A 113,894-nucleotide genomic window follows, 5' to 3' on the forward strand; every position below is an offset into this window, starting at 1 on the left:
TTGAGGCGCGCACCGTGATTAGCGTTGCAGCCGCACGTTATCCACAGGCCCGCCCTCCGAGTGCGGCGGATGCCACCGCGCATCGATCCCCGGAGTCGCAATGTCACAGCCCGAGCTACCAGACGTCCCGGTCTGGAGAGCCGTGCTCGACGAACTCACCCACGACGAGCGCGTCACCCCGCAGCTGCAGGGGTTCCTCAGCCTCGCCGTGGCCCAGGGCGTCATGGGTGGAACGCTGTATCTCGACGTGCCCAATGAGCTCACCGCGGCACAGTTCAACAAGCGGCTTCGTGCTCCGATCCTCGAAGCGCTGACGCGCGCCGATGCCGAACCTGCTGCCAGCGCCTTCCGCGTCGTGGTCAACCCTGAACTCGCCGATGCGCACCTGAACGCACCGGTGTCGCAGATCTCGGTCGCCGCGCCGCCTGCCCCGCTCGTCGCGCGCAACCCCGTTCTGGAGGAGCCGGAGCCGATCGCCCCGCCCTCGCGCAACGACACCCGGCTGAACCCGAAGTACACCTTCGACAACTTCGTCATCGGTCAGTCCAACCGCTTCGCACACGCCGCCGCGGTGGCCGTGGCCGAGGCGCCGGCGAAGGCCTACAACCCGCTGTTCATCTATGGCGACTCGGGACTGGGCAAGACCCACCTGCTGCATGCCATCGGCGAGTATGGACTCAGCCTCTACCCCGGCATCCGAGTGCGGTACGTGTCGAGCGAAGAGTTCACGAACGACTTCATCAACTCGATCGCCAACAACCGCGGCGCCGCGTTCCAGGCGCGCTATCGCGAGGTCGACATCCTGCTCATCGACGACATCCAGTTCTTGCAGGGTCGCGCCGAGACGCAGGAAGCCTTCTTCCACACGTTCAACACGCTGCACGACCATGACAAGCAGGTCGTGATCACGAGCGACGTTCCGCCTCGTCACCTCACCGGGTTCGAGGACCGCATGCGCAGCCGGTTCGAGTGGGGCCTGATCACCGACGTGCAGGCGCCCGACCTCGAGACCCGCATCGCGATCCTGCGCAAGAAGGCCCAGTCCGAGCGACTGCTGGTTCCGGACGAGGTCCTCGAGTACATCGCGACGAAGGTCTCCTCGAACATCCGCGAGCTCGAAGGCGCACTGATCCGCGTCTCCGCGTTCGCAAGCCTCAACCGCTCGCCGCTCGATATCGCGCTGGCACAGACCGTGCTGCGCGACATCGTCGACCACGATGACGCCAACGTGGTCTCGCCCACCGACATCATCACGGCCACCGCGCAGTACTTCCGCCTGTCCGTCGACGACCTCTATGGCTCGAGCAGGTCGCAGGCCGTCGCCACCGCGCGACAGATCGCCATGTATCTGTGCCGAGAGCGCACCAGCCTGTCGCTGCCGAAGATCGGCCAGCTGTTCGGCAACCGCGACCACACCACGGTCATGTACGCCTACAAGAAGATCAGCGAGCTCATGAAGGAGCGTCGCTCGATCTACAACCAGGTGTCCGAGATCACGACGCAACTGGGGCGCAACGGGCGCTGACGCCCGGCTGAAGCCCACGCCCGGAGGCCGCTCGACGGTCCCGTCTTCTCCGCGCGCCTTCCGTACGCGTCGGCGCCGTTGGCCACCCTCGCCGGCACCCCTGCCGCTCGTCGTCGGGCCGTCGGGTCCCCACCGGCGCACATCCACGTCCCTGCACGACGCGCGTCGACGTCCCTCCTCGGCCCCACCGGCGCCCGTCGATACCGCCACCGGCGGACCATGCCCTCGGCGGCATGGTCCGAACCGCGAATATTCGCGATCGCGCCGCTTGACATGCCCCCGACAAGGCCCCAACATGCCGTTCTGCACAGTGTGGAAAACCTGTGGATAAATGTGAGACGCGCCGGGCAGATTGTGAGTCGATCGTGCCGACCTGTGGACGACAAGAGTTTTCTGTCATTCGCCGCAGACCCGCGTAATCACGCTCATCCGCAGCTTTTTCACAAGTCACACGCGTGTAGTTCCCCTGTCTCGACTGCGATCGGCGAAGTTATCCACAGTTTCCACAGCTGTTAACAAGATGACAGAACCATCTCAATGAAATCTCCGGTCCATCACCGTGACCGGCGAGGGCCGCCACTTCCGGGCTTGCGCAGCGAGGGCACTAGCATGGGAGGCCCTACCCGCCGTCAAGGGAGCACCAGTGAAGTTCCACGTCAATCGCGATGTGTTCAGCGAGGCCGTGTCGTTCGTCGTGAAGCTTCTGCCGCAGCGCAATCCGCAGCCGATCCTGGCCGGCGTGCTGATCGAAGCCACGGAAACGGGCCTGTCCCTGTCGGCGTTCGACTACGAGGCCTCGGCCCGCACGACCATCGAGGCGACCGTCGACGAGCCCGGCACGATCCTGGTGCACGGTCGTCTGCTGGCGGATATCGCGAGCAAGCTCCCCAACGCCCCGATCCAGATGAGTCTCGAGGAAGACGGCGGCATCCTGCTGACGTGCGGCTCGGCCCGCTTCACGCTGTCGTCGATGCCGGTGCAGGAGTACCCCGCGATCCCCGAGGTCTCGGGCGAGTCCGGCCTGGTGCCCTCCGATGACTTCGCCACCGCCATCGCCCAGGTGGCCTTCGCGGCATCCCGCGACGACGTCACCCCGGTGCTCACCGGTGTGCAGCTCGAGGTCTCCGGCACGCAGCTGAGCCTGGTCGCCACCGACCGCTACCGGGTCGCGCTTCGCGAGCTGCCGTGGGACGGCGGCTCCGCCGCGAGCGACGAAGCCACCACCGCGCTCGTCCCTGCCCGCACGCTCACCGAGGTCGGCAAGACCTTCGCCCACTCCGGCGACATCTCGATCGCCTTCTCGGGATCCGGCGATCGCGAGATCATCGCCTTCACCGCCGGCAACAAGACGGTCACCTCGCTGCTGATCAAGGGCAATTTCCCGCCCGTGCGTCGCCTGTTCCCCGAGCAGACCGAGCACCACGCCGTCGTCAACACCGCCGAGCTGGTCGAGGCCGTCCGCCGTGTCTCGCTCGTGCTCGACCGCTCGGCGCCGCTGCGGTTCACCTTCACCGCCGAAGGCGTGTCCATGGACGCATCCGGCACCGAGCAGGCTCGCGCCACCGAGTCGGTGGATGCCACGCTCGTCGGCGACGACGTGACACTGGGTCTGAACCCGCAGTACCTGATCGAGGCGCTCGGCGCCGTGCGCAGCGAGTTCACACGCATCACCTTCACCTCCAGCGACAACGCCAACAAGCTCAGCCCGGTGCTGATCACGGCGCAGACGTCGGTCGACAAGGGCGGCGAGAACTCGTTCAAGTACCTGCTGCAGCCCAACCTCCTGCTGCGCTGAGTCGGCCGGCAGCCGCACAGCGGCCGAGTCGACTGTCAGAGCCGCGAACTAAGGTGATTCGGTGATCGTCGAGCAGCTCAGCCTCGTGGACTTCCGCAACTATGCGGCCGCCGACGTCGCGCTGTCGGCGGGCGCGAACGTCTTCGTCGGACGCAACGGGCAGGGCAAGACGAATCTGGTCGAGGCCATCGCGTTCTTCGCCACCCTGGGATCGCATCGCGTCTCCAACGACGCGCCGATGGTGCGGCACGGCGCGGATGCCGCGATCGTGCGGGCCCGCCTCGCGCATGGCGAGCGACGGGTGCAGCTCGAAGCGCAGGTGAACCGGCAGGGATCGAACAAGGCGAGGGTGAACGGCTCGCCGGTCAAGCCCGCCGAACTCCCGCGCTACGCGCAGGTGGTGCTGTTCGCCCCCGAAGACCTGCAGATCGTCCGGGGCGATCCTTCGGCACGGCGGCGATTCGCCGATCAGCTGTTGACGCAGCGCACGCCGCGCATGGCCGGCGTTCTGGCCGACTACGACCGCGTGCTCAAGCAGCGCAATGCCCTGCTGAAGTCCGCGCGCGCCCGGGGTGTGCGCGGCGACGCCCTCACGACCCTCGATGTGTGGGACGACAAGCTCGTCACGCTTGGCACTCAGGTGATCCGCGCGAGGCTCGCCCTGGCAACCGAGCTCACGGGCCCCCTCACCACCTCGTACGAGGCCATCGCAGGGGCGGACCACCGTCCCGAGCTGGTGTGGGCGCTGTCCGTCGACGGCGCCGACCCCGAGGAGGATGCCGCGTCGGCGGCCACCGCGGCCGATGCCACCGCGGTGGAGGCCCTCTTCCGCACCGCGCTGGCGACCCGACGCTCGGCCGAGCTCGAACGCGGACTCACGCTGACCGGACCCCACCGCGACGACCTGCTGATGCGGGTGCGCGGCCTGCCGGTGAAGGGCTACGCGTCGCATGGCGAGTCCTGGTCGGTCGCCCTCGCCCTGCGACTGGCTTCGGCCGACCTCCTGCGTGCCGAATCACGCCTGGGCGATCCGGTGCTCATCCTCGACGATGTGTTCGCGGAACTCGACGCCGACCGGCGCACGCGACTGGCCGCACTGGTGGCCGGCTACGAGCAGGTCGTCGTCACCGCCGCGGTCGAGGCCGATGTGCCCGACGCGCTGCGCGCCCGCACAGTGCGGGTGGAGGCCGGCCGCATTCTGGAGCCCATCGATGATTGAGCCGGACCGCGTTCCCGAGACGATCGCCACCTACATGCGGCTGCGTGGCCTCGAGCCGGTGCACCGCGTCTCCCGCAAGCGTCGTCGCCGACCCGTCGACGACGAGAACGCGCCGTTCGCGCCGGGACGCGATCCCCACGGACTGGGCGATGTCATGGCAGACCTCACCCGTGCCTCCGGATGGAACTCGCAGCTCGCGCGCGAAGACCTCGTGCTGCAGTGGGAACAGGTCGCCGGCGCGGAGACCGCCCAGCACGCCTCGCCCGTCGCTCTCGGCGACGGGGTGCTGACCGTGCAGTGCGACTCGACGGCCTGGGCGCGCCAGCTCACCCTGATGCGAGCGACGATCGTGTCGGAGATCGTCCGACGCTTCCCGGAAGCGGGTGTCACGAGCATCCGGTTCATCGGGCCGGACGTCCCCTCTTGGAAATGGGGTCGCAGAGCGATTCCAGGGCGCGGTCCTCGCGATACCTACGGGTGACCCACGATCTGCACTGTTCCGATCGATTTCAGCGCGCCACAGGGGCATTCAGAGGCAGATCGGCGGCCGAAACCCGATAGACTGGACCCTCACGCACGATCGATGTGGAGCGCTCGAAACATATGACGTCTCAGAATCCCGACAGCGTTTCCGAAGAACACCACTCGCGGACCGCGCCGGCCGCGAACAGCGAGTACGGTGCCGACGAGATCCAGGTGCTCGAGGGACTCGAAGCGGTCCGCAAGCGTCCCGGAATGTACATCGGCTCGACCGGTGAGCGTGGTCTGCACCACCTGGTCTACGAGATCGTCGACAACTCCGTCGATGAGGCGCTGGCCGGGTACTGCGACACCATCCACGTCACGATCCTCGCCGACGGCGGTCTGCGCGTGGTCGACAACGGCCGCGGCATCCCCGTGGACATGCATCGCTCCGAGGGCAAGTCCACCGTCGAGGTCGTGCTGACCGTGCTGCACGCCGGCGGCAAGTTCGGCGGCGGCGGATACGCCGTGTCGGGTGGTCTGCACGGGGTGGGTTCGTCCGTGGTCAACGCGCTGTCGAGCCGCCTCGAGGTCGAGGTCAAGCGTCAGGGCTACGCCTGGCGTCAGACCTACCGCGACGGCGGCGTGCCCCAGGCCCCGCTGGCCCGCGCCGAGGAGACGAACGAGACCGGGACGACCATCGAGTTCTGGCCCGACGACACCATCTTCGAGACCGTGCAGTTCGATTACGACACGCTGCGCACCCGCTTCCAGCAGACCGCGTTCCTGAACAAGGGACTGCGCATCACACTGCGCGACGAGCGTCCGGATTCCGTGTACACCGTGGATCTGCCCGACGGTTCATCCGAGGAGCAGCAGCCCCACGACGACTTCCACTACGAGCGCGGCCTGGTCGACTATGTCGAGTACCTCAACAAGGTGCGCAAGGCCGAGGTCGTCAACGACGAGATCATCGAGATCGAGTCGGAGGACACCGTGCGCCACATCGCGCTGGAACTCGCCATGCAGTGGACCACGAGTTACACCGAGAACGTCTACACCTTCGCCAACACCATCAACACGCACGAGGGCGGCACCCACGAAGAGGGCTTCCGTGCCGCGCTGACCACGCTGGTCAACCGGTACGCCCGCGAGAAGGGCATGCTCAAGGAGAAGGACGACAACCTCACCGGTGAGGACATCCGCGAGGGTCTCACCGCGGTCATCTCGGTGAAGCTGTCTGAGCCGCAGTTCGAGGGGCAGACCAAGACGAAGCTCGGCAACACCGAGGCGAAGGCGTTCGTGCAGAAGGTCGTGGGCGACAAGCTCACCGACTGGCTCGATCGCAACCCTGGACAGGCCAAGCGCGTCATCGGCAAGGCGATCGATGCGGCCACGGCGCGTCTGGCTGCCCGCAAGGCCCGCGAGACGGCGCGACGCAAGAGCGTCTTCGAGTCGGCATCCATGCCCGACAAGCTCAAGGACTGCACCAGCAAGGATCCCTCGATCAGCGAGATCTTCCTCGTCGAGGGGGACTCGGCCGGCGGCTCGGCCGTGAGCGGCCGCGACCCTGAGCGTCAGGCGATCCTGTCGCTGCGCGGCAAGATCCTCAACGTCGAGAAGGCGCGGCTCGACCGGGCGCTGGGCAACGCCGAGATCCAGGCGATGATCTCCGCCTTCGGCACCGGCATCGGCGAGGACTTCTCGGTGGAGAAGGCCAGGTATCACAAGATCGTGCTGATGGCGGATGCCGATGTCGACGGTCAGCACATCACGACGCTGCTGCTGACGTTGCTCTTCCGTTACATGCGCGGGCTCATCGAGGCGGGCTTCGTCTACCTCGCCCAGCCGCCGCTGTATCGACTCAAGTGGACGAACTCCGACCACGAGTACGTCTACAGCGACCGTGAGCGAGATGCGCTGCTGACGGAGGGCGTCGCCGCCGGCAAGCGCATCCCCAAGGACAACGGCGTGCAGCGCTACAAGGGTCTGGGCGAGATGAACGCCAAGGAGCTGTGGGAGACCACCATGGACCCGGAGACCCGCACGCTGCGCCAGGTGACCATCGATGACGCCGCCGCAGCGGACGAGATCTTCTCGGTGCTGATGGGCGAGGACGTCGAGGCGCGCCGCGGGTTCATCCAGCGCAACGCCAAGGACGTGCGCTTCCTGGACATCTGACGTGGTCTCGACGCGGCCGTGCTCTGCACGCCGCGATCGACCAGCGGACCGAGATCACCGGACTGAGAGAACAGAATGACTGACGACAAGCGCCCGGCCCCGATCGACGGGTACGAGCACGGCAACATCGACCAGGTCGACCTCCAGGTCGAGATGCAGCGGAGCTACCTCGACTACGCCATGAGCGTCATCGTGGGGCGCGCGCTGCCCGACGTGCGCGATGGGCTCAAGCCGGTGCACCGCCGCGTGATCTACGGCATGTACGACGGCGGCTACCGCCCCGACAAGGCCTACTCCAAGTGCGCGCGCGTCGTCGGCGAGGTGATGGGTCAGTACCACCCGCACGGTGACAGCGCCATCTACGACGCGCTCGTGCGCCTCGTGCAGCCGTGGTCGCTGCGCTATCCGCTGGCCGACGGGCAGGGCAACTTCGGGTCGCCCGGCAACATGGGCGCCGCCGCTCCGCGATACACCGAGACCAAGATGGCCCAGCTCGCGCTGGAGATGGTCCGCGACATCAACGAAGAGACCGTCGACTTCGAGGACAACTACGACGGCCGCACCCAGGAGCCCTCGGTGCTGCCGGCGCGGTTCCCGAACCTGCTCGTCAACGGCTCGGTCGGCATCGCAGTCGGCATGGCCACCAACATCCCCCCGCACAACCTGCGCGAGGTCGCCGACGGTGCGCTGTGGGCCCTGGAGAACCCGGATGCCACACGTGAGGAGCTGCTCGAAGCGCTCATGCAGCGCATCCCCGGCCCCGACTTCCCCACCGGCGCGCAGATCCTCGGCACCCGCGGCATCCGCGAAGCCCAGCGCACCGGCCGCGGCTCGATCACGATGCGCGCCGTCGTCAGCGTCGAGGAGCTGCAGGGACGCACCTGCCTCGTCGTCACCGAGCTGCCGTATCAGGTCAACCCCGACAACGTCGCGGCGAAGATCCGCGACCTCGCCCGTGACGGCAAGCTGAGCGGCATCGCCGACATCCGGGATGAGACCTCCGACCGCACCGGGCAGCGCCTCGTGATCGTGCTCAAGCGCGACGCGGTCGCGAAGGTCGTGCTGAACAACCTCTACAAGCACACGCAGCTGCAGGAGAACTTCGGCGCCAACATGCTGGCGATCGTCGACGGCGTGCCCCGCACGCTGCCGCTGGACGGCTTCGTGTCGTACTGGATCGAGCACCAGGTCGAGGTCATCGTCCGTCGCACGCGCTACCGCCTGCGCGAGGCCGAAGACCGCATGCACATCCTGCGCGGCTACCTGAAGGCGCTCGACGCCCTCGATGACGTGATCGCGCTGATCCGCCGCTCGCCGACGGTCGACGAGGCCCGCGAGGGTCTGAAGGTGCTGCTGGAGATCGACGACCAGCAGGCGGATGCCATCCTGTCGATGCAGCTGCGTCGACTGGCCGCCCTGGAACGGCAGAAGATCGTCGACGAGGCCACCGAGCTCGAGACGAAGATCGCCGACTACAACAGCATCCTCGCCAGCCCGCTGCGCCAGCGCGAGATCATCCGGGACGAGCTCACCGGGATCGTCGAGAAGTTCGGCGACGAGCGGCGCACGCACATCCTGCACGGATTCGACGGCGACATGTCGATCGAGGACCTCATCCCCGAGGAGGAGATGGTCGTCACCGTCACCCGCGCCGGCTACATCAAGCGCACGCGCAGCGACAACTATCGCTCGCAGCACCGCGGCGGCAAGGGCGTGAAGGGTGCGCAGCTGCGCGCCGATGACGTCGTGGAGCACTTCTTCGTCACCACGACCCACCACTGGCTGCTGTTCTTCACCAACAAGGGCCGGGTGTACCGGTCGAAGGGCTATGAGGTGCCCGAGGCCGGGCGCGATGCCAAGGGCCAGCATGTGGCGAACCTGCTCGCGCTGCAGCCGGATGAGGAGATCGCCCAGATCCTCGACATCCGCGACTACGCCGCGGCGAACTATCTCGTGCTCGCCACCCGCGGTGGTCTCGTCAAGAAGACCCGCCTGACCGAGTACGACACCAACCGCCAGGGCGGCATCATCGCGATTCGCCTGCGCGAGGACGATGAGGTGGTCAGCGCGCTGCTGGTGGACGAGACGGATGACATCCTGCTCATCTCCCGCCACGGCATGTCGCTGCGCTTCACCGCCACCGACGAGTCGCTGCGCCCGATGGGGCGCTCCACCGAGGGCGTGAAGGGCATGTCGTTCCGCGGTGACGACAGCCTGCTGTCGGCATCGGTGGCCCATGACGACGGATACGTCTTCGTCGTCACCGAGGGCGGCTACGCCAAGCGCACCGCGATCGGTGAATACCGCGTGCAGGGACGTGGCGGAATCGGCATCAAGGTGGCCAAGCTCAACGAGGACCGCGGTGACCTCGCCGGCGGCCTGATCGTGGGTGAGGAGGACGAGGTCCTCGTGGTTCTTGCCAGCGGCAAGGTGGTACGCTCTGCCGTGGCCGAGGTGCCCGCCAAGGGTCGTGACACCATGGGTGTCGTCTTCGCCCGACCGGACGAGGACGACCGCATCCTCGCCATCGCACGCAACGGTGAGCGCGGACTGGCTGAAGCCGCTGAGGCCGCCGCCGAACCCGACGCTCCGGCGGCCGAACCCGCGAGCGGGTCCACGTCCCCCGAGATCCCGGAAGAGAGTACTGACGCATGAGCACGGTAGCCGACAAGCTGGCGAAGAAGTCCTCCAGCAGACCCAGCTCCAAGCAGGTGCGGCTGCGCCTGGTCTACGTGGACTTCTGGTCCGCGGTGAAGCTGTCGTTCCTGGCGGCTGTGGCCCTGGCGATCGTCACGGTCGTGTCGATCTTCCTGGTGTACATGGTGCTCGAGGCGACCACCCTGCTGGCCAAGGTCGATGAGCTGTTCGTCGCCTTCACCGACGGCACCGTGTCGCTGACGTCGTTCATCGGGCTCCCGCAGGTGATGGCCTTCGCCGCGATCATCGCGATCCTGAACCTCATCGTCGTGACCGTCATGGGAGCCGTGGTGGCCGGCATCTACAACCTCATGGTCAAGATCACCGGCGGCCTGCTCGTCGGATTCACCTCCAACTGACGCGCCCGGGCGCGACTCGGTTTCGTGAAACCGGGTCGCGTCGGGTAAAGTCTTGGAGGTTGCCGATGAGAAATCGCGGCAGACGGGGCTATAGCTCAGGCGGTTAGAGCGCTTCACTGATAATGAAGAGGTCCCAGGTTCAAGTCCTGGTAGCCCCACAACACAGCCCCGGGGCCTTAGCTCAGTTGGTAGAGCGCCTGCTTTGCAAGCAGGATGTCAGGAGTTCGAATCTCCTAGGCTCCACAGTCGGACAGAACCCCGGAATCCCCGTGATTCCGGGGTTCTCTGCATCAGTGCGTGCGGGGCGGGCGACACCGGCCGTTCTCAGCGCCAGGAGCGTTCCGCCAAAGACGACCCGTCGCAGCTTCCCGCACAGCCCACCCCCGCCATGTGAGCGGCGACTCACACGGCCGATCGAGAGATGCTCGATCCCCCGCGGCGGCTGCCCTGCTCTCGCGCCGGTAGAGTCACGGGATGGAGTTGCGCGTCGCGGCCTACGCCGTCATCACCGACGATGAGGAGCGGCTGCTGCTGGCGCACTGGAACGACAAGGGCCGTTCGGGGTGGACCATGCCCGGTGGCGGGATGGAGCCGGGGGAGGACCCCGTGCAGACCGTGCGTCGGGAGGTGCGGGAGGAGACCGGCTACCGGGTCGAGGTCGGCGACCTGCTCGGCATCCACTCCCGTGTGATCCCGGTGGGCAGACGGCTGACCGAGGCCACGGAGCCGCTGCACACGCTGCGCATCGTCTACCGCGCGCGGGTGACCGGCGGCCGGTTGCGCGATGAGGTCGACGGCTCCACCGACCGGGCCGAGTGGTTCGATCTCGCCGGCGTGGGGCTGCTGCAGCGGGTCAAGCTCGTCGACATCGCCCTGAAGATGGCGGGTCTCAGTTGAGGGATGCCGGCTCTTCGGCGGAGATGTCGGCCACAGTGGCCCCGTAGGCGGCGATGAGGGCGTCGGCGTCGACGAACAGGCTGTACCCGGGCGCACCGGCGCCCATCGCGATGCGCGTGCCGACGATGCGCTCGTCGGCATACACGGGCCAGTCCACGGTGCTGCCGATCGGCACGATGGTGCCGCGTTCATAACCGGTGGCTGCCAGCGCGTCGTCCGCGTCGGGCAGGCGCAGCTTGTTCACGCCCACGACCGCGCGCAGCTTCGGCCAGGAGATCACCCGGTCCCCGGGGACGAGTGCGAACAGGTAGCTGCCGTCGCTGCGCTTGACCACGAGCGTCTTCACGATGTCGCGTGGTTGCAGCCCCAGCAGGGCCGCGGCCTCGGCGAGGCTCCGCGCTGCCGGACGCTCCCGGAAAGACACCTCGAGCCCGCGCGCCTGTGCGGCGTCGCGGGCTCGAGAAAGGGCGTCGGGTTCGACGGTCACGCGTCGGGGGCGCTCAGCGGGTCGTCCGCCACCCACAGCTCGTCGTCGGCGCGCAGCGTCTGCCACGCGGCGTAGATGACGCCGGCAGCGGTGGCGGCACCCAGGATGAGGGCGATGACGCTGCCGGCACCCATGCGCTTCTTCGGCTCGGGCGCGACGACGGAGATCTTCTTGGCGATCTTCTTCGCGGCGTCCTTTCCGTACTTGTCGGCTTTCTTGGAGTACTTCGCCACATCGGGGGCGGCGAACCCACGGCCGGCGGCCACACGGGCACGCGTGTCGTTCGCGGCATCCCACACCGACATCGCGGAGCCGACGACGGCGCCCGCGGCCGGGACGACCTTGTCGTTCAGCACCGTGCGGGAGACCTTGGCGGCCTTCGTGACGTACGGTGCGGCGTAGTGGCTGTAGGTGTCGTTGATGACGGGCATGACCCGCTCACGGTTGTAGTGGCCGAGCTGACGCCCGGCTTCCTTTGCGACGTTGGCCGCTTCACCGACGAGCACCTGCTGCGTTTCCCACAGCGTGTTGGCCTGCTTCTGGAGCTTGCGGAGTTCCTTCTTGCGCTTGCGGCTGAGGCTCACGAGGTGGCCCTCCCTTATCGCTCGGAGACGTTTCTCCTTATCTTGCCAGACCTGTCCAGGCGCGGGAGGGGTTGCGCATAACTCTGCGAGAATGTTAGGTATGGCACTCCCCACCGCGGTCGCGACCCTGCACACCAACCACGGCGACATCGTCGTCAATCTCTTCGGAGACCACGCACCCCGCACGGTGCAGAACTTCATCGGACTGGCCGACGGCACCGGAGCGTGGACGGACCCCGCCACCGGCAAGCCGGGCGAAGGCCCGCTCTACACCGACGTGATCTTCCACCGCATCATCCCCGGCTTCATGATCCAGGGCGGCGACCCGCTCGGTCAGGGCGTCGGCGGCCCCGGCTACACCTTCGACGACGAGATCCACCCCGAGCTGACCTTCAGCGCGCCGTACCTGCTGGCAATGGCCAACGCCGGACTGCGCCGCAACGCCATCACCGGCAAGGTCGAAGGCACCAACGGGTCGCAGTTCTTCATCACGACCGACCCCACCCCGTGGCTCAACGGCAAGCACACCATCTTCGGCGAGGTCGCCGACGACGCCTCGCGCGCGGTCGTCGACGCCATCGCGAAGGTCCCGACCGGTGCGGGCGACCGTCCGATCGAGCCCGTCGTGATCTCGTCGATCGACGTCGCCGCCGTCTGACGATCGGCTGAGTCCGAGCGTGGCCTCCGCGGACTTCCGCACCAATCCGGAGAACTTCTGCTACCGGCATCCCGATCGGCAGAGCTTCGTGCTGTGCCAGCGGTGCCTGCGCACGATCTGCCCGGAATGCCAGACGCAGATGCCCGTCGGGGTGATCTGCCCGGAGTGCCTGCGCGATCAGCAGCAGGCCGCGAAGGTCACGCGGATGCCACGGCGTCGCGGGTCGGTGCGCGCGCGCGCCGCCGACTCGCGGCCCCTGGTGACGTACGCGATCGTCATCGTGACGTCGCTGACCTACCTCGTCACCCTGATCCCCGGGATCGGCAACATCGTCCAGGGGTACCTGGCCTTCAACAGCGCGTTCCTGTTCCCCGGCATCGGGTTCCAGCCCTGGCGGCTGCTGACGGTCACCCTCGTGCACGCGAGCCTCTGGCACGTCGCACTGAACATGCTGGCGCTGTGGGCGCTCGGTCGCAGCCTCGAGCCGCTGCTCGGGCGCGTGCGGTTCCTGGCGCTCTACCTGCTGAGCGCCCTGGGCGGTTCGGTGCTGGTGTCGCTGCTGGCGCCCGGAACCTGGGTCGTCGGAGCCTCGGGCGCCGTGTGGGGACTGCTCGGGGCCATGTTCGTGATCGGCCGGCATCTCGGGGTCAACGTCACGGCCATCGCCGTGCTGCTGGGGCTGAACCTGGTGATCACCTTCCTGCCGGGATCGAACATCTCCTGGCAGGCGCACATCGGCGGCGGGCTGGTCGGAGCCCTGGTGGCGTACATCTTCGCGCGCACGCGGGCGCGTGCACAGCAGCGCACGCAGATGTGGCTGCTCATCGGCGTCGCGGTCGGGTTGCTCGCGCTGCTCGTCGTGCCGGTTCTCGTCTACGGGTGAAAGTTATCCACAGATTCATCCCCAGCCTGGGGATGAATCACACCGGTGTAATTCACAGGTGGGGAAGACGGTGTGGAGGGATCGCTCAGCGCCAGCGGGTCGTCATCAGAAAGCCCACGAAGGCGATGCCGAAACCGATGACCAGATTCCACGAGCCGAGTCCCGGGATGGGCAACTGCGAGCTGCTCAAGTAGAAGACGAGCACCCAGACGAGACCGATGAGCATGAGCCCGAACATGATCGGCTTGAACCACACGGGGTTGGGGGCGGTGCCCTCAGGGCGCTCGGAAACCGGGTCGTCGCGCTTGTCGCTAGGTGCCATGGCCGTAAGTTTAGCCTTGTGCGCACTCATAGCATGTCTCGTTAGGATCCTCCGGTGACATCGATACCCCCAACCCTCGGCATGCGCACGCGCAGTGCGGCGCCGTCGCGCCGGCCGTCGGCATGGGGAGTGCTCGGCGAAGTCCTCATCACCTTCGGTGTCATCGTGCTGTTGTACGTGGCCTGGCAGATGTGGATCGGGGACGCGATCATCAGCACCCAGCGCCAGGCCGAGGCGCGTGAGGTCACCGAGCAGTGGGCCAGCGCACCCGTCGATCCCGTGCCGGATGCCGCGGAGCCGGCAGCCGAGCCCATCGTGGCCGAGCCGGTCGGCGAAGGCGAGGTCTTCGCGACGCTGCACATCCCGCGCTTCGGCGACGACTGGATCTTCCCCATCGCCGAAGGTGTGAGCAAGACGCAGGTGCTCGACCCCATCGGCGTCGGGCACTATCCGGGCACGCCCATGCCCGGGGCGATGGGCAACGTCGCCCTCGCCGCCCACCGCTACACGCATGGCGCGCCGTTCGAGAACGTGCCGTCGCTGCAGGTGGGAGATGCCATCGTCCTCGAGACCGCCGACGGCTGGTACACGTACCGGTACCGCAACATGGAGTACGTGCGTCCCGACGAGGTCTCCGTGCTCGCGCCGGTGCCGCAGAACCCTGGCGCGGCCGCCGACGGGCGCTACCTCACCCTCACCACCTGCAGCCCGATGTGGTCCACCCAGGAGCGCATCGCCGCCTACGCCGTGTTCGAATCGTTCACCCCTCGCGCCGCGGGCGAACCCGACGCGCTGACCTCGGCCGAAGGAGCCTGATGTACGCAGCACTGTGGCGGGCACTGCCCGGTCCGTGGTGGATCCGCACCATCATCCTGCTGCTTCTCGCAGCCGGCATCCTCTACGGGCTCTTCTTCTACGTCTTCCCCTGGGTGGGGGCGCTCCTCAACTCCGAGGACGTCGTCGTCGGATGATGCGAGGCCGGGTGCTCGTGGTCGACAACCATGACAGCTTCGTGCACACCCTCGTGGGCTACCTCGACGAACTGGGGGCCATGGCATCCCTCGTCGAGGCCGACGCGATCGATGACGCCGACGCGACACTGGCGGGGTTCGACGGCGTGATGATCTCACCCGGGCCGGGCACGCCCGCGCGCGCGGGGGCGTCGATCGCGGTCGTGCACGCCGCCGCCGCGACAGGATTGCCGCTGCTGGGCGTGTGCCTCGGGCACCAAGCCCTCGCCGAGGCGTTCGGGGCGAGCGTCGCCACGGCGCCCGAGTTGATGCACGGCATGACGAGCCGTGTGCACCACGACGGCAGCGCGCTGTACGCCGGGCTTCCGGACCCGTTCACCGCCGGGAGATACCATTCCCTCGCCGTCGTGCCCGAGACGCTGACCCCCGAACTGGTCGTCACCAGCCGCACCCCGGAGGGCGTGGTGATGGGCCTGTCGCATCGCTCGCTGCCGCTCCAGGGTGTGCAGTTCCACCCGGAGAGCGTGCTGACCGAGGGCGGCTACCGGCTGCTGGGCAACTGGCTTGAGCTCGTCGGCGTGACGGATGCCGCGCGGCGCGGCGCCGGTCTGCACCCCCACCGCGGAGCGGTCGTCTAGGACCCGGAGCAGTAGACGAGCGTGACGGTGGAGTGGATCGGCACGTCACCGGGGGCGAGCGACTGCGAGAGCACGACGGGACCACCCGGAGCAGCCGGGCACTCCGGGTTCTCCTCGGTCAGCACCGTCAGCTGCTTGTCGTCCGCCTCGAGCTCGCGCGTGGCGGCCTCGACGGTGTAACCGGCGACATCGATCAGCGTGACCTGGCCGGTCGCCACCTCCAGGTTGACGGCGGTGCCCTCGGGGACCTCGGCGCCCTCCTCCTGCGACGCCGACAGCACCGTGCCCGCGGCAGCGGCGGGATCGTTGCGCATGGTGGCGCTGCCCAGTCGCAGTCCGGCCGATCTGAGCGCCTCATCGGCTGCCGCGCGGTTGAGGCCGACCAGGCGGGGCACGGCCGTCGTCTCCACCCCGGTCGAGACGAAGACGTCGATCTTCTCGCCGATGGCGACGGATGTCCCCGACGCGGGGGAGACGCGGATGACGTTGCCCGCGGCCACCGTGTCGCTCGGCTCCTCCAGGCGAGTCGGCTCGAGGTCCTCGTCGAGCAGCAGCTGCTCCGCGCGCTCGTAGGCCATGTCCGTCACATTCGGCACGATGCGCGCGTTGCTCGGCACTCCGGTGCCGGGCTGGATGCTGACCACCCAGAACACCAGCGATGCCAGCAGCGCGATCAGCAGCACCACGCCGGCCCAGATCCATGCGGCGGGCGGGCCCGACTGCGTGCGCGTCATCGTGGTGTCGGTGGTCAGCTGGCGCAGCGAACGCGCGGTGTCCTGGGCCTGCCGGGGGTCGGGGCCGTAGAGCTGCGACGTCAGCGCGCCGACCTGGCGCTTCGAGGGCGTGCGGCCGTCGACGGCGCTGTCCAGCGCCTCACGGAACGCGGCGGCATCCTGGAATCGCTGGAAGGGATCCTTGGCGAGGGCCCGCAGCACGACGGCGTCGAGGGCTCGCGGCACCGTGGGGTTGACCTCGCTGGGCGGGACGGGCGTCTCGCTGACGTGCTGGTAGGCCACAGCGACCGGGCTCTCCCCGCGGAAGGGCTGCCGGCCGGTGAGCAGCTCGTACAGCACGACGCCGGTGGAGTACACGTCGGCCCGCGCATCGACCGGCTCGCCCTTGGCCTGCTCGGGGGAGAAGTACGCGGCGGTGCCGAGGATGGCGGTGGTGTCGGCCACCGTGGACGATGAGTCGGACACTGCGCGCGCGATGCCGAAGTCCATCACCTTCACCTGGCCGGAGTCGGTGACCATGACGTTGCCGGGCTTGATGTCGCGGTGCACGACACCGGCACGATGGGAGTACTCCAGCGCTTCGAGGATGCCGTCGACGTACCGCACGGCGGTGTCGGCTGCCAGCGGGCCCGCCGCGACGAGGTCTTTGAGCAGCTCGCCGTCGACCAGCTCCATCACGATGTACGGCACCGGGTGCACGGAGCCGTCGGGGTCGGTCTCCGCATCCTCGCCCGCGTCGTAGACGCGCACGATCGTGGGATTCGACATGCGCGATGCCGCCTGCGCCTCGAGGCGGAAACGCGTGCGGAACGCACTGTCCTCGGCGAGATCGCGCTTGAGGATCTTGATCGCCACCGGCCTGCCGAGGGTGAGGTCGTAGCCGCGGTACACCCGAGCCATCCCGCCGCGCCCGATGGGCTCATCGACGCGGTATCGTCCCGAAAGAACGCGCGGCTCAGCCGACACGGTCACCCCCTTGCTCGAACAACCAGCCTAGTCGGTGTGCTCCGCTCGACCTGAGCGGAGCACAGCCGATCACGGCCCGTCGTTCTGCGCGCCCTCGGTCGGCTCGGGCGTCGGAGCCGGCTCAGGCTCAGGCGGTGCGGTGATGAGCGCCGCGGCCTCGCCGGAGGCGCCGGTCGTGCGCTCACCGGCGCTGCCGCCGCTGCAGGTCACGGTGTAGGTGACGATGACCGATTGCCCGGCCGCTCCGGTGATCTGCAGCGGCGCGGAGCGCTCGCTGCTGCCGAAGGCCGAGGACGACTGCCCGTTGGGGAAGACGCCGTTGGTCGCGGTGAGGTTGTACGAGCTGACGCTGCCCTGACCGGACGGGCAGGAGTACCCGGGCCAGGTCACCTGCACGGTCGTGCCGGTCTCCACCGGGCTCGACAGCGTGGGTGCGCCGGGGTTCTCCAGGGCGACCTGGCCGCCGTAGTAGATGAGCTGCACGACCGTGCCCAGCGGCAGGTTGCCGGTGGTGGGGACGCGGTAGATCAGGCCCTGGCTCGCCTCGTTGGGGGCGGGGTCGCCCTCCACGCAGTCCGCTCCGAGGCCGAGTTCCTGCAGCACGGCAGAGGCCTGTTCGCAGGTGAGTCCCTCGAGGTCACCGGCGCTCACGGCGACGGTCTCGGGGGTCGACGGTGTCGCTGACGGGCTCGGCGCGCGGCTCGGGGTGGACGAGTTCGTCGGCGAAGGGGTCGGCTCGGGCTGCTGGTTGGACAGCAGTGCCCACACGGTGCCGCCCAGCACGAGCAGCAGCAGCACGATCAGGCCGATCAGCGGCCAGGTCCAGCGGTTGCGCTTGGGCTTGGGCTTGTCCGTCACGCCCTCGACAGCCGCGTCGTCGCCGGTGGCCGCCATCGTGGCGGTCGCCGGCAGCAGCCGCGTGGCATCCTGCGTGCTCAGCCCGGGGGTGAGCAGCTGGGTGACCTCGTCGACGGCGACGCCCCCGGCGATGGCCGGCACGGCAGCGACGGCGGCAGTGAGGTCGCCGCGCCGCAGCGCGGTGGCGGCGCGGGCGACGGCCGACGCCGTGGCGGGCCGGTCGTCGGGCTTCTTGGCGATCATCGCCATCACGAGGTTCTGCACCGGCAGCGGCACCGACTCGGGAAGGGGCGGTGCCTGCTCGTTGATCTGCGCCATCGCGATGGCGACCTGCGACTCACCCGTGAACGGGCGCTTGCCCGCCAGGCACTCGTACGCGACGATGCCGAGCGAGTAGATGTCGGTGGCGGGGGATGCCGGGTGACCCGATGCCTGCTCGGGGGAGAGGTACTGCACCGTGCCCATGACCTGACCGGTGGCGGTCAAGGGCACCTGGTCGGCGATGCGCGCGATGCCGAAGTCGGTGATCTTGACGCGGCCATCAGGGGTGATCAGCAGGTTTCCGGGCTTGATGTCGCGGTGCACGAGGCCGGCCGCGTGGGCGGCCTGCAGAGCGAGCGACGTCTGAGCGACGATGTCGAGCGTCTTGTCGGGCGAGAGCGATCCCTCGCGCTCGAGGATCGTCGACAGAGCCTCGCCGGGGACGAGCTCCATCACGAGGAAGGCGCTGCCGTTCTCCTCGCCGTAGTCGAACACGCTGGCGATGCCCTCGTGGTTGACGAGTGCGGCGTGACGGGCCTCGGCGCGGAAGCGCTCGAGGAACCCGGGGTCGCCCATGTACTCGTCTTTGAGGATCTTGATGGCGACGGTGCGGCCGATGACGTGGTCGGTCGCCTCCCACACCTCGCCCATGCCGCCGATCGCGATCCGCGAGTCCAGCTCGTATCGGCCGCCGAAGGTCACTCCCTGCGTCGGTCTCATCTGCTCAGCACCGCCTCCATGACCTTTGCCGCGATCGGAGCCGCGATCCTGTTGCTGCTGCCAGACTGGCCCAGTCCGCCGCCGTTCTCGACCACGACGGCCACGGCGACCCGAGGGTCGTCGGCCGGAGCGAAACCTGTGAACCACAACGTGTAGGGATCGTCCACCCCGTTCTCCGCGGTACCGGTCTTCCCGGCGACGTCTACGCCGTCTATTGTTGCACCGCTTGCGATGCCCGTTTGGACATTCGCCACCATCATCCTCGTCATGGATGCCGCTACTTCCTCCGAGACGGCACGGCCGTACTCGGTGTCGTCGAATGACTGCTGCTGGGTGAAGTCCGCAGCGATGATCGCCTCGACCATCCGGGGGTTCATCACGACGCCCTGATGGGCGATTCCGGCGGACACCATCGCCATCTGCAGGGGAGTGGCCCGCACGTCTCCCTGGCCGAAGCCGGACAGTGCCGTCTGCGCGTCGTCGAGGACCGTGGGGTAGACCGAGGGGGTCGACTCCAGCGGCATGGTGAAGGAGGAATCGAAGCCGAACTTCTCCGCCTCGTCGCGGATGACGTCGTCGCCGAGCCGCACGGCGAGCTCGGCGAACGGGATGTTGCAGCTCAGCCGCAGCGCGTCGGCGATGGTGACCTCCTCGCCGGGGCCGCAGGTGCCGCCGCCGGCGTTGCGCACGATGCTCGAGGACTGCGGGAGCGTGTAGGCGGCCGGGTTGGGGAGCGTGGACTGGGCCGTCCATTCACCCGTCGACAGCGCAGCCGACGCCACGACCAGTTTGAAGGTCGAACCCGGGGGGTTGAGCCGGCCGGCGATCGCACGGTTGTCGAGGGGCTGCAGCGGGTCGTCGAGCAGCGCGGCCTCGGTCGCCTCGACCGCCGCGGCGTCGTGGACGGCGAGGAGGTTCGTGTCGTAGCTGGGGCTCGAGACCATCGCCAGGATGCGTCCGGTGGCGGGCTCGATCGCCACGACCGCGCCCTGCAGGTCGCCGAGGGCCTCGAAGGCCGCCCGCTGCGCGGCGGCGTCGAGGGTGAGCACGACGTTCGACCCGCGCGGCTGCTGACCGCTGATGATCTGCTCGATGCGGGCGAGGAACTGCGAGTCGGCGGTGCCGCTGAGCTCCTGGTTCATCGCGCGCTCCATGCCGGTGGCCGAGCCCAGCACGGGGTTGATGAAGCCGGTGACCGGAGCCCACATGTACGGATCGGTGTAGACCCGCTGCCAGCTGTAGAGGTCGTCGGTCGGCACCGACGCCGCGATCGCGGCACCGCTGGCGATGATCGCGCCGCGCTGCACCTCGAAGGTGTCGTACAGGGCACGTCGGTTGAGCGGGTTGGCGCTGAGGTCATCGGCCTGCACCACCTGGATGACGCTCGTCGAGACGAACAGCGCCAGGAACATGGCGAGCACCAGCATCGACAGCCGTCGCAGTTCTTTGGTCATCGGATCACCTCGCTGAGGGCGCTGGAGACCACTGGCCGGTCCCTGAGCCGCGCCGCAGGCGCGTGTCGAAGGGTGGTCATCCGATCACCACCCGGGGTCGGCTGCGCACGGCATCCGAGATGCGCAGCAGCAGTGCCACGATGATCCAGTTCGCCACGAGTGACGATCCGCCCGCTGCGAGGAACGGGGTGGTCAGTCCGGTCAGCGGAATGATGCGGGTGACGCCGCCCACCATGATGAACACCTGCAGCGCGAGGGTGAACGACAGGCCGGTGGCGAGCAGCTTGCCGAAGTCGTCCTGCCCGGCCAGCCCGATGCGGATGCCGCGGCTGGTGAACACCATGTACAGGCAGAGGATCGCGAAGACGCCGATGAGCCCGAGCTCCTCACCGAGGCTGGGGAAGATGTAGTCGCTCTGCGACAGCGGGGTCATCCACGGCCGGCCCTGACCGAGACCCGTGCCGACCAGGCCGCCCTGCGCCAGGCCGAAGATGCCGTTGGCGAGCTGGAAGGTGCCGGCGCCGGCCTCGTACAGCTCGGGGTCGAAGGCGTTCAGCCAGTTCTCGAACCGGCCGCCGACGTAGGGCAGCACGCGGGATGCCAGGAAAGCGCCGCCCGCGGCGAGGATCAACCCGATGAGGACCCAGCTCGTCTTGCCCGTCGCGACGTACAGCATGGCGACGAACATGCCGAAGATGAGCAGGCCGGTGCCGAGGTCCCGCTGCAGCACGATGATGCCGAGCGACGCCAGCCAGATCACCAGCAGCGGCCCGAGCTCCCGGGCGCGGGGCCAGGTCATGCCGAGCACCCTCGTGCCCACCGAGGTGAGGGACTCCCGCGTGCGCACGAGGTAGCCGGCGAAGAAGATCGCCAGGGCGATCTTGGCCAGCTCGCCGGGCTGGAAGGAGAAGATGCCCAGGCTCACCCAGACGTCCGCGTTGGCGTCGGCACCCAGTCCGGGCACGATCGGCAGGAGCATCAGCAGGATGCCGAGCAGCCCGAACAGGTAGGTGTACCGGAACAGCACCCGGTAGTTGCGCAGCGCGAGGACGACGGCGATCGCCCCGAGGACGGCGATCGCCGTCCAGGCCAGCTGCCGGTTGGACGTCGCGCCCCAGCCCGTGCTGTCGAAGTACAGATCGATGCGGTAGATCATCGCGATGCCGAGGCCGGTGAGCACGGTGGCGATCGGCACGACGAAGGGGTCGGCGTCGCGGGCGACCAGGCGCAGCACGATGTGCAGCGCGAGGACGAGCACGGTCAGTCCGCCGCAGTAGAGGAGGAAGCTCGGGTCGAGTGCGTCGTTCGCGCCCAACTGCACGAGCGCCACGGCGGCGGTGTTGACGATGAAGGCGAAGATCAGCAGTCCGAGTTCGCGATTGCGCTGGGTCTGCGGCATCCGGAGCTTGCGCAGCGCCTTGATGACGGCGGTGTCGGTCTTCACATCGGCGGGAGCGGTCATGGCATCTCCTCCGCCGTGTCGCGCAGCTGTGTGACGATGCGGCGGGCGTCGTCCAGCGAACCGGCCGAGATCGTCTGCTCGACGCTGTCGCGCACGAACGCGGGCAGATCGGCCAGCTCGATGCCGGTGTCGCGGTAGGGGGTCGACAGCGACAGCGGGCCGATCGTCTGCTGGATGCCGCGGTAGATCACCACCGTGTCGTCGTCCGCGCCGACGTAGAACCGCGTCTGCGTCCAGGAGTACCCCGCGAACAGGCCGCCGGCGAGCAGCACGAGAACGCCGACCGTCGCGAGAACCCACCAGATGCGGCGGCTGCGGGCGCGGCGGCGATCCTCTTCGATGAGTTCTTCGAGGAACTCGGCGGCCGGCTCGAAGTGCGTGGGTTCGTTGGCAGCCTGCCGGCCGGTGTGCAGCCAGCCCGCTCGCGCGGGACGGACGGCGGGGACCTCGATGCCCGTCGGATTGGATGCGGAGCCGACGACGGTGGGGGTGCCGAGGAAGACGGGGTGCTGCCCGCCCACGTCGACGAGCACGATCGTGACGTTGTCGGGGGCTCCGCCGTCCAGCGCCTGGCGCAGCAGCACGTCGGCGGTGCGCCCCGGGGGCAGACCCTGGCCGAGGGCCTTCGCGGTGTGGGCCTCATCGACGACGCCCGACAGTCCGTCCGAGCACAGCAGCCAGCGGTCGCCGGGCTGGGTCGGCATGATGAAGGTGTCGAGCTCGGGGTCGGCGTCCATGTCGCCGAGCACGCGCATGAGCACCGAGCGACGGGGGTGGAAGCGGGCCTCCTCGGGCGTGATGCGGCCGGAGTCGACCAGGCGCTGCACGAAGGTGTGATCGGTCGTGATCTGGGTGAGCGTGTCGTCGCGGTAGAGGTAGACGCGGGAATCGCCGATGTGGGCGAGCACGGCGTAGTCGTCCACCATGATGAGGGCGCTGAGGGTGGTCCCCATGCCCGCGAGCTCCGGCTTGGCCTTGACCGTCTCGATCAGCTGCGTCGCGGTGTCGGCGACGGCGTCGCGCAGTGCGAGCTCGGCATCCGAGGGGGAGTCGTACGTGCGGTCCAGCTCGGCCAGGCGGGTGATCGCGATGCTCGAGGCCACGTCACCGCCGGCGTGACCGCCCATGCCGTCCGCGACGGCGAACAGGTTCGACCCGGCGTAGCCGGAGTCCTGGTTGTTGGAGCGCACCTTGCCGGTGTGCGAGATCGCAACGCTCGAACCCTGGAAGACCATGTGCCGACGTACCGCTTACTTCCGCAGCTCGAAGGTCGTCGCGCCCACCTTGATGGGAGCGCCGACCTTGATCGCCACCGGCGAGGCCACGCGCTGGCCGTCGTGCCAGGTGCCGTTGGTCGAATCGAGGTCCTGGATCATCCACTGATCCCCCCACAGCACGAGGCGTGCGTGGTGGCTGGAGGTGTAGTCGTCGCGGATCACCAGACCCGATTCGCTGGACCGGCCGATGGTGAGCGGCTCGGTGCCGAGGGGCAGCTCGAGCCCGGTCTTCGGGCCGCTGGTGATCACGATGCGGCTGACGGTGCCGGTCGTGGCGGGTCCGCCGGACCGCGGCGCCGGTGCGGCTGCGGGACGCCCCACCGGCGCGGTGGCTGCAGCGGGGGCGCTGGCGGCGGGAGCCGCGGCGGCGGGGGTGGGCTCGGGGAGCTTGCGCACCTTCACGCCGAACAGGTCGGCGCGCAGGGAGTAGACCACCGCGAAGACGAAGAACCACAGCAGAACCAGGAAGCCGATGCGCAGCAGCAGCAGGGTCAGCTCACTCACCGGAGCCTCCTCGCACGTCGAAGCGGCGGGTGGTGTCGTCCGGCCGGGTGGCGGGACGCGGCGGCTGAGCCTGCGCCACGACACGGAAGACGATGTCGGTGCGTCCGATGGTGACGGTCGAGTCCGGCGGAAGCGGCGCCTCGGTGATGCGGCTGCCGTCGAGCTTGGTGCCGTTGGTGGAGCCGAGGTCGCGCACCATGGCGCGCTCGCCATCCCAGAGGATCTCCACGTGCTTGCGGCTGGTGCCGGCGTCGGCGATGGTGATGTCGGCGTCGCTGCCGCGGCCGATGACGGTGCGGCCCTTGGTCAGCGGATGCCGCGTGCCGTTGATGTCGACCACGCCACGCCATGCCACGGTGCCCTGGGCGCTCTGCGAGTCGACCCGCAGGGTGCCGGTGGTCAGGCCGGGGTCGGCTGTGACGTTGATGGTCACGGGTCCGGCGAAGGAATAGCCCTGCGCGCGGGCGTGGCCGGTGACGAGGGTGTTCAGTTCATCGCCGAGCGTGGGGCCGAGGGCCTGCATGCGGGACTCGTCACTGGGCGCCAGGCGCACCGTGAAGCTGTTGGGCGCGAGAATGCGGTCGCGGCTGACGACCGCGGCCTTGGTGTCGAGTTCGGCGCGCAGTGCCGAAGCGATCTCGACAGGCTGTACGCCGCTGCGGAAGGTCTTTGCGAAGGCGCCGTTGACGGCGCGTTCGAGCCCCTTCTCGAAGCTGTCTAGTAGTCCCACACGACTCCTCAGGCAGGCAGACCGGTCGCTTCATGCTAGTTGCAACCGCTGGGAGATCGTGCGCACACCGGTGGTGATCCCCGGAATTCCGCGGTTCGCGGGGGCGTGGACAGGGCGATTCCGGCCTCTTCGCGCCGTCATCGCGGGTGGATGCGTGCGAAGCGCACCCACGGATCGTGATATTCTCGGGAAGTTGAGTCCGCGCATGCGCGGCTCGCGCGAGTGGCGGAATAGGTAGACGCGCTGGCTTCAGGTGCCAGTGCCCGTAAGGGCGTGGGGGTTCAAGTCCCCCCTCGCGCACGACAGTGCGACGAACGGCCGGAGAGTGATCTCCGGCCGTTTCGCGTTTCTGTGGCACGTCGTAGCGCTGACCTGGGGGCGGTCGCAACCGTTGACAAGGCTGGGAGGTCCCTGACAGCGTGGCGGGCGAAACGGATGCCCCAACTCCGTTTGATCGAGGGAGATCGAGAGTATGCGGAGAAAGCCGATCGCGCTGACGCTGGGCGTGTCCTTGCTTCTGTCCACGTGTGTCCTCACCGGCCAGGGTGCCGCGGCCACAGAAAGGGTGGCCGCTGATCGTCTGGTGCCCGACGTCGGCTACGACCTGTCGGTCACCGAGGACGAGCGCGACATCGTGCACGCCGAGGTCGAGGCGTGGGCGGGCCTCGTGAGCGACGCCCGCGTCGGCGACGGGAGTTACGACCCGCTCACCCTGGTCGGCGCCATGCTCGACGGCTCGAGCTACGACTCGATCTCGCGCGGTGGCACGGCGGCGACGCGGTATCCCTTCCCCGTCAGCAACACGCCGGCCAACCAGTACGAGTACGACCGCAAGGTCGCCAAGCTCGCGTGGGTCGTCAGGCTCGCCCAGGACCTCGGCTTCCCGGTCGTCGTCCAGCGGCAAGCCGACAAGTACGTCTACGTCGAGATCGGCGACCCGGAGGCGCCCGAGATGATCATGGCGCTGAGCCACCTCGACTCGCCGACGGCATCCGTCTCCGCCGCCCAGCTCGAGCGCTGGCGGGATGCCGATGGCAACCTCGGCACCGAGGGCGCCTACCACGCGCCCTATATCAAGGACGGCTGGATCTACGGAGCCGGCATCCAGGACGACAGCGGCCCCACGCTGGCCACGCTGCTCGCTGCGAAGGCGCTGATGGAGGCCGGCCTGCCGATGGACCGGCGCATCCGCATCGCGATGGGCATCTACGAGGACGGCGGCCCCGGCACCCCCACGGCGGCCGACACTGCGACGTTCCAGTCCATCCCGTACAACGCGAACCCCAGCTTCTACGACAACTGGGCGTACAAGAACCTCAATCGCGAGGAGATGCCGATCGCGGCCTACACGTCCGACTCGCGCTTCCCCGTCATCGTCGGCAACTCCGGCTCGGTCACCCCCTCGGTCTCGATGGATCTGTCGGCCGACACCGGCCGCGCGTTCCGGCTGACGGAGGCGACAGCGGGAGTGACCCTGCGTGAGGGCGATCCGACGCTGAAGGACATCGCCTACGGCAGCACCACCCAGATCGCGTCCCGTGCGATCTTCACCCTCGACGTGACGGGCGCCACCCCCGCCGAGCGCGAGCGATTCGTCGCGGCCGTCACCTCCGCCGCCACCGCCCGCGGCTGGCTGCCTGCCGCGGCGGGCACCACGCCCAAGGTGCAGACCGCCCTCACCGGGGACGTGCTCACCATCGAGGTCAACACCGACGTGGCGATGGAGATGCCGACCCCGCAGTACGGCAAGAACGCCGTGGTGTGGGGCATGTCATTGCTCTCCGAGGGACTCGGCGCACTCGGCGTCACGGCTGAGGACATGCAGCTGAAGAAGGCCGCCGAGGGCATCACCGACCTGTTCTTCCGCGACGGCGTGGAGGGGGAGGCCTACATCGGCGCCTACATGGGCATCCCGGCCGATCTGCTGCGCAACCCGAGCAACGGTGTCCCGAATCTGACGTTCGCGCTCATGGCCAACATCAACTCCGAGACGCCACGAAGCTTCTACACGGCGGACTCCGGCAGTCTCCGCATGCCGCTGTACGTGCGCAGCATGCATGTCACCGCGGATGACGCCAGCCGCGCCACCGCGGCGGTCACCGAAGCGTTCGAGTCGCGGGGGTTCGCGATCGGGGCACTCGGAGCACCCATCGGCGCGGGACTGTACGTCACCCACGACAACCCGCTGACCGCGCTGCAGTTCGGCAGCTATCAGGCCTCGATCGACCACGATCCGGCGGAGTTCGCCGACCCGTACGCCCTGCGGGACATCGTCTACCCGCAGGGGACGACCGGCGGCACCCTGGCCAGCAACTTCCGCAACAAGATGACCGCATTCGGTGCGGTCATCCCCGGCAACGAGCGCTGGTGGCACACCGCCAATGAGCGGATGCGCCTGGACTCGGCCGTGCAGATGACCAAGATGATGGCCGACGGGATGCTGGAGATGGCTCGCTACTCCGGGCCCGCCGGTGCGCAGTTCATGTGGGCCGACATCCCTGGCATGAACGCGGATCGCGCCGACCTCGATCTGCTCGACGTGACCATCGGCACCTACGAGGACGCATCGTCCGCGGTCGGCGCGGGCGCGCTCGGCGACCAGGCACTGCTCGGGGCCACCGCCTTCACCATCCCGATGTGGGAGCGGCGCGGCAACAACGCGCCGACCGCGGCGGCGTTCGCCCTGGGCCACGCGCCGGGCGGCGTGTACCTGCCGCTGGACGACCCGGAGCTGCTGGCATCCACCTACGTTGCACCGATGCGTCTGGAGTTCAAGGTGGAACGCCCCGCCCACATGTCGGATGAGGCCTGGCAGACCTTCGTCGACGGCGGCTACGGCGATTTCGCCTTCAACGTGCTCGTCGGCGACGGCGTGGTGCCGCTGGCCGTGCCCGAAGGCCAGCGTGCAGACCAGTACTTCTCGTCGCGCGTCTCGGCCACGAACGCCGACGCGGTCTACCTGTCCGTCAACCTCGCGATCGCCGACGCCCCCTACGCGGGTGTGCAGGCGGTCCTGGCCGATTCGAAGACCGACCTCTACACCGTCAATCCCACCTTCCTCGAGACGAACGCCGATCCGTTCCCCGAGCGCGGAGCCGTCGAACAGCGCGGGTTCTTCCTGCTCGGCGACGGTGTGAAGAACGCGGAGTTCTCCTCTCCCGACGCGGTCTACGTCACGGTCGACAACGCGGTCGTCGATGCTGAGCCGTCGGCAGTGGTCACGAAGCTGCCGGGCAAGACGAATGAACTGACCATCACGGTCGCCGAGACGCGCGTCGACGGATCCGACTCCTCCGTCACCGCGACGTTCACCATCTCCAACAACGCCGCCGGCACGTACACCGTGGGCGAGCACCGGGTGTACGTCGAGACGAAGGGCAACACCCAGGTGCGGAAGATCTCCATCGTGGAGTGAGGCGGGGCGGTGGGCTCCGAGCGGAGCCCGCCGTCTCAGACCCCGTCGAGGACGGGCGGCAGCGAGTACAGGCGCTCGCCGGGGCCGAGGCCCTCCGCGCGTTCCGCTGACACGTCGGCGAAGCCGTTGTGCTCGGCGACGGCCGCGGCGGCCGCGTCGCCGGCGTTCACGATGGCGAAGAGCGGTCGGATCGGCTCGAGTGAGATCAGCAGACGCAGGGCCTCGGTGGCGACGCCGCGACCGCGCGCCGAAGGGCTGATCCAGACGTTCACGAAGCGGTCGTCGCCCGCCGGCCCCGCCACCGCCGTGCCGACGAAGTCGCCGTCTTCGGTCACGGTGAACAGAGTGGTGTCCGCGGACGCGAGATCGGCCGCCATCGCCTGGTCGAATCGGGCGCGGTCCTCGTCGCTCGGCGCCGGCGCGGATGCCGGATCGGCGTCGCCGCGCCACATCATCTCGAACACGGCGTCGAGGTCATCATCGCCCATCGGTTGCAGCGCCACATGTCCCATCCGTTCACGCTACCGGTGTCGCCGGAGGCACATGCAACGGTTTCGTCACTGTCGAAATAAGGGGGCTGACGCGGCGAGTCTCTTTCGTTAGCGTATGGATCGTCGGGGCGACCGCTTCGGCATCCTCAGCACGAAGGCAGTTCATGGCTACGCAGGGCACCGTCAAGTGGTTCAACTCCGAGAAGGGCTTCGGCTTCATCGCTCCCGACGAAGGCGGCGCTGACGTCTTCGCTCACTACACCGCCATCCAGGCCGGCGGATACCGCTCGCTGGAGGAGAACCAGCGGGTCGAGTTCGAAGTCGCGCAGGGCCCCAAGGGCCTGCAGGCGGAGAACATCCGCCCCATCTGATCGATCAGTCGCCCTCGCCGCGCACGAGTACGAGCCCGGCGTCGGCGAACTGGCGCAGGGACGCGTCCGGGAGGAATGCCCGGACGAGTCCCGCGCCGATCCTCGGCAGGTCGCTCTCATCGCGGTAGAGCAGGTGGAGCGTGTCGTAGCGAGGGTGGAACTTCTCCTTGAAGCGGTGCAGCGAACGGAAGCCGTACACCGGCTCCAGAGACTGGGCCAGCCGCTCGCTGAGCGCGGCGATGACCCCGGCCCCCGGCGGGTAGTGGTGCGTCAGCGGAGCACCGGACAGCGACATCAGCTGCGCGCCCTCCGCGGAGAACTGCAGCGCGCTGGAGCCGATGAGGTACTCCATCACGGGCACGAAGCCGCCCTCGCGCCGCCGCATGAGGTCGAGGGTCCAGCCGGTGACCGTGCCGCCGGCGCCGTACACGGGCAGCCATGACAGGAACCCGTCGACATCGCCGTCGGGGGAGATCGCCAGGGCCAGCCGCACTTCGGGATCGCGCGCCTCATCGAGGGTGCCCAGGGTGAAGCCCATCTCGGGCAGGTCCTTCCCCCCGACCCATGACTGGGAGATCACCCGCAGCTGCGCCTGCACGCCCCAGCTCTCGTCGATCAGGCGGGTGAGGCGGAAGGTCATGCCCTCGCGCCGGGCTCGGTTGAGGGAGGTGCGCACCGGCTTCCAGGCGTTGCCGCCGAACTGCAGGCCGGGCAGGTCGACGATCGTGTCATCGGCGACGACCAGGCTGCGCCAGCCGGCCGGAGCCGCCTGGCGGGTCGCGTCGGAGGCGCCGAACCAGCAGGGCACGATGCCCGCGCGCTCGGATGCCGCGGCGAACTCCCACACCGATCCCGCCCGCCCGTCGGCGGGGCCCAAGGGGTCGGCGAGGGCGATGGCGACCCCGGCGTGGCGCTGATAGGCGACGATGCCGGTGGTGGTGCGCAGATACGACATGTCCTTCCACGTCGTCATCCACGACAGCGTCCCGCCCCCATGGGCCCGCAGCAGGAGCGCGGCATCCTCGGCGGTCGGCTCAGGGTCGGTGCCGATCGTCGCGTGGCGCCCCGCGCGGAACGCCGCCCGCGACCAGACCAAGTACGCGAGGAAGATCGCCCAGACCCCCGCCTCGGCGACAAGCGGTGCCGGGTCGCCGCCGAACGCGTCGTCGGGCACGCCCGGCACCCGCACGCCGACCCCGACCACGATCGACCACGCGATGTTCACCGCGGCGAGCACGATGCTCACGATCCACGCCCACCGGCGCCCGCGCCGCAGTCCGTGCGCCACCACCATGAGCAACACGACGTCGACGACGACGTTGACCAGCGGTGACGACGCAGCGTCGCTCCCTCCGAAAGGGCCGCTCGTGGGGGCGATGAAGGAGAGCACCTCCGCCGTCGCGATCGCGAGGGCGGTCGTGAACCCCAGGAACCGGCGTTCCCGCAGGGTGGTGCGCCACGCGGCGAGAGGGCGCTGCACCACCAGCACGAGCAGAACCGCGAACGCATGCACGACGTCGGCGAGTGTCGCCCAGAACAGCAGCAGCACGGCGCAAGCGCCGATGACGACGAACCACACCCGCTCGCGCCAGGGCGAGCGCATGGCCGATGCCGAGGCCGCGATGCAGGCCATCGTCCCGCCAGACGGGCCGACGTCGAGCGACGCCGCCTGCGCGGCGGCCCACGGCCACGGCCACGCCAGTGACGCCGCGGCGATGAAGCCGATCATCGCGAGCACCCCTACGAGCTGGCCTGCGGTGAACCAGCTCAGCGCGATCCGGGAACCCCGGCGAAACTCCAAGAAGGCCACGCCGGCGAAGCCGGACACCACGATGACGTAGAGCCACGGCGGGTCGCTGAAGAAAGTGCCCGTGAGGGGCGTCCACCACCGCCCGTCGGCGAACGCGGGGACGCCGTAGGCCACCTGGTCCCAGAGGGGGGACCGCGACAGCGGACGCCACAGCGCCTGGGACCCCACCGCGCAGACCAGCAGCAGAACCACGAGGCTCAGAGCGACCGGGAGCCGTCTGGCCACTCGCGGCAGCAGACGTCGTGACGCGGTGCCCTCGGTCATGAGGACACCCTAGGCGTGCGACCCGGGCAGCCGCAGGGTCGTCGCGGGATTCGCGTGGCGGATCAGCGTGCCAGGCGGGCGTACGCCGCCAGCGCCTCGGCATCCTCGGCGTGCCGGATCGCCCGGCGGGCGGCATCCAGCGCGGAGACCGGGTCCTGAGACTGCCGGGCCGCGGCCATCTCCCGCTGAGCGGCGTCGAGGCGCACGCGGGCGTCTGCTCCCGCGCCGGCGGCCGCGCCCTCCGCCCGGGCGAGGGCGCCTCGTGCTGCGGCGAGGGTGCCCGGCAGAGCCGAGCGCGCACCGCGCAGACGCTGCTGGGCGGTGCGGGCGTCGCCGAGGGCGAGATCCAGTCGGCCGCGCAGGCGGGCCAGCTCCGCAACCGTCGCCGTCGGTCGGCGCGCGGCGTCGGATTCCAGCGCGGCGACGCCGTCGGCCACCGCTCGCAGTTCGGCGCTCAGCCGCTCGGCGTCGGCGGGCTCCAGGTCGTCGCGCGTGCGACCCGCCTGCGCGATGGCGGTGCGGGCGGCCTCGAACTCCTGCGGCACCGCGAGGGCGGCATCCGTGACGAGCCGGTAGGCCTCATCGAGACTGCGGGAGGCGGTCTCCGCCCGGCGCAGTTCCCGCTGCGCGGCGGTGAGCTCCGGCAGCGCGCTGCGCGTGGGGTCGGCGGCACTCAGCCGTGCCGCGGCGATGCGGGTCTCCGCGGCGGCGAGGGCGGCGGATGCCGTGCGCGCGGCGGCATCCGCGTCACGCCACTCGGCGGCGTCATAGCGACTCGACAGGTCGGCCACGAGGGTCCCGGGATCCCCGAGCTCGGTGCGCAGGCGTGCGAGACGGTGGGTGGCGGCGTCGACCTGCGCGCTCGCCGATCCGTGCGCCCGCACCCACTCGTCGTGCACGGCCCTGGCCTGCGTCACGGCCGCCAGAGCGCCGTCGACACGGGCGCGGATGCGGGCGGCCGTGCGCCGCGCCTCGGTCGGGTGCGCGCCATCGAGGTCGCGGAACGCCTCGAACGCCTGGTCGCGCACGTGCTGCGCCGTCATGCGCGCGCGGCGCAGCGACGGGGGAGCGGCGCCGTCGTAGAGGGCGCCCGACAGCTCCACCTCGAGGTCGAGCTCGGCAACGGCGTCGTCGAGCTGCACCAGCGCCGAGCCGGCGCGCGTGCGCTCGGCGTCGGCCGCCGCGCGGGCGCGCGGTCCTCGACCGGCCCGCCGGAGCGCCCAGAGGCCCGCAGCCACGAGCAGGGCGGTGACCCCGAACACGACGAGGGCCGGGATGATCCAGCCCGCGGCGCCCTCCGGGTCGACGCTCATCCGGCGGAATCCTCCACCAGCAGCAGCGCCCGCAGCTGTGCGACCGAGTCGACGACGGCCGATGCCCCCTCGGCCTCATGAGGCCAGCTGAACCCCCAGCGCACGAAGATGACCGGCACATCGTGCTCCGCTCCCCCCTCGACGTCGTGATGACGGTCGCCGATCAGCACGGGGCGGCTGGTGTCCGCGCCCGCCGCTCGCAGGCGCCGCAGCGACTCGGCGACGATGTCCGCCTTGGCGCTGAGGGTGCGCTCGTCGGCGGTCGCGCCGACGATGGCGGCGAGGTGGGGGGAGAGCTCGAAGTGCTCCATCAGAGCGAGCACCTGGATCTCGGGTTTCGAGCTCGCCGTCGCCTGCGCGATGCCGGCCGCGGCCAGGTCCGCCATGAGGTCGGCGATGCCGGGGTACAGCCGAGCGTCGCGGGTGTACCCGTCGGCCTTGCCCAGCCTGCGGTAGAAGGCGACCGCCTCGGCGGACTGCTCCGGGGTCATCCCCACGTTGGTCTGGAACGACTCGAACATCGGCGGGCCGATCCAGTGCACCAGCTCGGCGCGGGTGGGTGCGGGCTTGCCGTAGTGCTCGAGCGTCAGGGCGAGGCGGCGGAGGATCCCCACCGAGGCATCGACGACCGTGCCGTCGACGTCCCAGAGGACGCAGGTGAAGGGGGACCGCAGCGGCATCCCCCCACCCTAATCCGCCCCCTGCCGCAGCGGGACGGGGATCGGGTCAGAACAGGCGGGGCGCGCCGGAGTCGATGCCCTTCATCTCGTCGTAGTCCAGCGTCACGCAGCGGATGCCGCGATCGGCGGCGAGCACCCGCGCCTGCGGCTTGATCTCCTGGGCGGCGAAGACGCCGGTGACCGGCGCGAGGTGCGGGTCGCGGCCCAGCAGCTCGAGGTAGCGGGTGAGCTGCTCGACGCCGTCGATGTCGCCGCGGCGCTTGACCTCGACCGCGACGGTGCCGCCGGCGGGATCGCGCAGCAGCAGATCGACCGGGCCGATGGCGGTGGGGAACTCGCGGCGCACGAGCGTCAGACCTTCGCCGATCACCCCCACCTGCTCCGCCAGCAGGCGCTGCAGGTCGGCCTCGACGCCGTCCTTCACGAGGCCCGGGTCCACCCCGAGCTCATGCGATGAGTCGTGCAGCACCTCGTAGATGCGCACCACCAGCGAGTCGCCGGTCTTGGCGTGCGTCACCCGCCACTGCTCGACGACCTGCTCCTCGAGCTCCTCGGCGACCGCCGGGGTCTCGACCGTGAGGGAGCAGGGTGGGCTCATCCAGTTGAGGGGTTTGTACGACCCCCCATCGGAGTGCACCAGCAGACTGCCGTCGCCCTTGTGGACGAGCAGGCGCGTCGCAGTGGGCAGGTGCGCGTTGAGGCGCCCCGCGTAATCGACGGAACAGCGGGCGATGACCAGACGCACCCGACGAGCCTACCCGTGCTCCCCGGTGCGACCCGCACCGACGGCGGCACCGGCGGGCGGTCGAGCCGACGACGACGCGAATCCCGACGCCGCCACGAGCGCCACGACCACGAACAGCGTGTTCAGCAGGCCGATCCGGTCGCTGATGAAGCCGAGCACGGGTGGACCGCACAGGAAGGCGACGTACCCGATCGTGGCGGCGGCGCTCACGCGGGCAGCGGCCTTGGCGGGGTCGTCGGCGGCCGCTGACATGCCCAGAGGGAAGCCGAGCGAGGCGCCCATGCCCCAGAGGGCGGCGCCGACGAACACGAGGGGCAGGTTGGGCGCGAGGATGAACAGCAGGATGCCGGCGGTGGCCGTCACCGCGAGCACGCGCAGCACCCCCACCCGGCCGAATCGGTCCACCAGGGGGCCACCGAGCACCCGGACGACGGTCATCGCGACGGAGAACACCATCAGTGCCGCGGCGCCCAGCGCCTGCCCGCCGCCGTGGTCCTCGCTCACGCCGAGCGCGAGCCAGTCGTTGGCGCCCCCCTCAGCGAAGGCCATGCCGAGCATCACGACGCCCAGGGCGTAGGTGCGGGGCTCCCGCCAGGCCGAGAGCGCGAGGGCGAGGCGCGCACGCCAGCCCTCCCGGGGCGTGTCCGGATCGGTCTGCGGGGCGTCGGCGCCGAGGTGGGTGGGTACGTTGGCATGGGCGACGAAGGCCACCACGAGGATCACCACCGCCACGATCGCGGTGTGGGTGAACACGTCGATGCGCAGGGTCGCGGCGAGGGCGCCCAGGCCGGCGCCGAGCACCGTGCCCACGCTGAAGAAGGCGTGGAACAGCGGAAGCAGCGTCTTGGAGGACTGCGTCTCGATCGCGGCGCCGTCGACGTTCATCATCACGTCGACGGATCCGTTGCCGAAGCCGAAGAGCACGAGGCCGATGAGCACGAGCGCGATCGACGGGACGAGATTGGTGCCGATGCCGATCAGGGCGACGCCGCCGGCGAAGACGATCATCGCGCCGAGCATGCCGGTGCGCGTGCCGAAGCGGGCGATCACCACCGACGACGCCGAGAGGCCCAGGATCGAGGCGACCCCCATGCCCAGCAGCAGCAGCCCGATGTCGCTGTTCTCGATGCCGAGGTCGGCTTTGATCGACGGAACGCGCGACGCCCAGGTCGCGATGCTCAGCCCGCTGGCGGCGAAGATCGCGAAGATGGCGGTGCGCCAGCGCACGAACGGGGAGCGGGCGAGGTCGATGGTCACCGAGTCAGCGTAGCGAATCGATTCGACGGCGAAATCGCGCAGGCTACGATCGGGAGGTCATGAGCACACGCCGCGCAACGATCGCCGACGTCGCCCGCACCGCGGGGGTCTCGCCGTCGACCGCGTCCGTCGTGTTCAGCGGCAAGACCCCCGTCACGGATGCCACTCGGACGCGCGTGCTCGATGCCGCCGCCGCCCTCGGGTACACCGGGCCCGACCCGCGCGCGGCGTCGCTGCGGCTGGGGCGCTCGGGCATCGTGGGAGTGGTGTTCATCGGGCACCTCGGCGCCGCGTTCGTCGATCCCGTGGTGCGGGCGATGATGGACGGCCTTGCCGAAGCGGTCGCGCCGGTGGATGCCGCCCTGCTGCTGCTGCGCGACAGCGCGGGCGCCGCTGCGCAGGGCGCGCAGGTGACCACCGCCCCGATCGACGCGGCCGTGCTGGTGGGCTGCACCCCCGCCATGGCGGAGTCCCTCGCGATGCTGCGCGCCCGCGGCGTCCCGGTCGTGGTGATCGAGGGCGACGCCGGGCCGGACGTGCCTCGGGTCATCCTCGACAACAGGGAGGCGCAGCGGACCCTCGCCGAGCGGGTGCGCGCGCTCGGCCACACCGAGGCGGCCATCGTGACCCTGCCGACGCATCGCGGCGGCGTGCCGGGGTGGATCGACCCCGATCGGCAGGGGCAGATCGCCATCGACGTGGTGCGCGACCGGCTGGCGGGTGCGCGGGAGGTCTACCCGCACGCCGCGGTGTTCGCCGCCGAGGGGAGCTCGATCGATGCCGGGCTCGCCGCCGGCCGTGCGATCCTGGCCGATCCGGCGACGCGCCCCACCGCGGTGCTCGCGCAGAGCGACCTGCTCGCGGCGGGTGTCGTGCGCGCCGCGGAGGAGCTGGGACTCACCGTGCCGGGCGATGTCAGTGTGACCGGCTTCGACGGCATCGATGTGGACGGTCTCGCGCCATTCGTGCTCACCACCATGGTGCAGCCCGCGGCCGAAAAGGGCCGAGCGGCCGGTGCGGCCGTGATGGCCATGCTCGACGGTGAAGAGGCCCCGTCGGTGTGCTTCCGGAGTGTGTACCGCGAGGGGAATACGACCGCTCCGCGCCGCTGATCGGGCCGCCGGCGACCGGGAGCACTTCTTCGCCCCCGTAGAATGGATCCGATCCTGAACGCCCGTGCCTTTGGCTGCGACCCCTGAGGAGGCCGCGTATGCTGCTCCTCCTCGGCGCGTTCGCGATCCTCCCGCTGACGTTGCCGTGGCTGGTCGGCCGCATCGGCGCCCGCGCGTTCTACGTCGCCGCGATCCTCCCACTGGTGGCGTTCGCGCACACCCTGACGCTGGCTCCCGACGTGTTCGGCGGGCGCACCCCGTTCGAGACGTTCTCGTGGATTCCGGCGCTGGACATCTCGGTGTCCATGCGCATGGACACCCTCGGGTGGGTCATGGCCCTGGTCGTCACCGGGGTCGGCGCGCTCGTGATGATCTACTGCCGCTGGTACTTCGACGGCAAGCGTGACGGCGTCGGACAGTTCTGCGCAGTGCTGCTGGCCTTCGCCGGCGCGATGTACGGCCTCGTCCTCACCGACGACATCGTCGTGCTCGTGATGCTCTGGGAGGTCACCAGCGTCCTGTCCTACCTGCTCATCGGCTTCTACCATCGACGCGGCGCCAGCCGCCGTGCCGCACTGCAGGCGCTCCTCGTGACCACCCTCGGCGGTCTCGTCATGCTGATCGGCGTCGTGCTGATGGTGGTCGCGACCGGGACGACGAGTCTCTCCGGCATCCTGGCGCTCGCCCCGACCGGTCCGGTGATCGACGCCGCGCTGGTGCTCATGCTCGTCGGCGCCCTCAGCAAGTCGGCGATCTTCCCCTTCCATTTCTGGCTGCCCGGCGCCATGGCCGCACCCACCCCGGTGAGTGCGTACCTGCACGCGGCGGCCATGGTGAAAGCCGGCATCTACCTCATCGCGCGTCTGGCCCCGGTGTTCGCCCTCGCAGCGCCCTGGCGCCCGATCGTGATCGGGCTCGGCATCCTGACCATGCTGATCGGCGGACTGCAGGCCCTGCGCGAGTCGGACCTCAAGCGCGTTCTCGCCTTCGGCACCGTCAGTCAGCTCGGCATGCTCACCGCCGTCCTGGGCTACGGCACGCGCGATACGGCGCTGGCGGGCCTGGCGCTGCTGATCAGCCACGCGCTGTTCAAGTCGGCCCTCTTCCTCGTGGTCGGCGTCATCGACCGCCAGCTGTCCACCCGAGACATCGCGGAGCTGTCGGGAGTCGGGCGCCAGGCGCCGACACTGGCGGCGTTCTCGATCATCGCCGTCGCCTCGATGGCCGGCGTCATCCCGACCATCGGGTTCGTCGCCAAGGAAGCAGCCCTCACCGCCTTCCTCCACGAGGGGCTGGGTGGCCAGGTGTGGGCGTGGGTCGGTCTCGTCGGTTTGGTTCTCGGTTCCATTCTGACCGCGGCATACGGCATCCGATTCGTCTGGGGCGCGTTCTGGACCAAGAAGGATGCCATCGGCGAGCCCATGCCGCGAACGGAATGGCCAGACCCGCCGATTGGATTCCTCGGCGCCCCCGTCGTGCTGGCCGGCCTCACACTGGTCGCGGGACTGGCCGCCCCGCTCATGGACAGCGCGCTGGCGACCTACGCCGACACGGCGCCCGTCGCGAGCCCGGGGGTGACGGCGCCCGATCACGTGTACCACCTCGCCCTCTGGCACGGCCTGGAGCCGGCCCTGTTCCTCTCGCTCGGATCGATCGCCGTCGGCGCCGTGCTCTTCTGGCTCGTCATCCGGTTCCGCGCACCCAAGCGGCTGCTCCCTTTCACCGCCGCCGACGCGTACAACGCGGTGCTGCGCGGGATCGCCCGGATGGCCGTGTTCACGGTGACCGTGACCCAGCGAGGATCGCTTCCGGTGTACGTGGGCACGATCTTCGTGGTGCTGGTCGCCGCGGAGGGCACGGCGCTGCTGGCGTCCCCGCAGTGGCGCATCAGCCTCGATGCCTGGCAGTCACCGACACAGCTGCTCGTCGCGCCGGTCATGATCATCGCCGGCATCGTCGCCGTGCGCGCCCGCAAGCGCTACACCGGCGTCGTGCTCGTGTCGGTCACCGGGCTCGGCATGGTGACCCTCTTCGCCACGAGCGGCGCCCCCGACCTCGCCCTCACGCAGGTGCTGGTCGAGACGGTCACCCTCGTCGCCTTCGCGCTCGTGCTGCGCCGCATCCCCGCCCGCCTGGGCGAGCACAACGCCTCGGTGCTCCCCGTGGCGCGCGCCGTGCTGGCCGTCGCGGTGGGCGTCACCATGGCCGCCGTCGCCGTCGTCGCGACCGGCGCCCGGGTGGCAGAGCCGATCTCGGCGGTGTTCCCCGAGCTCGCCTACGAGCTCGGTCACGGCAAGAACGTCGTCAACGTCACCCTCGTCGACCTGCGCGGCTGGGACACGATGGGCGAGCTCTCGGTGCTGATCCTCGCGGCCACCGGTGTGGCATCCCTCGTCTTCGTCACGCATCGCGCCGACACGTTGTCGCGCGCGGTCTCGCCGCTGCCCAACCTCGCGGTGCGCACGCGCCGGCCGCTCGTCGAGACCGACGAGGGACCGCGGCCGCAGACGGCGGACAACCGGGGTGCCCCGCGCACGTGGCTCGTGGGCGGGCAGCGGGTGCGGCCCGAGAACCGCTCGATCATGCTCGAAGTGATCGTGCGCATCCTCTTCCACACGATCATGCTCGTGTCGATCTACCTGCTGTTCGCCGGGCACAACCTGCCCGGTGGCGGCTTCGCCGGTGGTCTGGTCGCCGGTATGGGCCTCGTCATGCGCTACGTCGCCGGCGGCCGCTACGAACTCGGCGCGGCCGCGCCCACCGATGCCGGGCGCCTGCTCGGCGTGGGCATGGCGCTGGCGGTCGGCACCGCCGTCGTGCCGCTGCTCTTCGGTGAGGCGCCGCTGACGAGCACGTTCTGGGAAGCGAAGCTGCCCGTGCTCGGCCACGTCGAGTTCGTGACCTCGACGATCTTCGATGTCGGCGTGTACCTCGTGGTCATCGGTCTGGTGCTCGACGTGCTGCGCAGCCTCGGCGCGGAGGTCGACCGGCAGACGCAGGAGCTGCGGGAGAAGGGGGTGCTGTCGTCATGACCGTCTCCTTCACCCTCGTCATCATCATGGGCGCTCTGTTCGCCGCCGGGGTGTATGCGATGCTCGAGCGCAGCCTCACCCGTGTGCTCATCGGCTTCCTGCTGCTGGGCAACGCGGCGAACCTGTTCCTGCTCATCGTCATGGGCCGGCCGGGCACGGCCCCGTTCTTCGGGGCCGCCGATGCCGAGCAGATGAGCGACCCGCTGCCGCAGGCGCTCACCTTGACGGCCATCGTCATCACCTTCGCCGTCTCGGCCTTCCTCCTCGCCCTCATCTACCGCTCCTGGCAGCTCGGCCAGGCCGACACCGTCGAGGACGACGAAGAGGACGTCGCCGTGCGAGAGCGCAGCGCCACCGATGAGGACTCGATGGACGACGAGGTCGACGAGGAGGACGACGACGCGACGACGGACTTCGTCGGCGTCGAGACCGCACCCATCACGGTGCTGCACGCGAAGGACGTCCCCGGCTTGCGCGACGACGCCCCCACCGATCGCCCGGCCCGCGGAGGTGACCGATGAGCGCCCTCGTGCCCCTGCTGGTCGCCCTGCCGCTGCTCGGTGCCGCCGTCGCGCTCATCGCGGGGCGCCACCGCCGCACCCAGGTCGCGGTCTCCACCCTCACGCTGACGCTGGTGTGCATCATCGCCGCCGTGCTGCTGGTCGCCGTGGACTCCTCGGACCTCCCCATCGCCGTATCGGTGGGCGGATGGCCGATCCCCTTCGGCATCGTGCTGTACGTCGACCGCCTCGCGGCGCTGCTGGTGATGGTCTCGAGCATCGTTCTGCTCGCCGTGCTGCTGTTCTCGGTGGGACAGGGCGCGGCCGACGGCGATGACGAGACCCCGGTGTCGATCTTCCACCCGTCGTACCTGATCCTCGCGGCCGGTATCTTCAACGCCTTCATCGCCGGTGACCTGTTCAACCTCTACGTCGGGTTCGAGATCCTGCTGGTCGCCTCGTACGTGCTGATCACGCTGGGCGGCACCGAGTCGCGCATCCGCACGGGCGTGGTCTACATCGTCGTCTCGCTGGTGTCGTCGATCCTCTTCCTCTCCGCCATCGCCGCGATCTACGGAGCGCTGGGCACGGTGAACATGGCGCAGCTGTCGCAGCGGATGGGGGAGCTGCCGCAGGAGACCCAGCTGGTGCTGCACCTGCTGCTGCTCGTCGCCTTCAGCATCAAGGCCGCCATCTTCCCGCTGTCGTTCTGGCTGCCGGACTCCTACCCGACCGCGCCCGCGCCGGTGACGGCGGTGTTCGCGGGCCTGCTGACCAAGGTCGGCGTCTACGCGATGATCCGCACCGAGACGCAGATCTTCCGCGACAACGACGTCAACACCCTCCTGCTCATCGTCGCGCTGGCCACGATGATCGTGGGGGTGCTGGGTGCCGTCGCGCAGGCGGAGTTGAAGCGCATCCTCTCGTTCACCCTCGTCAGCCACATCGGCTACATGGTGTTCGGGCTCGCGATCGCGACCCCCGCCGCGATCGGCGCGACCGTGTACTACACGGTCCACCACATCGTCGTGCAGACGACGCTCTTCCTCGCGGTGGGACTGGTGGAGCGCCGGGCGGGGTCCACATCGATCCTCAAGGTGCGCGGACTCATGCGCGCCGCCCCACTGCTGGCGGTGCTCTACTTCATCCCCGCGATCAACCTGGGCGGGCTCCCGCCGTTCTCCGGGTTCATCGGCAAGTTCGCGCTGTTCGACGCCGCGGCATCCGTCGGCACCCCGCTCATGATCGTCCTGATCGTCGGCGGCATCATCACCAGCCTGCTCACGCTGTACGCCCTGATGCGCGCCTGGAACCTGTCGTTCTGGCGCGAGGACGAAGACGACCACGCCGAGGCCGAGACCGAGGATCGCCTGTCGTATCTCGGCGGCGCCCCCGCGGCCGCCGCGCAGACGCGCCGACGTGTGATCCCGCGCATCATGACCGCCGCGACGACGGGCATGGTCGTGCTCACCGTCTCGCTGACGGTGTTCGCCGGACCGCTCTATGACGTGTGCACGCGCATCGGCGCGTCTCTCATGGACCCGGTGACCCTCGTGCAGCTCGAGGAGGGGACGCAGCGATGAGTCCCCACCGGTCCACCGTCCTCACCCAGCTGTGGCGACAGCTGCCCTTCTTCGTCTGGCTGATCGCCCTGTGGATGCTGCTGTGGGGCCAATTCACGCCGCTGGCGTTCGTCACCGGGCTGGCCGTGGCGGTCTTCGTCACCCGGGTGTTCCGCCTGCCGCCGGTGGAGCTGTCGGGCCGCGTGAACCTCTGGTACGGCCTGGTGTTCCTGCTGACGTTCTTCGGCGCCGTCGTGCGCGGCTCGCTGCTCGTGGCGTGGCAGGTCGTCGACCCGCGACGCTACCCCGGCACCGCCATCGTCGCGGTGCCGCTGCGCACCGACGACGACCTGATCATGACGCACGTCGGAGTGACCGCCTCCCTCATCCCGGGGTCGCTGGTGGTCGAGGCCGACCGTGACCGCCGCATCCTCTACCTCCACGTCATCGGCGTGGACAGCGAAGCCGATGTGGTCAAGCAGCGCACCGCCATCCAGGGCTGGGAGGCGCGCATCGTGCGCGCCGTGGGATCGCGGGCGCAGCTGGAGAAGATCCGCGCGGCGGGCGTGACGTCGCCGCAGCAGGGAGGCACGCCGGTATGAACCTGCTGCTGGTGCTCATCTACGGGGTCTTCGCCGTCTCCGGCGTGCTGACCCTGTGGCGCATCATCATCGGCCCGTCGATCCTCGACCGGGCGGTGGCGTCGGACGTGCTGCTGACGCTCGTGATGTGCCTGCTGGGCGCCGACATGGCGATCAACCATCACACCCGCACCCTGCCGGTGCTGCTGATCATCGCCGCCGTCGGCGTCTTCGGCTCCATCTCGATCGCGCGGTTCGTCGCGAGAAGGGACAACACCGACCGATGAACGCCGTGCTGGATGTGCTCTCGATGGTGCTGATCCTCCTGGGCGCGCTGCTGTGCCTGACCGCAGCGGTGGGCCTGCTGCGGTTCCACGACGTGCCGTCGCGACTGCACGCGGCGACGAAGCCACAGGTTCTCGGTCTCATCCTCATCTGCCTGGCTGTGGCGCTGTCGGCGCGCTCCTGGGCGGTCGTGGCGTTCCTCGTCGCGATCGTGCTGGTGCAGCTGGCCACCGCACCGCTGTCGGCGCACATGGTCGGCCGCGCCGCCTACCGCAACGGCACGCTCGACAGGCGCTCGCTCTTCACCGACGAGCTGGCCGAGTCTCGCGAGACGCCGCCCGCCGCCGGCGGCTGAGCCGTCGCCCTCGCGCGCGTCCGGCGGGGGCCGGTCACAGCGCGTGCAGCTGCCTCAACGTGCCCACGACATCCCGATGCCAGCGTCGCGCCGCCGGGAGGACCCCGGTGAACATCGGGGTGTCATGGGTGACGCCCAGGTACTGCACCACGCTGGCCGGCACTCCGGCTGCGCGCAGCTTCGCGCCGTACGCGGCGCCGTCGCTGCGCAGCGGGTCGTACTGCGCCGTCAGGATCACCGCGTCCGGCAGCCCTTCATGCGAGGGCGCGCGCATCGGCGATGCGAGCGGGTCGCGGGCATCGCCGTGCTCGCCGAGATACGTCCTGGCGATGGAGCGCATCTCCCGTGTCGCCACGATGCTGGGGATGCCGAGCGCGCGCGTCGCACCCAGATCCACGTACCGGCCGGTCAGATCGGTGACGGGAACCTCGAGAAGCTGCAGCCCGATCGGCAGGTGCGTGCGGTCGCGGTTGGCGATCGTCAGTGCCGCAGCGATCGACCCGCCCGCCGACGTGCCCGCCACGCCCATGCGCCGTCCGTCCACACCGAGGGACGCCGCGTTCTCGTGCAGCCACAGCAGGGCCGCGTGGGCCTGCTCGACCTGTGTGGGGAAGCGGTGTTCCGGCGCGAGCGCGTAGTCGACGGCGGCCATGACGACCCCGGCATCCGCGGCGCGCCGGCGGTTGGCGGCATCCGTCGTCGGATAGTCGATGCCCCCGATGCGGAAGGCGCCACCGAAGAAGGTCAGCCACACCGGCAGAGCCTGTCCCTCCGCGACGTCGGGGTAGTACAGGCGCACCTTGACCGAGGGGAACCCCCGCACCGGCACGATGTGCTCCGCGGTGCGCAGGTCGGGACCGGGCGTGCCGATCGCCTGGAGCTCCTTGCGGTCCCAGGCCAGCGCGGCCCGGCGATGCCGCTCGCGCGCGCTGCGGGGGTGGGAGACACCCGGTTGCGCGGATGCCGCCTCGCGCGCGGCCGCCCGCGGGTGGGCGGTCACGCCGCCGTCGGCGAGTGGACCACCGCCGGCGGCAGCGGTCGCCCCGGGCACCGCAGTCGCGGCATCCGGTGCGGGGCGCCGGTGCCCGGACGACGCGCGCGGCAGCACGGCCTCGCGGATCTCCGCCCACCACCGGTTCCACCGCGCCCGGTAGGACTTCAGGGTGCTCTTGATGAGGTACCGACGATGCGTGCGCAGCCGCTCCGCGAAGTACGGGTCCAGTGGCATGCGATCTCCTCGAAACGGGGTTGGATTCTCTTGAGCGGCGGCGCCGGTCAGCAGCCCAACGCGTGCGGCATGTAGACCCGAGCATGCCCGGCGCCCCGCGCGCAACCCCTTCATCCCGGTTGCTCCGCCGTAGTTGGGTGGAAGCATGAGCAGGCGATCGATCCGTTCCGCATCCCGCGCCACGTCCGTCCGGCGCGCCGGCCCCTTCGCCGCGGGTTCGCGCCGCGGGTGCACGGCGTGACCGCCGCGTCTCCCGCCGCGCCGGTGCGCGTGAGCGTGGTCGTCCCGGTCTTCCGTCCCGGTGCCGGCTTCGACGATCTCATCGCCTCGCTGGATCGTCAGACGCTGCAGCCGCACGAGTTCGAAGTGCTGCTGTGCGACGACGGGTCGGGCCAGCCGACGCAGGCGCGACTGGCGGAGGTCGCCCGCACCCGCCCGCACGTGCGCGTGCTCACCCTGCCGCACAGCGGATGGCCGGGTGCGCCGCGCAACGCCGGCGTGGATGCCGCACGGGGAACGTACGTGCAGTTCGTCGACCAGGACGACTGGCTGTTCGACGGGGCGCTCGAGGATCTCTGCGATTACGCCGACCGCTACGACTCGGATGTCATCATCGGCAAGGAAGTGGGGATCGGCCGGCGGATGCCACGGCAGATCTTCCGCGATGACATCCCGCGCGCGGTGCTGGGCAAGGATCCCATCCTCGAGGTGCTCACGCCTCACAAGATGTTCCGCACGTCGTTCCTGCGCGCGCACGGCATCCGCTTTCCCGAAGGGCGCGTGCGGCTGGAGGATCACCTCTTCGTCATGCAGGCGTACTTCGCCGCCGCCACCATCTCCGTCCTGGCGAGCCGCCCCTGCTACGCGTGGGTGAAGAACGATGAGAGCGCCAGCGCATCGCGCATCGACCCGGTGACATACTTCCCCCACCTGGAGACGGTGCTCGATCTCGTCGAGGCGAACACCGAACCCGGCCGGCAGCGGGACACCCTGCTGCGCCACTGGTATCGCGGCAAGATCCTGAACCGGCTCGAAGGCCGGCGGTTCGTGCGCTATCCGCCCGAGTACCGCGAGGAATTCCTCGACGTGGTGACGCCCATCAGCCGCGCGCGCTTCGGCCCCGGCGTGGACGCCGGGCTGGCCTTCCCGCTGCGGGTGCGTTCCGCGCTGCTGCGCGAAGACCGGCGCGAAGACCTGCTGCGCTTCGCCGAGTTCGAGGCGGGCATCGGATGCCGGGCGGAGATCACCGCGGCCAAATGGACGCCGCGCGGTGCGCTGCGGCTCGACGTGCGCGTGCGCTTCGATGCCGGACCGGGGGAGGCGCCGGTGTTCGGGCCGGCGACCGCGCGGGACGCCGTCGCCGCGGGCGGGGCAGAGGCGACGATGTCGGGCGCCCAGGGGTCGGACGCGGTGGCTGCGACGCCGCGCGGTGCGGTGTGGCATCCGCCGGCCGGCCTCGGCGCCGATTTCCTCCCGGTCGAGACGCGGGATGCCGCGCGTGACCTCAAGCGCGACCGTGTCGACCTGGTGCTGCGCGACGAGGCCGAGGGTCAGGAGTACGCCATCCCGGGCACCGGCCGGCTGACGGCGGGCCGGGCGCGAGTCACGATCGATCCCATCAGCATCTTCACGCGGCGCGATCGCACCCGCGGCGGGTCGCTCGTCGCCGACGTGCGGCACGCGGGGTGGTCGTTCCGTACGCCGCTGCGCGCCGAGCCCGGAGTGCTCGCCGCGCTTCGCCGCCCGCCCTTCCTCGCCGGGTCGCTCTGGCGGCTGACGGAGGGGCCGGACGGAACGGTGGAACTGATCCGCGACGGTCGGTCGGTGGGGCGCGTCCGCGATCTCGCGGCCCGCGCGGTGCGCCGCGCGCGGTCGCTCGCGCGCCGGGTGGTCCGGCGGCTGCCGATCCGGCGCTGAGACGCGGCCTGCGGCGACGTCGCGCACCCTCACTCGGCGTCGAGGTCGCTCCCTCGGCGTCGCGCATCCCGGCTCGGGGCCAGGGATGGGGCGTCGGGGAGACGGAAGGTGTGGCGCAGTGCCGAGCGGGCGGCGTACCAGCCGGAGAGGCCGTGCACTCCGGGGCCGGGCACCGTCGACGCACCGCAGAGGTACACCCCCGGCATCGGGGTGCGCCACGGGTCCGTCGACAGCACCGGGCGACGCAGCAGCTGTGGCAGCGTCGCGGCGCCGGCGCTGATGTCGCCGTCGATGTAGTTCGGGTTCTCCTCCGGCAGCTGCGCCGCCGTCACGCTGCGGCTGTCGAGGATGAGGTCGCGGAAGCCGGGTGCCGACCGCTCGATGGTGCGGATGATCGCCTCCCGCTGGTCCACCGTCGAGCCCGCGGGCACGTGCGTGTACGTCCACAGCGTCTGCGCGCCCGCCGGGGCACGCGTGTCATCCAGCACGGAGGGCTGCGAGACCAGCACGTACGGTTCGGCGGCATGGCGCCCCTGCGCGACGTCGTTCTCGGCCCTGGCGATGTCCGCCCGCGTCCCGCCCAGGTGCACCGTGCCCGCCAGGCCCACGCGAGGATCCGCCCAGGGCACGGGGCCCGACAGCGCGAAGTCCACCTTCGCGGCGGCGTTGCCGTACCGGAACGACCGCAGCGCCCGCCGGTAGCGGGAGGGGAGGGACCCCTGCGCCAGGTGCAGCAGCGCCCGCGGCGTGACGTCGAGCAGCGTCGCCCGTGCCCGGGGCAGCTCCTGCAGCGACGTGACCTCGTGGTCGGTGACCACTTCGCCGCCGTGGGCGACGAGGTCGGCGATGAGGGCGTCGATGATCGTCTGGCTTCCGCCTCGGGGGATCGGCCACCCGCCCGCGTGCGCATGCGCCTGCAGCGCCAAGCCGGCACCGGCTCCGACCACCGACGGCTGCCGCACGATGGCGTGGGCGGAGACTCCGGTGATCATCGCCGGGGCCACCTCGTCGGCGAAGCCGGCATTCCACGCCGGTGACCCCTGTGCCAGCGCCCGAAGTCCGAAGAGCACGGCGGTGAGCGGATGCCGCGGCACCCCGATGAGGTTCGATCCGGTGAACTGGGCGACCTCCAGCGAGCGGGCCGCGAGGGGGCCGATCAGCCGCCGGTAGGCCGCACCGTCGCGGCCGAGCTCCGCCGCCGTGCGTTCGAGGTCGCGGTAGGCGATGCCGGCGCGGCCCGGCAACGGGTGGGCGAAGGACACCTCGGGGGTGAGCAGCTCGATGCGCTGCGCCAGCCCGAACGCGCGGAAGAAGGGCGAAGCGAGGGCGAGGGGGTGCACCGCGGAGCAGCCGTCGTGCCGGAATCCGGGCAGGGTCAGCTCCTGCGTGCGCGAGCCGCCGCCGGCCTGCGCCGCGCGCTCGTAGACCCGCACCGCCAGTCCGGCCCTGGCCAAGGTGACGGCCGCCGCGAGGCCGTTGGGTCCGGAGCCGACCACGACGGCATCGAGCATGCTCATCCGGAACTGTCCGTGCGCGCCGCGGAGCGGTCGGCATCGGCCTGGTCGCCGGCGGCATCCTCCCCGGTGTCATCCTGCGCGTTGTCATCCTGCCCGGTGTCATCCGCGCGCTCATCGCCGGCAGCCGCGCCGGCGGCGTCGCCCGAGGGGACATCCACGGACGCGGGGTCGTGCGCCCCGCGCTCGGCCTCATCGGCGGAGGCCGTGTCCTCCCGGGCCTCCCGCCCGGGGGTGGCTTCGGAGGATGCCGGGACATCGGGTCGCAGAGTCGGCGCACCCTCTTCGCGCTCGCGTCGACGGCCCTCCGCGAGGAACGCCAATCGCCGCAGGGTCTCGCGGTTGCGCAGGCGCATCAGCGGTGCCCACAGCGCCCGCGGCACCGCGAGCGTCGGGCCGGCGACGGGCTCCTCGCCGATGCGCACCACGCAGCCCTGGGGGTGCTCACGCACTTCGATCGCGACGACGGCGCGGCCGATCGGCCCGCCCTTCGCCCGCAGACGCACGCGCTGCGGCGGCGACCACTCCACGACCTCGGTCTCGTCGTCGATCAGCACGGGCCAGGCGCCGAACGAGTGGTGGATCTTCGAGCCCTGCCGCGGCCATTCGGGCGCCACCGCGCGCATGCGCGCGGCTCCCACCACCCACACCGGATACAGCCAGCCGTCCGAGAGCGTCGCGAACACGTCGTCGGGCGTGCTGCGCATCACTCGTGCGATTCCGGAGGTCATGCGGGGATCCCTTCGTCGGTCTCGATGCCCCGATCGTAGGCGGCGGCCGCGGCCGGTGCCCGGGGGTTGCGCGCCGCGCGTGCACCTGCTCCGCCGCGCCGTTGCGCGGGCGCGATGCCCTCCGCTGCGCCTCAGCCCGCGGGGACGAGACGCAGCGTGTGCGTCGCCGCCTCCCGCACCGCCTCGTCGCTGAACGCCCACGGCGTCATCTCGGCGCGCTGCCAGGTCTCGGTCTGGTCGGTGTAGTTCGGGTGGAAGGCGTGGCCGCTGGTGCCGGTCAGGTGGTTCCACCGGGAGCCGTCGAGGTCGGCGAGGTCGATCACCATGCGCATCGACGGCACGGTCACCGTCTCGAACGAGCCGCTGCCGAGCACCCACCCGCTCGCATCCACGACCGACGTGCCGCCGCCCACCGGGTACGGCCCACGGTTGAACAGCCACTCGATGGGCGCGATGCCCGACGAGCCGAACGTGTCGCTGGTGAGGGTGAGGGCGTGCAGCGTCCCCCACTGCCACCGCGTCGGGTCCTCGCCCTGCAGTTCGGTGAGTCGGGCGGCGGCGTCCGCGGCGGAGCGCTCCAGCATCTCGCGCTGACCGTCGACGTCGAGCCCGGTGTTGGTCCACCAGGGGTCGGACGGCTCGTCCAGCAGCGTGTCGACCACGAGGAACATGCGCGCCTGGCTGCCTGCCGGAATGGCCGTGTCGCGCTCGCGCACGAACATGTTGGCGACGAGCTCGTCCCACAGCACGTTGGCATACGCCGCGGCGGCCGAGTCGGCGCTGTTCTGCGCGTCCCAGTCCGACAGCAGGGCGAGGGCGGCATCCGTCTGCGCATCGCCGGTGGTGATGTCCGCATAGACACCGGCGAGGCGCTTGCCCATCCAGAACTGCCTGTCGGCCTGGATGTCGCGCATGTCGTCGACGGTCAGCGGGCCCGCCGCCGCGGCGCTCTCGATGAGGTCGACGATGCGGGCGGCGCGCCAGCCGTAGTCCCAGTCGTTGGTGAGCAGGTACGGATAGCCCTCGCCGACCACGGCGTTGTTGGCCGTGACGATGTAGCCCTCCTCGGGGTTGTAGACCACCGGGAGCTCGTCGAACGGGATCATGCCCTGCCAGTCGTAGGCGGAGTCCCAGCCCGGCTGAGGCAGCGACCCGTCGCCGGTCCCGCGCACGGGCTGACGGCCCGGCGTCTGGTAGCCGATGTTGCCCTCGCGGTCGGCGTAGACGAGGTTCTGGGCCGGCACATCGAACAGCTTCGCCGCGGCGCGGAAGTCGGTGAAATCGGTGGCGCGGTCCAGCGCGAAGATGGATGCTGCGGTCGCCCCGGGCTGCAGCGCCGTCCACTGCAGACTCACCGCGTACTCGCCGCCGGCGGGCGTCGGGGCGGCATCGCCCGTGATGGCGGGGTCCTCGGCGATCTCGGTGAACTCGCCCGACAGCCCCGACACGATCGGCCCGTGCGCGGTGGAGCGGATCTCCAGCTCCACCGGGTCGCCGCCGGCCACCTCGACCATCTCGGTGCGCGTCTCCAGTGGGACGAGTGCGCCGTCGCGCCAGTACTCGTCGCCCTCGACGCGCTCGACGTACAGATCGGTGACGTCGCTGGTGAGGTTCGTGAACCCCCACGCGATGTCGCGGTTGTGGCCGATGATGATGCCCGGCACGCCCGAGAAGCCGAACCCGGTGACGTCGTAGGGGCACGCCTCCGACACCGTGCGACAGCGCAGGTGGCTCTGGTGCCAGACGCTCGGCAGCGACGCGCCCAGGTGCGGATCGTTGGCCAGAAGCGGCATCCCGGTCTCGGTCAGGGCGCCGGAGACGACCCAGGAGTTGGAGCCGACGCCCTCGCCCGCGCCGCCGAGCAGCGCAGAGGCGGCTTCGACCACGCTCTCGACCTCGACCCAGTCGATCGACGCGGCCGCCGATGATGCGGGCTCGCGGTCGGTGGGCTGCTGCGCGCTCGCCGTCGTGGTGCTTCCGGCTCCCGCGGCATCCGGTTCTGCCGCTGCCGGGGCGTCGGCGGTGATCAGCGGGACGATCACCGGGTTGCGCTCGAACGGGTACTCGGGGAACAGCTGCGCAACCTCCTCGGGGGAGTGGTCCCGCGCCATCAGCGCGCGGTCCGCCTCGACCTCGACGTTGCTCCGCAGGTCCCACGCCATCGCCTTGAGCCACGCGATCGAGTCCACCGCCGTCCACGGTTCGATCGAGTAGTCGGGGTTCTGCAGTCCCAGCACGGCGTACTCGAACGATGCGTCGGCGCCGTCGTTGTCATCGAGGAAGGCGTTGACGCCGGCGGCGTAGGCGTCGTACCCGGCGCGGGTCTCGTCGTCGAGCGCCTGCTCCTCCTGCGCGGCCAGCTCGTGCCAGCCGAGGGTGCGCAGGAACAGGTCGGTGGGCAGCTGGCTCTCGCCGAACAGCTCGGCCAAGCGTCCCGCCGTCAGGTGCCGGCGGAAGTCCATCTCCCAGAAGCGGTCCTGGGCGTGCACGTACCCCTGCGCGAAGAACAGGTCCTCGGGGGTCTCGGCGACGATCGTGGGGATGCCGAGCTCGTCGCGCAGCACCTCGACCTCGCCGCCGAGACCGGTCACCTCGACGGTGCCCGACAGCTGCGGGAACGAGCGCTGGATCGTGAAGACCACGGTGGCGGCGACGATGAGGGCGACGACGACGACCGCGGACACGAGGCCGTAGACCGTCATTCCGATGATGCGTCCGACCCGGCGGCGCGGCTTCCGACCCTCATCCGCGGTCGCGTCGGGTGCGTGCGGGTCCTCCGCTGCGGCCGTGGTGGTATCGCGTGTCGCCATCGAGCATCCTCAGTCCCACCGTGCTCACCATCGCGCACGGGTGTCAGCATGCTATCCCGCGCAGCGGGACACGTCGGCGCATGCCGGGGGTCGGGATGCCGGTGCGGCTTGCTCCCGCCCGGTCAGCGGCGGATCAGTCGGCGCCGAAGTCGAACGACGCCGACTCGGAGGCCTCGTCGACCGCGTCGAGATCGCGGCGGTCGTCTGCGGCGCCGTCGGCGGTGATCTCCTGAGCCCCGCCCTTCTCCAGCGTGCCGACGAGCTCGCCCGTCGCCCCGCCGATGAGGCCCAGGCCGGCGTACTGCTCGAGGCGCGAGCGGGAGTCGGCGATGTCGAGGTTGCGCATCGTGAGCTGCCCGATGCGATCGGTGGGCCCGAAGGCGGAGTCGCCGACGCGCTCCATCGACAGCTTCTCGGGGTGGTACGACAGCGTCGGGCCGGTGGTGTCGAGCACCGTGTAGTCCTCGCCGCGGCGCAGCCGCAGCGTGACCGAGCCGGTCACGGCCGATCCGACCCAGCGCTGGATCGACTCGCGCAGCATCAGCGACTGCGGCTCGAGCCAGCGGCCCTCGTACATCAGCCGGCCGAGGCGCCGGCCCTGCTCGTGGTAGGTGGCGAGGGTGTCCTCGTTGAGGATGGCGTTCACGAGGCGCTCGTAGGCGGTGAACAGCAGGGCCATGCCGGGGGCTTCGTAGATGCCGCGCGACTTCGCCTCGATGATGCGGTTCTCGATCTGGTCGCTCATGCCCAGGCCGTGGCGGCCGCCGATGCGGTTGGCCTCGAACACCAGCTCCACCGGGTCGACGTACTCGACGCCGTTGAGCGCGACGGGACGACCGGCCTCGAAGGTGACGGTGACGTCCTCGGTGTCGATCTGCACTGCGGGGTCCCAGAAGCGCATGCCCATGATGGGCTCGACGGTCTCGAGCGACACGTTGAGGTGCTCCAGCGTCTTGGCCTCGTGGGTGGCGCCCCAGATGTTGGCATCCGTCGAGTACGCCTTCTCGGCGGAGTCGCGGTAGGGGAAGCCGTGGGCGACGAGCCATTCGCTCATCTCGGTGCGGCCGCCCAGCTCCGTGACGAAGTCGGCGTCGAGCCAGGGCTTGTAGATGCGCAGGCTCGGGTTGGCGAGCAGGCCGTAGCGGTAGAACCGCTCGATGTCGTTGCCCTTGTAGGTGGAGCCGTCGCCCCAGATGTCGACGCCGTCCTCCTTCATGGCGCGCACCAGCAGCGTGCCGGTGACGGCACGGCCCAGCGGCGTGGTGTTGAAGTAGGTGCGCCCGCCGCTGCGGATGTGGAAGGCGCCGCAGGCCAGGGCGACGAGGCCCTCTTCGACCAGCGCCGTCTTGCAGTCGACCAGGCGGGCGACCTCGGCGCCGTACTCGAGGGCGCGGCCGGGGATGGCCTCGATGTCGGTCTCGTCGGGCTGGCCGAGGTCTCCGGTGTAGGTGCAGGGCACGGCGCCCTTGTCACGCATCCAGGCGACGGCGACGGACGTGTCGAGTCCTCCGGAGAAGGCGATGCCGACGCGTTCGCCGACGGGCAGGGACTGAAGGACCTTCGACATGGAGTCCAGTCTACCGAGCGCGGCGATGCCGCCTGAGCCGGGGCGTCAGCCGATGACGACGTCGGTGATGGTCACCGGGGTGGCCGGCGGTCCGTCGGGAGCCCCGCCCTCGGCGCCGGCGGCGGCGATCTGCTGGACGACCTCCAGGCCCGCGGCATCCATCTGTCCGAACACCGTGTAGTTCGGCGGCAGCTGGGTGTCCTCGTAGACGAGGAAGAACTGCGAGCCGTTGGTGTCGGGTCCGGCGTTGGCCATGGCGACGGTGCCGGCGGGATAGGTCTCGGTGCCGTCGAGCTCGTCGGCGTAGCTGTAGCCGGGGCCGCCGCGGCCGGTGCCGCTGGGGTCACCGCACTGCAGCACGAAGATGCCGGAGGTCGTGAGGCGGTGGCAGGTGGAGTCGTCGTAGTAGCCCTGCTCGGCCAGCGCGACGAAGCTGCCCACGGTGCACGGGGTGCGGTCCGCGTCGAGGGTGACGGCGATGGGCCCCGCGGAGGTCTCGAGGGTGGCGGACACGTCGCCCGCGACGGTCGGTTCCGCCGGCGGGGCTTCGACGTCGCGCACGGCGCCGGCGGCCTCGGTGTAGACGCACGTGGCCGCGTCGGCGCCCGCCGTGGGGGTGGGTTCTGCGATGGCGTCGGTGTCGTCGGCGCCCGCGCACCCGGCGAGCACGAGCAGGGAGGCGGCGAGCAGCGGCAGGGCGAGCAGACGGGAGCGCATGGGTCTCAGCGTACGGCGGGGCCGCCGCCCGCTCCACGCCGACGGCCCCGCTCAGGGGTGAGCGGGGCCGTCGGGCGTGCGGAGGAGGCGGGTGTCAGCCCACGACGGGGACGACCAGGCCGCCCCACTGCTCGACCTCGAAGTCGGCGGTCTCCTGCGACGTGAGCAGCTCGTAGAGCGCCTCGATGCGGGGGTCGTCGACGAGGTCGGGGCGGGTCGCCAGCACGTTGTAGTACGGGCTCGACTCGCCCTCGAGCAGGATCGCCTGGTCGCCGGTGAGGCCGGCCGGCAGGGCGAACGAGATGGTGACGAACGCGGCATCCACGTCGGGCAGTGCCTGCGGCAGCGTGGCGTTCTCGATCTCGGTGAAGCGGAAGTCTCGCGGGTTGGCGGTGATGCCGCTGAGGTCGACGACGTCGTCGGTGACCTCGATGAGCCCTTCGTCGGCGAGCAGCTTCAGCGCACGCCCCTCATTGGTGGGGTCGTTCGGGATGGCGATGGTCGCGCCGTCCTCGAGCTCGTCGAGGCTGTCGACCTTGTCGGAGTAGAAGGCGGCACTGGGCAGGTAGGCCTGTCCGACGCTGACGAGATCGGAGCCGGTGGCCTCATTGAAGGTCTCGAGGAACGTGGAGTTCTGGAAGAGGTTCGCGTCGATCGAGCCGTCGGCCAGCGCCGTGTTGGGCGTGTTGTAGTCGGTGAACGGCACGAACTCGATCGTCAGTCCCACCTCGGCGGCGCCGTTCTCGGCGATGTGCTGCAGGATGTCGCCGGCCGGGGTCTGCAGGGCGCCGACCTTGATCGTGCCGAGACCGTCGGATGCCGCGGTGTCGCTGTCGGCGGACGTGCCGCCGGCGCAGGCGGTGAGAACGAGGGCTGCGGCGGCGACGGCTGCCAGCAGCGGGATGCGGGGGGTGCGGGACATGGGGGTGGTTCCTCTCGGGCGTTCAGACGGCGGCGACGCGGGGGCGGCGCGGACGGGACGGACTGCGGCGGGCGAGGCGGCGGGCGCCCCAGCTGGCCAGCGACTGCAGCGCCATGACGATGGCGAAGATGATGACGATGACGGCGACGATGTGGATCCAGCTGTACTGCTGGTAGCCGTAGCGGATCGCGACGTCGCCGAGCCCGCCGCCAGCGACCGTGCCGACCATGGCGGAGAAGTTGATGATCGAGGTGACGGTCGTCGACAGGCCGAGCAGCATCGGGGCTGCGGCCTCGGGCAGCAGCACCTTCGTCACCAGCTCCCAGCGGCTCGCGCCCAGCGACGAGGCGACCTCGAGCAGGCCGGGATCGACCTCCTTGATCGCGATCTCGACCATGCGGGCGAAGAACGGGATGGCCACCATCGACAGCGGGACGATGGCAGCGGTCGGGCCGATGAACGTTCCCACGATGAGGCGCGTGACCGGGATGAGCGCCACCATCAGGATGATGAACGGTACCGAGCGGCCGAGGTTCACCACGAAGTCCAGCAGCCGGTTGACCACGACAGCGGCGGTGCGCGAGCCGAACAGGCGGTCGAGGAATCGTCCTTCCTCGGTGCCGACGAGGACCACACCCAGCGGCAGGCCGACGATCACCGTGACCGCCAGCGCGACCCCGACCATGTACAGCGTCTGACCCGTGGCGACCCACAGGACCTGCAGCAGCTGATCGTTCATACGAGCACGCCTTCCTGAAGCACGTCGACGAGCAGTTCCTGCGCGCGCAGGTCGGCGATGACGGCCGCCGCGGCGGTGGCGGGGATCTCCAAGCGCGTGCGGCCGGCCTGGGTGCCGCCGATCTGCTCGATCAGCGCACCGAGGATCGACACGTCCACGTCGTGATCGCGGGCCAGGCGCGCGATCACGGGGCGGTCGGCGGTACCGCCGGCGAAGGTGATGTCGATGACGGTGGCATCCGGCGCCACGGTCGGGGGGATCGGGCCGAGGGGGAACAGCTGGGCGGTCAGTCGCGATGCGGGGGTGCGGATGAGGTCCACCAGCCGCCCGCTTTCGACGACGCGGCCGGCCTCGATGAGGGCGGCCGAGTGGCACACCGCCTTCACGACGTCCATCTCGTGGGTGATCAGCAGCACTGTGAGACCGAGCTCCGCGTTGATCTTGCGGTACAGGTCGAGGATCGACGCGGTGGTCTCGGGGTCGAGGGCGCTGGTGGCTTCGTCGGACAGCAGCACCGACGGGTTGGCGGCGAGGGCGCGGGCGATGCCGACGCGCTGCTGCTGTCCGCCGGAGAGTTCGTGCACCGAGGCGTCGCCGCGGTGGCCGAGGCCGACGAGGTCGAGCATCTCCTGGGCGCGGGCGCGCCGCTGGGCGCGCGGGGTGCCGTCGAGTTCGAGGGCGAGTTCGACGTTGCCGCGCACGCTGCGGCTGCCGAGCAGGTTGAAGCGCTGGAAGACCATGCCGATCCGCCGACGGGCGGCCCGCAGGTCGGCATCGCGCAGCGCGGTCAGCTCGGTTCCGTCGACGGCCACGGTCCCGGCATCCGGGCGCTCGAGCAGGTTGACGATGCGGGCGAGGGTGCTCTTGCCGGCGCCGCTCTGCCCGACGATCCCGAAGACCTCGCCGCTGGGGATCCGCAGCGATACGTCGTCGACCGCGACGAGGTCGCCGAAGCGCTTCGTGACGTGTTCGAGGGTGATCATGCGCTGTCTCCGGCCTTGTCCGAGGCCCGCATCGCCGGGCGGCGGCGAAGGGGCCGGATTCGATCCAATCGGGCGCGGCGGCGGGCCGAAAATCGCGTTACGCCCCGTGTCGGTCCGCTGCCGGCCGGGGGCGCGGCGGTGGGGGTCGATAGGATGGGTTCTCACCGTCCACTAACGGGGGAGCAGCCATGCCAGGCATCGTGATCGTCGGCGTCCAATGGGGAGACGAGGGCAAGGGCAAGGCCACTGACCTCCTCGGGGAGCGCACCGACTGGGTCGTCAAGTTCAACGGCGGCAACAACGCCGGCCACACCGTCGTCATCGGCGACGAGAAGTACGCCCTGCACCTGCTGCCCAGCGGCATCCTGTCACCGGGCGTCAACGCGGTCATCGGCAACGGCGTCGTCGTGGACCTCGAGGTGCTGTTCGCCGAGCTCGAAGCGCTGCAGGCCCGCGGGCTCGACACGTCCCGGCTGCGGGTGAGCGCCAACGCGCACATCATCACCCAGTACCACCGCACCCTCGACAAGGTCACCGAGCGCTTCCTCGGCAAGCGCCAGATCGGCACCACCGGCCGCGGCATCGGGCCGGCATACGCCGACAAGATCAACCGTGTCGGCATCCGCGCGCAGGACCTGTTCGACGAGAACATCCTGCGGCAGAAGGTGGAGGGCGCCCTCGACCAGAAGAACCATCTGCTGGTGAAGGTGTTCAACCGCCGCGCGATCACGGTCGACGAGATCGTCGACGACCTGCTGTCGTATGCCGAGCGGCTGCGCCCCATGGTGAGCGACACCGGTCTGCTGCTGAACAACGCGCTCGACGCGGGCGACGTCGTCGTCTTCGAGGGCGGCCAGGCCACCATGCTCGACGTCGACCACGGCACCTACCCGTTCGTGACGTCGTCGTCGGCGACGGCCGGCGGTGCCGCCACCGGCTCCGGCGTCGGCCCGAACCGTCTGGACCGCATCGTCGGGATCGTGAAGGCCTACACGACGCGCGTGGGGTCGGGTCCGTTCCCCACCGAGCTGTTCGACGAGCAGGGCGAGTGGCTGCGCTCGCGCGGCTTCGAGTTCGGCACCACGACCGGCCGCCCGCGCCGCGTCGGCTGGTACGACGCTCCCATCACCCGGTACGCCACCCGCATCAACGGCATCACCGACCTGGTGCTGACGAAGCTCGACATCCTCACCGGACTCGACCGCATCCCGGTCTGCGTCGCGTACGACGTCGACGGGCGCCGGTTCGACGAGGTGCCGGTGAACCAGTCGGACTTCCACCACGCCAAGCCGGTGCTCGAGTACATGCCGGGCTGGAGCGAGGACATCTCGACCGCCCGCACCTTCGAGGATCTGCCGCAGGCCGCGCAGGACTACGTGCTCGCGCTCGAGGCCATGAGCGGCACGCGCATCTCGGTCATCGGCGTGGGGCCCGCCCGCGACGCGGTGATCGTGCGCCACGACCTCGTCGACTGATGCGGTTCCTCGTCGGCGGGTACACGGCCGACATGCGGGGCGAGGCCCGCGGTGTCGGCGTGCTGCGCGCCGGTGAGGCGGATTCCGCCTCGGCCGGGGGCCCGCTCGCGTTCGAGGGCGAGGCGGTGGATGCCGCCGGGTCGCCGTCGTGGCTCACGTGGCATCCCGCATTTCCCGTCGTCTATGCGGCGATGGAGGGGGCGGGCACCGTGCAGGCGTTCCGTCGCTCGGGCGCCACGGGGCTCGTGCGGCACGGGGCTCCCCTCGCAGTCGGCGAGGCGCCGTGTCATGTGGCGGTCGCGCCCGACGGGTCCTCGCTCATCGCCAGCTGCTGGGGTGATGGACGGGTCGTGCGCGTGCGACTCGACGCCGACGGCCGCCCGGAAGGTGGCGGGGCCATCGCGGCAGCGGCCGCCGCGCGGGATCCGTATGCCGACGGCGGAATGGGCATGGCGCTCGGGGTGCCGCGGGGGACGTCGGCGACACTCGTGCCGGGTGTGCCCGGTGTGCACGGTGTGCCGGGTGCGTCGGCGGATGCCGCGGACGAGGACGAGCAGCGGGATCTGGCCGCTGCGGCGCGCGCGCTGCGCGAGGTCGCCGGGGCGGAGTTCTCGCATCTCGTGCCCGATTATGCGATGCCCGACGACTCGGCGCTCGGCGCGCATGGTCTCGGCGACGTCGCAGGTGCTCGCGGAGCGCTCACCGATGCCGACCGCTCGCCGGAGCGCGAGGGCGAGCCGGGCGGAGAGGCTGCCCGCACGTCGCGCGCGCATCAGGCGCTGTTCCTTCCGCGGGGAGTGCTGGCTGCGACCGACATGGGGCTCGACCTCGTGCGGTTCTGGCGTGCGACCGAGGGTGGCGGGTCGCGGGCGCTGCCCGACGTGGTGCTGCCTCGGGGCAGTGGGCCGCGCCACATGGTCTGGCATCCGAGCGGTCACCTCTATGTCGTCACCGAGCTGTCGCGAGAGGTGTTCGTGCTCGCCCCCGACGCCTCGGGTGCGTGGCGTCTTGTGTCGGGCGGGCCGTTGTCGCCGGCAACCCTGGCCTCGGATACCGCGGCCGAGGTCTGCCTCTCGCGGGATGGGCAGTTCGTGTACGCGGGCGTCCGTGGGAGTGACACCCTCGCCGTGCTGCGCGTGCGCGGCGACGGGTCGGAGCTCGTGCCGGTCGCCCTCGCGGATGCCGGCGTTGCCGGTCCCCGCCATCACACCATCGTGCTCGACACGCTGCTCGTGGCCGGGCAGGCGTCGGGCGAGGTCGCCGGGCTGACGCTCGATGTGCGCACGGGGGTGCCCGGCCGGGCGCGGGTGCGCACGGCGGTGCCGACGCCGACCTGTCTCGTGCCCCTGCGCTGACGCTCGATCACTCTCCGCCCGCCCCCCGCGCCCGCCGCCCGCGCCCGCCGCCCGCCGCCCGCCGCCCGCGCGCGGCGCCGGTGCTCGCTGCGCCCGAAAGGTCGAGCATCGCTCGATTTCTCATGTGAGTTCCCGCCCACACATGTCGGGTGGACCCGCGCCGGCGCGGGTCTGGCGAGGGTCGCTCTCGGTGCACTGCGGCGCGCCGCAGATGGGGGGCGTCGCTGTCCCCGACGCCGTGCATGCCCGACCACTGCCGAACTCACGGACGACGCGACGGAGCACGCCCGTCGTGGTCATGTGAGTTCCTGCTCACACGCATGTTGGCGACGCGAGCAGGCTGTCGACAGGCGCCAGCATCGTGTGAGCGGCAACTCACATGAGAAATCGAGACGATGTCTGCGGTCCGCGGTCCGCGGTCTGCGGTCTGCGGTCTGCGGTCTGCGGGCGGTGGGCGGGAGCGGGAGGCGGCGCGGGCGCTATTGGAGCTTCGCGTCCTGCCGCGGGATCCACACCTGTTTGATGATCAGCAGGATCGACGCCGTCACGGGGATCGCGATGAGGGCGCCGAGCAGGCCCAGCAGCGTCCCGCCGACCAGCGCGCCGATGACCACGAGCGCCCCCGGCACCGAGATCGCCCGATTCATGACACGCGGGGTGAGGACATATGCTTCGATCTGCATGTAGAGGAGATAGCCGATTCCGAAGACCAAGGCCGCCAGCGGGCTCGAGAACAGGGCGAGCCCCGTCGCGAGCACCCAGTAGGCCACGGGTCCCACGAGCGGGATGATCGTGAGGAAGAACGCGATGACGGTCATCAGCGCCGGGAACGGCAGCCCGAGCAACAGGTGCAGGATCAGCGCCACGACCGAATTGAAGAACGCCAGGATCACCATGCCCATCAGGTAGGCGCCGATCGACTCGGTGATCTCGTCGGTCAGGCCGGCCACCTTGCTGCGGCTGCGTGCGGGGGTGAGTCGCACGAACGACCGCTTCATCGTGTCGAGCGAGGCGAGGAAGTACAGCGACAGCACCAGCACGATCACGACGCCCGAGATCGTCGTGGCGATCGAGACCCCGACCTGCAGCACCCCGCCGCCGATGGAAGCGAGGTTGGACGGGTTCGTGATGAAGTTCTGCACGTCGGTGACGAGCGTGCCGATCTGGTCGCTGAATCGAGCCGTGAGCCACGCGTAGACGTCGGACTTCTGGAAGTCGGAGAACAGTGAGGGCACGCTGTCGACGAACTGCTTCACCTGAGAGGCGACGGTCGGGATGACCACCCACAGCAGGCCCGCGATGACCAGCGCGAACCCGGCGAACACGATGACGATGCCCCAGGCGCGCGGCACCTTGCGGTGCTCCAGCCACCTCACGATCGGGTTGAGGCCCAGAGCCGCGAACAGCGCGAAGGCGACGTAGATGAGAATCGTCGACAGGTTCGAGATCGCCAACCCCAGCAGGAACGCCGTGAGGCCGCCCAGGGTGAGGAGGAACCCGAGCGCGAAGGGGCTCGACACGTTCATCGAGCGCCGCCCCGGGTCTGCGTCGGCGCGTGGCGTGACCGCGCTGTTCGCGACGGGCGGGTTGGCGGGGGCGTCGCTCATGGGGACACTCTAGGGGCGGTCGACCGGTCGTGGCAGGGGACGCCCGGTGCCACGCTGCGGGGCCGGCGCTGCCCCGCCGGTAGGGTCGAACGAGGAGGATGCCATGACCGACGAAGACCCCACGACGACGCTGACGCGCCTGCGCAGCAGCATCGACAACATCGACGCCGCACTCATCTTCATGCTCGCCGAGCGCTTCCGCTGCACGAAGCAGGTCGGCATCCTCAAGGCCGAGCATGGGATGCCGGCATCCGACCCCTCCCGCGAGGAGCAGCAGGTCGCCCGGCTGCGCCGCCTGGCCGAAGAGGCCGACCTCGACCCCGAGTTCGCCCAGAAGTGGTTCACGTTCGTCGTGGCCGAGGTCATCCGCCACCACGCCGCCGCCGCCGACGAGCGGTGATCGCAGCCGGCCGCGACGGGCGCCGGAACGGCGAACGCCCCGAGCCGAAGCCCGGGGCGTCCGACGCGCCGATCAAGCGTCAAGGCACCGCGCGGCGAAGCGTGCGCCAGGAGATCACGGCCAGCACCGCGATGAGGGCGACGCCCCACAGGGCCAGCCCCAGCGCCCCCTGCGCGACGAACCACTCGGCGAACGCGCCCCAGGACTGCGTCTGCGTGATCAGCCAGGCCAGGGCCACCAGCGCGAGAGCCAGTGCGACCAGCACCACGGTGAGCCACAGGTTGCCGAACCGCTTGTAGATCGTCGCGCCCCAGAAGCCACACACGAAGAACAGCAGCGCCAGCACGAAGAACACGAACCCCGCGGCGAGAGGTCCCGCCTCCCACACCCACGGCAGGTAGAAGAAGTACCCGTTCATGCCCCACCCGTCGGTGGCCTGCTCGAGCAGCCCGCCGACCACGAACACCAGACCCAGCAGAGCGGAGGTGAGCACCGCGGTGAGCACGGTGCCGGCGTAGAACTCCCGCCGGGTCACACTCATCGCCTGCGAGAACGGGAACGTGAGGGTCAGAGCCTGAATGCCGACCACCCCGAAGTACCACAGCGGCGCCTGCGCGCCACCCCCGTACTTCGGGCCTGCCACACCGGCGTACTCCAGGATCCCGTAGATGGCCAGCGTGATCACCAGGGAGCCCGCCAGCACAAGGAGCGGCACCCAGATGTAGGTCAGCCGGTTCACCAGCTGCATCCGGACGACATTGATGGTGCGGCTCATTGCAGTGCTCCTTCGTCGATCGGCGTCGACGCCGATGCCGCCGTATCCGCGGCGTGCTGGGTGACGCGCACGATCAGCTGCTGCAGCGACACGGCGCCCACATCCAGCCCCTGTGCTGCCAGAGCCGCACGCTCGGCGTCGGTGAGGGTGCCGAGCACCGTGACACTCGACACGCGGCCCAGGCTCTCCCGGTGGATCACCTCGCGGCCCGCGACGAACGCCTCGACCGCTGCCGTGTTCCCCACGATCGTGGCCGCACGGTCGCGCACGGCGTCAGTCGACTCGTCCATGATGATCCTGCCTCGATCGATCACCAGCACCCGCTCGATCAGATTCGCCACCTCGTCGATCAGATGGCTGGACAGGATCACCGTGCGCGGGTGCTCGGTGTAGTCCTCGAGCAGCCGGTCGTAGAAGATCTGGCGCGCGACGGCATCCAGGCCCAGGTAGGGCTCGTCGAAGAACGTGATCTCCGCACGCGCGGCGAGCCCGATGATCACTCCGACGGCGGAAAGCTGACCGCGGGAGAGCTTCTTGATCCGCGTCTTCAGCGGCAGCTGGAAGTCCTCGATGAGGCGCTCGGCGAACTCCTGGTCCCAGTTCGGGAAGAACAGGCGGGCGGTGTCGAACGCGTGCTTGGGCAGCGCGTCGTCGGGGTACTTCTGGCCCTCACGGACGAAGCACATGCGCTGCAGGACGCCCGCGTTCTCGTAGGGATCCTCGCCGAAGATGCGCACCTCGCCGGACGTGGCGAAGTTCTGCGCGGTGAGGATCGACATGACCGTCGTCTTGCCCGCGCCGTTGCGGCCGAGGAGACCGTAGATGGTGTCCTTCTCAATCTCGAAGCTCACGTCGTCTACCGCGAGTGTCTCGCGGTAGCGCTTCGTGAGGTTCTGCACCTCGATGACGGGAGTCATCGTGCCGTCCCTTCTCCTGTGGTGGTGTACCTGCGCTGGATGAGCGCGGTGAGGTCGTCGGCGCCGAGGCCCAGAGCGCGGGCTTCGGCCAGCAGCGGATCGATGTAGCGGTCGGCGAAGGCCGCGCGGCGCTCGCCGCGCAACTGCTCGCGCGCCCCCGGGGCGACGAACATGCCGATGCCGCGGCGCTTGTAGAGCACGCCCTTGTCCACGAGCATGTTCACTCCTTTCGCCGCCGTGGCGGGGTTGATGCGGTGGAACGCAGCGAGCTCATTGGTCGATGGCACCTGGCCCTCTTCCGGAAGGCTGCCGTCGACGATGGCATCCTCGATGCTCTCGGCGATCTGCAGGAAGATGGCCCTGCCGTCTTCGATCACGGTGCTCCGTCCGCTGGTTCATTACTTGACTAATTAACCATGCAACGGGTGAGCGGCCAATGTCAAGCCCTTCTGTGAGGCGGTTTTGCGAACGCTGTGGACGCCCCGATACGGTGGAGGAGGACCATGAGGTCCGCGAGACCAGTCCGCGGTCGCCCCCCTTCGCCCGATCGGGACGGGCGAGCGTATGGTCGGCGGTCTGGGCCGCGCACCCGATGTGCGCGTCGCCGGAGCGCCTCGGTCGGTCGCCAGACGGCGGCGCGAGCCCGGGGTGCCGATGACCGTCACCCGGGCGTGACCGATGCGGCCGCGTGCGGCCGCCGAGGTGACCACGTGACCGCTGCTGCCCCCGCTGTCGAAGCGAAGAACCTGTTCAAGGTGTTCGGCCGCAACCCGAAGGATGCCGTCAAGCGGCTGCGTGCGGGACAGAGCCGCACCGACGTGGCCGACGCCGGAACCGCCGCGGTCATCGACGCGAGCTTCACCGTGCAGCCGGGCGAGATCTTCGTGATCATGGGCCTGTCCGGCTCCGGCAAGTCCACGATCATCCGCATGCTCAACGGCCTGCTGGAGCCGACCGCCGGCGAGGTGCTCGTGCAGGGGCGCAGCGTCACCGGCGCATCGGCCGGGGAGCTGCGCGGCATCCGCCGGCAGTCGATCTCGATGGTGTTCCAGCACTTCGCGCTGCTGCCGCACCGCACCGTGATCGACAACGCCGCCTACGCGCTCGAGATTCAGGGGGTCGCCAAAGCCGAGCGGCGTCGCCGCGCGCAGGAGATCCTCGACAAGGTCGGCCTCGCCGACCGCGCCGAGGCCATGCCCGACGAGCTGTCGGGCGGCATGCGGCAGCGCGTGGGCCTCGCCCGCGCCCTCACCGCCGGCACCGACATCCTGCTGATGGACGAGGCGTTCTCGGCCCTGGACCCGCTCATCCGGCGTGAGATGCAGGAGCAGCTGGTCGAGCTGCAGCGCGAGCTCGGCCGCACGATCGTCTTCATCACCCACGACCTCAACGAGGCGATGTTCCTCGGCGACCGCATCGCCGTCATGCGCGATGGGCGCATCGTGCAGAACGGCACGCCGGAGGAGATCCTGACCGACCCCGCGAACGACTACGTCGCGCAATTCGTGCAGGACGTCGACCGTGCCCGGGTGCTCACGGCATCCGCCGTCATGGAGCCCGCGCACGCCACCACGCCCCTCAGCGCCGGACTGCGCGGCGCGCTGCGCTCGCTGCGCGAACTGCAGGCCGGATCCGTGTTCGTGACCGAGAACCGGCGGCTGCTCGGCGTCGTCAGCGATCGCCGCGTGATCCGGGCGATCAAGGCCGGCGAAACCGACCTGCGCGCGATCGTCGACGCCTCGGTGCCGACCGTCTCGCCCGACGACCCCCTGACCGACGTCGTCGAACGCGCTGTCGAGACCACCGTGCCGGTGCCCGTCGTCGACGACGCCGGGCGCCTGGTGGGCCTCATCCCGCGTGTGACGCTGCTGGCCGCGCTGGGTAACGTGCCGGCGACGACCCAGGCGCTGCCGGTCATCGAGCCCGCCCCGTCGGTGCCGCAGGCCGACCTCGTGGCCTCGCTGGCCGAGCTGGGCCAGGCCGAAGCGGATGCCGCGGCGGAGGCCGATGCCGCCGACCTCGCCGCCGCGGCGAAGGGGGCAGACCGATGATCGACCTGCGCCTTCCCCTCGGCGAGATCGCCGAGACCTTCGTCCGCTGGCTCATCGACACGTTCGGGTGGCTCTTCAACGGGCTGCGCTCCCTGTTCCTCGCCGTCTACGACGCGCTGGAGTGGACGCTGCAGACCCCGCCGTTCTGGGCTGTGATCATCGTGCTGGCGGCGCTCGCCTTCTGGGCGAAGGGCCCGTGGCTGGCCGCCGGCACCACCGTGGGGCTGCTCGTCATCGTCGGCGTCGACCAGTGGGACAACGCGATGCAGTCGCTCGCCCTCGTCATCGTCGCGTCGGTGATCGCGCTGGCCCTCGGCATACCGCTGGGCATCTGGGCCGCCCGCAGCGACACGGTCTCGACCGTGGTGCGACCGGTGCTGGACTTCCTGCAGACCATGCCCGCGTTCGTGTACCTCATCCCCGCGCTCATGCTCTTCCGCGTCGGCGTCGTGCCCGGCATCGTCGCGACGATCCTGTTCGCCCTCGCCCCCGGCGTGCGTCTGACCGAGCTCGGCATCCGCGGCGTCGACCGCGAGGTCGTCGAGGCCGGCCATGCCTTCGGCGCGTCGCCCGGCCGCATCCTGCGGCAGATTCAGCTGCCCCTGGCGCTGCCGAGCATCATGGCCGGCGTCAACCAGGTGATCATGCTGAGCCTGTCGATGGTGGTCATCGCCGGCATGGTCGGCGCGCGCGGCCTGGGCGGCGACGTGGTGCAGAGCCTGCAGAAGATCGACATCGCCCTCGGCGTCGAAGCCGGACTCTCGGTCGTGATCATCGCGATGATCCTCGACCGCATGACCTCCGCCCTCGCCGTGCGCGGCTCGAGCCGAGGCGCGCGCACCGCGCGCACGCGGCGGCCGCTGGCCGCGGCATCCGCCTGACGCCGCCGGGCCCTGGGCCCATCCGGCCCTGAGACTTGCGAGCTCATCACTCGCGGGGGGCGCGGAGACTCCGTGCCCGACCACAACGACCGCTTCGCGCACAGCATGCGAAGGGAGAGGAAGTCACGATGACCAAGAGAAACACGATCCTGGGGGCGCTCGCGCTCACGTCGGCCGCGGCCCTGACGCTCACCGGCTGCGCCGGCGGGTCCGACAGCACCGGCTCCGAAGGGGATGCCGCAGCAGACCGCCCCATCACGATCGCCGTCTTCAACGGCTGGGACGAGGGCATCGCCGCGTCCGAGCTGTGGAAGGCCGTGCTCGAGGAGCAGGGCTATGAGGTCGAGCTGGAGTACGCCGACCCCGCCGCCGTGTACAACGGCATCGCCAGCGGCGACTACGACGTGACGCTGGACACCTGGCTGCCGCTGACCCACGCCGACTACATCGAGGAGTACGGCGATGACATGGTCGACCTCGGCGCCTGGAACACCGAGGCGAAGCTGACCTTCGCCGTCAACGAGGACGCGCCGATCGACTCGATCGAGGAGCTCGCCGACAACGCCGACCTGTTCGGCAGCACGATCTACGGCATCGAGTCGGGCTCGGGTCTGGCGACCGTCACCGACTCGGCCGTCATCCCCGGGTACGGGCTCGAGGGCTTCGACCACGTGACGTCGTCGACCCCGGCCATGCTGACCGAGCTCGACACCGCGACGCGGGCGGGCGAGAACATCCTCGTGACGCTGTGGCGTCCGCACTGGGCGTACGACGCCTTCCCGATCAAGGACCTCGAGGACCCGAAGGGCCTGCTCGGCGACGCCGAGGGCATCCACTCCTTCGCGTCGACGTCGTTCGAGCAGGACTTCCCCGAGGTGTTCGCGTGGCTGAGCGCCTTCGAGATGGACAGCGAGACGCTGTACTCCCTCGAGAACGTGATGTTCAACGAGAACGACAGCGACGACTACGAGTCGATCGTCGCCGACTGGATGGCGGCGAACGAGGAGTACGTCTCCTCTCTCACCACGGAGTGAGCACCCGTGGCGCGCATCCTTTCACGGGGGTGCGCGCCACGATCACTCATGGGGCGTCGGGGGCGGGGGTGGAGCCGCGCGGGAGTTCCAGCGAGACCTTCGTCTTCAGCACGTCGATCGCCTCGTCCGACAGCGCGATCAAGCCGTTGAGCTCCTCGCGCACCCGCTTGTAGGCCGTCTGCCGTTCGGACGAGCTCGCGGCCTGATCCACCGCCACCGACAGCAGCTGCTGCGCCGTCGCGAGCCGCTTGCGCTCCCCTTCGGTGAACGAGGAGTCCCGCACCCGCCGCGCCTCGCGTTCGGCCAGGTCGAAGGCGACCTCGAACTCCGTCACCGCCGCGCGGTACTCGTTCAGCTCCTCCGCCGTGACCTTCGCCTTCGCCGACGGCGGCCGCAGCCGGTCGGCGGTCTTCTTCGCCCGCAGGAACGCCGCGGTCATCGGCTCCCGCCCGTCGCTCATCGTGGGAAACGCGATGAGCTTGGCCACATCGAGTTCGTACTCCAGCCACCGCTGCGTCACCGCGTCGTGCGCGGCGAAGAGCTGCTCCACCTGGCTCGGCTCGGGTGCCGGGCGCATGATCGCGGTGGGGACGGATGCCGTCGCCACCGGCCGCGCCCGCGCCGCGGCCTGCGCAGCCTTCAGCTCGCTCTTGGCGCGCAGCACCTCGAGCCGTCGCTTGTGCCGGCGCTTCGCCGCTTGCTCCCAGGCACGCCCGAGGCCGCCGAACACGCCCGCGAGCGGAAAGGCCAGCCACCAGTAGTTGCCGAGGAAGCGGAACAGTTCGTCCACGGTGTCATGCTAGCGGGGCGTTTCGCCGCCCGACGCCGGCCGCTCCCCTCCCGGAGAAGGGCGAGGGCTGCGGGAGGGCACCGGCCAGACCGGTGCCGAGCGCGATGCCGGAGCACCCGGGGTCGCACCATGAGTCGCGCCGGTCGCGCCGGTCGCGCCGACGGCCGGCCGCGTGCCCGATCCGGTCACCCCGGGTGCCGCCGACCGACCGCCGACCCCGGGCAGGTTCGCCCGCGCGGCCCGCTGCGCATCGCGCTCGGCGGTCGCGAACGCCGCCTCCAGCGCCCGCACCGCGCGGCGATAGGCCACGAACGTCTCCGGGCTCATCCGGTCCCGCGCCGACGCCGGCCGCAGCGCATGGGCGTCGCGCTGCGCCTGCAGAAAGGCGAGGGTGTACGGATGCCGGGACTCGAGCATCTGCGGGAACGCGAGCGCCCGCGCGGCATCCGTCTCGTACTCCAGCCAGCGCGCAGTGACCGCGTCATGCTCGGCCATGAGCCGCTCGAGAGGCAGCGGGGCTGACCGCCCGGCGGCGCTGTACCCTGCCCGCACCGCCTTGACCCTGCTGCGGCTGGCACGCAGCTCCAGCATCGCCTGCTTCTCGGCCCGCTTGGCGGCCTGCAGCGCGCGACGGGCCTCGGACATCGGCGACAGCGACGCGATCCCGTCCCGCGCCTTCGCGCTCAGCACATCGGCCTGGGCTGCCCGGACGCGGGCGCGTGCCGCCTGCCGCGCGCGGAAAGCCAGCAGCTCCTCATGGCGTGCGGCGTCGAGCTCCAGCCGCCGCGCCCGCCGCCGGCCGGTCGTCAGCGCGCCGTAGCCGATTGCTCCCGCGCCTGCGGCGGCAGGGGCGATCCACCACCACGACTCCATGACCAGGAGGACGGACTCCATCACGCCATGCTAGTCGCCGTGCCAGACGGTGCGCCGAGCGCCCTGCTCAGCCGAAGAGCAGGGCGATGACGGTCGATCCGCCGCCGACGAGGATCAGCGCGCCGATCACGATCCACGCCACGATCTTCATGCGGCGCTGACGGCCCTGGCCGAACGAGCCGTAGTCGTCGTCGCTCATGCCCGGTCCTCCGTCGCCGTCGCCGCGGCCGGCTCGGCCACCGTCGCACCGAAGAGGGCCGGCAGCGTCGCCTGCGATACCGCGCGCAGGTCGCTCGCCGTCACGGTGAACACATCCTGCACCTCGAGGGCCGGCTCGTCGCCGTCGCCGGGGGCGTCGGTCACGCCGATGCGCAGCACCGGGTAGCCCCGGCCGTCGCACAGGCCGCGGAACTTCACGTCGTCCTCACGCGGCACGGTCACCACGACGCGGCCGGTCGACTCGGAGAACAGCGCGGTCGCGGCATCCACCCCGTCGCGCTCCATGATCTCCCGCAGCCACACGCGGGCGCCGACGCCGAAGCGCATGACGCCCTCGGCGAGCGTCTGGGCGAGACCGCCGCCCGAGACGTCGTGGGCGCTGGAGACCAGCGACTGCAGGGATGCCGCGTGCAGCAGGTCGGCCAGGCGCTTCTCGGCGGCGAGGTCGACCTTCGGCGGACGGCCGCCCAGGTGCCCGTGGATCGTGCCCGCCCACTGCGAGCCGCTCAGCTCGGTGGCGGTGACGCCGAGGAGGTAGATGTTCTCGCCGGCATCCTGCCAGCCGCTCGGGATGCGCCGGGCGACGTCGTCGATGATGCCGAGCACGCCCACGACCGGGGTCGGGTAGATGGGGGTGTCGCCGGTCTGGTTGTAAAACGACACGTTGCCGCCGGTGACGGGCACGCCGAGCTCGAGGCAGGCGTCGGAGAGCCCGTCGACGGTCTGCGAGAACTGCCACATGACCTCGGGGTTCTCGGGGCTGCCGAAGTTGAGGCAATCGGTCACCGCGGTGGGAACGGCGCCGGTGACGGCGACGTTGCGGTACGCCTCGGCGAGGGCGAGCTTCGCGCCTTCGTAGGGGTCGAGCTGGCAGAAGCGGCTGTTGCAGTCGGTGGCGATGGCGAAGCCCAGGCCCGACTCCTCATCGACGCGGATCATGCCGGCGTCGTCGGGGAAGCTCAGCGCGGTGTTGCCCATCACGTAGTAGTCGTACTGGTTGGTCACCCACGACGTGTCGGCGAGGTTGGGGCTCGCGACGAGCGTCAGGAACTGCCGGCGCAGCTCTTCGGGGTCGTCGGTGCGCGGCAGGGCCGAGGCGGAGTCTTCGCGGAGCGCGTCGATCCAGGTGGGGTAGGCCACGGGGCGGTCGTAGACGGGCCCGTCGACGGCGACCGTCGAGGGATCGACGTTGACGATCTCCTCGCCGTGCCAGAAGATCTGCAGCCGGCCGTCGCCGGTGACCTCGCCCAGCACGCTGGTCTCCACGTCCCACTTGCCCGTGACGGCGAGGAACGCGTCGAGCTTCTCCGGCGCGACGATCGCCATCATGCGCTCCTGGCTCTCGCTCATGAGGATCTCCTCGGGCGTGAGCGTGGGGTCGCGCAGCAGCACGTTCTCCAGATCCACGCGCATGCCCGACCCGCCGTTGGCGGCCAGCTCGCTCGTGGCGCAGGAGATGCCGGCGGCGCCGAGGTCCTGGATCGCCTCGACGAGCTCGCCCCGGTACAGCTCCAGGCAGCACTCGATGAGCACCTTCTCGGCGAAGGGGTCGCCGACCTGCACCGCGGGGCGCTTGGTGGGTCCGCCGTCGGCGAAGGTGTCGGATGCCAGGATCGAGGCTCCGCCGATGCCGTCACCGCCGGTGCGGGCGCCGAAGAGCACGACCTTGTTGCCGGGGCCGGACGCGTTGGCGAGCTTGAGGTCCTCGTGGCGCAGCACGCCGACGGCGAGGGCGTTCACGAGGGGGTTGCCCTGGTAGACGGCGTCGAAGACCGTCTCGCCGCCGATGTTCGGCAGGCCCAGGCAGTTGCCGTAGAACGAGATGCCCGACACGACGCCGTGCACGACACGGGCGGTGTCGGGGTTCTCGACGGCGCCGAAGCGCAGCTGGTCCATGACGGCGACCGGCCGCGCGCCCATCGAGATGATGTCGCGCACGATGCCGCCGACGCCGGTGGCGGCGCCCTGGAAGGGCTCGATGTAGCTGGGGTGGTTGTGGGACTCGACCTTGAAGGTCACCGCCCAGCCTTCGCCCACGTCGACGACGCCGGCGTTCTGACCCATGCCCACCATGAGGCGGGTCTTCATCTCGTCGGAGACCTTCTCGCCGAAGCGGCGCAGGTAGATCTTGCTCGACTTGTAGGAGCAGTGCTCGCTCCACATGACGGAGTACATCGCCAGCTCGCCCGAGGTGGGGCGGCGGCCGAGGATCTCGCGGATCTTCGCGTACTCGTCGGGCTTCAGCCCGAGAGCGGCGTACGGCTGCTCCCTGTCGGGGGTGGCGACCGCGTTCTCGACGGTATCGGCGACAGAGGTCGAAGAGGGCGTGGTCACGCGGCTGGACTCCAGAAGACGAGGGGATGCCGGACGGGGTCCATCCTAGTCTCCCGGTGCTTTTCCCCGGTGCCCATCGCAGCCCCCTACCCGGGCTCTGCGTAGCGTGAAGGCAAGCCCGAAAGGGACGCGAACATGAAGGAGCAGCCATGAAAGCCTGGCAGTTCACCGGAACCCATGAACCCCTCGTGCTGAACGAGGTGCCCGAGCCGACCGCGGGGCCGGGTGAGGTGCTGCTGAAGATGACGGCGGCGGGCCTCTGCCACTCCGACGTGGGGGTGCTCGGGGACGAGGGCTGGCTCTCGATGCTGGCGAAGCTGCCGATCACGCTCGGCCACGAGAACGCCGGCGTCATCGAGGCGCTGGGCGAGGGGGTGACCGGCTACGCCGTGGGAGACCGCGTCGCCGTGTGCCCGACCACGGCCGCCGGAGCGCCCGGTTACGGCTACGACGGCGGGTTCGCCGAGAAGATGGCCGTCGCCGCCGAGGCGCTCGTGCCGATCCCCGATGAGGTCGACGACGTCTACGGCGCGGCGGCGACGGATGCCGGCATGACCTCCCACGCCGCCGTCATCACCAACGGCGGGGTGAAGGCGGGAGACACCGTCGGCATCATCGGCCTGGGCGGCCTCGGCCAGATCGGCGCCCGCGTGGCGGTGCTCGCCGGTGCCACGGTGTACGTCGCCGAGGTCAACGAGGCGGTCTGGCCGCTGGCCGAGGAGATCGGCGCGGCGGGCGTCGCGGCATCCATCGCCGACTTCGACGGTGTCGTGTTCGACGTGATCGTCGACTTCGCCGGATTCGGCACGACCACCGCCCAGGCGGTCGACGCGATCCGTCGGGACGGCACCGTCGTCGTCGTGGGCATGGGGCGGCTCGAGGCGACCATCAGCACGAAGTCGCTCATCCTCAGCCAGTGCATCCTGCGGGGCTCCAACGGCGGCACCAAGGAGGACATCGCCGGCGTCTACGAGTACATGAAGACGGGGCAGCTGAAGCCGGAGGCCACGACGATCCGCTTCGACGAGATCGGCGAAGGGCTGCAGCGCCTGCACCGCGGCGAGGTGAAGGGGCGTCTGGTCGCGACGTTCGACTGAGGCTCACCCGGGGGCGGCGCAGTCGCGCCGCCCCCGGGCACTTCCCCTCGCCGTGTGAGCAGCCACATCACCGCGTGGCCGTGCTGCATCCAAACGGCGTGCTCGACCGGAATACCTTTCTGGCGCCCGACGGCTGTCGCCGAGCGTGACTCTTCTCACCGAAGGAGCAGGAAGATGAACCGGAAGCTCTCCATCGGCGTCGTGGCGATCGTCGCCGCAGCGCTCACGCTGACAGCCTCGCCGGCGTCGGCATACGGCGGCGCGAAGCCGACCGGGTCGATCGTCGATGTGGCTGTCGCCGCATCGGGCGGCGGAACACCGGACAGCAACGGCCGCGACTACGACCTGCTGGTGCAGGCGCTCGTCGCCACCGGGCTCGATGCCACCCTCGCCGACACGAGCACCACCTTCACGGTGTTCGCGCCCAACGACCAGGCTTTCCTGCGCCTCGTCACCGACCTCACCGGTGCCGCCCCGGCGTCGGAGGCCGCGGCGCTCACCACGATCACCTCGACGTTCTCGGCGGAGCAGATCTCGAACATCCTGCTGTACCACGTGGTGCCGGGCAAGAAGCTCGGACCCCTGCAGGTGCTGCTCTCGCGCAACCTGACCATGGCCAACGGCGGCACCATCCAGCCGCGGGCCACCACGCTGCGTGACGAGACCCCGTCGCTCAAGGACCCGCGTCTGGTGCTCTGGGCGATCAACATCCCGGCCACGAACGGCGTCATCCACACGATCGACCGGGTGCTGGTCCCCGCTTCCTGACCAGCGGCGGTCAGGCAGACGAGGCCGGGGGCTCACCCCCGGCCTCGTTGCGCTGCGTGGCGGTGGTGGCGGAAGAGCAGGTCTTGACGAACCAGCCGGCCGGTCGTAACGTGCAACCAAATGGTTGTACGAATGGAACTCACTGATGACGAGACCGACCGCGTCTTCCACGCGCTGGCGGCAGCCACGCGCCGTGACATCCTGCGGCGCACGCTCGAGAGCGAGCAGTCCGTCTCGGCCCTCGCGGCCGGGTACGACATGTCGTTCGCGGCAGTGCAGAAGCACGTCGCCGTGCTCGAGGCGGCCGGACTCATCATCAAGCGCGCTGAGGGCCGCGAGCGGCTGGTGCGGGCGGATCCGGACATGATCGCCCGAGCCCGCACCCTCCTGGCTGCCTACGAAGCCCTCTGGCGCGCACGCATCGATCGGCTGGACGACCTTCTGGCCGCGCCGGCCCCGCCACAGAACACGCAAGGAGGGTGACATGCCCGTCACCGAAGTCACGACCGACCCCGAAGCCCTCACGATGACCCTCATCGCCGACTTCGCCGCCCCTGTCGAGCGCCTGTGGCATGCGTTCACCGACCCGCGCGAGCTCGAGCGCTTCTGGGCTCCGCCGACGCCCTCGACGCCGTGGTCGCGATGGGCGCGATCGAGGGTTCCACGATGGCGATGAACCAGCTCGACCGGGTGCTGCTCGGTCTGCGGGAGTACGCGCAGGGCAAGGGAACGCAGGTGGAGCTGCTCGACGACGTCCACGTGCGGATCACCCGGCTGATCGAGGGCTCGCGGGACCTCGTCTGGCGCGCGCACCACGAGCCCGAGCAGGACGGCAGACCCGAGACGCGCTTCGGCTTCGAGGGCCGCACCCTGCTGTCGCAGCCGCCGCGCCGCGAGGTCACCACCGAGCGCATGATCGGCACCGAGGGCCCCGACGTCATCAACGACCTGAACCTCGACGAAGAGGACGGGGCGACGCTTCTCACGCTGCTGCTGGAGTACCCCGACCGGGCGACGCGGGACGAGATCCTCGCGACCGGCATGGCCGACGGCATGGAGGACAGCTACGCGCGACTGGAGTCGGTGCTCGCCACCGACATCCCCGTGCGCTGACGCGGCGCTGGCGTCGGGCGTGACGCCCGCCGTGGCGGACGACTCAGGCGCGGGGCAGGGCGTCCTCGAGCGCGACCCATGCGAGCATCGCGCACTTCACGCGTGCGGTGAACTTCGACACTCCCGACAGCGCCGTGGCGTCGCCGTAGACGTCTTCGTCGAGCTCCTGCTTGCCCCGCGAGCGCAGCACCTCGCGGAACCCGCCGATCAGGTCGATGGCCTCCTGCCGGCTCAGGGGGTCGCCGGCCTCGATGCGGTCGTCGACGAGGGAGGCCAGCATGGATGCCGACGCCTGCGAGATCGAGCAGCCGGCGCCCTCCCACGTCACCGAGGTGAGCGTCTCGCCGTCGTCGGACACCCGGGCGCGCAGGGTGATGTCGTCACCGCAGATCGGGTTGTGCTGGTGCGAGGTGGCGGTGCGCCCCTCCTCCGAGGCGAGCCCGCGGGCGTGCGGGTGCTTGGAGTGATCGAGGATCAGCTCCTGGTACAGCGATTCGAGGGCGCTCATGCCGTGGCTCCTTCCGCGCCGAAGTACGACCGCACGCCCGCGACGGCGTCGAGGAAGCGGTCGATGTCGTCGTCTGTCGTGAACACCGAGGCCGACGCGCGCACCGACGCGGTCAGGCCGAACCGGGCGTGCAGCGGCTTGGCGCAGTGGTGCCCGACCCGCACGGCGATGCCCCGGGCATCCAGGAACTGCCCGACGTCGTGCGCGTGCACGCCGGCGACGTCGAACGACGCCAGCCCCACCCGGTCGACGTCGGCGCCCGGGTCGCCCAGCACCCGCACGCCGTCGATGGCGTCGAGCCCGGTGAGCAGGCGCCGACCGATCTCGCGCTCGTGCGCGTGCACGGCATCCGTGCCGATGCCGTCGAGGTAGCGGGCCGCCGCAGCCAGCGCGATGGCCTGCGAGACGGGCTGCGTGCCCGCCTCGAACTTCTGCGGTGCGGGCAGGAACCCCGCCTCGTCGAGGGTGACGGTGGTGACCATCGAGCCGCCGGTGAGGAACGGGGGCAGCGCCTCGAGCACCTCGGTGCGTCCGTAGAGCCCGCCGACGCCGTAGGGGCCGAGCATCTTGTGGCCCGAGAAGGCCGCGAGGTCGACGCCCAGGGCGGGCAGGTCCACGGCGAGGTGCGGCACCGACTGGCAGGCATCCATCACCGTGAGCGCGCCCACGGCACGGGCGAGCGCGACGAGATCGGCCACCGGGTTGACGATGCCGAGCACGTTCGACACGTGCGTGAACGCCACGACCTTGGTGCGCTCGCCGATGAGCGCCGCCGCGGCATCCATGTCGAGGGTGCCGTCATCGCGCACCGGGATGTGGCGCAGCACCGCGCCGGTGCGGGCGGCGAGCTCCTGCCACGGGATGAGGTTGGCGTGGTGCTCCGCCTCGGTCACGACGATCTCGTCGCCGGCGCGCAGGGCGAAGCGGGCGGATGCCGGGGCGCCCCGGCCGGCGGTGGCGTTGTCGATCGCATAGGCGACGAGGTTCAGGGCGAGGGTCGCGCCGCTGGCCCAGACGAGGTTCTCGGGCTCGGCGCCGACGAAACCGGCGACGGTCTCGCGGGCATCCTCGAACAGCTCCGTCGCCTCGGCGGCGAGGGTGTGGGCGCCGCGGTGCACGGCCGAGTTGGCGCGGGTGAGGAAGTCGATCTCGGTGTCGAGCACCACCTGCGGCTTCTGACTCGTCGCTCCGGAGTCGAGGTACACCAGCGACTCCCCGTTGACGCTCTGGTCGAGGATCGGGAAGTCCGCGCGCAACGCGGCGGCGTCGACGACCCGGGCGGGGTCGGATGCGATGGGGGCACTCACCCTTCCAGGCTACGCCGCCCAGCCTGCGCGGGGCCCGAGGTGTCCGACGGGCTCGGACCGCGCGGTGCGGACCCACCCGGCCCCGCATCTCCGGTCGTGTCGGGCGGAGCCCCCTCCGGTCGGGCGGCTCCTGGTGGGGCGCCGGGGCGCGGGCATATCCGGGTCGCCCGAAACGAGGAGATCTGCCCGAATGCGGTGGTGAGGGATGCCGGGGCGGGGGATTCCGGGGCGCGGATGCCAGGACGTGCGTCAGCCGAGGAACTCCCGCGCCGCCACCACCAGGTTCTCGACGCCGCGCTCGATGGTGGGGTGAAGCACCGGCGCGAAGAACGGCGAGTGGTTCGTGGGGATGTCCGCGTCGATCGTGCCGGCGGCGGCCGCGGCTGCATACGCCTCGGGGTCGACGCCGCCCCAGAACCAGAACACCAGCGCAGCGCCGCCGTCGCGGGCGAACCACGACACGTCCTCGCTGCCGGTGAACATGCCGGGGTCGACCACGGCGCCCTCGCCGAAGCTGCGCTCGAACGCGGAGACCAGACGGGCAGTGGCATCCGCGTCGTTGATGGTCGGCGGCAGCGTGTGGGCGATCGAGATCACCGGCGGCTCCTCTGCGCCGGACGCCTCGGCCTCGGCGCGGACGACCCGCTCGACCTTGGCCATGACGCGCTCGCGGGCCGCCTCGTCGGTGTAGCGCAGGCTCAGCTCGAGACGCGCCTCGGCGGGGATGATGTTGTTCTTCAGCCCGGCGTGGATGGCGCCGACCGTGACGACCGCCATGTCGCGCGGGTCGATCTCGCGCGACACGATCGTCTGCAGGCGCATCACCGTGGCGGCCGCCATGACGACGGGGTCGATCGTGGCGTGCGGACGCGACCCGTGGCCGCCGCGGCCGAGCAGCGTCACGCTCAGTCCATCGGACGCGGCCATCTGCGTGCCGCTGCGCACCCCGATGAGTCCCGCCGGCAGCGGGGTGAGGTGCTGGCCGAGCACGATGTCGGGGCGCGGGAAGCGGTCGAGCACGCCGTCGGAGATCATCGCACGTGAACCGGCGCCATACTCCTCGGCGGGCTGGAAGACCGCCACCACGGTGCCCGACCAGGCATCCGTCGTCGCGTGCAGCCGTTCGAGGGCGCCGAGCAGCGCGGTGACGTGCATGTCGTGGCCGCAGGCGTGCATGACCGGCACATCCTGCCCCGCGGGGTCGATGCCGCGCGCGGTGCTGGCGTAGGGCACGCCCGTGCGCTCTTCGACGGGCAGGGCGTCCATGTCGGCGCGCAGCCACACGACGGGGCCCTCGCCGTTGCGGATGACCGCCGCGACGCCGGTCTTGCCGATCCCCTCCTCGAACGGGATGCCGAGCTCCTGCAGCGTCCGTGTGACGACCCCGGCGGTGCGGGTCTCCTGGAACGAGAGCTCGGGATGCCGGTGCAGGTCGATGTACAGCGCTTCGAGGTCGATGCTCATGGCCAGAGCCTACGCGGACGGCTGCGGCTGCCCGCGACGGACGATCGCTGCCGCATCCCCGGTGCGGTCGCGCGACCGTCAGCGGGGCGTCGGCGCGCCCGTGGAGGCGCGCACCACCAGCTCGAACGGCAGGGAAGCGAGCGACCCGAAGGCCTCGGCGCCGGCAGCGCCGCCCCCGCCGCCCTCGCCCTCGGCGCGCTCGCCGAGGGCGGCGAGCACCTCTCTCGCCGCGCGCAGTCCCTGGTCGTGCGGGAACTGGTCCACCGTCGTGAGCCCGAAGAAGCCGCTCAGCTCGTGGCCGTCCACACCGACGATCGACAGGTCGCCGGGCACCGACAGCCCCAGGTCGCGCGCGGCGATCAGCGCGCCGAACGCCATCTCGTCCGAGGCGGCGAAGACCGCGGTGGGCGGGGCGTCGCTCGTCAGCAGTCGCATGGCCGCCGCATGGCCGCCCTCGATCGTGAAGTCCGCCGCTGCGTGGCGGGCGGCGGCGCGGGGGATGCCGGCGGCATCCAATGCCAGCTCGAAGCCCCGCCGCCGCAGCGAGGGGATGTGCTCCCGCTCGGTGCCGTCGTCGACGTCGTGCAGGATGCCGATGTGCGCCAGCTCCCGGTGCCCCAGGTCGGCGAGGTGCGCGGTCGCGAGCTTCGCGACCGCGATGTCGTCGACCGCCAGGCTGGGGAGCTGGCGGTGCTCCGCGCCCAGGGCCACGACCGGCATGCCGAGCGCGGCGAGGCGGTCGGCCTCGGCGGTGTCCAGCGACATGGCGATGGCGATGACGCCGTCCACGCGGCGGCGGCGCAGGAACGTCTCGAACACCGCCGCACGCTCCGTGGGATCCTCGGTCAGCGCGTAGAGGGTGATGTCGTAGCCGGCGCTCTGCAGGCCCGATGCGATGCCGGCCAGCACCGTCGAGAAGTACCACCGGTCGACCACCGGCAGCAGCACGCCGATGTTGCGGGCGCGCCCCGACGCGAGGCTCGATGCCGGTGCCGACACGACGTAGCCCAGCGCCGCGGCGGTGTCGAGCACGCGCGAGCGGGTGCCGGCCGATACCTGCCCCCGCCCGCTCAGCGCGCGCGACACCGTCGCAGTGGAGACCCCCGCCGCGCGTGCCACCTCATCGATGCTCACCATGGCGTGGGGTCTCCCGTCGCGTCGATCAGACCGTGCGCAGCCACACGGTGACGTCGGCGGGCAGCATGCCGTCGGTCAGCGGCTCGCTCGCGACCAGCACGTCACCGGCGGGCAGTGCCACCGGCTCGGAGCCGATGTTCGACAGCACCGTGACGTCGCCGTTGGTGAAGGCCAGCACGTCGTCGCCGAAGCCGTCGATCCAGCGCAGCGTGCCCGCTCCCAGGCCGTGCGCGCGGCGCTCGGCGAGCAGGGTGCGGTACAGCGACAGCGTGGAGGTCGCGTCGTCGACCTGCGCAGCGCGCGCGAGGGTCGCCCACTCGGCCGGCTGCGGCAGCCACGACTGGCCGGTGGGGCTGAAGCCGTAGGCGGGGGCGTCGGCCTCCCACGGAATCGGCACGCGGCATCCGTCGCGGCCGTAGCGCTCGCCCTCGGTGCGGAACCAGGTCGGGTCCTGGCGGGCGTCGCCGGGCAGGTCGATGACCTCGGGAAGCCCGAGCTCCTCACCCTGGTAGATGTAGGCCGATCCGGGGAGGGCGAGCATGACGGCGGATGCCGCGCGCGCACGGCGCAGGCCGAGCACGGGCTCGGGCTTTCCGGGCGAGTCCGGCCCGATGCCGTGGCCCTGCGGGTTCTCGGCCGTGAGCGCGAGGCGCGAGGCGTGGCGCACCACGTCGTGGTTCGACAGCACCCAGGTGCTGGGGGCTCCCACCGCGGGGTAGGCGCGCAGCGACTCGTCGATGACGGTGCGCAGCTCGGCGGCGTCCCACGGCGTCTCGAGGTAGGCGAAGTTGAACGCCTGGTGCATCTCGTCGGGGCGTACCCACTTGGCGGTCATGTCGACCGTCGGCAGCCACGCCTCGGCGCAGAGCGCCCGGTCGCCGTCGTACTCGGCGAGCACGCGGTTCCATTCGCGGTAGATGTCGTGCACGCCCTCCTGGCCCCAGTACGGCACGTCGGCGGCGTCGCCGCCCATGGAGCCGGCCTCCGGGTCGGGGGTGTAGTCGGGCAGGCCCGGGGCCTTCACCAGGCCGTGGGCCACGTCGACGCGGAAGCCGTCGACGCCACGGTCGAGCCAGAACCGCAGGATGCGGCGGAACTCCTCGTGCACGACCGGGTTGGACCAGTCGAAGTCGGGCTGCGACGAGTCGAACAGATGTAGGTACCACTGGCCGGGGGTGCCGTCGGGCTCGGTCACCCGGGTCCAGGCCGGGCCGCCGAAGACGGACTCCCAGTTGTTCGGGGGCAGCTCGCCGTTGTCGCCCTTGCCGTCGCGGAAGATGTAGCGGGCGCGCTCGGGGCTGCCCGGCGCGGCGGCCAGCGCCTCCTGGAACCACACGTGCTGGTCGGACGAGTGGTTCGGCACCAGGTCCGCGATGATGCGGATGCCGCGGGCGTGCGCCGCCTCGATCAGGTCGTCGAAGTCGGCCAGCGTGCCGAACAGCGGGTCGACGTCGCAGTAGTCGGACACGTCGTAGCCGGCATCCTTCTGCGGGGAGCGCTGGAAGGGGCTCAGCCAGATCGCGTCGATGCCCAGCGACTTCAGGTCGTCGATGTGGGAAGTCACGCCGGGCAGGTCGCCCACGCCGTCGCCCGAGGCGTCGGCGAACGAGCGGGGGTAGATCTGGTAGATGACGGCGGTGCGCCACCACTGGGAGCCGGGGCGGGAGTCCGCAGCGGCGGCGCCGGGGAGGGTGTCGGGAAGAGTCATGACAGCATGGTACTGCAAGCGCTTGCAGTCGCGGGCCGCGAATGCGCCCCTCCCAGGAACGACGCGGGTGCCGCCGGTAGAATCGGCCGGTGATCCCCCAACCCGACACCGCCCTCGTGCGCGCCGACTCGCTCATCCGCACGATTCCCGACTACCCCCAGCCGGGGGTGCTCTTCCGTGACATCACGCCGCTGCTGGCGGATGCCGCGGCACTGCGCACCGTCGTGGATGCGTTGATCGCGCCGTTCGCGGGGGAGTTCGACGTCGTCGCCGGCATCGAGGCGCGCGGGTTCCTGCTCGCCGGCGCCATGGCCACCGTCGCCGAGGTCGGACTCATCCCCATCCGCAAGGCGGGCAAGCTGCCGCGCCCGGCGGCATCCGTCTCGTACGCGCTGGAGTACGGCACCGCCACGATCGAGGCGCACGACGACATCGCCGACGGCACGCGCGTGCTGCTGGTCGACGACGTGCTGGCCACCGGCGGAACGCTCGTCGCCGCGCACGAGCTCGTCGGCCTGCTCGGCGGCAAGGTCGTGGGCACCTCGGTGCTGATGGAGCTCGAGGGACTCGGTGGCCGCGAGGCCGTCGGCGACGTCTTCTCGGTCTTCACCGCCTGAGCCGTCGCGCTGCCCCCGCTGCTCGCCACGTGACGGGAGTAGGAGATGGGGCGGGCGTGTGCGGCGGGGCGAGGGGCGTCAGCTGCGGACGACGACGTTCGCCGGCTCCTCGCCCGCGAGCATCCGCTCGACCTGGCGTGTGATCAACGCGGCGATGCGCGGGCGCATGGCGCTCGACGCGCCGCCGACGTGCGGGCTGATCAGCACCCCCGGCGTGCCCCAGAGCGGATGCCCCTCCGGCAGCGGCTCGGGGTCGACGACGTCCAGCGCCGCCCGCAGCCGACCCGATGACACCTCGGCCACGAGCGCGTCGGTGTCGATGAGCGAGCCGCGGCCGACGTTGACCACCAGCGCGCGGTCGGGCAGCAGTGCGAGCGTGCGGGCATCGAGGATGCCGCGGGTCTCCTCCCCTCCCGGGAGGCTGAGCACGACGATCTCGGCGTCGGCCAGCAGGGCGTCGAGCTCGTCGATCGCGTGGACGGTCATGCCGTCCTCGTCGCGGGCGCTGCGCGCGACGGCGGTGAGCGCCGCCTCGAAAGGCGCCAGGCGGGCGGCGATCGCCTTGCCCACGCCGCCGTAGCCGATCAGCAGCACCCGGCGGTCGGCGAGGCTCTGTGCGAACTGCGGCTTCCAGACGCCGGCGCGGGTGTCGACGGCGAAGTCGTCGATGTGGCGCTGCGCGGCGAGGATGAGCCCGACGGCGAGCTCCGCCGTCGACGTCTCGTGCACGGTGGCGGCGTTGGCGAAGACGAGACCGGAAGGAAGCTTGTCCTCGACCCCCTCGTACCCGATCGACTGCCCCTGCACGAGGCGCGGGCCGACGCTCGCCAGCGCGTCATACGGCGTGGCCCCGTTCATGTACGGCGGCACCACGATGTCGATGTGCGCGCGCGGAGCATCGCCTGTCATGTCCCACACGACCACCTCGACCCCGTCGGGCAGCGGCTCCAGGTCGGCGGCGAGCTGCTCGGTGGGCACGCTGAGGACGAGATCGTGGATGCCGGAGGTCATGCTCCGACGATACCCACCCCTCTGAGGGGGCGGCCCGTGTGCGGGTCGCGGATCAGGCGGCGGCGCCCACCACGGCGGAGATCGCCGAGGTGAAGAAGGCCAGTCCGTCCACTCCCGACCGCATCGCCTCAGGGGCGTTCGGGCCGAACCCGGGCTCGACGGCGTGCTCGGGGTGCGGCATGAGCCCCACGACGTTGCCGCGCTCGTTGGTGATGCCGGCGATGTCGCGCAGCGACCCGTTGGGGTTCACCCCGAGGTAGCGGAAGGCCACGAGGCCCTCGCCTTCGAGCCGGTCGAGCTCCGACTCCGAGGCGATGTAGCCGCCGTCGGCGTTCTTCAGCGGGATGACGATCTCCTGCCCCGCCTCGTAGTCGCTCGTCCAGGCGGTCGACGCGTTCTCGACGCGCAGCCGCTGGTCGCGGCGGATGAACTGCTGGTGGGCGTTGCGGATCAGTCCGCCGGGCAGCAGGTGCGCCTCGACGAGCATCTGGAACCCGTTGCAGATGCCGAGCACGGGCATGCCGCGACCGGCGGCATCCTTCACCTCGGTCATGATCGGCGCGCGGGCGGCGATGGCCCCGGCGCGCAGGTAGTCGCCGTAGCTGAAGCCGCCGGGCAGCACGAGGGCGTCGACCCCTTCGAGGTCGTGCGAGCCGTGCCAGAGCGCGACGGGCTCGGCGCCGGCGAGGGCGATCGCGCGACGGGCGTCGCCGTCGTCGAGCGAGCCGGGAAAGGTGATGACGCCGACGCGCACGGTCATTCGACGACCTCGATGCCCACCACGTCCTCGATCACGGCGTTGGACAGGATGTCGTCGGCGATACGGCGCGCGGTGGCGAGAACCTCGTCGGTGACCTCGCCGTCGACGGTCAGCTCGAAGCGCTTGCCGATGCGCACGTCACCGAACCCGGCGATGCCGAGGCGGTCGAGGGCACCGGCGACGGCCTTTCCCTGCGGGTCCAGCAGCTCGGCCTTGGGCATGACGTCGACGACGATGGTGGGCATGTTCGGGCTCCGGATGTCGCGGGAAGGGTGCCGTCCCAGTCTATGGGTGCGCGCGGCCCGCCTCATCTGGCGCACGGCGAGCGCTTCGGGCGGCGGTCTCCGGGCACGTTATCCAACCGTGACAAAGAATGGGAGCGCTCCCTTTGCGTTCGTGGGAGCGATCCCATACATTGTTGGCAACCGGTGAGAGCGCTCCCACCCGGAGGGTGCGACGGCCGGGGTCCCGCACGAACCACCACCACAAAGGAGTGACACGTGAAAACACGCGCACTGCGACGCACCACCGCCCTGCTGGCCGGCGTCGCGACCACAGCAATCGTCCTCGCCGGCTGTGCCGGTGGCGGCGACGCCGCGTCGAACGACGGCGATGGCGACGCCACCGCCACCCTGACGCTCGCGACGTTCAACGACATGGGCTACTCGGACGAGCTTCTCGCGGAGTTCACCGAGGAGACCGGCATCAAGGTCGTCCACAACAAGGCGGCGACGTCCAACGACGCACGCGCGAACTTCTTCCAGAAGCTCGGCAAGGGCGGTCTCGCCGACGTCGAGGCCGTCGAGGTGGACTGGTTCACCGAGATGATGAAGTACTCCGACCTCGTCGTTCCGGTGCCCGACGACCTGAAGGGCCGCTGGCTGGACTGGAAGGAGGCCGCCGCGACCGACGCCGACGGCAACCTCGTGGCCTACGGCACCGACATGGGCCCGCAGAGCATCTGCTACCGCGCCGACCTGTTCGAGGCGGCCGGCCTTCCCACCGACCGCGCAGAGGTCGCCGAGCTGTTCCCGACCTGGGACGCGTTCTTCCAGGTGGGTTCGGAGTACGTCGAGAAGACGGGCACCCCGTTCATCGACTCGGCCAACTCGCTGCTGCAGGGCTTCGTCAACCAGCTCGAGCTCGCCTACGAGGAGCCGGACGGCACGATCATCGCCGCCGAGAACCCCGACATCCGCGCCGCCTACGACCAGGTCATCGACAACGGCCTGCCGATCTCGGCCTTCGCCGGTCAGTGGAGCGACGACTGGTACGCGGCCATGGCCGGTGGCGAGTTCGCCGCCATGCTGTGCCCGCCGTGGATGCACGGCATCATCGCCGGTGAGGCGCCCGAGGTCGAGGGCTGGGACATCGCCAACGCCTTCCCCGAGGGTGGCGGCAACTGGGGCGGCTCGTACCTCGTCGTCCCCGCCGACGGCAAGAACACCGAGGCTGCCCAGAAGCTCGCCGACTGGCTGACCGCTCCGGAGAACCAGATCAAGGCCTTCGAGAACGCCGGCACGTTCCCGAGCCAGGTCGAGGCGCAGGACAGCGACGCGGTCACCTCGTACACCAACGAGTACTTCAACGGCGCTCCCACCGGACAGATCGGCATCGACCGCGCGAACGCGATCGAGGTGTCGACCTACAAGGGTGAGAAGTACTTCCAGTACCACGACGCCCTGCAGAACGCGATCACCCGTGTCTTCGACGGTCTCGAGGACAAGGAGACCGCCTGGAACACCTGGCTGACCGAGATCAGCGGTTTCTGATCCCGGCACCAGCCCATTGATCCACGGGGTGCGGGTCGCACCGTGACCCGCACCCCGTGATCATCCGAAGACGAAAGGCGATCGTGACCGCTACTGAATCCCGCCCGCAGACGCGTGCTGCTGCCCCTGCGGCGCCGCCTCCGCGCCAGCCGCGGGTCATCTCCTTCTCGCACCGGCTGAGCCGGTGGGATCTGAAGGTTTCGCCCTACCTGTACATCTCGCCGTTCTTCATCATGTTCGCGATCGTGGGCCTCTTCCCCATCGCGTACACCGCCGTCATCTCCTTCATGGATTGGGACCTGGTCCGCAATTCCGGTGAGTTCGTCGGCTTCGACCAGTACGTCTGGATCCTCACGCAGCCGCACTTCTGGACCGCGCTGCGCAACACCTTCAGCATCTTCGTGCTCTCCAGCGTCCCGCAGCTGCTGCTGGCGATCTTCATCGCCTCCGTGCTGGACCGCAACATCCGCGCCAAGACCTTCTGGCGCATGAGCGTGCTGGTGCCCTACGTCGTCGCCCCCGTGGCGGTCGGCCTCATCTTCAACGCGATGTTCGCCGACAAGTCCGGCCTCATCAACAGCTGGCTGCAGCTGATCGGCATCTCCGCCATCCCCTGGCACGTCGAGCCCTTCTGGAGCCACGTCGCGATCGCCACGATGGTCAACTACCGCTGGGTCGGCTACAACACGCTCATCCTCCTGGCCGCCATGCAGGCCGTGAACCGGGACTTCTACGAGGCCGCGACCGTCGACGGCGCGGGCCCCATCCGGCAGTTCTTCAGCATCACGATGCCGTCGCTCAAGCCGACGCTGATCTTCGTGATCATCACCTCGACCATCGGCGGTCTGCAGATCTTCGACGAGCCCCGCGTCTTCGACCAGTTCGGTCGCGGCGGCTCGGCCCAGCAGTGGCTGACCATCACGCTGTACCTCTACGACATCGGCTGGGGGCAGTGGAACTTCGGCCGCGCCGCGGCCATGGCCTGGATCCTGTTCATCATCATCCTGGGCATCGGCTTGCTCAACCTCCTGCTCACCCGCACCCTCGTGCGAGATGAGGGCCTGCGGTCCGAGCTGAGCAAACGCGAGCAGAAACGGGCCGCGCGAGCGACCAAGAAGACGGTCAAGGAGTCCCAGCGATGAGCATCGGCACGCCCACACCCCTCGCGGTCGTCGAAGAGGGCATCCCCAACGCGGCCCAGCGCCGCCGCGGCGCGAAGACCATCCGCATCCGCGGCTCGCGGCCCGGGTTCTGGGTCTACGGCACGCTCGGCGCCGTCTTCCTCTCGGCCGTCTTCCCGCTGTACTGGTCTTTCGTCATCGGCTCGGGAGACGCCACCACGCTGCGCGGCGCCTTCCCGTGGGTGCCGCTGGGCAACTTCATCGAGAACGCCACGGCGGTGCTGAACAACCCGGCGGTGAACTTCTGGCCGGCGCTGTGGAACTCCATCTACAGCTCGTTCCTCATCGCCGCCGCCGTCGTGGTCACCTCGACCCTCGCCGGCTGGGCGTTCGCGAAGCTGCGCTTCCTCGGCGGGCCGGCGCTGCTGGTGTTCGTCGTGGCCACGATGGCCGTTCCCCAGCAGCTGGGCGTGGTGCCCCTGTACATCCTGTTCTCCGACCTCGGCTGGACCGGACAGATCGGCGCGATCATCATCCCCGCGCTCACCAGTGCTTTCGGGGTGTTCTGGATGACCCAGTACCTGCGTCAGGCGGTGCCCGACGAGCTGATCGAGGCGGCGCGCGTCGATGGTGCGTCCATGATCCGCACCTTCTGGACCGTGGGTGTGACCGCGGCCCGTCCGGCGGCAGCGATGCTGTTCCTGTTCACCTTCGTGGGGTCCTGGAACAACTTCTTCTGGCCGTTCATCGTGCTCGACCGGCAGAACCCCACCCTCCCGGTGGCGCTGTCCCTGCTGCAGTCCAACTACTTCGTCGACTACTCCGTCGTGCTCGCCGGCGTCGTGCTCGCCACGGTCCCGCTGCTGCTGCTGTTCATCTTCGCGGGCAAGCAGCTGGTCAGCGGCATCATGGCCGGCGCGGTCAAGGGCTGAGACAATGAGCACCATCTCACAGGAGGAGTCTGCCCTCATGGCATCCACTCGACCTTTCCCCGGCGACTTCCTGTTCGGCGCCGCGACGGCGGCCTACCAGATCGAGGGGGCCGCCCACGAGGGCGGACGCACCGACTCGATCTGGGATGCCTTCTGTCGCGTGCCCGGAGCGGTCATCAACGGCGACAACGGTGACGTGGCGTGCGATCACTACCACCGCTACCGCGACGACGTCGCGCTGATGAAGCGGATGGGGCTGCAGACCTACCGGTTCTCCACGTCGTGGTCGCGCGTGCGGCCCGACGGTGGCGCGCTCAACCTCGAGGGCGTCGACTTCTACAAGCGCCTCGTCGACGAACTGCTCGACGCCGACATCCTGCCGTGGCTGACGCTGTACCACTGGGACCTTCCGCAGGCGCTGCAGGAGCAGGGCGGCTGGATCAATCGTGAGACGGCCGAGCGCTTCACCGAGTACGCACTCGACATGCACGATGCCCTCGGCGACCGCGTCGCGGTGTGGACGACCCTCAACGAGCCGTGGTGCGCCTCGTTCCTCAGCTACACGGGAGGCGAGCACGCGCCCGGTCACCAGAGCGTGGCCGAGGGTCTGCTGGCATCCCACCACCTGCTGCTGGGCCACGGCATGACGGTGCGGGAGCTGCGCTCGCGCGACGCTTCGCTCGATCTGGGGATCACGCTGAACCACACCGTCGCCGACCCGGCGGACCCTGCCGACCCGCGCGACGTCGACGCCGCCCGGCGCCTCGACGGGCAGTTCAACCGGTGGTTCCTCGACCCGCTGTTCCGCGCCCAGTACCCGGCCGACATCGTCGCGGACATCCGGGAGGTGGATGCCGGCGCGGTGGCACGGTTCGAGGAGGCCGTCCGAGGTGGGGACCTCGAGACGATCTCCCAGCCGCTGGACACGCTGGGCGTGAACTACTACCACGGCGACCTCGTGTCGGCCACGCCGCCGGCCGTGCCGCCGGTCTCGGGAGCGCCGCTGAGCAGCCGGGCGACCCGCAGCCCGTACCCGGACGACCGCGACATGCACACGGTCGAGCGCGGGCTGCCGCGCACGGCGCAGAACTGGGAGGTGCAGCCCGAGGGGCTCACCCGCCTGCTGAGGCGCATCTGGGACGACTACGCCCAGGAGGCGGGCGTGGTGCTCGCGGTGACCGAGAACGGCGCGGCCTTCAACGACGCTCCCGTCGTGGAGGATGGTGCGCTGCGCGTGCCCGACGGCGACCGGGCGGCGTTCCTCGCGGCGCACCTGAACGCCACGCTCGACGCCATCGACGCCGGCGTGGCCGTGCGGGGATTCTTCTACTGGTCGCTCATGGACAACTTCGAGTGGGCCTGGGGGTACGACAAGCGCTTCGGCATCGTGCGCGTGGACTACGACACCCTCGAGCGCACGGTGAAGGACAGCGGCCGCGAGTACAGTCGGATCATCGCCGCGCGGGCGCTGGACAGCACTGCCGCGGCGGGCTGACCAGACGGCCCGGGGAGCGACATGAACACCCACACCACCCGTGAAGCGCCCGGGGCGGTGACGATCGAAGAGGTCGCCGCCGCGGCCGGCGTGTCGCGCTCCACCGTGTCGCGCGTGGTGAACGGCTCCACCGCGGTCAGCTCCTCGGCGCTGGCGGCGGTCAACCGCGCCATCGCCGAGCTGAACTACGTGCCCAACCGCGCGGCGCGCTCCCTCGCGAGCCGTCAGACGCTCGCGATCGCGCTGGTCGTTCCCGAGGACACCACCCGCTTCTTCGGCGACCCGTTCTTCGCGGCCGTGGTCTCGGGCATCAACGCGCGCATCAGTCGCTCGGACTACGTGCTCAACCTGATGATCGCGAGCGACGACCCGCGCGACAAGACGACGAGCTACGTGCGCAGCGGCGCGGTGGACGGGGCCATCGTCATCTCCCACCACACCAGCGACACGTTCATCGACCGCATCGCCGCCGCGGTGCCGGTGGTCTACGGTGGCCGCCCGGTGCGCGAGCGCGAGAACGACTACTACGTCGACGTGGACAACGTCGCGGGCGGGCGGCAGGCCACCCAGTACCTCATCGATACCGGCAGACGCCGCATCGGCACGATCGCCGGACCGCTGACCATGCCCGCGGGTGTGGACCGGCTGCGCGGGTTCCGCGAAGCACTGGCGGCGGCGGGTCTCGAGGAGGCGGTCGTGCTCGGCGGCGGCTTCACCGCCGACGGCGGCGCGGCAGCGGCCTCGCAGATGGTAGAGCAGAAGCTCGACGTCGACGCGCTCTTCATCGCCAGCGACCTCATGGCCCGCGGCGCGCTCGCGCGGCTGGGTCGCGCCGGCATCCGCGTGCCCGAGGACATCGCCATCGTCGGCTTCGACGATTCGCCGGTGGCGACCGCCGTGAGCCCGCCGTTGACGACGATGCGACAGCCGTCCCACCTGCAGGGCGAGACGATGGCGTCGATCCTGCTGGACCTGCTGGCCGGTGGTCGCCCGCGCCACGTCACGATTCTCGACACAGAGCTCGTCGTCCGCGGCTCCGCCTGACGCGGCTGGCCGCGGTCTCTCCGCCGTCGCTTTCCCGCGCCCCCGTGCCCCCGCGCCCCCGTGCCCCCGCTTCTCCGCTGAAACTGCAACTGGCGGCTGAGACTGTGGGTAATACCCGCTGTCTCAGCCGCCAGATGCAGTCTCACGGTCCGCGGAGCCCGCGCGGCGCATCGCGCGGCCCGCGGTGCGTCAGTCCTGCATGTCGCCGCCCAGCTGGCCGACGGCGGGAATGGGGCCGCCGTCGTCGGCGCCGGTGCGGCGCCACCGGGCGATCGCGTTGCCGCCGTGGTAGATCGCCAGCGCGGCGACCGTGCCGAGCACGATCGCACCGAACTGCAGCGAGCCCCAGTCCATCGTGAAGCCGGCGATGGCGATGATGAACGACACCGCCACGGTGTACTGGTTGACCGGGCGCGAGAAGTCGACGCGGTTGTCGACCCAGATCTTGATGCCGATCACGCCGATGAGGCCGTACAGCGCGGTCGTCACGCCGCCGAGCACGCCGGCGGGGATCGTGTTGAACAGGGCGCCGATCTTGGGTGAGAAGGCCAGCAGGATCGCCACGGTGCCGGCGACCCAGTACGCCGCCGTCGAGTACACGCGCGTGGCGGCCATGACGCCGATGTTCTCGCCGTAGGTCGTCGTCGCGGAGCCGCCGAAGCCGCCCGCGAGCATCGTCGCCGCGCCGTCCGCGATGAGCGCGCGGCCCGTGTGCTTGTTGATCGAGGGGTCCTCGGTCATGGTGGCGACACCGCGCACGTGGCCGACGTTCTCGGCGATCAGCACGAGCACGACGGGCAGGAACATCGGCACGAGCGCCCATGCGGCGGGGTCGGTCACCGCGGCCAGGTGGAACTCGGGCAGCCCGATCCACGCGGCCTCGTTCACCGAGGTGAAGTCGATCTGCCCGGTGAACGCCGCCACGAGGTAGCCCACGATCACGCCGAGGAAGATCGAGATGCGGCCGAGGAACCCTCGGAACAGCACGCTGAACAGCACGACGGCCACCAGGGTCACGGTCGCCAGCTCCGGCTGCAGGCGGAAGTTGTTCCACGCCGCGGGGGCGAGGTTGAACCCGATGAGCGCGACGATGGACCCGGCCACGACCGGCGGCATCAGCTTCTCGATCCAGCCGGTTCCCACCGCCTGCACCACGAAGCCGACGCCTGCCAGCAGTGCTCCGGCCACCACCACACCCACGAGCGCCTGCGTGAGCTGCTCCGGGCTCGCGAGCGGGTCACCGCCGTTGAGGGCGGTGATCGGCGCGATGAACGCGAACGACGATCCCAGGTAGCTGGGAAGGCGGTTCTTCGTGATCAGCAGGAACAGCAGCGTGCCGAGGCCCGAGAACAGCAGGGTCGTCGACACCGGGAAACCGGTGAGGATCGGCACGAGGAAGGTGGCGCCGAACATCGCCACGACGTGCTGAGCGCCGATCGCGATCGTCGCGCCCCAGCTCAATCTCTCTTCGGGCTTGACGACGGCTCCGCGTTCGACGTGACGGCCGTCACCGTGCAGGCGCCAAATGGCCATGGGACTCCTCGGGTCAAAGGACAAGGGGGAAGACGAATCCCATTATCTGGGAAAAACCTGTGAGGCCCTGCGTGTGTGACGTCAGTCGCCCGTGAGTTTCTCCAACAGTTCCCGGTAGCGGTCGGCGGTGCGCTCGACGATGTCGCCGGGCAGCGCGGGCGGCGTGCCCTGCTTGTCCCAGTTCGCCGCGAGCCAGTCGCGCACGATCTGCTTGTCGAATGACGCCATGCGCTCGGCGGGGGTGGTGCCCGATTGCCAGGCCGCGGCATCCCAGTAGCGCGACGAATCGCTGGTCAGCACTTCGTCGGCGAGCGTGAGCATGCCCTGGTCGTCGAGACCGAACTCGAACTTCGTGTCGGCGAGGATGAGGCCGTTCCGCTCGGCCGTCGCCGCGGCGCGGGCGTAGATCTCCAGCGACGTGGTCCGCAGCTCCTCGGCACGCGCGCGCCCCACCAGCTGCACGGTCTGCTCGAACGAGATGTTCTCGTCGTGCTCGCCCATCGGCGCCTTGTAGGCGGGGGTGAAGATCGGCTCGGGCAGCCGGTCGCCATCCCCGAGGCCCTCCGGCAGCGGGATGCCGCACACCGTGCCGTGCGCGCGGTACTCCGCCCAGCCCGAGCCGGTGAGGTAGCCGCGCACGACGCATTCGACGGGGAGCATGTCGAGCGAACGCACGACCATCGCGCGCCCGGCAACCGCTTCGGGTACGAGGGAGTGCGGTTCGTCGTCATCGCCGAGCACGGCGGTCGCTGCCAGATGGTTCGGGATGCCGCGCCCGCCGTCCGCGCCGGCGAGCTGGTCGAACCACCAGAGGCTCAGGGTGGTCAGCAGCACGCCCTTGTCAGGGATGCCGGGCTCGAGCACGACGTCGAAGGCGCTGACGCGGTCGCTGGCGACGACGAGCATGCGGTCGGCCACGACCTCGTCGCTCGCCGCGGCATCGGGCACGTAGAGATCGCGCACCTTGCCGGAGTAGACGTGGCGCCAGCCGGGCAGCTCGGGGGAAGTCACCTGCCCATTATCGACGGCTCACCGCCCCCGCCCGCACCGTCCCCCTCCACCGCCTGGCGCTCGCTGCGCCGACGGCTAGCCCGGTGCTTCGTCGGCCGCAGGAGTACGTTGGACCCGCGTCGACGATCTCCCGAGGGGGCGCAGGGTGAGACTTCTGCTCGCGACCGCCGGTTCCCGCGGCGATGTGGAACCGTTCATCGCACTGGGCGAAAGCGCAGCGGCGGCCGGACACCGCGTGCGCCTGGTGGTTCCCGAGGCCCTCGACGTCGCTGCCGGCGTGGACATCGTGAGCATGGGCGCGGACTTCACCCGCCTGATCCGATCGCATGGGGTCTCGCCGGCCCGGGCGCTGCGCAGCTTCCGATCAGTCGTGCAGCCGCTGATGCGACGCGTGATCGTGGAAGGGGCTCGCGCGGCACTCGAGTACCGGCCCGACCTCATCGTGTACCACCCGAAGGTCCTCTCCGCGCCCCTCGTCGCGGATGCGCTCGGAGTGCCGCACGTCCTGGTCGAAACAGTTCCCGTCCTCACCGAGACCGCCGCGTTCCCGGCCGCCGGCACGATCACTCGCAGCATCCGCCCACTCAATCGATGGACATATCGAGCCGGGCGGGCAGCGACCGCCATGTTCCGCTCAGAGCTCGCGGAGGCGCGAGCCCTCGTCGGCGGCTCACGCCGGCGTCCGTCGGAGCCGATTGCGACCCTTCTCCCTGTCAGTACCGCCATCCTCCCTCGACCCGACGATTGGCCGGAGACGGTCCACATGACGGGCCCGTGGTTGCGCGGGCGAGCCTCGGAGGATGTGAGCGCCGATGTCGCTGAGTTCATCGAAGCCGGACCCTTCGTGTACGCGGGGTTCGGCTCGATGGGCGCACCCGGGGCGGCGGCTCGGGGGCGCGTCATCATCGATTCCGCACGTGACCAGGGCTTCCGCGTACTCGTCGCCACGGGGCTCGGTGGCATCGAGGTGCCGCCGGACCGCGCAGGGGGCGACGTGCTGGTGATGCAGAGCGTGGCCCATCGGACGGTGCTGCCGCTCGCGGCGGCCGCCGTCCACCATGGGGGCATTGGCACCATCCACGCGGCGACGCTCGCCGCCGCGCCTTCGGTGATCGTTCCGTTCATCGCAGATCAGCCCTTCTGGGGTGCGCGGTTGCACGCGGCTGGACTCGCCCCCGCCCCGATCCGATCGCGGGCGTTGACCGTGCGCACGCTCCGCACCGCGCTGGATGCGCTCGACGACTATCGCGTCCGTGTCACGGAGGCCGCCAGGATCATGTCCACGGAAAACGGAACGACAGAGGCCCTCCGCATCCTGGATGCGCTCCGCTGAACCACCCGAAGGCCCGGTCAGCTGGCGAGGTCGTAGCGATGTCGCCCGCCGAGACGCCGGGTCTGCGCCGGATCGAGCCACTTCGGTGGGACGAACCACACCTTCGCCCGCGTCCCGACGCCCTCGACCTCGATCCCCCAGCCGTTGTCATGGATGCGATGGTGGCATCCGACGCAGAGGAGGATGCCGTTGCCGAGGTCGGTTGACCCGCCGTCTCGCGCCCACCATCGGATGTGATGGACGACACACCGGGCGGACGGAGCGCCGCATGAGGCGCAGCCACCGTCGCGTTCGCCCAGTGCCAGCTTCTGCGCCGCGGTGAAGAGCCGCTTGGCACGTCCCCAGTCGAGGATCTCGCTGTCGCCGCCGAGGACGCAGGGGATGATCTCCGCGTCGGCTGCGAGCCGTCGGGCGGCGGCTGCGGAGAGCGGCTGGTCGATCCCATCGATGCTCGCGGTGCCCACGCCGTCCGTCAGCGCGTCCAGGTCCATGCGCACGATGACGGTGGTCGTGGGGAGCGTCGGCAGCTGCGTGCACCCGAGCGCGTGACGGCACACGTCGGCCAGGGCATCCGCCTGCATCTGACGCACGCTGCGTCGGTCCTTCTCGGCATCGTCGGCGTGCTCATTGCGGCGGAGGACTCCGGTGACGATCCCCTCGATGGCGGCTTTCACGGGTGCCGCCGTCTCGGCATCGAGCTTCGCCGTCAGCACGACCATCCCGTCCCGCTCCTGGATCACCAGGCTGCGCTCGCCGCGTCGCTCGGTCTCACGCGGCTCGACGCCGTCGGGGTCGAGGTGGGCCTCGGCGCGGGCGAGCAGCGTTCCCAGCTGATCGGGGCGCAGGCCCGGCGCCATTTCGGCGAGCCGCTCTTCCATCGCGTCGAGGACGGCGGCGTCGGCGCGGAGCGACACGCGGTCCAGGAGGGTGATGATCGCGGATGCCGCCCACATGCCGAGCTTCCCCGATGCCACCGCGCCGGCGACGTGCGGGTGCTTGGCCGGGAGGCGCTCGCCGGCGAGCGTCATGCGGGGCGCGGTGGCCTCGCCGACCTGCACCAGGCGCACCGCGTCTGCGGTGGTCGATCCCGTCGTCGCCGAGATCAGCGCTGCGGGAGAGCGGTGACCCTGCTTCTTCGCGAGCGAGTCCTTCCCCAGCTCGGAGCGGGATTGGCGGGCGATCTCGGCGGCCACCGGGGCGAACGCGGCATCCACTCGACGGCGCAGTGCGCCGAAGGCGTCGTTCACCGCGATCAGCTCGCCCGGTGTCAGTGACCCGGGAGGCCGGTCGGCACCTGCGGCGACCAGCAGGTCGAGTGCTGCGGCGATGTCGCGGAGTCCGTTCTCCATGGCACCGAGTATAGTACATATGTACGATAACGAGAAGCGCTGTGCACATCTATCTGCGAGCGGAAGTGCGCCCCCATTCGGCTTTCCGCCGCCCCCGGTGTCGGCCAGCAGGCGTAGAGTCTCCTCCGCACCGCGAGGACCGCAGAGGGAGAGGCTGACGGCGTGACCGACTCTGACACCCGCGCTCGCCGCGGCGCAGGACGTGCCACGGGCGCGCCCGCCACCGGCCCCTGGCCGGCCCTGTGGGCGCTGGTGATCGGCTTCTTCATGATCCTCGTGGACACCACGATCGTGTCGGTGGCCAACCCCGCCATCAAGGCGGCGCTGGATCCCGACACGGCGGACCTCGACAACGTCGTGTGGGTCACGAGCGCCTATCTGCTCGCCTACGCCGTGCCGCTGCTGGTGACGGGGCGCCTGGGAGACCGGTTCGGCCCGAAGAGCATCTACCTCGCCGGACTCGCGGTGTTCACCCTCGCCTCGCTCGGCTGCGGACTGTCGCCGACCCTCGGCACGCTCATCGCGTTCCGGGCGCTGCAGGGCATCGGCGCCTCGCTGATGACCCCGCAGACGATGGCTGTGATCACCCGCACCTTCCCCGCCGCCCGGCGGGGCGCGGCGATGGGCCTGTGGGGCGCGACCTCCGGTGTGGCGATGCTGGTGGGTCCGCTCGCCGGCGGCCTGCTCGTGGACGGCCTCGGGTGGGAGTGGATCTTCTTCGTCAATCTGCCCGTGGGCGTGGTCGGGTTCGTGCTCGCGTGGATGCTGGTGCCGAAGCTGCCGACGCACCCGCACCGCTTCGACATGCTGGGCGTGGTGCTCAGCGCCGTCGCCCTGTTCCTCATCGTGTTCGCCCTGCAGGAGGCGGAGCACTACGACTGGGGCGCCATCTGGGGGCCGGTGACGGTGTGGATGCTGCTGGCCGCGGGCCTGGTGGTGCTGGCGCTGTTCGTGGCTCAGCAGGCTCGCACGCGCACCGAAGCGCTCGTGCCGATGTCGCTGTTCCGGGACCGCAACTTCTCCGTCGCCGGCATCGGCATCACGGCGGTGGGGTTCATGGCGGCGAGCATGTCGCTGCCGTTCATGTTCTTCCTGCAGCTGGCGCGCGGGCTGAGCCCGACCGATGCCGCCCTGCTGCTGGTGCCGACGGCGGTGGCGGCCGGCATCCTCTCCCCGCTGGCGGGACGTCTGCTCGACCGCACCGACCCGCGGTTCCTGCTCGTGCCGGGGATGATCGCGGTGGCATCCGCGCTCGTCTGGTACGCGTCGCTGATGACCCCCGACACCCCGACGTGGATGTTCCTCTTCCCCGCCGCCCTCATGGGGATCGGTCAGTCCGGGCTGTGGGGCCCGCTGGCGACGACCGCGACGCGCAACCTCGACCCCCGCCAGGCGGGTGCCGGCTCGGGCGTCTACAACACGATGCGCACGATCGGCTCGGTGCTGGGATCGGCCGCGATCGCTGCGGTGATGCAGGGGCGTCTGGAGGCCAACCTCCCCGGTATGGCGGGGGCGGGGCTCGGCTCGGGCGCGTTGCCGCCGGAGGCGGCGGCCGGGTTCGCAGCGGCGATGGGGCAGGCGATCCTGCTGCCGGCGGCGGTGCTCCTGCTCGGAGTGGTCGCCGTGCTGTTCCTGCGCCGGCCCGCGCCGGTGCGCGCGCCCGGAGGGACGCCCGCGCCCGCGGAAGCGCCCGCGCCCGCGCAGCGCTAGAGGCGCCCGGTGAACGGCGACGGGGCGGTGTCGGTCGTCAGCCGGAACAGCCGCACCGTGCGCCCCGAGTCCCGCTCGTACTGGCGGTAGCCCGGCCACTGCGCTTCGATCAGCGCCCACGCGGCGTCGCGCTCGTCGTCGGGGATCGGCACGGCGTGCACCCGGTACCGTCGGCCGCGGACGTCGGCTTCGGCATCCGGGTGCGCCCGCAGGTTCGCCGTCCACGCCGGATGCTGCTCCCGCGCGAAGCTCGTTCCCGCGACGATGCCACCGCCGTGCCCGTCGGGCGTGTACATCAACTGCGTCTCGCGCGGCTGCCCGCTCTTCGCGCCGGTCGTGTGCAGCACCAGCGAGGGCACCAGGATGCCGGAGACGATGAGCCGGCCCCCGGTGACCCGCTTCAGCACCCGCTCCGCCACCGGAAGCGCCTTCGGGGCGACCCGGCGGAAGGTGCGGGTGCGCGTCACCGGGGCGAGGGTGCGGCGCAGGGTCCTCACGACGATGTTGGCCATGTCACGAGCATGGCACCGCGCGCCGCCGCGGGGGTGGTGCGCTGCGCGGCGTTGCGAACGGATGCCCGTGCGCGCGCGGCCGATCCGTCGCGGGGCGTCAGTCCTCGACGGCGCGGCGGGCGATGTCCGTGCGGTGGTGCGAGCCCTCCAGGTGGATCCTGCCGAGCGCGTCATAGGCGCGCTCGCGCGCTTCGAAGAAGGTGTTGCCGAGCGCCACGACGTTGAGCACCCGGCCGCCGGTGGCGATGAGCTCGCCGTCATGCCAGGCGGTCGCCGCGTGGGCGAGGTGCACGCCCTCGACGGATGCGGCGTCGTCCAGCCCGGTCAGCACGCGCCCGGTGACCGGGGCGGCGGGGTAGCCCTCGCTGGCGAGCACGACGGTGACGGCGGCCGCTGCGGCGAAGGCCGGTGCCGGCTCGTCCTCGAGGTGACCGGAGGCTGCGGCCATGAGCAGCGACGAGAGAGGCGTGGCCAGCCGCGCGAGCACGACCTGGGTCTCCGGGTCGCCGAAGCGGGCGTTGAACTCGATGACCCTGACGCCCTGTTCGGTGAGGATCAGGCCGGCGTAGAGCAGGCCGATGAAGGGGGTGCCCTCGGCGTCGAGCTGGCGGATCACCGGCTCGGCCACCGTGCGGGTGACCTCCGCGACGAACTCGTCCTCGCCGCCGAACGCGCCCGCCAGCCACGGCAGCGGTGAGTAGGCGCCCATGCCGCCGGTGTTGGGACCGGCGTCGTCGTCGTGTGCGCGCTTGTAGTCCTGTGCCGGTGACAGCGGCACCACGCGGTCGCCGTCGGAGACGAAGAACAGCGACACCTCGGGGCCGGAGAGGAACTCCTCGACGAGCACCGCCCCGTCCGGGAGGTACTCCTCGGCGTGGGCCAGCGCGGCATCGCGGTCGTCGGTGACGATGACGCCCTTGCCTGCGGCCAGGCCGTCGGCCTTCACCACGTGCGGGGCGCCGAGCTCGGTCAGCGCCGCTTCGACCTCCGCTCGCGTGCGGGCGCGCACGGCGCGGCCGGTGGGGACCCCGGCGGCATCCATCACCCGCTTGGCGAACGTCTTCGACCCTTCGAGCTGGGCTGCGGCCTTGCCCGGGCCGAACGCCGGGATGCCGCGCTCGCGCAGCGCGTCGGCCACGCCGGCGACCAGCGGGGCCTCGGGCCCGATGACGACGAGGTCGACCGCGTTCTCGTTCGCGAACGCGGTGACCGCCCCGGCGTCGGTCGGGTCGAGGTCGACGAGTGTCGCGTCGGCGCCGATGCCGGCATTGCCGGGGGCGGCGAACAGCTCGTGCCCGGCGTCTTCGGCGCGCAGGGCGAGGATGATGGCGTGCTCGCGCGCGCCCGAACCGAGGACGAGGATCTTCACCCGGCCAGCCTAGCGAGACACCTCCCTCCCGCTCCGCCTGCCGATTCACGCCGGCGCCGCGCGCGGGTAGCGTGGCGGGATGCCGCGCAAGATCTCCACCGACGCCGGCCGTGCGGCGCTGGCCGCGCTCGCCGCCGCCGATGCCCCCTCCCGCACCGATCGCGCGACGGCGGTGCGCTATCTGCTGCAGCTGCTGGCCGAGAAGGCCCCGGGCAACAGCGTCGAGGTGCGCGTGCCGCCCTTCGGTGCCGTGCAGGTGCTCGAGGGGCCGCGGCACACCCGGGGCACCCCGCCGAACGTCGTCGAGACCGACCCCGACACGTGGGTCGCCCTCGCGACGGGCGCCGAGGCATGGGCGGATGCCGTGACGGCGGGCCGTATCCACGCCTCGGGCACGCGCGCCGACCTGTCTGCGCTGCTGCCGCTGCGCCCCTGATCCCGGCCTGGGTGCCACCGCGCGGTGAGACAATGGAGACATGACCGAGACCGCGCGCCTGCGCCGCACCCCCAAGTTCGCGGTGTTCCTCGGGTTCGGGGCGGCGCTGGGGCTGCTGGCGGCCCTGATCCTCACCTTCGCGTTCGGCGACGGTGGCGAGGTGAGTACCGACACCGGCGTGGTGTACTCCCCGATGCAGGTGTTCGGCTTCCTGGCGCTGTTCGGCGTGCCGATCGGCATCGCGCTGGGCGGCATCGTCGCCCTCGTGTTCGACCGCGTGCTGAGCGCCCGTGCCCGCGACGTGCAGATCGAGCACGAGCACATCCGCACCCAGGACTGACACCGCCGCCCGGGGCCCTCTTCAGGCCAGCTCGGCGATGATCGGGTGGATGGCGGCGTCGAAGGCCACGACATCGCCGCGCAGCCCGTCGGTGACGGCGATCGTGAGCGACCCGATCCACCAGACGCCGCGCTGCGCGAGGGGCAGCACCTGCACATTCAGCTCGAACGAGTGCGCGCGCCGGCCCACCTGCCGTTCGTGCTCGGCGATCGCCCCCGCGTAGGCGCGGTACGACACCCGGGAGCCGGCGCCGGCATCCGCCCGGTACCGCTCCTGCGCGCGTGCCGCGTAGTCCACCGCCGTCTCGGCGTGGGGGAGCATCGCGGTGCGCAGCTCGTCGAACCCCTCGGTGGGCAGCGCCACGAGGATGCCGAAGCCGTCGACGAGGTCCAGCGGCACCGGCGAGGGGTGCGCCAGCGGCTCCACCGTCAGCGCCCAGTACTCGCGCCACTGCCGCTCCAGCGCCGCCTGGCGGTCGTCGTCGCGTGGCGGGGAAAGCGTCGGCAGGTTGCGCAGCGACGGCAGCTCGGCGGGCGAGCGGATGCCGAGGAGCTGACGCACGCCGAGAGCGACGAGAACCGCCTGGCTCGCGTCTTCACGGACCACCCACTCTGGAGCCCCCCCGACCATGCGGCCATTGTAGGCGTGCGCCGTCGCGGCGGGCGGGCCGTTCCCGCGCCCCTCAGGCGGGCGCGACGCGCCGCCCCTCTCGCGCGCCGCTAGGGTTGAGCCGTGGCTTCTGCTCCCCGCGATCCTTATGCCGCCGCCGGTGTCGACACCGCCGCAGGCGACCTGGCCGTCGAACTGATGAAGGCGGCCGTCAAGCGCACCCACGGCCCGGAGGTGCAAGGCGGCGTCGGCGGATTCGCCGGCCTCTTCGACGCCTCGGCGCTCACCGGGTTCACCAAGCCCCTGCTGGCCACCAGCACGGACGGGGTGGGCACCAAGGTCGCCATCGCCCAGGCGATCGACAAGCACGACACCATCGGCATCGACCTCGTGGGCATGGTGGTCGACGACATCGTCGTCGTGGGCGCGAAGCCGCTGTTCATGACCGACTACATCGCGTGCGGCAAGGTCGTGCCCGAGCGCATCGCCGCCATCGTCCAGGGCATCGCGCGCGGGTGCGCCGAGACGGGCACGGCGCTGGTGGGCGGCGAGACCGCTGAGCACCCCGGATTGCTTGGACTGAACGACTACGACGTCGCGGGAGCGGCGACCGGCGTCGTCGAGGCGGACCGCGTGCTGGGCGCCGACCGCGTGCGTGCGGGTGACGTCGTGCTGGCGCTGGCCTCCAGCGGCCTGCACTCCAACGGCTACTCGCTGGTGCGCCACATCGTCGCGGGAGCAGGCATCGGCTACGGGGACAACGCCGCCGATTTCAGCTCCACCTGGGGTGAGGTGCTGCTCGAGCCCACACGGCTGTACACGACGCCGCTGCTGCGCCTCGCGGCGGACTTCGGCGACGCGCTCCACGCGCTCAGCCACGTCACCGGCGGCGGCATCGCGGCCAATCTCGCCCGCGTGCTGCCCGTGGGCACCTGGGTCGACGTCGACCGTGCCAGCTGGAGCCCGCCGCCGGTGTTCCGCGTGCTCGCCGACCTCGGCGACCTCGACCTCACCGAGACCGAGGGCACCTGGAACCTCGGCGTCGGCTTCGTCGCGGTGGTCTCCGCGGAGCGTGCCGATGCGGCCGCCGCTGCGCTGACGGCCGCAGGCATCCCCACGTGGCAGATCGGGGTCGTGCACGACTCCGCCCTGCCTGAGGGGCATTTCGAACAGGGCGCCAAGGGCGTCGAGGGCGGCGCTGTGCGCCTGGTCGGCTCGTACCGCGAGCAGGGAGCGAAGTAACACCCCATGTGCGGAATCGTCGGCGTCGTCGGCCACGCCCTGGTCAATCAGGACATCTACGACTCACTCCTGCTGCTGCAGCACCGAGGGCAGGACTCCACCGGTATCGCGACCGCGGAGCCCAGCGGTGTCGTGCACATGAACAAGCAGCGAGGGATGGTGCGCGAGGCGTTCCGCACCCGCGACATGCGCACCCTGCTCGGGACGATCGGTCTCGGCCACGTGCGGTACGCCACCAAGGGCACCGCCTCCAGCGAGGAGGAGGCCCAGCCGTTCTACGTCAACGCCCCCTACGGCATCGTGCTGGTGCACAACGGCAACCTCACCAACACCCGGGAGCTGTCCGAGGAGCTGTTCCGCACCGACCGGCGCCACCTCAACACCAGCTCCGACACCGAGCTGCTGGTCAATGTGCTGGCCAACGAGCTGCAGCAGACCATCCACGGCGACCGGCTCACCCCCGATGACGTGTTCACCGCCGTCACCCGCGTTCACGGGCGGGTCGAAGGCTCGTACGCGGCGATCGCCCTCATCGCCGGCTACGGCCTGCTGGCCTTCCGCGACCCGTTCGGCATCCGTCCCCTCATCCTCGGGCGCCGGAGCACCGCCGCCGGCGAGGACGAGTGGATCGTCTCGAGCGAATCGCTCGTGCTCGAGAACGGCGACTACGAGGTGGTCCGCGACGTGCGGCCGGGCGAGGCGATCTACATCGACCTCGATGGACGACTCCACTCCCGGGAGTGCGCTGCCGAGACGAAGCTCGCTCCCTGCTCGTTCGAGTACGTCTACCTCGCCCGTCCCGACTCGATCATGAACGGCATCGCGGTGTACGAATCGCGCCTGCGCATGGGGGAGCGGCTGGCCGACACGATCGCCAAGCACACTCCGGAGGGGTCGATCGACGTCGTCATGCCGATCCCGGATTCGGCCCGCCCCGCCGCCATGCAGGTCGCCCGCAAGCTGGGGCTCGAGTATCGCGAAGGCTTCTACAAGAACCGCTACGTCGGCCGGACGTTCATCATGCCGGGTCAGGCCGTGCGCAAGAAGAGTGTGCGACAGAAGCTCAACGCCATGTCGAGCGAGTTCAAGGGCAAGAACGTGCTGCTCATCGACGACTCGATCGTGCGGGGGACGACCTCGAAGGAGATCATCCAGATGGCGCGGGATGCCGGCGCCAAGACGGTCACCTTCGCCTCTGCCGCCCCTCCCGTGCGCTATCCCCACGTGTACGGCATCAACATGCCCTCCCGGCTGGAGCTCGTCGCCCACGGGCGCACGATCCCCGAGATCGCTGAAGAGCTCGGGTGCGACCGCCTCGTCTACCAGGAGGTCGAAGACCTGAAGGCCGCGATCCTGGAGGGGTCGGACCTCGACGACCTCGACATGAGCTGCTTCGACGGCCGCTACGTCACCGGCACGGTCTCGGACGAGTACCTCGCCTGGGTCGAGGACACGCAGGCCTCTTGACGCGCTCCCCGGCGGACGGCCCCTCCTTCCACCCGCCACGATCGGGCGGGGCGCTGGCCGTCGTGGGGATCGTGCTCTTCGCGTTCTCGCTGCGCAGCGCGGTGGCTTCGCTGTCGCCGCTGGTGGGCCTCATCGCGCAGGATTTCCCGCTGCCGGCTGCCGTGCTCGGTCTCATCGGGACCGTGCCGCCGGTGTGCTTCGCGGTGTTCGGTCTGCTCGCGCCGCTGTTCGAGCGTCGCTTCGGGCTGGAGAAGGTGGCGGTGGCGGCGATCTCGGTCGTCGCCCTCGGGCTGGTCACCCGGGGATTCGCGACGGGGTCTCTGACGCTCCTGGTGGCGACGGCGATGGTGTTCGCGGGGGTCGGGGTGGGCAACATCCTGCTGCCACCGCTGGTGAAGAAGTACTTCCCGCGTCGCGTCGGGCTGCTGACCACCGTCTACAGCACCACCATGGCGGTGGCGACGTTCACCCCGCCGCTCGTGGCCGTGCCGCTGGCCGATCTGGCCGGGTGGCGGGTGTCGCTGGGTGCGTGGGCGGTCTTCGCCGTGGTGGCGACGCTGCCCTGGGTGCTCATGCTGCGGCGCGCCAGGGACGCAGCGCCCGTTGACGTGCCCGCGCCCACGCCCCGGCTGTTCGCGCGCCTGTGGCGACTGCCTCTGGCCTGGGCGCTGGCGGTCGCCTTCAGCGTGTCGTCGACGCTGGCGTACACGTCGTTCGGCTGGCTGCCGACGATCCTCGTCGACGTGGCCGACGTGACCCCGCGCACGGCCGGGGCGCTGCTGTCGCTGTTCGCCCTCATGGGGCTGCCGGCGTCGTTGATCGTGCCGTTGCTGGTGGCGCGCCTGCGGGCGGAGCGGGTGCTCTTCGCCGTCGCGGTGGTCGCAGGGCTGGCGGGGCTGGGCGGGCTGCTGCTCGCGCCGGCGGCCGCCCCCGTGCTCTGGGTGGCGCTGGTGGGAACCGCGCCGCTGCTGTTCCCCATGATCCTGGTGATGCTGGGGTTGCGCACGCGCAGTCACGAGACCGCCGTGGCCCTGAGCGGCTTCGTGCAGAGCATCGGCTACGCCATCGCCGCGGTCTTCCCGCTGGCGACGGGGCTGCTGCACGACGCCACCGGGTCGTGGACGCTGCCCCTGTGGGTGCTGATGGGCGCGGTCGTCGCCGCGATCCCCGCCGGCTACGTGGTCACGCGGGCGCGCACCATCGAGGACGAGTGGGAGCGCAGGTACGGTGCGTGGTGACCTGCGCTATGCCTTCTCGTCTTCGTATTCGTCTGTGTACTGGTCTGCCCACTTGTCGACGTAGTCGTTCTCGTCGTCGTCCGGGTGACCCAGTTCGCGTTCGAGCGCGGCGTAGTTCACGCTCGGGCTGAACGACTTGAGTTCCCTGGCGATCTTGGTGTGCTTCGCCTTCTGACGGCCACGCCCCATGCGAGACCCCCTCATTTGTCTGAGCCGCGGGCTAAGCGACTGAGCCCGACGTAATCACGATCCGGCAGAACACCGGGAAGAGTAGCATTCAGGATATCACGGAGCCCCGGGCCCGGCCTGAGGGGGAAGGGGCGACGACGCCATGATCGAAGAGTCCGAGACCACACCGCAGCACGCTGTGCTGGTGGGCGCGATCCCGGGGCAGCCGCCGCGGGTGGTGAAAGAGGCCGCGCAGTACGCCAAGCTGCTGGGTGCACCGCTGGTGGTCGTGCATGTCGACGTGACCCGCTTCGTCACCTACGAGGACCCCGACGGCTACGTGCACTCCGCGCCTCTCGACCTGAACATCGCCACCGGCGAGGGGGATCTCGAGGCGGTGACGGATGCCGCCACGGCGGCGTTGAAGGGGCTCGATATGCCTTTCACCGTGCGCCAACTGGTGGGCGATCCCGCCCTGGCGATGAAGCACCTCGCCGAGCAGACCGATGCGCGACTCATCGTCGTGGGAACCCGTCGGCGCGGCATCGGCGAATCGATCCGCGAGTTCTTCACCGGATCGGTCGCCGCCCGCCTCGCCCACCGTCAGCACCGGCCGATCCTCGTCGTGCCGCTGGACGAACCGGCGCGCGACGACGAGGAGCTGTGGCCGGAGGGCTGATCAGCGCGACAGTGCGCGGGTGACCGCGGCGGCGGTCGCGTCGAGCGCCGTGGTGAGCTCGTCCACCACGGTCGCCGGCAGTGTGCCGCCGCGGGCGACGTGCACGCGCAGTTCGCTGCGCACGCGGGCGCGGAACTCCGTCAGGGCCGTATCGGCTCGGTGCAGCTCCGCGCGACTGCGGGTGCGCTCGTCGTCGACCGGAGCCTGCTTGGCGGTGGTGCGGTCGGTCTGAGCAGCGGCGGCGAGGTCGGCGCGCAGGCTGCGCATGGCCTCCCGCACGCTGCCGCGCACCTCATCGGCGATGAGGCGCACGCTGTCGTCCAGCCCCGCCTCGATGCCCTCGAGGTCGTGGGCCCGCGAGGCCACCTCGGCGCGTCCCGCTTCGGTGATGCGGTAGACCGTCTTGCGGCCATCGGCGTACTTGGTCACCAGGCCCTCCTCCTCCAGCTTCGCCAGACGCGGGTACACGGTCCCGGCGCTGGGGGTATAGGTGCCCCCGGTGCGGTCCGACAGTGCCTGGATCAGGTCGTAGCCGTGGCGAGGCGACTCGTCGAGCAGGTTCAGCAGGTAGAGGCGCAGGTCGCCGTGGGAGAAGACGGGGGGCATCACCACTGCTCCTCGGTCGCGGCCCCGCCATCGGGTCGCGCGTCCGTGACGGGTGCAGCGGCCGCGGCATCCGGTCGCTGCTCCGCGGGAGGCATGGTCGTCACGGCATCCGGCCGGGCCTCGGCGACGGGCGTCGCCGCTTCGGCGGGGGCCACCTCGGCGCGACGCAGCACGGTCACCGCGCCGGAGACGCTGTGCGCGCGCAGGTCGACGAACGAGCCGCTGAGCTCTCCGACCGAGCCGGTGTAGTTCACGCCCACGCCGCTGCCGCCGGAGTGGGTGACCCCGTCGACCATGACCGTGCCGCTGACGCTGCGGATGGCGAAGTTCGCCGGCAGTCCCGGGTCCAGTCGCACGGTGGCCGCTCCGGCGACGGTGTTGATGCTGATCGTGTCGGCCTCGCCGGTGGCATCGATCATCGTCGCCCCCGACACGGTGTCCACATCGGCCTTGCGCAGAGCGCCGGATGCCGCGATGTCACCCGAGACGCTGTTGGCGCTGAGTCCGCCGACGAGGCCCCGGATCTGCGTGTCGCCGGAGACGGCGTTCACCGACACGTCGCCGATCATGCCGTCGACGATGACGTCGCCGGAGACGGTGTTCAGGCGCGCGCCGTTCTGCAGGCCCGCCACGAGGGCGCTGGCGCTCACCACTCCGAGGGTCAGGGCGACGTCGCGCGGAACGGCGATGCTGATCTCCGCCTTGGGGCCGCCGGCGCCGAAGTTGCGGAACGACTGCAGGACGTTGTCCCAGCGCAGCTGTGCGTGGTCGATCTCCAGTGCGTCGCCCGAGGTCTCGATGCGCAGGTCCTTCACGGTGACGCCGTGCACTTCGACGCGCACGCCGGGCTCGTCGTGCCCGATCACGTCGACCTGCCCGCCGACGAGGCCGACCTTGAGGGTGCGTACGCCATCGACGTCGATCACCCGGTTCTCGCCCGGGTGGATGAGCCATTTCTCGAAGGTCATGTTTCTGCTCCTGATGGTGTGATCGAGATATATCGTGTTCGGAAGATAACACGATATATCTCGATGTGGAAGAGAGGGGGCGACGAGTGCCGCTTGACCTTTACGCAACGTCAAGATCTACGGTCGGATGGGAAGACGGGAGCAGGTCATGGAGTGGTCGATCCAGCAGGTCGCTCGGCTGACCGGGACGACGAGCCGCACCCTGCGCCATTACGACGACATCGGGCTGCTGCGGCCGACGCGGGTGGCCGCGAACGGCTACCGCCACTACGACGAAGCGGCACTCGTGCGACTCCAGCGCATTCTGCTGCTGCGCCAGCTCGGCATGGGGCTGGAGCACATCGGCGAGGCGCTCGACCGTGAGCGGTCGCCGGTGGCGGCCCTGCAGGCGCACCTTCACCGGCTCCGGCAGGAGCAGGAGCGCCTGCAACGGCAGGTGGCCGCCGTCGCATCGACCATCGAGACACTGAGAAGAGGGGAGCAGCTCATGGCACAGGACATGTTCGACGGCTTCGACCATGCGAGGTACGAGCAGGAGGTCACCGAGCGGTGGGGGGCGGCCGCCTATCAGCGCAGCGACGCGTGGTGGCGCAGCATGGGCGATGCGGAGCGCGAGAGGTGGCAGCAGGCGACCGCGCGCCTCGGCGCGGACTGGACGGATGCCGCCGCGCGCGGCATCCCCGCGGACTGCGATGAAGCGCAGTCCCTCGCCGCGCGCCATGTCGCATGGCTGACCGGGGTTCCCGGGGCACCGACGGAGCGCGACCGCATCGTCGGGTACGTGACGGGACTCGGGGAGATGTACGTCGCGGATCCCCGCTTCGCAGCGAACTATGGCGGCCAGGCCGGGGCAGAGCTCGTGCGCGACGCGCTGCGCGTGTATGCGCAGCGCGCGCTGTGACCCGCCCGAGACGGCAAGAGGGCCCGGCGCGATGCGCCGGGCCCTCTCACATGGGGTCTTTCGTTACACCCTCTTGTTGCCGCTGATGACGCGGAAGAGGAAGGCGATCAGTGCGATGACACCGACGATCAGTGCGACCCACAGCAGCCAGCTGAGGGCGGTGTTCATGCCACCGACGATGGCGAGCACGATCGCGACGACGATGATGATCAGGAGTGCGATGTTCATGGGGCTCCTTCTTCTGTACTCCCATCACCCGCCGGGGAGCGGGTGTTGGCGCGGTTCAGCGCTCGTCGATCACGCTAGCCATCCTGTGTGTCTGCTTACGACCTCTTGACTCTGCTTCGCGAGGGGTGGTAGAGCGTGCGCGCGCCCGATGTCAACCCCCTGCGCCGTTTTCCTGCACGTTCTAGCGTCGGGAGGACTGCGAGCGAGGAGGCCACGCCATGCCCCAGGGAAGAGGCTCGAACAGCCTGAAGGATCCCGACCTGTACGAGGAGCTGCGCAAGGACGGCGCGTCGAAGGAGAAGGCCGCCCGCGTGTCCAACGCAGCGGCGCGGGACGGCCGCGGCGCGGTGGGCCGTCGCGGCGGGAAGTCGGGCGACTACGAGGACTGGACGGTCGCACAGCTGCGCGTTCGCGCCAAAGAACTCGGCCTCGCCGGATACTCCGGAAAGCGCAAGGCGGAGCTGATCACCATGCTCCGCGACCACTGACCGTGCCGCGTCTGCGACGCGTGCGTCCCGGGGTGGACCCCGGCTTCCGGCGCGTGCGCGCCGGCTCCGGCCATCGCTATCTCGACACCGCCGGTCGCGCGTGCGGCGATGCCCACCGTGAGCGCATCCAGGCGCTGGTGATCCCGCCGGCATGGCGGGACGTGTGGATCAGTGCCGCGCCCAATGGGCATATCCAGGCCGTCGGGGTCGACGACGCCGGACGCACCCAGTACATCTACCACGCGGACTGGGCGCCCAAGCGGGACAAGAACAAGTACGCCCGCGCGCTGCTGCTGGCCGAGGCGCTCCCACGGGCACGTGGGCGGGTGACGGCGTCGCTGCGCCAGGACGGCCTCGACCGCGATCGCGTGCTGGCGGCCGCCTTCCGCCTTCTCGATCAGGCCGCGGTGCGCATCGGCTCGGAGCGGCATCTCGCCCGCACCGGCAACCGAGGGCTCACGACGCTGCAGCGCCGGCACGCGCGAGTGGACGCGCCGGTGATCACGCTCGACTTCCCCGGCAAGAGCGGAAAGCGGCAGGTCATCGAGCTGGAGGACCCGGATCTGGCCGACGTCATCGCGCTCCTGACGGCGGGGCGGCCGACGGCGGCGCTGCTGGCCTGGTCCCGCGGCCGGCGCCGTGTCGCGCTGACTCCCAAAGAGGTGAACGACTACGTGCGATCGCTCACCGGCGGCGACTTCACCGCGAAGGACTTCCGCACCCTGCGGGGCACGATCATCGCCGCCGACACCCTCGCACGCGTGGGGACGGTCGACACCAAGCGCGACCGCAAGCGCGCGGAGGTGCTCGCCGTCCAGCGCGCCGCGAAGGCGCTGGGGAACACGCCGTCGGTCGCGCGAGGGTCGTACATCGACCCGCGCGTGTTCTCGCGGTATCGGTCGGGGCACCTGCTGGACGCGTCGGTCTCGTCGGAGACGGCGATCCGTACGCTGATCCTGCAGACCGTTCCCTAGCCTGAGCCCGTGGCGCGGTTCTCCTGGCTGACCCTGGTCTTCGTGGTGCTCGGCGGCGCCATCGGGGTCGCCGCGCGCGCCGCTCTCGTGCTGCCGTGGGGACCGGCAGCGCACCCCCTCGCCCTTCCCCTGGTGACGGCGGCGATCAACGTCACGGGCTCCTTCGCCCTGGGGTTCGTCGTCGGCCGGCTCGGGCAGAGCCGACCGCGGCTGCGCGCGTTCCTGGGCACCGGGGTGCTCGGAGGATTCACGACCTACAGTGCGTTCGCCGTGCAGACGGTGCAGCTGTTCGGTGCGGCACCGGTGACCGGCATGCTCCTGGCCGCGGTGAGCGTGGCCTGCGGGGTGGCCGCCGCCGCGTGGGGCGTGGTCATCGGCCGGCGTCAGGCCGCGGCGCGCATCATGGAGGTGCCGGCATGAACCTCGCAGAGCTGGGCGTCCTCGCAGCGGCCGGCGGGCTGGGTGCCGGTGTGCGCTACCTGGTGGATGCCGCCGTCATGCGCGGGCGCAGCGACGCCTTCCCCCTCGGCATCTTGCTGGTCAACGTCATCGGGTCCCTTGTTCTGGGCGTGATCGTCGGGGCGGGGGCATCGTTCGCGCCCGTATGGGGCATGGTCGTGGGGGTCGGCCTGCTGGGCGGGTTCACCACCTTCAGCACCGTGAGCGTGGACTCCGCACTGATGGCGCAGCGCGGCCGCCGCGACTGGGCCGTGGTCAACCTGATCGCGACGCTGGGCACCGCCGTGGTCGCCGCGGCGATCGGCATGGTGATCGGTGGCCTGCTGCCACGGTGAGCGGCGCGCCGCGCAGTATGCCGCATGGGATACTGAACCCGATACATCCGCGTATCGGCCGCGCTCGTGGCGACCCGTCCCCCCGCATCGACATCTCGCAAAAGGCAGCCCGTGTCTCACCTCGCCGTCCTGAGCCTGAAGAACCGCGCGCTCATCGCCCTCGTGACGATCGTCGCCGCCGTGTTCGGCGGGCTGGCATTGACCAACCTCAAGCAGGAGCTCATCCCGTCGATCGAGTTCCCGGCGCTGACGGTCGTGGCGACCTACCCGGGCGCCTCGCCCGAGGTGGTGTCCAACGATGTGTCGCTCCCCATCGAGACGGCCATCCAGGGTGTGCCCGGGCTCGAATCGACCACCGCGACGAGCACGACCAACGCCTCGATCATCCAGGCGGCCTTCACCTACGGCACGGATCTGGCCACCGCTGAGCAGAAGATCACGCAGGCGATCAACCGCATCAAGGGTCAGCTGCCCGAATCCGTCGATCCGCAGGTCTTCAGCCTGTCGATCGATGATCTCCCCGTCGTCCAGCTCGCCGTCACCGGGTACGACGACGAGACGTCGATCCAGCAGCTCCTGGAGTCCACGGTCATCCCCGACCTCGAGGACGTCCCCGGGGTCAACTCCGCCGAGGTGGTCGGCGGCGCCGGCCAGCGCATCACCATCACGCCCGACCAGGCGGCGCTCGCCGCAGCGGGATTCAGCCAGCAGGCGATCAGCGACGCCCTCGACCAGAACGGCGTCCTCTTCCCCGGCGGCGGCATCACGGAGGACGACCGCACCCTGACGGTGCAGACCGGCGCGAAGATCACCTCGGTCGAGGACATCGGGGCGCTTCCGCTGGTTCCGACCGACCCTGCCCAGTTCGGCGCCGGCGTCGTCACCATCTCGGATGTCGCCACCGTCGAGGCCGACCAGGACCCGCAGACCTCGATCTCGCGCGTCGACGGCGAGCCGGCGCTCACGATCGCCGTGACGAAGCTGCCTGCCGCCAACACCGTGGACGTCTCGAAGGGCGTGCTCGCCGCGCTGCCGGACCTCGAGCAGGCACTCGACGGCGCCGCCGAGTTCACCGTGGTGTTCGACCAGGCGCCCTTCATCCAGGAATCCATCGCGGCGCTCGCCGAGGAAGGGCTCCTCGGGCTGGCGTTCGCGGTGCTCGTGATCCTGCTGTTCCTGCTCTCGGTGCGCTCGACACTGGTCACGGCGATCTCGATCCCCACCAGCGTGCTCATCACGTTCATCGGCATCCAGGCGTTCGGGTACTCGCTGAACATCCTGACCCTGGGCGCCTTGACGATCGCGATCGGTCGCGTCGTCGACGACTCCATCGTCGTGATCGAGAACATCAAGCGCCACTATGTCGGGTCCGCCGACAAGCTGCGGTCCATCCTGCTGGCCGTGCGCGAGGTGGCTGCCGCCATCACGGCATCCACCATCACCACCGTCGCGGTGTTCCTGCCCATCGCCTTCGTCGGCGATGTGACCGGTGAGCTGTTCCGGCCGTTCGCGCTGACGGTCACGATCGCGATGACGGCGTCGCTGTTCGTGTCGCTGACGATCGTTCCCGTGCTGGCCTACTGGTTCCTGCGCCCCGGCAAGGCGCTCATCGGGCCCGATGGTGAGCCCATCGACCCCGAAGACCCCTCTGCGCCGCCGTCGCGGCTGCAGAAGGCGTACCTGCCGGTGCTGCGGTGGACGCTGCGCCACTCGGCGGTGACCCTGCTGCTGGCCCTGCTGGTGCTCGCGGGCACGGTCGCGGCGGCGCCGTTCATGAAGACGAACTTCCTCGGCGACACCGGGCAGAACACCTTCACGGTGACGCAGGATCTCGGTCCCGCCGCCTCGCTCGACGCAAAGGACGCCGCAGCCGCCGTCGTCGAAGAGGCGCTGCTGGGCGTCGACGGCATCGAGACCGTGCAGGTGTCGATCGGCTCGAGCGGATCGGCTCTCGTCGACGCGTTCTCGGGCGGGTCGAGCGGGGCGACCTTCTCGGTCACCACCGACCCCGAGGCCGACCAGCTCACCGTGCGTGAAGACGTGCTCGACACCGTCGACGGGCTGTCCGACGTCGGCACCGTCGCACTGTCCGCACAGGGCGGATTCGGGTCGAGCGACATCGAGATCGACGTCACCGCACCCGACCAGACGACACTGCAGGAGGCGACGGATGCCGTCGTCGCCTCGGTCGAAGGACGCGACGGGGTCGAGCAGGTCACCACCAACCTCGCCGCTTCGCTGCCGTACATCGCCGTCGTGGTCGACCGCGACGCCGCCGCTCAGCGCGGGCTGTCCGAAGTCGCCGTCGGCGCGCTCGTGTCGGGGACGATGCAGCCGCAGCAGATCGGGTCGGTCGAGATCGACGACACGACGCTCACGGTGTACCTGGCCGCCTCGCAGGTGCCGGCGACGCTGGAGGACCTGAAGAGTCTGCAGGTGCCGACCGCCACGGGTCCGGTGGCGCTGTCGGAGGTCGCGACGGTCGAGGAGAGCGAGGGCCCGACCTCGATCACCGCCGAGCGCGGCCAGCGCACCGCCACCGTGGTCGTCACCCCCTCGGGAGACGACCTCACCGCCGCGTCGGCCGTCGTCACCGAGGCGCTCGCCGACGCAGACCTGCCCGCTTCGGCCGACGCGAGCGTGGGCGGCGTGCTGTCTCAGCAGCAGGATGCCTTCTACCAGCTGGGCCTGGCCCTGCTGGCGGCGATCCTGATCGTCTACATCGTGATGGTGGCGACGTTCAAGTCGCTGCGCCAGCCGCTGCTGCTGCTGGTGTCCGTGCCCTTCGCGGCGACGGGCGCGATTCTGCTGCAGATCGCCACCGGGGTGCCGCTGGGCGTCGCATCGCTCATCGGCGTGCTCATGCTCATCGGCATCGTGGTGACCAACGCCATCGTGCTGGTCGACCTCGTCAACCAGTACCGCGTGAAGGGGCTTTCCGCTCACGACGCCACCATCGCCGGTGGCGCGCGACGTCTGCGGCCCATCCTCATGACCGCGCTGGCGACGATCTTCGCGCTGACCCCGATGGCGCTGGGCATCACCGGCAGCGGCGGGTTCATCTCCCAGCCGCTCGCCATCGTCGTGATCGGCGGGCTGATCTCGTCCACCGTGCTGACGCTGCTCGTGCTGCCGACGCTCTACAACCTCGTCGAAGGCGCGCGCGAGCGTCGTGAGGCCAAGCGCGCCGCGGTGCCGACCGAGGCGCCCGCGCCCGCGGTCGCCGTGGCGGTGGCCGGCGCGGCGACTGGTGGTCCGACGACGGCTGTGCCGACGACGGGTGTGCCGCTCACGCGGCGCGAGTTGCGGGCACTCGGGTCGACGAACCCGATCGCGGTCGCCGGCGCGGCCACCGGCGGTGCGGCGACCGACCTCGACGCGCCGGCGACGCAGGACCCGGATGCCGCTGAGCGGCCTGTCGGGGCCGTCGAGTCCGACGGGGCCGCCGAGCGCGACGCAGCCGCCGAGCCCGACGCAGCCGACGGGACCGACGCGTCCGGCAGCGAGGCGGCTTCTGCGGAGTCGAACTGGTTCGATGAGGCTGCCGAATCTGCTGTCTCGCCCGCCGAGAGCGCTGCGTCCGATGCGAGTGCCGACGCTGGCGTGAGCGCTGAATCCGGCGAGCCGGAGGTCGAGGGCGCGGAGCCCGGCGCGGAGGCTGCCGAGCTGCCCGTCGCGGAGTCCGCTGAGCTCGACGCGGCGGAGTCAGGCGAGCAGGACGCGGCGGAGCCGAGCGAGCAGGACGCGGCGGAGTCGAGCGAGCAGGACGCGGCGGAGCCGAGCGAGCAGGACGTGGCGGAGCCCGGGGAGGGCGCCGAGGTCGAGTCCGCCCATGGTCACGAGGCGCAGCCCGCCGAGGGTGAAGAGGGGCGGCCGTCCGAGTTCGACGAGGCTCAGCCCGCGGAGGGTGACGAGTGGCGACCCGCCGAGTCCGACGAGGCGCAGCCCACTGAGTCCGACGCGGAGGAGCCCTTCGCGCTCAGTGAGGCGCAGCCCGCCGAGTTCGACGAGGCTCAGCCCGCGGAGGGTGACGAGTGGCGACCCGCCGAGTCCGATGAGGCGCAACCGTCCGACATCGACGAGGCTCAGTCCGACGAGACCGATGTTGCGTCCGGTGCGGCCGAGGCCGGCGACTCCGACGCGGCGTCCGACTCATCCGAGACCCACGACGGCGGATCCGACACCCAGCGCTGACTTATGGGGTGCGGGCGGCCGTACCCCAGGACAGCTGCCACTCCTCGCCGGGGGCGAGCCGGCGCAGCCCTCTGCCCGAGTTGAAGGCGTCGGCCGGCGCCGTCATCGGCTCGATCGCCACGGCGAGCCGCTCGCCGGGGAACCGGTCGGTCGTGAACACCTGCACGTAGTCGAAGCCCGGACCGGCCCAGACCGCGAGTGAGCGGCCATCCGGTGCGGTGAGGGTCGCGCGGACGAGGTCGTCATCGTCGCGGCTGATCGTGCCGTACGCGGTGTCGAGGTCGAGGTCGCCGAGTCGGCGCGGGGTGCGCAGGTCGGTCGCCTCGTCGACGGGCTCTTCCGCAACCGGCAGCAGCCGCTCGTCGACGGTGAAGCGCGTCGCGGCATCCAGGTGCAGCGTCAGCCCGGCCGTGTCGGCGCCGCCGATGCAGAAGTAGGGATGGGCGCCGATGGCGACGGGTGCGTGTTCGGCCCCCAGGTTGATCACCCGGTGGGCCACCGTGAGGGAGCCTTCCGCCACGGTGTAGGTGACCTCCGTGGCGAGATGGAACGGATAGCCGGTCTGCGGGTAGACGTCGGCACCGAGGGTGACGGAGTCCTTCGCATAGGCGACGGGCTGGTAGCCGGTGAAGCGCAGCAGCCCATGCGAGGCGTTGCCGGTCTTCGGTTCGCTGATCGCCAGCCGTTGCGTCGTCCCCTCGTGCACCCAGACGCCGTCGCGCACGCGATTGGTCCAGGGGGCCATGACGATGCCGGCGCCGGCGGGCGTCGGGAGGTGATCGCGGTAGCGGGGGACGAAGTCGACCCCATCGACCGAGAATGCGCGCAGCGCACCGCCCACCTGATTCACCTCGACGGTGGTGTCGCCCGCCTCCACGGTGAAGCGGCGGCCGGTCGGGTCGTAGGGAATGTGGGTGGTCATGCCGTCATGGTAGGCCGATGGGCGGTTTCCCAGCGTCGCACCCGTATACTCGTCTGGTCGGCTTCGGACACTGCGCGTGGTGCGCGTGGATGGGTTTGTGAGTCCAAGGGGCCGATGGTGGGCGTCGATCGACGTGCATGACCACTATCGATAATGGCCCCGGCCGACGGATGTCCGGGTTATACCTGCGTGCCAGCGGGTGCTGTTCTCGTGTGAAAGAGAACCCAGAAGGACATTTCCCATGCCCAAGAGCAAGAAGCCCGCAGGCGGCCGACCGGCCAAGAACTTCGAGCCCCGCTACGGCGCGAAGACCAGCTTCCAGGACCGCAAGCGTCGTCCCGGCGAGGCATCGACCGGTACCACCGGCTCGAAGAGCCCCAGCCACCGCGGCTACCGCGCCCCCGAGCAGACCACGGATGCCGCGCCCAAGCGCCGCTGGACCGCGCAGGAGAAGGTGGGTCGCGACGCGTCCCGCAGCATCCGCAGCCACTCCGAGGATCGCCCCCGTCGTTCGTTCGACGACCGTCCCGCCCGTTCGTTCGACGACCGTCCGGCCCGCTCGGCCGGCGACCGTCCCCAGCGCGACGGCTACCGCGGTGCCCAGGGCGACCGCCCGGCTCGTTCCTACGGCGACCGCCCGCAGCGTGATGACCGTCCCGCGCGTTCCTACGACGACCGCCCGAAGCGTTCGTACGGTGACCGCCCGCAGCGTG

The 113,894-nt window shown here is 70.5% G+C and carries 104 protein-coding genes, 3 tRNA genes and 2 pseudogenes (1 of these 109 running past the window's edge); 57 read left to right on the forward strand and 52 right to left on the reverse strand.

From position 1 onward, the window contains the following. Positions 1-100 precede the first annotated feature (100 nt). The 10 genes from dnaA to QNO26_RS00050 all read left to right on the forward strand — a co-directional run bounded on the left by dnaA (position 101) and on the right by QNO26_RS00050 (position 11,135). Positions 101-1,525, forward strand: coding sequence for a chromosomal replication initiator protein DnaA (gene dnaA, locus QNO26_RS00005; RefSeq protein ID WP_257532463.1), 1,425 nt, complete (start codon positions 101-103; stop codon positions 1,523-1,525). A 643-nt stretch (positions 1,526-2,168) separates the two neighbouring features. Further along, a complete protein-coding gene (dnaN, locus tag QNO26_RS00010; protein WP_257532465.1) occupies positions 2,169-3,320 on the forward strand; it encodes a DNA polymerase III subunit beta in 1,152 nt (383 codons plus the stop codon). A gap of 61 nt (positions 3,321-3,381) precedes the next feature. Beyond that, positions 3,382-4,539, forward strand: a complete 1,158-nt coding sequence (gene recF, locus QNO26_RS00015; protein ID WP_257532467.1) for a DNA replication/repair protein RecF — start codon at positions 3,382-3,384, stop codon at positions 4,537-4,539. Continuing rightward, positions 4,532-5,020 (forward strand): DciA family protein, encoded by a 489-nt coding sequence (locus QNO26_RS00020; RefSeq protein WP_257532470.1) that lies wholly within the window; start codon positions 4,532-4,534, stop codon positions 5,018-5,020. Before recF ends, QNO26_RS00020 begins: the two co-directional genes overlap by 8 nt. Before the next feature lie 122 nt (positions 5,021-5,142). Further along, positions 5,143-7,182 carry a DNA topoisomerase (ATP-hydrolyzing) subunit B gene (gene gyrB / locus QNO26_RS00025; protein WP_257532471.1) on the forward strand — a complete coding sequence of 680 codons (2,040 nt, stop codon included), beginning with the start codon at positions 5,143-5,145 and terminating at the stop codon, positions 7,180-7,182. A gap of 75 nt (positions 7,183-7,257) precedes the next feature. Beyond that, positions 7,258-9,837, forward strand: coding sequence for a DNA gyrase subunit A (gene gyrA, locus QNO26_RS00030; RefSeq protein ID WP_257532473.1), 2,580 nt, complete (start codon positions 7,258-7,260; stop codon positions 9,835-9,837). Further along, positions 9,834-10,238: a DUF3566 domain-containing protein gene (locus tag QNO26_RS00035; RefSeq protein WP_257532475.1), complete on the forward strand. Its 405-nt coding sequence runs from the start codon at positions 9,834-9,836 to the stop codon at positions 10,236-10,238. The genes gyrA and QNO26_RS00035 overlap by 4 nt, the downstream gene beginning before the upstream one ends. A gap of 84 nt (positions 10,239-10,322) precedes the next feature. Beyond that, positions 10,323-10,396, forward strand: a tRNA-Ile gene (locus tag QNO26_RS00040). Positions 10,397-10,408: 12 nt separating this feature from the next. Beyond that, positions 10,409-10,481: transfer RNA gene (locus QNO26_RS00045), tRNA-Ala, on the forward strand. A gap of 231 nt (positions 10,482-10,712) precedes the next feature. Further along, the gene (locus QNO26_RS00050; RefSeq protein WP_257532478.1) at positions 10,713-11,135 is read left to right on the forward strand and encodes an NUDIX hydrolase; all 423 of its coding nucleotides are present in this window, start codon (positions 10,713-10,715) and stop codon (positions 11,133-11,135) included. Here the strand turns inward: QNO26_RS00050 and QNO26_RS00055 are convergent. Next, complete coding sequence (locus QNO26_RS00055) at positions 11,128-11,622, reverse strand: aminoacyl-tRNA deacylase (protein ID WP_257532480.1); 495 nt, start codon at positions 11,620-11,622, stop codon at positions 11,128-11,130. The two genes, QNO26_RS00050 and QNO26_RS00055, sit on opposite strands and share 8 nt — an antisense overlap. After that, a complete protein-coding gene (locus QNO26_RS00060) occupies positions 11,619-12,206 on the reverse strand; it encodes a DNA helicase (RefSeq protein ID WP_257638570.1) in 588 nt (195 codons plus the stop codon). The genes QNO26_RS00055 and QNO26_RS00060 overlap by 4 nt, the downstream gene beginning before the upstream one ends. A 100-nt stretch (positions 12,207-12,306) precedes the next feature. On the opposite strand from QNO26_RS00060, the gene QNO26_RS00065 reads away from it, so the two are divergent. Continuing rightward, positions 12,307-12,864, forward strand: a complete 558-nt coding sequence (locus tag QNO26_RS00065; RefSeq protein ID WP_257532484.1) for a peptidylprolyl isomerase — start codon at positions 12,307-12,309, stop codon at positions 12,862-12,864. A 19-nt stretch (positions 12,865-12,883) separates the two neighbouring features. After that, positions 12,884-13,747: a rhomboid family intramembrane serine protease gene (locus QNO26_RS00070; RefSeq protein WP_257532486.1), complete on the forward strand. Its 864-nt coding sequence runs from the start codon at positions 12,884-12,886 to the stop codon at positions 13,745-13,747. Positions 13,748-13,832: 85 nt separating this feature from the next. On the opposite strand, the gene QNO26_RS00075 is transcribed toward QNO26_RS00070, so the two are convergent. Then, on the reverse strand, positions 13,833-14,069 hold the full coding sequence (locus tag QNO26_RS00075) for a cell division protein CrgA (RefSeq protein ID WP_257532488.1): 237 nt from the start codon (positions 14,067-14,069) through the stop codon (positions 13,833-13,835). A gap of 54 nt (positions 14,070-14,123) precedes the next feature. On the opposite strand from QNO26_RS00075, the gene QNO26_RS00080 reads away from it, so the two are divergent. Genes QNO26_RS00080 through QNO26_RS00090 form a run of 3 tightly spaced genes read left to right on the forward strand, consistent with a single transcriptional unit; the run spans position 14,124 to position 15,678 of the window. Then, the gene (locus QNO26_RS00080) at positions 14,124-14,885 is read left to right on the forward strand and encodes a class E sortase (RefSeq protein WP_257532490.1); all 762 of its coding nucleotides are present in this window, start codon (positions 14,124-14,126) and stop codon (positions 14,883-14,885) included. Then, positions 14,885-15,040: a hypothetical protein gene (locus QNO26_RS00085; protein ID WP_257532492.1), complete on the forward strand. Its 156-nt coding sequence runs from the start codon at positions 14,885-14,887 to the stop codon at positions 15,038-15,040. Before QNO26_RS00080 ends, QNO26_RS00085 begins: the two co-directional genes overlap by 1 nt. Continuing rightward, a complete protein-coding gene (locus tag QNO26_RS00090; protein ID WP_374679385.1) occupies positions 15,037-15,678 on the forward strand; it encodes an anthranilate synthase component II in 642 nt (213 codons plus the stop codon). Before QNO26_RS00085 ends, QNO26_RS00090 begins: the two co-directional genes overlap by 4 nt. Here QNO26_RS00090 and pknB read toward each other — a convergent pair. From pknB to QNO26_RS00125, 7 genes are all read right to left on the reverse strand, one after another. Further along, a complete protein-coding gene (gene pknB / locus QNO26_RS00095) occupies positions 15,675-17,378 on the reverse strand; it encodes a Stk1 family PASTA domain-containing Ser/Thr kinase (RefSeq protein WP_257638571.1) in 1,704 nt (567 codons plus the stop codon). The genes QNO26_RS00090 and pknB overlap by 4 nt on opposite strands. A 69-nt stretch (positions 17,379-17,447) precedes the next feature. Next, on the reverse strand, positions 17,448-19,217 hold the full coding sequence (locus QNO26_RS00100; RefSeq protein ID WP_257532496.1) for a serine/threonine-protein kinase: 1,770 nt from the start codon (positions 19,215-19,217) through the stop codon (positions 17,448-17,450). Continuing rightward, the gene (locus QNO26_RS00105; RefSeq protein WP_257532497.1) at positions 19,214-20,671 is read right to left on the reverse strand and encodes a peptidoglycan D,D-transpeptidase FtsI family protein; all 1,458 of its coding nucleotides are present in this window, start codon (positions 20,669-20,671) and stop codon (positions 19,214-19,216) included. The genes QNO26_RS00100 and QNO26_RS00105 overlap by 4 nt, the downstream gene beginning before the upstream one ends. 76 nt (positions 20,672-20,747) lie before the next feature. After that, the gene (locus QNO26_RS00110) at positions 20,748-22,133 is read right to left on the reverse strand and encodes an FtsW/RodA/SpoVE family cell cycle protein (RefSeq protein WP_257638572.1); all 1,386 of its coding nucleotides are present in this window, start codon (positions 22,131-22,133) and stop codon (positions 20,748-20,750) included. Beyond that, the gene (locus tag QNO26_RS00115; RefSeq protein WP_257532501.1) at positions 22,130-23,368 is read right to left on the reverse strand and encodes a PP2C family protein-serine/threonine phosphatase; all 1,239 of its coding nucleotides are present in this window, start codon (positions 23,366-23,368) and stop codon (positions 22,130-22,132) included. Before QNO26_RS00115 ends, QNO26_RS00110 begins: the two co-directional genes overlap by 4 nt. Positions 23,369-23,383: 15 nt before the next feature. Beyond that, entirely contained in the window at positions 23,384-23,914 is a 531-nt protein-coding gene (locus tag QNO26_RS00120) for an FHA domain-containing protein FhaB/FipA (protein ID WP_257532503.1), read from the reverse strand. Beyond that, a complete protein-coding gene (locus QNO26_RS00125; protein ID WP_257532505.1) occupies positions 23,907-24,644 on the reverse strand; it encodes an FHA domain-containing protein in 738 nt (245 codons plus the stop codon). The genes QNO26_RS00120 and QNO26_RS00125 overlap by 8 nt, the downstream gene beginning before the upstream one ends. A gap of 216 nt (positions 24,645-24,860) precedes the next feature. Between QNO26_RS00125 and QNO26_RS00130 the strand changes: the two genes are divergently transcribed. Both QNO26_RS00130 and QNO26_RS00135 read left to right on the forward strand, forming a co-directional pair. Continuing rightward, a tRNA-Leu gene (locus QNO26_RS00130) sits at positions 24,861-24,944 on the forward strand. A gap of 265 nt (positions 24,945-25,209) precedes the next feature. Continuing rightward, on the forward strand, positions 25,210-28,059 hold the full coding sequence (locus tag QNO26_RS00135; protein ID WP_257532574.1) for a M20/M25/M40 family metallo-hydrolase: 2,850 nt from the start codon (positions 25,210-25,212) through the stop codon (positions 28,057-28,059). 35 nt (positions 28,060-28,094) lie between these two features. Here the strand turns inward: QNO26_RS00135 and QNO26_RS00140 are convergent, their stop codons facing one another. Next, positions 28,095-28,571, reverse strand: coding sequence for a GNAT family N-acetyltransferase (locus QNO26_RS00140; protein WP_257532576.1), 477 nt, complete (start codon positions 28,569-28,571; stop codon positions 28,095-28,097). A 143-nt stretch (positions 28,572-28,714) separates the two neighbouring features. On the opposite strand from QNO26_RS00140, the gene QNO26_RS00145 reads away from it, so the two are divergent. Beyond that, entirely contained in the window at positions 28,715-28,921 is a 207-nt protein-coding gene (locus QNO26_RS00145; RefSeq protein WP_257507210.1) for a cold-shock protein, read from the forward strand. Between the two features lie 4 nt (positions 28,922-28,925). Here the strand turns inward: QNO26_RS00145 and QNO26_RS00150 are convergent, their stop codons facing one another. The 5 genes from QNO26_RS00150 to QNO26_RS00170 form a co-directional block, all read right to left on the reverse strand. Beyond that, positions 28,926-30,995 (reverse strand): bifunctional lysylphosphatidylglycerol flippase/synthetase MprF, encoded by a 2,070-nt coding sequence (locus QNO26_RS00150; protein WP_257532578.1) that lies wholly within the window; start codon positions 30,993-30,995, stop codon positions 28,926-28,928. Positions 30,996-31,057: 62 nt separating this feature from the next. Next, positions 31,058-32,308, reverse strand: coding sequence for a hypothetical protein (locus QNO26_RS00155; RefSeq protein ID WP_257638573.1), 1,251 nt, complete (start codon positions 32,306-32,308; stop codon positions 31,058-31,060). Beyond that, entirely contained in the window at positions 32,305-32,988 is a 684-nt protein-coding gene (locus tag QNO26_RS00160) for an HAD hydrolase-like protein (protein WP_257532582.1), read from the reverse strand. The genes QNO26_RS00155 and QNO26_RS00160 overlap by 4 nt, the downstream gene beginning before the upstream one ends. A gap of 46 nt (positions 32,989-33,034) precedes the next feature. Continuing rightward, entirely contained in the window at positions 33,035-33,733 is a 699-nt protein-coding gene (nucS, locus tag QNO26_RS00165) for an endonuclease NucS (RefSeq protein WP_257532584.1), read from the reverse strand. 9 nt (positions 33,734-33,742) lie between these two features. Continuing rightward, a complete protein-coding gene (locus QNO26_RS00170) occupies positions 33,743-34,990 on the reverse strand; it encodes an MFS transporter (RefSeq protein ID WP_257532586.1) in 1,248 nt (415 codons plus the stop codon). 59 nt (positions 34,991-35,049) lie between these two features. Between QNO26_RS00170 and QNO26_RS00175 the strand changes: the two genes are divergently transcribed. The 7 genes from QNO26_RS00175 to mnhG all read left to right on the forward strand — a co-directional run bounded on the left by QNO26_RS00175 (position 35,050) and on the right by mnhG (position 42,417). Next, positions 35,050-36,102 carry a LacI family DNA-binding transcriptional regulator gene (locus QNO26_RS00175; RefSeq protein ID WP_257638574.1) on the forward strand — a complete coding sequence of 351 codons (1,053 nt, stop codon included), beginning with the start codon at positions 35,050-35,052 and terminating at the stop codon, positions 36,100-36,102. Positions 36,103-36,200: 98 nt separating this feature from the next. Beyond that, positions 36,201-39,134 (forward strand): Na+/H+ antiporter subunit A, encoded by a 2,934-nt coding sequence (locus QNO26_RS00180; RefSeq protein WP_257638575.1) that lies wholly within the window; start codon positions 36,201-36,203, stop codon positions 39,132-39,134. Beyond that, positions 39,131-39,655: a Na(+)/H(+) antiporter subunit C gene (locus QNO26_RS00185; protein ID WP_257532593.1), complete on the forward strand. Its 525-nt coding sequence runs from the start codon at positions 39,131-39,133 to the stop codon at positions 39,653-39,655. The genes QNO26_RS00180 and QNO26_RS00185 overlap by 4 nt, the downstream gene beginning before the upstream one ends. After that, positions 39,652-41,217 (forward strand): Na+/H+ antiporter subunit D, encoded by a 1,566-nt coding sequence (locus QNO26_RS00190; RefSeq protein ID WP_257532596.1) that lies wholly within the window; start codon positions 39,652-39,654, stop codon positions 41,215-41,217. The genes QNO26_RS00185 and QNO26_RS00190 overlap by 4 nt, the downstream gene beginning before the upstream one ends. After that, complete coding sequence (locus tag QNO26_RS00195) at positions 41,214-41,798, forward strand: Na+/H+ antiporter subunit E (protein WP_257638576.1); 585 nt, start codon at positions 41,214-41,216, stop codon at positions 41,796-41,798. Before QNO26_RS00190 ends, QNO26_RS00195 begins: the two co-directional genes overlap by 4 nt. Continuing rightward, a complete protein-coding gene (locus QNO26_RS00200; RefSeq protein WP_257532599.1) occupies positions 41,795-42,064 on the forward strand; it encodes an MrpF/PhaF family protein in 270 nt (89 codons plus the stop codon). The genes QNO26_RS00195 and QNO26_RS00200 overlap by 4 nt, the downstream gene beginning before the upstream one ends. Next, on the forward strand, positions 42,061-42,417 hold the full coding sequence (gene mnhG / locus QNO26_RS00205) for a monovalent cation/H(+) antiporter subunit G (protein WP_257532601.1): 357 nt from the start codon (positions 42,061-42,063) through the stop codon (positions 42,415-42,417). The genes QNO26_RS00200 and mnhG overlap by 4 nt, the downstream gene beginning before the upstream one ends. A gap of 34 nt (positions 42,418-42,451) precedes the next feature. On the opposite strand, the gene QNO26_RS00210 is transcribed toward mnhG, so the two are convergent. Beyond that, positions 42,452-43,645: an alpha/beta hydrolase gene (locus QNO26_RS00210; protein ID WP_257638577.1), complete on the reverse strand. Its 1,194-nt coding sequence runs from the start codon at positions 43,643-43,645 to the stop codon at positions 42,452-42,454. 237 nt (positions 43,646-43,882) lie between these two features. Between QNO26_RS00210 and QNO26_RS00215 the strand changes: the two genes are divergently transcribed. Further along, positions 43,883-45,562 carry a glycosyltransferase family 2 protein gene (locus QNO26_RS00215; protein WP_257532605.1) on the forward strand — a complete coding sequence of 560 codons (1,680 nt, stop codon included), beginning with the start codon at positions 43,883-43,885 and terminating at the stop codon, positions 45,560-45,562. 29 nt (positions 45,563-45,591) lie between these two features. On the opposite strand, the gene QNO26_RS00220 is transcribed toward QNO26_RS00215, so the two are convergent. The 8 genes from QNO26_RS00220 to QNO26_RS00255 all read right to left on the reverse strand — a co-directional run bounded on the left by QNO26_RS00220 (position 45,592) and on the right by QNO26_RS00255 (position 55,545). Beyond that, a complete protein-coding gene (locus QNO26_RS00220; protein WP_257532607.1) occupies positions 45,592-47,079 on the reverse strand; it encodes a phytoene desaturase family protein in 1,488 nt (495 codons plus the stop codon). Next, positions 47,076-47,807, reverse strand: a complete 732-nt coding sequence (locus QNO26_RS14435) for an SRPBCC family protein (RefSeq protein WP_306824462.1) — start codon at positions 47,805-47,807, stop codon at positions 47,076-47,078. Before QNO26_RS14435 ends, QNO26_RS00220 begins: the two co-directional genes overlap by 4 nt. A 131-nt stretch (positions 47,808-47,938) precedes the next feature. Next, positions 47,939-50,617, reverse strand: a complete 2,679-nt coding sequence (locus tag QNO26_RS00230) for a penicillin acylase family protein (protein WP_257638578.1) — start codon at positions 50,615-50,617, stop codon at positions 47,939-47,941. A gap of 133 nt (positions 50,618-50,750) precedes the next feature. Then, positions 50,751-52,184: an argininosuccinate synthase gene (argG, locus tag QNO26_RS00235; protein WP_257638579.1), complete on the reverse strand. Its 1,434-nt coding sequence runs from the start codon at positions 52,182-52,184 to the stop codon at positions 50,751-50,753. Positions 52,185-52,229: 45 nt separating this feature from the next. After that, positions 52,230-52,901, reverse strand: a complete 672-nt coding sequence (locus QNO26_RS00240; RefSeq protein WP_257638580.1) for a peptidylprolyl isomerase — start codon at positions 52,899-52,901, stop codon at positions 52,230-52,232. Positions 52,902-52,995: 94 nt separating this feature from the next. Further along, entirely contained in the window at positions 52,996-53,823 is an 828-nt protein-coding gene (locus QNO26_RS00245) for a MetQ/NlpA family ABC transporter substrate-binding protein (RefSeq protein WP_257532615.1), read from the reverse strand. A gap of 22 nt (positions 53,824-53,845) precedes the next feature. Next, positions 53,846-54,562: a methionine ABC transporter permease gene (locus QNO26_RS00250; protein WP_257532617.1), complete on the reverse strand. Its 717-nt coding sequence runs from the start codon at positions 54,560-54,562 to the stop codon at positions 53,846-53,848. Next, complete coding sequence (locus QNO26_RS00255) at positions 54,559-55,545, reverse strand: methionine ABC transporter ATP-binding protein (protein WP_257638581.1); 987 nt, start codon at positions 55,543-55,545, stop codon at positions 54,559-54,561. The genes QNO26_RS00250 and QNO26_RS00255 overlap by 4 nt, the downstream gene beginning before the upstream one ends. 188 nt (positions 55,546-55,733) lie before the next feature. On the opposite strand from QNO26_RS00255, the gene QNO26_RS00260 reads away from it, so the two are divergent. Beyond that, on the forward strand, positions 55,734-57,020 hold the full coding sequence (locus QNO26_RS00260) for an adenylosuccinate synthase (protein WP_257532621.1): 1,287 nt from the start codon (positions 55,734-55,736) through the stop codon (positions 57,018-57,020). Beyond that, entirely contained in the window at positions 57,020-58,375 is a 1,356-nt protein-coding gene (locus tag QNO26_RS00265) for a lactonase family protein (RefSeq protein ID WP_257532623.1), read from the forward strand. Before QNO26_RS00260 ends, QNO26_RS00265 begins: the two co-directional genes overlap by 1 nt. Before the next feature lie 479 nt (positions 58,376-58,854). Here the strand turns inward: QNO26_RS00265 and QNO26_RS00270 are convergent, their stop codons facing one another. After that, positions 58,855-59,982, reverse strand: coding sequence for an AI-2E family transporter (locus QNO26_RS00270; protein ID WP_306816617.1), 1,128 nt, complete (start codon positions 59,980-59,982; stop codon positions 58,855-58,857). A gap of 103 nt (positions 59,983-60,085) precedes the next feature. Here QNO26_RS00270 and QNO26_RS00275 point away from each other — a divergent pair, with 103 nt between their 5' ends. After that, the gene (locus tag QNO26_RS00275; protein WP_257532624.1) at positions 60,086-60,382 is read left to right on the forward strand and encodes a chorismate mutase; all 297 of its coding nucleotides are present in this window, start codon (positions 60,086-60,088) and stop codon (positions 60,380-60,382) included. 79 nt (positions 60,383-60,461) lie between these two features. Here the strand turns inward: QNO26_RS00275 and QNO26_RS00280 are convergent, their stop codons facing one another. Genes QNO26_RS00280 through QNO26_RS00290 form a run of 3 tightly spaced genes read right to left on the reverse strand, consistent with a single transcriptional unit; the run spans position 60,462 to position 62,451 of the window. Next, positions 60,462-61,157: a hypothetical protein gene (locus QNO26_RS00280; RefSeq protein WP_257532626.1), complete on the reverse strand. Its 696-nt coding sequence runs from the start codon at positions 61,155-61,157 to the stop codon at positions 60,462-60,464. Then, positions 61,154-62,074 (reverse strand): ABC transporter ATP-binding protein, encoded by a 921-nt coding sequence (locus QNO26_RS00285; RefSeq protein ID WP_257532628.1) that lies wholly within the window; start codon positions 62,072-62,074, stop codon positions 61,154-61,156. The genes QNO26_RS00280 and QNO26_RS00285 overlap by 4 nt, the downstream gene beginning before the upstream one ends. Next, positions 62,071-62,451, reverse strand: coding sequence for a GntR family transcriptional regulator (locus QNO26_RS00290; protein WP_257532629.1), 381 nt, complete (start codon positions 62,449-62,451; stop codon positions 62,071-62,073). The genes QNO26_RS00285 and QNO26_RS00290 overlap by 4 nt, the downstream gene beginning before the upstream one ends. A gap of 333 nt (positions 62,452-62,784) precedes the next feature. Here QNO26_RS00290 and QNO26_RS00295 point away from each other — a divergent pair, with 333 nt between their 5' ends. The 3 genes from QNO26_RS00295 to QNO26_RS00305 all read left to right on the forward strand — a co-directional run bounded on the left by QNO26_RS00295 (position 62,785) and on the right by QNO26_RS00305 (position 66,040). Then, a complete protein-coding gene (locus tag QNO26_RS00295; RefSeq protein ID WP_257532631.1) occupies positions 62,785-64,125 on the forward strand; it encodes a quaternary amine ABC transporter ATP-binding protein in 1,341 nt (446 codons plus the stop codon). Continuing rightward, positions 64,122-65,006 carry an ABC transporter permease gene (locus QNO26_RS00300; protein WP_257532633.1) on the forward strand — a complete coding sequence of 295 codons (885 nt, stop codon included), beginning with the start codon at positions 64,122-64,124 and terminating at the stop codon, positions 65,004-65,006. The genes QNO26_RS00295 and QNO26_RS00300 overlap by 4 nt, the downstream gene beginning before the upstream one ends. Positions 65,007-65,134: 128 nt before the next feature. Beyond that, entirely contained in the window at positions 65,135-66,040 is a 906-nt protein-coding gene (locus QNO26_RS00305; RefSeq protein ID WP_257532635.1) for a glycine betaine ABC transporter substrate-binding protein, read from the forward strand. 46 nt (positions 66,041-66,086) lie between these two features. Here QNO26_RS00305 and QNO26_RS00310 read toward each other — a convergent pair whose 3' ends face one another. The 4 genes from QNO26_RS00310 to purL are packed head-to-tail and all read right to left on the reverse strand — an operon-like array spanning position 66,087 to position 70,256. After that, positions 66,087-66,830, reverse strand: coding sequence for a hypothetical protein (locus QNO26_RS00310; protein ID WP_257532638.1), 744 nt, complete (start codon positions 66,828-66,830; stop codon positions 66,087-66,089). A 9-nt stretch (positions 66,831-66,839) separates the two neighbouring features. After that, positions 66,840-67,724, reverse strand: coding sequence for a hypothetical protein (locus QNO26_RS00315; protein ID WP_257532639.1), 885 nt, complete (start codon positions 67,722-67,724; stop codon positions 66,840-66,842). A gap of 46 nt (positions 67,725-67,770) precedes the next feature. Continuing rightward, positions 67,771-67,902: a hypothetical protein gene (locus tag QNO26_RS00320; RefSeq protein ID WP_257532640.1), complete on the reverse strand. Its 132-nt coding sequence runs from the start codon at positions 67,900-67,902 to the stop codon at positions 67,771-67,773. Continuing rightward, on the reverse strand, positions 67,899-70,256 hold the full coding sequence (purL, locus tag QNO26_RS00325; protein ID WP_257532643.1) for a phosphoribosylformylglycinamidine synthase subunit PurL: 2,358 nt from the start codon (positions 70,254-70,256) through the stop codon (positions 67,899-67,901). The genes QNO26_RS00320 and purL overlap by 4 nt, the downstream gene beginning before the upstream one ends. A gap of 149 nt (positions 70,257-70,405) precedes the next feature. On the opposite strand from purL, the gene QNO26_RS00330 reads away from it, so the two are divergent. From QNO26_RS00330 to QNO26_RS00345, 4 genes and pseudogenes are all read left to right on the forward strand, one after another. Next, the gene (locus QNO26_RS00330; protein ID WP_257532645.1) at positions 70,406-71,353 is read left to right on the forward strand and encodes a zinc-binding dehydrogenase; all 948 of its coding nucleotides are present in this window, start codon (positions 70,406-70,408) and stop codon (positions 71,351-71,353) included. A gap of 174 nt (positions 71,354-71,527) precedes the next feature. After that, positions 71,528-72,121 carry a fasciclin domain-containing protein gene (locus QNO26_RS00335; protein WP_257532647.1) on the forward strand — a complete coding sequence of 198 codons (594 nt, stop codon included), beginning with the start codon at positions 71,528-71,530 and terminating at the stop codon, positions 72,119-72,121. Between the two features lie 120 nt (positions 72,122-72,241). Further along, complete coding sequence (locus tag QNO26_RS00340) at positions 72,242-72,604, forward strand: ArsR/SmtB family transcription factor (RefSeq protein WP_257532648.1); 363 nt, start codon at positions 72,242-72,244, stop codon at positions 72,602-72,604. Between the two features lies 1 nt (position 72,605). Beyond that, positions 72,606-73,234, forward strand: a pseudogene (locus tag QNO26_RS00345) (SRPBCC domain-containing protein). A gap of 43 nt (positions 73,235-73,277) precedes the next feature. Here QNO26_RS00345 and sufU read toward each other — a convergent pair. The 5 genes from sufU to QNO26_RS00370 form a co-directional block, all read right to left on the reverse strand. After that, positions 73,278-73,742, reverse strand: a complete 465-nt coding sequence (sufU, locus tag QNO26_RS00350) for a Fe-S cluster assembly sulfur transfer protein SufU (protein ID WP_257532650.1) — start codon at positions 73,740-73,742, stop codon at positions 73,278-73,280. Further along, positions 73,739-75,049: an aminotransferase class V-fold PLP-dependent enzyme gene (locus QNO26_RS00355; protein ID WP_257638582.1), complete on the reverse strand. Its 1,311-nt coding sequence runs from the start codon at positions 75,047-75,049 to the stop codon at positions 73,739-73,741. Before QNO26_RS00355 ends, sufU begins: the two co-directional genes overlap by 4 nt. 249 nt (positions 75,050-75,298) lie before the next feature. After that, entirely contained in the window at positions 75,299-76,513 is a 1,215-nt protein-coding gene (locus QNO26_RS00360; RefSeq protein ID WP_257532653.1) for an amidohydrolase, read from the reverse strand. A gap of 78 nt (positions 76,514-76,591) precedes the next feature. After that, positions 76,592-77,650 carry a LacI family DNA-binding transcriptional regulator gene (locus QNO26_RS00365; protein ID WP_257532655.1) on the reverse strand — a complete coding sequence of 353 codons (1,059 nt, stop codon included), beginning with the start codon at positions 77,648-77,650 and terminating at the stop codon, positions 76,592-76,594. A gap of 25 nt (positions 77,651-77,675) precedes the next feature. After that, positions 77,676-79,358, reverse strand: coding sequence for a glycoside hydrolase family 13 protein (locus tag QNO26_RS00370; RefSeq protein ID WP_257532657.1), 1,683 nt, complete (start codon positions 79,356-79,358; stop codon positions 77,676-77,678). 89 nt (positions 79,359-79,447) lie between these two features. On the opposite strand from QNO26_RS00370, the gene QNO26_RS00375 reads away from it, so the two are divergent. Continuing rightward, the gene (locus QNO26_RS00375) at positions 79,448-79,975 is read left to right on the forward strand and encodes an adenine phosphoribosyltransferase (protein WP_257532659.1); all 528 of its coding nucleotides are present in this window, start codon (positions 79,448-79,450) and stop codon (positions 79,973-79,975) included. A 78-nt stretch (positions 79,976-80,053) separates the two neighbouring features. Here the strand turns inward: QNO26_RS00375 and QNO26_RS00380 are convergent, their stop codons facing one another. From QNO26_RS00380 to purS, 3 genes are read right to left on the reverse strand one after another with little or no spacing between them, the layout of a single operon-like run. Next, a complete protein-coding gene (locus QNO26_RS00380; protein ID WP_257532661.1) occupies positions 80,054-80,986 on the reverse strand; it encodes a 2-hydroxyacid dehydrogenase in 933 nt (310 codons plus the stop codon). Positions 80,987-81,038: 52 nt separating this feature from the next. Then, entirely contained in the window at positions 81,039-81,740 is a 702-nt protein-coding gene (gene purQ / locus QNO26_RS00385) for a phosphoribosylformylglycinamidine synthase subunit PurQ (RefSeq protein WP_257532751.1), read from the reverse strand. 2 nt (positions 81,741-81,742) lie between these two features. Then, positions 81,743-81,991 (reverse strand): phosphoribosylformylglycinamidine synthase subunit PurS, encoded by a 249-nt coding sequence (gene purS / locus QNO26_RS00390; protein ID WP_257532663.1) that lies wholly within the window; start codon positions 81,989-81,991, stop codon positions 81,743-81,745. Positions 81,992-82,246: 255 nt separating this feature from the next. Between purS and QNO26_RS00395 the strand changes: the two genes are divergently transcribed. From QNO26_RS00395 to QNO26_RS00415, 5 genes are all read left to right on the forward strand, one after another. Continuing rightward, complete coding sequence (locus QNO26_RS00395; RefSeq protein WP_257532665.1) at positions 82,247-83,518, forward strand: ABC transporter substrate-binding protein; 1,272 nt, start codon at positions 82,247-82,249, stop codon at positions 83,516-83,518. A gap of 83 nt (positions 83,519-83,601) precedes the next feature. Beyond that, the gene (locus QNO26_RS00400) at positions 83,602-84,660 is read left to right on the forward strand and encodes a carbohydrate ABC transporter permease (RefSeq protein WP_257638583.1); all 1,059 of its coding nucleotides are present in this window, start codon (positions 83,602-83,604) and stop codon (positions 84,658-84,660) included. Beyond that, positions 84,657-85,571, forward strand: a complete 915-nt coding sequence (locus QNO26_RS00405; protein WP_257532668.1) for a carbohydrate ABC transporter permease — start codon at positions 84,657-84,659, stop codon at positions 85,569-85,571. Before QNO26_RS00400 ends, QNO26_RS00405 begins: the two co-directional genes overlap by 4 nt. 4 nt (positions 85,572-85,575) lie before the next feature. Beyond that, the gene (locus QNO26_RS00410; RefSeq protein WP_257532670.1) at positions 85,576-87,066 is read left to right on the forward strand and encodes a GH1 family beta-glucosidase; all 1,491 of its coding nucleotides are present in this window, start codon (positions 85,576-85,578) and stop codon (positions 87,064-87,066) included. Positions 87,067-87,087: 21 nt separating this feature from the next. Further along, a complete protein-coding gene (locus QNO26_RS00415) occupies positions 87,088-88,110 on the forward strand; it encodes a LacI family DNA-binding transcriptional regulator (protein ID WP_257532672.1) in 1,023 nt (340 codons plus the stop codon). Between the two features lie 189 nt (positions 88,111-88,299). Here the strand turns inward: QNO26_RS00415 and QNO26_RS00420 are convergent, their stop codons facing one another. Together QNO26_RS00420 and QNO26_RS00425 are read right to left on the reverse strand one after the other, a co-directional pair. Continuing rightward, a complete protein-coding gene (locus QNO26_RS00420) occupies positions 88,300-89,643 on the reverse strand; it encodes a uracil-xanthine permease family protein (protein ID WP_257532674.1) in 1,344 nt (447 codons plus the stop codon). A gap of 81 nt (positions 89,644-89,724) precedes the next feature. Next, positions 89,725-90,654, reverse strand: coding sequence for a phosphoribosylaminoimidazolesuccinocarboxamide synthase (locus tag QNO26_RS00425; protein WP_257638584.1), 930 nt, complete (start codon positions 90,652-90,654; stop codon positions 89,725-89,727). Positions 90,655-90,799: 145 nt separating this feature from the next. Here QNO26_RS00425 and QNO26_RS00430 point away from each other — a divergent pair, with 145 nt between their 5' ends. Then, positions 90,800-91,987, forward strand: coding sequence for a glycosyltransferase (locus QNO26_RS00430; RefSeq protein ID WP_257638585.1), 1,188 nt, complete (start codon positions 90,800-90,802; stop codon positions 91,985-91,987). Positions 91,988-92,004: 17 nt separating this feature from the next. Here QNO26_RS00430 and QNO26_RS00435 read toward each other — a convergent pair whose 3' ends face one another. Then, positions 92,005-93,336 carry an HNH endonuclease gene (locus QNO26_RS00435; protein WP_257532683.1) on the reverse strand — a complete coding sequence of 444 codons (1,332 nt, stop codon included), beginning with the start codon at positions 93,334-93,336 and terminating at the stop codon, positions 92,005-92,007. A gap of 267 nt (positions 93,337-93,603) precedes the next feature. Here QNO26_RS00435 and QNO26_RS00440 point away from each other — a divergent pair, with 267 nt between their 5' ends. After that, complete coding sequence (locus tag QNO26_RS00440; protein WP_257638598.1) at positions 93,604-95,046, forward strand: DHA2 family efflux MFS transporter permease subunit; 1,443 nt, start codon at positions 93,604-93,606, stop codon at positions 95,044-95,046. Here the strand turns inward: QNO26_RS00440 and QNO26_RS00445 are convergent. Further along, positions 95,043-95,558 carry a nitroreductase family deazaflavin-dependent oxidoreductase gene (locus QNO26_RS00445; RefSeq protein ID WP_257532685.1) on the reverse strand — a complete coding sequence of 172 codons (516 nt, stop codon included), beginning with the start codon at positions 95,556-95,558 and terminating at the stop codon, positions 95,043-95,045. The genes QNO26_RS00440 and QNO26_RS00445 overlap by 4 nt on opposite strands. Before the next feature lie 97 nt (positions 95,559-95,655). Next, positions 95,656-96,927 carry a phosphoribosylamine--glycine ligase gene (gene purD / locus QNO26_RS00450; RefSeq protein WP_257532688.1) on the reverse strand — a complete coding sequence of 424 codons (1,272 nt, stop codon included), beginning with the start codon at positions 96,925-96,927 and terminating at the stop codon, positions 95,656-95,658. A 79-nt stretch (positions 96,928-97,006) separates the two neighbouring features. Here purD and QNO26_RS00455 point away from each other — a divergent pair, with 79 nt between their 5' ends. Next, on the forward strand, positions 97,007-97,363 hold the full coding sequence (locus QNO26_RS00455) for a sterol carrier family protein (protein ID WP_257532689.1): 357 nt from the start codon (positions 97,007-97,009) through the stop codon (positions 97,361-97,363). A 40-nt stretch (positions 97,364-97,403) separates the two neighbouring features. Next, positions 97,404-97,703 carry a potassium transporter Trk gene (locus QNO26_RS00460; protein ID WP_257532691.1) on the forward strand — a complete coding sequence of 100 codons (300 nt, stop codon included), beginning with the start codon at positions 97,404-97,406 and terminating at the stop codon, positions 97,701-97,703. A 21-nt stretch (positions 97,704-97,724) separates the two neighbouring features. Here QNO26_RS00460 and QNO26_RS00465 read toward each other — a convergent pair whose 3' ends face one another. Beyond that, the gene (locus tag QNO26_RS00465) at positions 97,725-98,333 is read right to left on the reverse strand and encodes a zinc-binding alcohol dehydrogenase (RefSeq protein ID WP_257638586.1); all 609 of its coding nucleotides are present in this window, start codon (positions 98,331-98,333) and stop codon (positions 97,725-97,727) included. A gap of 102 nt (positions 98,334-98,435) precedes the next feature. Between QNO26_RS00465 and purM the strand changes: the two genes are divergently transcribed. The 3 genes from purM to QNO26_RS00480 are packed head-to-tail and all read left to right on the forward strand — an operon-like array spanning position 98,436 to position 102,259. Beyond that, on the forward strand, positions 98,436-99,554 hold the full coding sequence (purM, locus tag QNO26_RS00470) for a phosphoribosylformylglycinamidine cyclo-ligase (protein ID WP_257638587.1): 1,119 nt from the start codon (positions 98,436-98,438) through the stop codon (positions 99,552-99,554). Between the two features lie 6 nt (positions 99,555-99,560). After that, positions 99,561-101,021, forward strand: a complete 1,461-nt coding sequence (purF, locus tag QNO26_RS00475) for an amidophosphoribosyltransferase (protein ID WP_257532698.1) — start codon at positions 99,561-99,563, stop codon at positions 101,019-101,021. Continuing rightward, positions 101,018-102,259: an MFS transporter gene (locus QNO26_RS00480; protein ID WP_257532700.1), complete on the forward strand. Its 1,242-nt coding sequence runs from the start codon at positions 101,018-101,020 to the stop codon at positions 102,257-102,259. Before purF ends, QNO26_RS00480 begins: the two co-directional genes overlap by 4 nt. Positions 102,260-102,265: 6 nt before the next feature. Here QNO26_RS00480 and QNO26_RS00485 read toward each other — a convergent pair whose 3' ends face one another. After that, positions 102,266-102,448, reverse strand: a complete 183-nt coding sequence (locus QNO26_RS00485; protein WP_257532703.1) for a DUF3073 domain-containing protein — start codon at positions 102,446-102,448, stop codon at positions 102,266-102,268. Between the two features lie 142 nt (positions 102,449-102,590). Here QNO26_RS00485 and QNO26_RS00490 point away from each other — a divergent pair, with 142 nt between their 5' ends. Then, complete coding sequence (locus QNO26_RS00490; RefSeq protein WP_257532704.1) at positions 102,591-103,106, forward strand: universal stress protein; 516 nt, start codon at positions 102,591-102,593, stop codon at positions 103,104-103,106. On the opposite strand, the gene QNO26_RS00495 is transcribed toward QNO26_RS00490, so the two are convergent. Together QNO26_RS00495 and QNO26_RS00500 are read right to left on the reverse strand one after the other, a co-directional pair. Beyond that, on the reverse strand, positions 103,107-103,712 hold the full coding sequence (locus QNO26_RS00495; RefSeq protein WP_257532706.1) for a PadR family transcriptional regulator: 606 nt from the start codon (positions 103,710-103,712) through the stop codon (positions 103,107-103,109). After that, on the reverse strand, positions 103,712-104,680 hold the full coding sequence (locus QNO26_RS00500) for a DUF4097 domain-containing protein (RefSeq protein ID WP_257532708.1): 969 nt from the start codon (positions 104,678-104,680) through the stop codon (positions 103,712-103,714). The genes QNO26_RS00495 and QNO26_RS00500 overlap by 1 nt, the downstream gene beginning before the upstream one ends. A gap of 148 nt (positions 104,681-104,828) precedes the next feature. Here QNO26_RS00500 and QNO26_RS00505 point away from each other — a divergent pair, with 148 nt between their 5' ends. Continuing rightward, on the forward strand, positions 104,829-105,581 hold the full coding sequence (locus QNO26_RS00505) for a MerR family transcriptional regulator (protein ID WP_257638599.1): 753 nt from the start codon (positions 104,829-104,831) through the stop codon (positions 105,579-105,581). 63 nt (positions 105,582-105,644) lie between these two features. Here the strand turns inward: QNO26_RS00505 and QNO26_RS00510 are convergent, their stop codons facing one another. Next, positions 105,645-105,809 (reverse strand): hypothetical protein, encoded by a 165-nt coding sequence (locus QNO26_RS00510; protein WP_257532713.1) that lies wholly within the window; start codon positions 105,807-105,809, stop codon positions 105,645-105,647. Positions 105,810-106,027: 218 nt separating this feature from the next. On the opposite strand from QNO26_RS00510, the gene QNO26_RS00515 reads away from it, so the two are divergent. The 5 genes and pseudogenes from QNO26_RS00515 to QNO26_RS00535 all read left to right on the forward strand — a co-directional run. Continuing rightward, positions 106,028-106,297: a Rho termination factor N-terminal domain-containing protein gene (locus QNO26_RS00515; protein WP_257532715.1), complete on the forward strand. Its 270-nt coding sequence runs from the start codon at positions 106,028-106,030 to the stop codon at positions 106,295-106,297. 2 nt (positions 106,298-106,299) lie between these two features. Continuing rightward, on the forward strand, positions 106,300-107,271 hold the full coding sequence (locus tag QNO26_RS00520) for a DNA topoisomerase IB (protein ID WP_257638588.1): 972 nt from the start codon (positions 106,300-106,302) through the stop codon (positions 107,269-107,271). Between the two features lie 9 nt (positions 107,272-107,280). After that, positions 107,281-107,691, forward strand: coding sequence for a fluoride efflux transporter FluC (locus QNO26_RS00525; RefSeq protein WP_257638589.1), 411 nt, complete (start codon positions 107,281-107,283; stop codon positions 107,689-107,691). Further along, the gene (locus QNO26_RS00530) at positions 107,688-108,065 is read left to right on the forward strand and encodes a fluoride efflux transporter FluC (RefSeq protein ID WP_257532722.1); all 378 of its coding nucleotides are present in this window, start codon (positions 107,688-107,690) and stop codon (positions 108,063-108,065) included. Before QNO26_RS00525 ends, QNO26_RS00530 begins: the two co-directional genes overlap by 4 nt. Positions 108,066-108,176: 111 nt before the next feature. Then, positions 108,177-111,255, forward strand: a pseudogene (locus tag QNO26_RS00535) (efflux RND transporter permease subunit); the annotation flags it as partial. Positions 111,256-112,260: 1,005 nt separating this feature from the next. Here the strand turns inward: QNO26_RS00535 and QNO26_RS00540 are convergent. Further along, positions 112,261-113,181, reverse strand: coding sequence for an aldose 1-epimerase family protein (locus tag QNO26_RS00540; RefSeq protein ID WP_257638590.1), 921 nt, complete (start codon positions 113,179-113,181; stop codon positions 112,261-112,263). 241 nt (positions 113,182-113,422) lie between these two features. Here QNO26_RS00540 and QNO26_RS00545 point away from each other — a divergent pair, with 241 nt between their 5' ends. Continuing rightward, positions 113,423-113,894, forward strand: the 5' portion of a protein-coding gene (locus QNO26_RS00545) for a DEAD/DEAH box helicase (protein WP_257532726.1). Its footprint extends 1,706 nt past the window's final position; 472 of the gene's 2,178 nt are visible here — the first part of the coding sequence; it begins with the start codon at positions 113,423-113,425; its stop codon lies beyond the right edge, outside the window.

The sequence above is a fragment of the Microbacterium sp. zg-Y1090 genome (assembly GCF_030246945.1).
Classification (GTDB): Bacteria; Actinomycetota; Actinomycetes; order Actinomycetales; family Microbacteriaceae; genus Microbacterium; species Microbacterium wangruii.

Coding starts and splice junctions, on each gene's coding strand:
- QNO26_RS00185 (WP_257532593.1), top strand. CDS start 39,131: ATGACCGTCTCCTTCACCCTCGTCATCATCATGGGCGCTCTGTTCGCC.
- QNO26_RS00175 (WP_257638574.1), top strand. CDS start 35,050: ATGAGCACACGCCGCGCAACGATCGCCGACGTCGCCCGCACCGCGGGG.
- QNO26_RS00275 (WP_257532624.1), top strand. CDS start 60,086: ATGACCGACGAAGACCCCACGACGACGCTGACGCGCCTGCGCAGCAGC.
- QNO26_RS00465 (WP_257638586.1), bottom strand. CDS start 98,333: ATGGTCGGGGGGGCTCCAGAGTGGGTGGTCCGTGAAGACGCGAGCCAG.
- QNO26_RS00105 (WP_257532497.1), bottom strand. CDS start 20,671: ATGACCAAAGAACTGCGACGGCTGTCGATGCTGGTGCTCGCCATGTTC.
- QNO26_RS00250 (WP_257532617.1), bottom strand. CDS start 54,562: ATGAACGATCAGCTGCTGCAGGTCCTGTGGGTCGCCACGGGTCAGACG.
- QNO26_RS00155 (WP_257638573.1), bottom strand. CDS start 32,308: ATGAGCGTCGACCCGGAGGGCGCCGCGGGCTGGATCATCCCGGCCCTC.
- QNO26_RS00210 (WP_257638577.1), bottom strand. CDS start 43,645: ATGCCACTGGACCCGTACTTCGCGGAGCGGCTGCGCACGCATCGTCGG.
- QNO26_RS00315 (WP_257532639.1), bottom strand. CDS start 67,724: ATGGAGTCCGTCCTCCTGGTCATGGAGTCGTGGTGGTGGATCGCCCCT.
- sufU (WP_257532650.1), bottom strand. CDS start 73,742: ATGAGCGCCCTCGAATCGCTGTACCAGGAGCTGATCCTCGATCACTCC.
- QNO26_RS00455 (WP_257532689.1), top strand. CDS start 97,007: ATGCCGCGCAAGATCTCCACCGACGCCGGCCGTGCGGCGCTGGCCGCG.
- QNO26_RS00020 (WP_257532470.1), top strand. CDS start 4,532: ATGATTGAGCCGGACCGCGTTCCCGAGACGATCGCCACCTACATGCGG.
- QNO26_RS00230 (WP_257638578.1), bottom strand. CDS start 50,617: ATGGCGACACGCGATACCACCACGGCCGCAGCGGAGGACCCGCACGCA.
- QNO26_RS00190 (WP_257532596.1), top strand. CDS start 39,652: ATGAGCGCCCTCGTGCCCCTGCTGGTCGCCCTGCCGCTGCTCGGTGCC.
- QNO26_RS00420 (WP_257532674.1), bottom strand. CDS start 89,643: ATGGCCATTTGGCGCCTGCACGGTGACGGCCGTCACGTCGAACGCGGA.
- QNO26_RS00085 (WP_257532492.1), top strand. CDS start 14,885: ATGTACGCAGCACTGTGGCGGGCACTGCCCGGTCCGTGGTGGATCCGC.
- QNO26_RS00265 (WP_257532623.1), top strand. CDS start 57,020: ATGCGGTTCCTCGTCGGCGGGTACACGGCCGACATGCGGGGCGAGGCC.
- mnhG (WP_257532601.1), top strand. CDS start 42,061: ATGAACGCCGTGCTGGATGTGCTCTCGATGGTGCTGATCCTCCTGGGC.
- QNO26_RS00180 (WP_257638575.1), top strand. CDS start 36,201: ATGCTGCTCCTCCTCGGCGCGTTCGCGATCCTCCCGCTGACGTTGCCG.
- QNO26_RS00540 (WP_257638590.1), bottom strand. CDS start 113,181: ATGACCACCCACATTCCCTACGACCCGACCGGCCGCCGCTTCACCGTG.
- QNO26_RS00090 (WP_374679385.1), top strand. CDS start 15,037: ATGATGCGAGGCCGGGTGCTCGTGGTCGACAACCATGACAGCTTCGTG.
- QNO26_RS00110 (WP_257638572.1), bottom strand. CDS start 22,133: ATGACCGCTCCCGCCGATGTGAAGACCGACACCGCCGTCATCAAGGCG.
- QNO26_RS00380 (WP_257532661.1), bottom strand. CDS start 80,986: ATGACCTCCGGCATCCACGATCTCGTCCTCAGCGTGCCCACCGAGCAG.
- QNO26_RS00510 (WP_257532713.1), bottom strand. CDS start 105,809: ATGAACATCGCACTCCTGATCATCATCGTCGTCGCGATCGTGCTCGCC.
- QNO26_RS00415 (WP_257532672.1), top strand. CDS start 87,088: ATGAACACCCACACCACCCGTGAAGCGCCCGGGGCGGTGACGATCGAA.
- QNO26_RS00050 (WP_257532478.1), top strand. CDS start 10,713: ATGGAGTTGCGCGTCGCGGCCTACGCCGTCATCACCGACGATGAGGAG.
- QNO26_RS00370 (WP_257532657.1), bottom strand. CDS start 79,358: ATGACTCTTCCCGACACCCTCCCCGGCGCCGCCGCTGCGGACTCCCGC.
- QNO26_RS00360 (WP_257532653.1), bottom strand. CDS start 76,513: ATGAGCATCGACCTCGAAGCGCTGTACATCGACCTGCACCGGCATCCC.
- QNO26_RS00200 (WP_257532599.1), top strand. CDS start 41,795: ATGAACCTGCTGCTGGTGCTCATCTACGGGGTCTTCGCCGTCTCCGGC.
- QNO26_RS00255 (WP_257638581.1), bottom strand. CDS start 55,545: ATGATCACCCTCGAACACGTCACGAAGCGCTTCGGCGACCTCGTCGCG.
- QNO26_RS00220 (WP_257532607.1), bottom strand. CDS start 47,079: ATGAGCATGCTCGATGCCGTCGTGGTCGGCTCCGGACCCAACGGCCTC.
- QNO26_RS14435 (WP_306824462.1), bottom strand. CDS start 47,807: ATGACCTCCGGAATCGCACGAGTGATGCGCAGCACGCCCGACGACGTG.
- gyrB (WP_257532471.1), top strand. CDS start 5,143: ATGACGTCTCAGAATCCCGACAGCGTTTCCGAAGAACACCACTCGCGG.
- QNO26_RS00440 (WP_257638598.1), top strand. CDS start 93,604: ATGATCCTCGTGGACACCACGATCGTGTCGGTGGCCAACCCCGCCATC.
- gyrA (WP_257532473.1), top strand. CDS start 7,258: ATGACTGACGACAAGCGCCCGGCCCCGATCGACGGGTACGAGCACGGC.
- QNO26_RS00035 (WP_257532475.1), top strand. CDS start 9,834: ATGAGCACGGTAGCCGACAAGCTGGCGAAGAAGTCCTCCAGCAGACCC.
- QNO26_RS00445 (WP_257532685.1), bottom strand. CDS start 95,558: ATGGCCAACATCGTCGTGAGGACCCTGCGCCGCACCCTCGCCCCGGTG.
- QNO26_RS00115 (WP_257532501.1), bottom strand. CDS start 23,368: ATGGTCTTCCAGGGTTCGAGCGTTGCGATCTCGCACACCGGCAAGGTG.
- QNO26_RS00150 (WP_257532578.1), bottom strand. CDS start 30,995: ATGACCGAGGGCACCGCGTCACGACGTCTGCTGCCGCGAGTGGCCAGA.
- QNO26_RS00075 (WP_257532488.1), bottom strand. CDS start 14,069: ATGGCACCTAGCGACAAGCGCGACGACCCGGTTTCCGAGCGCCCTGAG.
- QNO26_RS00305 (WP_257532635.1), top strand. CDS start 65,135: ATGACCAAGAGAAACACGATCCTGGGGGCGCTCGCGCTCACGTCGGCC.
- QNO26_RS00320 (WP_257532640.1), bottom strand. CDS start 67,902: ATGAGCGACGACGACTACGGCTCGTTCGGCCAGGGCCGTCAGCGCCGC.
- QNO26_RS00485 (WP_257532703.1), bottom strand. CDS start 102,448: ATGGGGCGTGGCCGTCAGAAGGCGAAGCACACCAAGATCGCCAGGGAA.
- QNO26_RS00335 (WP_257532647.1), top strand. CDS start 71,528: ATGAACCGGAAGCTCTCCATCGGCGTCGTGGCGATCGTCGCCGCAGCG.
- argG (WP_257638579.1), bottom strand. CDS start 52,184: ATGTCGAAGGTCCTTCAGTCCCTGCCCGTCGGCGAACGCGTCGGCATC.
- QNO26_RS00145 (WP_257507210.1), top strand. CDS start 28,715: ATGGCTACGCAGGGCACCGTCAAGTGGTTCAACTCCGAGAAGGGCTTC.
- QNO26_RS00460 (WP_257532691.1), top strand. CDS start 97,404: ATGACCGAGACCGCGCGCCTGCGCCGCACCCCCAAGTTCGCGGTGTTC.
- QNO26_RS00340 (WP_257532648.1), top strand. CDS start 72,242: ATGGTTGTACGAATGGAACTCACTGATGACGAGACCGACCGCGTCTTC.
- QNO26_RS00500 (WP_257532708.1), bottom strand. CDS start 104,680: ATGACCTTCGAGAAATGGCTCATCCACCCGGGCGAGAACCGGGTGATC.
- QNO26_RS00410 (WP_257532670.1), top strand. CDS start 85,576: ATGAGCACCATCTCACAGGAGGAGTCTGCCCTCATGGCATCCACTCGA.
- QNO26_RS00260 (WP_257532621.1), top strand. CDS start 55,734: ATGCCAGGCATCGTGATCGTCGGCGTCCAATGGGGAGACGAGGGCAAG.
- purS (WP_257532663.1), bottom strand. CDS start 81,991: ATGCCCACCATCGTCGTCGACGTCATGCCCAAGGCCGAGCTGCTGGAC.
- QNO26_RS00280 (WP_257532626.1), bottom strand. CDS start 61,157: ATGAGCCGCACCATCAATGTCGTCCGGATGCAGCTGGTGAACCGGCTG.
- purF (WP_257532698.1), top strand. CDS start 99,561: ATGTGCGGAATCGTCGGCGTCGTCGGCCACGCCCTGGTCAATCAGGAC.
- QNO26_RS00160 (WP_257532582.1), bottom strand. CDS start 32,988: ATGCCGCTGCGGTCCCCCTTCACCTGCGTCCTCTGGGACGTCGACGGC.
- QNO26_RS00240 (WP_257638580.1), bottom strand. CDS start 52,901: ATGCGCTCCCGTCTGCTCGCCCTGCCGCTGCTCGCCGCCTCCCTGCTC.
- QNO26_RS00330 (WP_257532645.1), top strand. CDS start 70,406: ATGAAAGCCTGGCAGTTCACCGGAACCCATGAACCCCTCGTGCTGAAC.
- QNO26_RS00300 (WP_257532633.1), top strand. CDS start 64,122: ATGATCGACCTGCGCCTTCCCCTCGGCGAGATCGCCGAGACCTTCGTC.
- QNO26_RS00245 (WP_257532615.1), bottom strand. CDS start 53,823: ATGTCCCGCACCCCCCGCATCCCGCTGCTGGCAGCCGTCGCCGCCGCA.
- QNO26_RS00495 (WP_257532706.1), bottom strand. CDS start 103,712: ATGCCCCCCGTCTTCTCCCACGGCGACCTGCGCCTCTACCTGCTGAAC.
- QNO26_RS00405 (WP_257532668.1), top strand. CDS start 84,657: ATGAGCATCGGCACGCCCACACCCCTCGCGGTCGTCGAAGAGGGCATC.
- QNO26_RS00435 (WP_257532683.1), bottom strand. CDS start 93,336: ATGGAGAACGGACTCCGCGACATCGCCGCAGCACTCGACCTGCTGGTC.
- QNO26_RS00195 (WP_257638576.1), top strand. CDS start 41,214: ATGAGTCCCCACCGGTCCACCGTCCTCACCCAGCTGTGGCGACAGCTG.
- QNO26_RS00100 (WP_257532496.1), bottom strand. CDS start 19,217: ATGAGACCGACGCAGGGAGTGACCTTCGGCGGCCGATACGAGCTGGAC.
- QNO26_RS00285 (WP_257532628.1), bottom strand. CDS start 62,074: ATGACTCCCGTCATCGAGGTGCAGAACCTCACGAAGCGCTACCGCGAG.
- QNO26_RS00530 (WP_257532722.1), top strand. CDS start 107,688: ATGAACCTCGCAGAGCTGGGCGTCCTCGCAGCGGCCGGCGGGCTGGGT.
- QNO26_RS00490 (WP_257532704.1), top strand. CDS start 102,591: ATGATCGAAGAGTCCGAGACCACACCGCAGCACGCTGTGCTGGTGGGC.
- QNO26_RS00270 (WP_306816617.1), bottom strand. CDS start 59,982: ATGAGCGACGCCCCCGCCAACCCGCCCGTCGCGAACAGCGCGGTCACG.
- QNO26_RS00505 (WP_257638599.1), top strand. CDS start 104,829: ATGGAGTGGTCGATCCAGCAGGTCGCTCGGCTGACCGGGACGACGAGC.
- dnaA (WP_257532463.1), top strand. CDS start 101: ATGTCACAGCCCGAGCTACCAGACGTCCCGGTCTGGAGAGCCGTGCTC.
- QNO26_RS00515 (WP_257532715.1), top strand. CDS start 106,028: ATGCCCCAGGGAAGAGGCTCGAACAGCCTGAAGGATCCCGACCTGTAC.
- QNO26_RS00065 (WP_257532484.1), top strand. CDS start 12,307: ATGGCACTCCCCACCGCGGTCGCGACCCTGCACACCAACCACGGCGAC.
- QNO26_RS00365 (WP_257532655.1), bottom strand. CDS start 77,650: ATGGTGAGCATCGATGAGGTGGCACGCGCGGCGGGGGTCTCCACTGCG.
- QNO26_RS00140 (WP_257532576.1), bottom strand. CDS start 28,571: ATGGGACATGTGGCGCTGCAACCGATGGGCGATGATGACCTCGACGCC.